This window comes from Fodinicurvata halophila (assembly GCF_042651425.1).
Taxonomy (GTDB): domain Bacteria; phylum Pseudomonadota; class Alphaproteobacteria; order Kiloniellales; family DSM-21159; genus Fodinicurvata; species Fodinicurvata halophila.
The window spans coordinates 561113-673354 of sequence record NZ_JBHSCW010000001.1 but is presented as its reverse complement, the minus strand read 5'-3'; the positions used below and the strand labels follow the sequence as shown (position 1 = coordinate 673354).

The window sequence follows — 112242 nt, the reverse complement described above, 5'->3', positions numbered from 1 at the left end:
CGCCACCGAGATGGGCCGGCCGCGCATGGAGCCCGAGTTGTCGATCAGCAGGGTGACTACCGTGTCGCGGAAATCGGTGTCCTTCTCGTGCTTGTAGGACAGGGAATGGGTCGGGTTGGCGATGATGCCCGCCAGGCGCGCCGTGTCCAGCAGGCCTTCCTCGAGGTTGAATTCCCAGGCCCGTGTCTGCTTGGCCATAAGACGCCGCTGCAGGCGATTGGCCAGGCGCGCGATCACGCCCTGCAGATGGGCCAGCTGCTGGTCCAGGAGCTGGCGCAGGCGCTGCAGCTCCTCCGGGTCACAGAGGCTGGCGGCATCGACCACCTCGTCGAATTCCGTCGTGAAGGCGCGATAGGCGTCCTCGGGCGTGGAGTTGCGGCGGTCGTCCCACTCCGGCGGGCGGTTCGGGGCGCCAGGTTCCTCGGCGCCTTCGCCCTCGTCGGTCTCGCCCTCGCTCTCGACGGCCTCCTCGCCGTCCTGGCCTTCGCCGCTGTCCTGATCCTCCATCTCGCCGGTCTCGGCGGCCTGGGACTCCTCGGAGTCCTTCTCACCGCCTTCGCCGCGGCTCTGATCGTCTTCGCCGGCGTTGTCCTCGCCTTCCTGCTCGCTCTCGCTCTGGTCCTCGTTCGGTTCAGGTTCGGTCCCGGCATCAAGGTTCAGGTGCTGCAGCATCTGGCGCACCTGGCGGGCATACTCCTCCTGGTCGTTGGCGGTTTCCTGGAGTGCTCCGATGTCGCGGAAGATCTGGGGGTCCAGGTGGCCGCGCCAGCTCTCCACCAGGCGCTGGGCCGACGGCGGCAAGGGCTTTCCGGCAATCGCCTCGCGGGCCATCAGGCGCAGGACCTCGGACAGCGGGACGTCATTGTGATCGCTGACCTGGTTGAGGCCTCGGCTGCGGTAATTCTCCTCCAGCGCGGCATCGAGGTTGAGCGTGCAGCCCGTCATGCGCCGCATGCCCAGAGCCTCGCAGCGGGCCTGTTCCACGGCGTCGAAGACGCTGCGGGCCTCGCCATCGGTCGGCTGCTGGGTAGCATGCACGCCGCTGTCGTGATAGCGCAGGCGCAGGGCGATGGAGTCGGCTTCACCGCGCACCAGCGCCACGTCCTCCGGCGGCAGGTCGCGCGACGGCATCGGCAGGCGCGCTTCCGTGCCCTGGAGGCCGCGGCCAGAGGGCGAGAAGCTCGCCGAGATATCGTCGTGCTCGGACATCGCCCGCATGGTGGCGGATGTCACGCGCTTGAAGCGGTCGATGGGGGACTCACCCGAACTCATGCCGAACTCCGTACGTCACGCCGCTTACACCAGGGTTGCCTGGATACCGGTTTCCGGCAGCTCCGTCCCGAAGCAGCGCTGATAGTACTCGGCCACCGTGCCGCGCTCGATCTCGTCACACTTGTTGAGGAAGGTGACGCGGAAGGCGAAGCCCACATCCTTGAAGATCTCCGCGTTCTCGGCCCAGGTGAGGACGGTGCGCGGGCTCATCACCGTGGAGATATCGCCGTTGATGAAGCCGCTGCGCGTCAGGTCCGCCACGGCCACCATGGCGCGCACGCGTTCGCGGCCTTCCTTGGTGTCATAGGACGACAGCTTGTTGAGGACGATCTCCTCTTCGGCATCGTGCTCCAGGTAGTTGAGCGTGGCCACGATGTTCCAGCGGTCCATCTGGCCCTGGTTGATCTGCTGCGTGCCGTGATAGAGGCCGGTGGTGTCGCCCAGGCCGATGGTGTTGGCCGTGGCGAACAGCCGGAAGGCCGGATGCGGATGGATGACCTTGTTCTGGTCCAGGAGGGTCAGTTTGCCGTCCACCTCCAGCACGCGCTGAATCACGAACATCACGTCGGCGCGCCCGGCGTCGTACTCGTCGAACACCAGGGCCGTGGGATTCTGCAGCGCCCAGGGCAGCAGCCCCTCGCGGAACTCGGTGACCTGCTTGCCGTCCTTAAGCACGATGGCGTCCTTGCCGATCAGGTCGATACGGCTGACGTGACTGTCCAGGTTGATGCGGATCGTCGGCCAGTTCAGGCGCGCGGCCACCTGCTCGATATGCGTGGACTTTCCGGTTCCGTGATAGCCCTGGATCATGACACGGCGGTTGTAGGCAAATCCGGCCAGGATGGCGAGCGTAGTGTCGCGGTCGAACCGGTAGGTCGAATCGCCGTCGGGCACGTAGTCGCATTCCTGGGAGTAGGCCGGCACCATCATGTCGCTGTCGATGCCGAAGGTCTGGCGCACGGAAACGTTGATGTCGGGTGCGCCCTTCGGCAGTTCGCTGGCGCCATTCTCTGTCATTTCGGACATGTTGCTAAGTTTTCCTTGGACTTTCCTGTTGTCACTAAGCTGGTGTGATGCCCTTCAGAGATAAAGGGTCTTGAGAATACTGTAAGCCTCGTTCACGGCCTTCATGCGGTTCTCGGCGACCTTGTCTCCGCCATTGGCATCGGGATGCAGGCTTTTGACAAGCGCCCGGTAACGCTGGCGTATGGTTGCCCAGGTCGTGGGCGACGACAGGCCCAGTGCCTGCAGGGCACGGTCCCGGTCGCTTTCGGGCTGGGCGGTCGACTGATGAGCGCTGCTGCCTGCCTGATGACGCTGTTTCTGCCGCCGGCGGCGACCGGCCAGCTCTTCCGCCTGGGCCCTGGCCGCGGCTTCCGCGTCGCGCAGGTCGGTCTGTCCGTTGCCCATCCGCCAGGTTGGACGATCCCAAGTGTAGGCTTTCATCCGGTCGGCTTCAACGTCCCGGGGGTCCATGTCGCGATGATAGTTCCAGGCGGCATTGTAGGCGCGCACATGCTCCAGGCAGAACCAGCGATACTCGTTCAGCCGTTCGCGCGAGACAGGTGCCCGGTACGCGCCGACCGCCCCGCAGTCGGGGTGGTCGCAGATGCGGGTTGCCTCGCCAGCCTGCCCGCCGTCCGCGTGCAGGTCGTCCATTCGGGGCATGCGTGCCATCATGGTCCAAGTATGAGGGGCGCTTCGATCACTGACAAGATGCCGGGCGAAGATGATCGGCCCGGCCGGGAACCTGATGCAGTCAGTCGCGCGGGCCATTCTGCTGCGCGCGCAGGTCGGCCAGGTTCACCAGCGCCAGGCCGGCGACGATGCCGACAAGGCCCAGCAGCAGGCTGGGGGTCAGCCGCTCGCCCAGCAGCAGGACCGAGCTGCCGACGCCCACCATGGGAACACCCAGCAGGCCCAGCGAGGTGGAAATGGCCGGCAGGCTGCGCGTGACCGTGATGGTGGCCCAGTAGCAGAAGCCAGTGGCGATGGGCCCGTTGTAGGCAATCACCACCCAGGCCGTGCCGGAAAGCTGGGGACGGTAGTCTCCCTCAAACACCAGGGCCAGCACGGTCAGCGGCACCAGCGCCACCATCATCTGCCAGGGAATGATCTCCAGCACCGACCCGCTCCAGCGGTGGCCGCGCACATGCAGGATGGCGATGGCCCAGCCGACGGCGGCCAGCATGAGGATCATGTTGCCGATCACCACGTCGCTGTCGCTCCAGTTCAGGGCCAGCGGATTGAACAGGGCAACGAGGCCGATCAGGCCCAGCAGGAGCCCCGCGACTTTGAGGCGCGAGGGCCGTTCGCCGAGGAGGAGGATCGCCGCGGGGGTGACCCAGAGCGGCGTGGTGTAGGCCAGAACCGAGGAGCGGCCGGCCTCGACGAACTGCAGGGCGAAGTTGATGGCACCCAGGAAGAGGGCGACCTGCAGCAGCCCGACGGTGAGGATGACCGGCAGGTCGCGGCGCTGCGGCAGCTTCAGCCGCCCGAGGGCGGCCAGGAGAAGCAGCAGCGTGACCATGCCGAGGAACAGGCGGCTGACCGCGAACCAGAAGGGCGGCAGGCCCTCGTTCAATCCGATCTTCATGATCGGCCAGTTGCTGCCCCAGAGCAGGATGACCGCCCCGAGCAGGAGGTAGGCGCCACGCAGGGACATGCTGTAAGACCACCCCTATGCTGTTTGCTTGACAGGCGACCGGCGGGTTCTCAGCCTTGCAGGACAGCCACCCGATGAAAGCGGGAATTGAGCGTTAACGCGGGAAAGCCGAGATGTCCATGCCCTCCGACTCCACCTCCGGCGCCGGGCGCGCCGCTTCGATGAAGCAGCTTATCGAGGAGAAGCTGCGCGAGGCCCTGGCCCCGCAGCGCCTCGAGGTCGCCGACGACTCTCACAAGCACGAGGGGCACGCCGGCTGGCGCCCCGGCGGCGAGACCCATTTCCGCGTGGAAGTGGTGTCCGAGGTGTTCGAGGGCATGTCCCGCGTTGCCCGCCAACGCCGGGTCTACGAGATCCTGTCCGAGGAACTGGCCGAAAGCGTCCACGCCCTGCAGCTGCGAACGCTGACGCCGGAGGAGGATGCCGGATAGGAAAAGAGCCTCGCCGGATCCTGAGTCGATCCGGACAAGGCTCTGAAATGTCCGGGCCGCAATGCGACGCCTGCGGCCCGGAGTTCTGTGGAATGCTTATGAGCCGGTTGTGGTCATGCGGCTCGGAAAGCCTTCCATCACCTTCGTCACCAGTTCCCGCATCTGCTCTTCCTTGCGCGGGGTCAGGGCCGCACCGGTCAGACCGCCGCCTGCAGCACCAGCCGTGCCGCCGATGAGGGCGCCGGTGGTATCGTGTTCAGTAACCGCAGCCCCGGTTGCGGCGCCGGCTGCAGCGCCGAGGACGGCACCCAAGGCCTGGTTCATGCCATCACCCGTGGTGCCGGAGCCCGAACCGGTCCAGACAATCTCGGCTGTCTGCACATCAACCGCACGGGCGCTGAGGCTCATGTCCTCCCTATAGCTCGGAATGCTGATGATCATGGCGAGATCGGTGTTCAGGATGCGGCCGATGCGGGCCGCGCCCGAGGCCGTTGTGCGATCGCTGAGCTGGAAGTCCTGTTCGTCGATGATTTCACGCACGCGCTGGCGTTCGATCGGCGAATAGCCTTTGCTCATCAGGTCCTGGGTGACCATGTTGCTGACTTGGGTCTGGGCTGCCTCGTTGGCGCCCAGCCCTTCGACGGCGACGACGGCAATGCGCGAGCTGTCACGGAAGTTGTAGGTCTGATTGAAGGAACTGCTCCCTTCGGTCTGGGCACAGCTCGTAAGTACAAGTGCCGAGAATAGAATCCCGATAGTCGCGAGAATCCCGTTCCTCATGTTTGCCCCCTGAAACAGAATTGATAATCGACGAGCAGTATGAATGGGCAAATTTTCGAGTCAAATCAAATTCCCGCCACGGCGGTAGTCCACAAACGCTTCGACCCAGACGATTCAATCGCGGCGGTTTTTGCCCTATTCCCCCGTATACTGATCCGGCCAGAATTCCTTGACCAGAGGTCCGTCGGCGGCGAAGGCGTGGCAGCTGTTGACCAGGCTCGAGCGGCGGGGCTTGCCGTCGCGGTTCGAGGAGTCGCTGTCCGAGACGTAGGTCTGGTAGGCGACTGTGCCCATGGCACCCAGCATCTCGGTGATGTGGGTGCAGCCGTCGGAGCCGCCGACGGCCTGGCGCAGGGCCTTGCGCCAGCCGGGGCCGATCTGCGCGCCGATCAGGTTCCTGTAATTGGGCGTGACGCCGGAACAGATACTGAAGGGCGAGGCCATGGTGTCGGCGACGATGTCGTGCACCACGAAGTCGTCGTCCAGGGTCAGGCGCACGGCCATCTCGTGCAGCGGCTGGCCGGGCTGGACGGTGCCGCGGTCCCGGTTCTCGAAGGCGTAGTGCTTGGTATCGATGATCCGGCCTTCTATGTCCCAGAGACTGTCCGTGCGGCGGAAGCCTTCGAAATGATAGCGGCGCGTGTGCAGTTGCTCACGTTCTGCGGGCGGGGGAAGCGCCATGCTGTCGGTCCCTCATGCCATGTCCATGCAAGGGGCAAGGCATAGCGCCGCTCCGAGGGCGACGCAAGCCAGCCGGCCTATCCGGTGCCGTAACCGGTGTCGAACAGCAGGGCATCGCGCTGGCGCACGTCCTGTTCCAGCTCCTCCTGCACCGCGGCAAAGAGGTCGCGGATCGAGACGATACCGATCAGCTTGTCGTTCTCGAGAACCGGCAGGTGTCGATACCCGCGGCTGCGCATGAGCAACAGGGCTTCCATGGCCGTGGCCTTGGGCGTCAGCGTATCGGGATCGGTCGTCATCACCTCGTCCAGGCGGGTGGTGTCGGGGTCGCGCGAGGCGGCCACGACCCGGCGCAAGAGGTCCCGCTCGGTGAAGATGCCGGCCAGCTGATCGTCATTCATGACCAGGATCGCGCCTATGGAGCGCTCGTTCATGAGGGCCACGGCGTCGCGCACCGTGGTGTCGGGAGAAAAGGTCGTCAGCTTCTGGCTGCTGACGATATCAGGGACTACACGACGTTGCATGGCGTCCTCCTGTACCAGGTCCGCCGGGACGATACCCGGGGAAACTCCTGAGAATAGTCTGAAAGCCTTCTGAAACGGGGTCAAGCGGCTTGCGAATCCCGCCGCGTGTCGCTTTCGAGTCGCCCGATGGCCGGACGGGATGCCTGAGACTACGGAGCCGTTCCGGTTGGACTTCCCGTGAACTTACTCCTCGTCCTCCTGCTTCTCGTCCTCCTCCTCCTGCGGTGTGACGCGCAGCAGGGTGATCTGGTTGCGCTGACGGCCCAGGATCTCGAAGCGGAATCCGTGGAAGGAAAAGGCCTGGCCCACATCGGGGATGCGGCGGGCCTCGTGCAGCACCAGCCCGGCGATGGTGGAGGCCTCGTCGTCGGGCAGCTGCCAGTCGCACTGGCGGTTGAGGTCGCGGATGGTAACGGTGCCGGCGACGATGGCCGAGCCGTCGCTCTGGACCTCGAGACCCTCGATGTGCAGGTCGTGCTCGTCACTGATCTCACCGACGATCTCTTCCAGGATGTCTTCCAGTGTGACAATGCCGCGCATCTCGCCGTATTCGTCGACGACGATGGCGAAGTGCTCCTTGCGGCTGCGGAAGGCCTGCAGCTGCGAGAGCAGGTCGGTGGATTCGGGAATGAACCAGGGCGTGCCGGCAATCGCCAGGAAGTTCAGGTCCTGGATCTCCGACTCTTCTGCCTGGAGGGCTCGAAACAATGCCTTCACGTGTAGCACGCCAACGATGTTCTCCGGAGAATCGCGCCACAGGGGCAGGCGCGTATAAGGGCTTTCACGCACCTGGTCCAGCAGCTTGCCCGGTGGGTCGTCGGCGTTGAGGGTCAGCACGTTGCGCCGGTGAACCATGATGTCGGCGACCTCGACGTCGGCGAGATCCAGGATGGAGCGCATCATCTCGCGCTCGTGGCGGCTTTCCTCTTCGTCGGTGCCGGTGTGCAGGTCGATGGCGCCGCGCAGTTCCTCCTCCCAGCGTTCGCCGGCATGTCCCGAGTCGGGGCCGGCGCCCAGCAGGTTGAGCGCGTGCGTGACCAGGAACTGGACCATCTGGGTGATGGGACTGAAGAGCATGACGATCACGCGCATGATGGGCGCGACGGTGACCGCCATCTTGTCGGCGTGATTGAGCGCGAAGGTCTTGGGGAGGACCTCCGAGAAGATCAGCACGATGGCGGTCATGCCGAAGGTGGCATAGACCACGCCCGCCTCGCCGAAGAAATAGATCAGGACCGAGGTGGCGAGCGCCGAGGCCAGGATGTTCACCAGGTTGTTGCCCAGCAGGATGGCGCCCAGCATGCGTTCCTTGCTGTCCCAGAGCTTCAGGACGGTGTTGGCGCCCTTGCCGCCCTGACGGGCCAGGGTGTGGATACGCGGGCGGGAGGCCCCGGTGAGCGCCGTCTCGGAGCCGGAGAAGAATCCCGAGAGCACCAGGCAGATCAGAATGCCTACCAGGCTGAGGATGATGGAGGTTTCCATGGTCTTGGGTCGATCCTTGGGGGGAACTGGACGCGTCTGGCGTTCGTTAAGTCAGCTTTCCAGGAGGGCGGTCTGGGTGATTTCCTCGGTCAGCAGGTGGAGGATATCCTCCTCGCGCACCTCCTGGGTCAGGAAGGCTTGGCCGATGCCGCGCGCGAGCACCAGGGTCAGGCGGCCATCCTGGACCTTCTTGTCCTTGCGCATGTGGCCCAAAAGGACCTCTGGATCCCAGCTGCGATGGGCCAGCCGCTCGAAGCTGGTCGGCAGGTCCACGGCGGCCAGGTGGCGGCGCACACGGTCGGCGTCCTCGGCCGGGCAGAGGCCCAGCTGGGCCGAGAGCTCGAAGGCGAGCACCATGCCGATGGCCACGGCCTCGCCGTGCAGCAGGTCGCCGTCATAGCGGCACTCGGCCTCCAGGGCATGGCCGAAGGTATGGCCGAGGTTGAGCAGGGCGCGCACGCCGCCCTCCCGCTCGTCGGCGGCCACGATACGTGCCTTGCTGGTGCAGGAGGTCAGGATAGCGTGGCTGCGCGCCGCCGGATCCCCGGCGATCAGGCGCCGCCCGTGCCCCTCCAGCCAGGTGAAGAAGGCCGGATCGTCGATCAGGCCATACTTCACGACCTCGGCATAGCCGGCCAGCAGTTCGCGTCGTGACAGGCTGGTGAGAACGTCGGTATCCGCCAGCACCAGCCGGGGTTGGTGGAAGCTGCCGACCAGGTTCTTGCCCTGGGCCGTATTGATACCTGTCTTGCCGCCCACGGAGGAGTCCACCTGGGCCAGCAGGGTGGTCGGGACCTGGATGTAGGGTGTGCCGCGCAGCAGGACGGCCGCGGCGAAGCCGGTGAGGTCGCCGATCACGCCGCCGCCCAGCGCGACCAGGGGGGTCTGGCGTTCCAGGCCCGCCTCGAGCAGGCGCTCGCAGAGTCTCTCCAGCTGCGCGAAGGACTTGGTGGCCTCGCCGGCGGGCACCACGAAGGCGTCATAGGAGATTCCCGCCTCGTCCAGGGCGCGCTCCAGTGTTGCAAGATGCAGCTCAGCCAGGGTCTCGTCGGTGACGATCATCACCTTGCGTGTGCCCGAGACTTGGGCGATATGCCTGCCGGCCGTTGCCAGTAGCCTTTCACCCACCAGAATATCGTAGCTGCGTTCGCCCAGCTCCACAGGCAGGCGTTCAGGCGCGTGCAAGAGGGTCCTCCTCGTTCCGGACCGCATGCTCCAGTGCGGCGATCACGTCGTCGACGGTTGTGTCGATGGGGCCTTCGCGGCTCTCCACCGTGATATCGGCCTCGGCATAGACCGGATAGCGGGTCTCGATCAGCTCGGCAAGCACCTGGCGCGGATTGCTGTTCTTCAGCAGCGGCCGGTTGTCCCGCTTGGCGGTGCGCCGGACCAGCACGTCGAGCTCGGCACGCAGCCAGACCGCCAAGGCGTGCCTGCGGATCTCGGCCCGGGTTTCGGGGTTCATGTAAGCGCCTCCGCCGGTCGCGATCACTGCCGGCTCCGGGTTCTTGAGCAGGCGCGTGATCACCCGGCGTTCGCCTGCGCGGAAGGCCTCCTCGCCGTCGCGTGCGAATATCTCGGGAATGCTGCAGCCGGCCGCGGTCTCGATCTCGCTGTCGGCATCGAGGAAGGCCAGGCCGGACCGTGTGGCCAGACGCCGGCCGACGCAGGACTTTCCGGCCCCCATGAGGCCGACCAGCACGATCTTGTCCCGCTTGCTCCGTTTCAGGAGATCAGGCAGCTGTGATGCCGGGCTGCCGGTCATGACGGAAACCCTCCTTCACTTCGCGCGACAGCGTTGCACCTGCGCAGCTTCGCCGATATCTTTCCAACGGATGTCCCGCAAGGGATATGCCGTAGTTTGGTCATAGTCAAAACCTAGCATCCGTGCCTGGAGAAATCAGGCTGGTCGTGAAGTTCAATCTCCCACCCTCCATCAATACATCGGGAAGTCCTTATGGGTCGAGTCGGCGTCGTACTTATTCTTCTCTTTCTTCTTCTCGTCGTCGGAGGTGGGGTCGCGCTCATGGCCGTTGACATACCGCCGCCCACCGAGCGGATCGAGAAGGAAGTTCCGGAGGATCGTTTTGCCCGCTGAGGCTAACCCCGACGCAGCCGGCCTGTCACGCCTGCTGCATGGTGCCCGCTGTCTCGTGGCTGCCGCCGGTGTGGCAATAGTGGCAGCGTGCTTTGCCCCTGCCGTCCTGGCCCAGGACGGTCCACGCGACCTCTTCCCCCAGGGCAATTCGGGGCAGTCGGAGCGCTCAACACCGCGCGAGGGCACCCGGCAGGACAGCTGGTCCCTGCCCGACAGCGACCAGGGGACCCGCAGTCCGGACAGCTGGCAGGCGCCGAGCGGGACGGAGAGGCGGGACAGAGTCATCCCCGACGACGGAGACGGAACGGCCGACGGCAGGACGCGCCTGCGCGGCGGCATCCTGGTCGACGAACTGGAGGACAGTTTCCCGGAGACATTGGGTCCGCTGGCTGCCGGGGACGGCGGGCTGGGACTGGATCTCTGGCGTGGCAGCCAGCGCGGGGAGATCATCAGACTGCTGAACAGTCAGCCGCGACCCAGCAGCCCGGTGGCTCGTGGGCTGCTGCGGCGCCTGCTGTTGTCCTCGGCCCAGCCGCCCGCCGCGGACGGCCGTCGCGATGGCCAGCCGGACCTGCTGATCGAGCGGGCCCGCCTGCTTCTGGCGCTGGGGGAATACGAGAACCTGGTGAACCTGCTGGTGCAGATTCCGGGACTCGAGCGCTCTTCCGAGCTGGCCCGCCTGCAGGTGGAAGCCGCCCTGTTGGCGCAGGAGCCGGATGCTGTTTGTCCCATGGTGCGGCGTGCGCTTTCCCTGCATCGCAGTCGGGAATTCTGGCCCAAGGCCCAGATCTATTGCCAGATCCGCAACGGCGAGGACTCGGCCGCAAGCATCGGCATCGGCCTGCAGCGCGAGGTCGGGAACAGCGATACGACCTTCCTGAACCTGGCCGACGCGGCACTGGGGGTTGGCGAGGTGCCGCGGATCTCCGGCCCTTCGGCCCTGGACCTGGCGCTGCTGCGACAAATGCAGGCCGGCTCGGCGCTGGTGAGCGACGGCCTGTCTGCCGACTTCATGGCGGCGGCCGTTACGCTGCCGGGCCTGGAAGCGGAACGACGCGTGGACCTGGCTGAAGAGGCGGCGCGTCGGGGTGTCCTGCCGCTGCGCCTTCTGGGCGAAGCCTATGGCGCGCTCTCGTTCACGGACAGCGATCTGCGCAACGCCACGGGCCGGGCCGCGGAACTGGATGGGGGTGAAGCACGGGCCCTGCTCTACCAGGCCATGCGCCGGGCCAATGCGCCCGAGGCGCGCGGCGAGGCCCTGCGCGCCCTGCTGGAGTCGGCGGCCGAGGCCGGACTGGAGCCCCAGGTCACGCAGATCGTGCAGCCCGTGCTGGAGCGTATCGGCCCCGAACCGGCGCTGTCCTGGCTGGCACCAACTGCTGTTCGCGCCGCCTTGCTGGCCGGACGCTTCGAGATGGCGAACGCCTGGGTGCAACTGCTGCAGCGCAACGGCAATACGGCGGAAGCCCGGGGCGAGCTGGCCAGCCTCTGGCCCCTGTTCCGTTTGGCCGGTATGGAGGAGCCGGAGGTGGGAATGACGGCAACCGACTGGGCCGAGCGGCGTGTGTCCCGCGGCGCCGGGCGAGAAGAGACACGGTCCCTGCAGCGCCTGTACGAAAGTCTGCAGGCCTCGGTGAGCGGTGCCGCTGGCCTGGACACCGCGAGCGCGCAGCTGCGCCGCGCCGTACGCGAGGATCGCCGCGGCGAGGGCATCCTGCTGAGCCTGCGGACGCTGGACCAGGGGCAGGGCTCCGCGCGGGGGCGTGGTGACGCACTGACTGCCCTGTCGCAACTGGGCTTTTCCCGCGAGGCGCGGCTGCTGGCCATGCATGCGCTGGTGGGGCGGGGGCTCTAGCAGGCCATGGCCCGGAGGCCCGGACGCAAGGCCGCAGCCGTGTCCCTGGCGCCCTCGCACGAGGCTTTCCTTGAGATGCTGGTGGCCGAACGCGGGGCCAGCCTGAACACCCTGGACGCCTATCGCCGGGATCTTTGCGATCTGGATGCCTTCCTGAACGGCCGCGGCGTCAGGCTGCCCGAGGCCGCGGCAGAGGACCTGCGTGCCTACCTCTCGCAGCTCGCGGAGGCCGGCATGGCACCCCGGACCACGGCGCGCCGCCTGTCCAGCCTGCGGCAGTACTACCATTTCCTCTTCACGGAAGGTCACCGCGGCGACGATCCCGCCTTGAAACTCGAATCGCCGCGCCAGGGACGAAGCTTGCCCAAGGTCCTGGAGGAGCAGGAGGTCGAGCGCCTGCTGGCCGCGGCCCAGGAGGGCAAGACGCCCGAGGGACTGCGTCTCAACCTGCTGCTGGAGCTGCTCTATGCCACGGGCCTGCGCATCAGTGAGTTGATCAGCCTGCCCTATGCCGCCGTGGCCCGCGATCCCCAGGTGCTGATCGTGCGCGGCAAGGGCGGGCGCGAGCGCATGGTGCCGCTCAACGAGTCGGCGGGCGAGGCGCTGTCGGCCTACAAGGCGGTGCGAGGCCATTTCCTGCGCCGCCCGGGACAGGATCGCTGGCTGTTCCCTTCACGCTCGGCCAACGGACACCTGACGCGCCATCGTGTGGGGCAGCTCTTGAAGGAGCTGGCGGTCAAGGCCGGCATCAGCCCGTCGAAGGTCTCGCCGCACGTGCTGCGCCATGCCTTCGCCAGCCACCTGCTGGCCCATGGTGCCGACCTCCGCTCGGTCCAGCAGATGCTGGGGCATGCCGACATTTCCACGACACAGATCTACACGCACGTACTTGACGAGCGGCTCAGGTCCCTGGTGCGCAGCCATCATCCGCTGGCGCGCGCGTTCAAGGGCGAAGGGCAGGATGGTTGAAATTGGTAATACCACTTGCTAAACGCGACAGTCATATCATGAACTGCCATAACCGTCCTGCTGTCCCGACAGTCACGGCACAACCGGATCAAAGAAGAGGAAGGACCCGAGATGAGCTTTACACCGATCGAGCAGGCGCCCGCCCGCCTGAACCGCAGCGAGCTGGCGGTTCCGGGCAGCAACTACCGTTTCCTCGAGAAGGCGACCGAGGCCCCGGCCGACGTGATCTTCCTGGACCTCGAGGATGCCGTGGCCCCCGACGACAAGGAGCAGGCGCGCAAGAACATCATCTCGGCCCTGAACGACCTGGACTGGGGCAACAAGACCATTTCGGTGCGCATCAACGGGCTGGATACGCACTACATGTACCGTGACGTGGTGGACATCATCGAGCAGGCCGGCGAGCGTCTGGACCTGATGATGATCCCCAAGGTCGGCACGGCAGCGGACATCTATGCCGTGGACATGCTGGTGACCCAATGCGAGCAGGCGGTCGGTCGCAAGAAGCGCATCGGCTTCGAAATGATCATCGAGACCGCCCTGGGCATGGCCAACGTCGACGAGATCGCCGGCGCCAGCACGCGCAACGAATCGCTGCACTTCGGCGTGGCCGACTACGCCGCCTCGACGCGCGCCATGACCACCAACATCGGCGGGCCGAACCCGAACTACGGTGTCCTGACCGATGACGAAGGAAGCGGCAACCGCGAGTTCCACTGGGGCGACATGTGGCACTATGCCATCGCGCGCATGGTCGTGGCCGCCCGCGCCCATGGACTGCGCCCCGTGGACGGGCCCTTCGGCGACATCGAGGACACGGAGGGCTACAAGGCCCAGGCGCTGCGTGCGGCCGTGCTGGGCTGTGAGGGCAAGTGGGCGATCCACCCCTCGCAGCTGAAGTTGGCCAACGAACTCTTTGCACCCAGCGAAAAGGACGTGGAGCGCGCCAACAAGATCCTGGCTGCCATGGAGCAGGCCCAGAAGGAAGGCCGCGGCGCGGTCACCCTCGACGGCCGCCTGATCGACATCGCCTCCATCAAGCAGGCCGAGAACCTGGTCAACAAGGCCAAGCAGATCTCCGACGCCGGCTGACGTCCGGACGTCGAAGCAAGACGGTCATAGACCCCGCGGCAGTTCATCATGCCGCGGGGTCTTTGCTTTCCGGGCCTGCCTTCCACCAGGATCACGGGCATGATCGCGGGGACCTGACAGGCGAGACCCAACAGGCGGGAAGGACGACATGAGTGAGCCACTGAGACTTCGCGATTTCGGCTCGTTCCATGTCGGAGGTCGCAGGCTCGAACTGTCCGGCCAGGATGTCCGCATGGTGGATACCGGCAATCCCGAAGCGCCGATGCCGTGGGATCGCAATGGCCGCTATCTGGCGGATCAGATGTACGTGCAGTATCTGCTGCCGGAAACGCGCCGCTCGGAGGTTCCGGTTGTCTTCCTGCATGGCGGCGGCCTTTCGGGAACCACCTTCGAAACCACTCCTGACGGCCGCCCCGGCTGGGTCAACCTTTTCGCGCATGCAGGCCACGACGTCTACAATACGGATGCTCCCGAACGCGGTCGGGCCGGATTCCTGCCGTATGAGGGGTTTCGCGACGGGGAGCCGGAATGCTTCAGCTTCGACACGCCGCTCGGGACCATGAGGATTGCGGCAGACGCGGAGGCGCGCGCGGACGATCCCGAACTGAGGCTTCTGCCGAACTGCCAGTTTCCCATTGAACAGTGGCCGGCCTTCGCCAGCCGCTTCAGCCCTTTCTGGCTGCCCATGGGGCAAGGGGTGATGGAGGCATTGGAGGCGCTGCAGGCGCGCATCGGCTCATTCGTCCTGCTCGCCCATTCTGCGGGCTGCAAGTACAGCCACGCCTATGCGGAACGCCACCCGCATCATGTGGAGATGCTGATTTCCGTCGAGCCCCTGGCGATGGGGCAGGCGGCGGAGCGGACCCGCCGGATCCCCCAGCTGGTGGTCTGGGGCGACAATATCGCGCTGGACCCGCTTGGCCGCTGGCCGAAGATCCGGGCTGAGGCCGAGCACTACACCGAGGCCGTGAGTGCGAACGGCGGGCAGGTCGAGGTGCTCGACCTGCCCCAGCTCGGCCATACCGGGAACACGCACCTTCCCATGCTGGACAGGAACTCGGGTCAGGTTGCCCGGCTGATCCTGGACTGGATGGAGCGGCAGGAAGGCCGGGCCTCCTGACCGGGTTTGCGGCCAGTGAACGCTGCGGGCGGTCTCTACCGCCTCGCCTCCGGATCATAGGCATGATCGAAGAAGCGTTCCTCCAGCTGCATCATGTGGCGGAAGGTGCGGCACATCTGCTGCTGGACCTCCGGTGTGGCGGCGGCGCCGACGCGCGAAGTCTCGTCGCGCAGCCAGGTGACGAACTCCTCGAACTCCGGTAGGGCGTGCAGGTCGATCCATTCCGCCATCCAGAACGCCTGCGGCCGGCGATCGCCGCAGGCTAGGCCCCAGGTCAGGTAGCTCCATTCCGCCGCCAGCAGGGTCGCCAGGACCTGGGGATAGGAGCCGCTGCGCCCCGAGTCCTGCAGAACCGAGAGCAGTTCCGCCGTCACGGGAGCCAGCTCGGGGTCCCGCCATTGCGTTTCGGGCACGCCAAGAGCCTGGAAGGAACGCAGGAAATAGTCGTTCTCCTCGCTGGTCACGGCGGCCAGGAAACCGGCGAAGGGCCGCTTCTGCGGCATGGCCGGGGCATAGGCCACGGCGTACCCCAGCAGGCTGACGAAGCTGTCGACGAAGGCATAGTCCTGGACCAGGTAGCGGGCGCAGACCTGCGGGTCCAGGGTGCCCTCGGCCAGTTCCTCGGTGAAGCGATGGGCCGTGGCCTTCGTCCAGAAGGGTTCGGCCGACTCGCGCAGCCAGTCGTGGAAGGCTGCATCCGGGTTTTCGTTGAGGAAGGCCTGGAAGCTTTCGGGAACAGTCATGGCCGCTCTCCTTGTTCGCGGGACAGGTCGGTAACGTAGTCGCTCAGCGGCGGGGGATCGGCGATGATGCCGGCCTCTTCCAGGAAGGCGGCGAAGCGGCGGTAGCGATCCCAGTCCACGGCTGCCGGGCGCAGGGCGAAGCGGGGCAGGGTATCGCTCCAGGCGCGTCGGTTCAGTTCGTCGTCCAGGTCGTCCTTGTAATCGGCGAAGAGCTCCCAGCTTTCCTGGGGATGATTGACCAGGTACTGGACGCCGCGCTCAAGGGCCTCGACAAAGGCCGGAAGGCGCGGATCCTCGAGCTTGTCGCTGTTGGCCAGGACGATCAGTTCGTCATAGGCGGGCACGCCTTCCTCCTCGACATAGAAGGCCCGGCCCTCGGCGCCTTCCAGCTGCAACTGGTTCAGCTCGAAGTTCCGGTAGGCGCCGATCACGGCGGCCACCTGGCCGCTCAGCAGCGCCGGGCTGAGGGAGAAGTTCACGTTGACCAGTTCCACATCCTCGAGACCGAGGCCGTGGCGGGCCAGCATGGCGCCGAGTACCGCCTCCTCGACTCCGCCGACCGAGTAACCGACCTTGCGGCCCTTCAGGTCGGCGATCTCCTTCACGGGGCCATCCTCCAGGGCCAGCAGGGTGTTCAGTGGCGTGGCGACCAGGGTGGCGATTCGGGTAAGCGGCAGCCCCGCGGCGGCCTGGATGTGCAGCGTCGGCTGGTACGATACGGCCAGGTCGGCCCGGCCTGCCGCCACCAGCTTGGGGGGATCGTTGGGATCCGCCGGTTCGGTGAAGCGGACCTCGATTCCGGCGTCGTCGAAGAACCCCTTTTCCTGCGCCACGATCAGCGGGGCATGATCGGGATTGATGAACCAGTCGAGCAGGACCTCGAGTGGTTCGTCCTCCTGCGCGTGGGCAAGGGGCGCGTTGAGAAAAAGGAAGAGGCCGGCGAAAAAAGCGAACAGTCGGGACACGTCATCTACTCCCTCAATGGTCCGGCGTCGACGGGTGCGGTCGAGGGAGAGAGGCAGGCCCGGAGCTGCTCTTGCATGGCCTGTGCGGACTGTCCCTTCCGTTCCCTAACGCCGGCATGATCCGGATCAGGTTCTAAGGGTTTCCGCGTCTCTTCGGCGGACTCTCAGCCCTCATGAAACATGAGGACACCCCCAGGAAGTCCGGTCAGTCTGTTCGCGGAGCGCCACGGCGTCAAGCCGCCAGGCCGGCTGCAGGGCCTTCTCCGAGCGATCCCGGACGGGGGAACTGAAAAGCCGCCGTGGCGACTTGCACTGCCCGGGCCCCTGTGATACCAACCGCTCGCACGAACGGGGGCTAGCCCGTTTCAGGCAATTCACTTTTGGTCTCACCGCAGCCGCGCTGTCCGGGTCGGAGAGTGCACTGCGACGGGGTTATTGCGAAAGCAGGCAGAACGGCATGCTCCAGGCATGCCGGCGACTGTTCTCTTTCCGGGGAGCGACTGGGGTTTGGCAGGAAATACGACCTCCAAAGACGGTCTGGCAGAGCGCTACGCTCTGGCTTTGTTCGATCTGGCAGACGAGGCGAAGTCCCTCGACGCCGTGGCCGAGAATCTGCGCGGGCTCAAGCAGTTGATTGAGGAAAGCAGTGACCTGCAGGCCCTCATCCGCAGTCCGCTCTACGGGCGCGACCAGCAGTCGAAGGCAATGCAGGCGGTCCTCGAGAAGGCCGAGGCCGATGACCTGACACGTCGCTTCGTGCTGGTGATCACGCAGAACCGCCGCCTGTTCTCGCTTCCCGATATCATTGATGCCTATCTTGCCGAGCTGGCGCATCGCCGCGGCGAGATCAGTGCAGATGTCACCGCTGCCGTGTCCCTGACGAAAACGCAGGAAAAAGCGTTGCTCGACACCATCGCCAAGTCGGTGGGGGGCAAGGTGCAGCTCAATGTCAAAGTCGATCCGGACCTGCTTGGTGGTCTGATCGTCAAGGTTGGCAGCCGCATGGTCGACACGTCGATCAAGAGCAAGCTGCAGAGACTTCAGTTCGCGATGAAAGGGGTTGGGTGATGGACATCCGCGCCGCGGAAATATCGGCGATCCTCAAGGAGCAGATCGAGAACTTCGGCGCCGACGCCGATGTGGCCGAGGTCGGCCAGGTTCTCTCGGTCGGGGACGGCGTGGCCCGTGTCTACGGGCTGGACAACGTACAGGCCGGTGAAATGGTCGAGTTCCCCAATGGGATCCAGGGCATGGCCCTGAACCTGGAGAACGACAATGTCGGCATCGTGCTGTTCGGCGAGGACCGGAACATCAAGGAAGGCGACACCGTCAAGCGTACGGGCCGCATCGTCGACGTTCCGGTGGGCAAGGAACTGCTGGGCCGCGTGGTCGACGCGCTCGGCAACCCGCTCGACGGTAAGGGGCCGATCAAGACGGAGCAGCGCTCCCAGGCCGAGGTCAAGGCACCGGGCATCATTCCCCGCAAGTCGGTGGAGGAGCCGGTCCAGACCGGTCTCAAGTCCATCGACACCTTGATCCCGATCGGGCGCGGCCAGCGCGAGTTGATCATCGGGGATCGCCAGACCGGCAAGACCGCGATCGTCACCGATACCTTCATCAACCAGAAGCAGGTCAACCAGACCGACGACGAATCGCAGAAGCTCTACTGCATCTACGTGGCGATCGGTCAGAAGCGTTCGACGGTCGCCAAGCTCGTGAAGATTCTCGAGGATCACGGCGCCATGGAGTACTCCATCGTCGTGGCCGCCACAGCCTCGGATCCGGCGCCGCTGCAGTTCCTGGCGCCCTATACCGGCTGTGCCATGGGCGAGTACTTCCGCGACAACGGCATGCATGCCGTCATCAGCTACGACGACCTGTCCAAGCAGGCCGTCGCCTATCGTCAGATGTCGCTGCTGCTGCGCCGCCCGCCGGGCCGCGAGGCCTTCCCGGGTGACGTCTTCTATCTGCACTCCCGCCTGCTGGAACGTGCGGCAAAGATGAACGACGAGCACGGCGCCGGGTCCCTGACCGCGCTGCCGATCATCGAGACCCAGGCCGGCGACGTTGCCGCCTACATTCCGACGAACGTCATCTCCATTACCGACGGTCAGATCTTCCTGGAGACCAGTCTGTTCTACAAGGGCGTGCGCCCGGCGGTGAACGTCGGTCTCTCGGTGAGCCGTGTGGGTTCGGCCGCCCAGACCAAGGCGATGAAGAAGGTGGCCGGCACCATCAAGCTGGAGCTGGCTCAGTTCCGCGAGATGGAGGCCTTCGCCCAGTTTGCTTCGGACCTCGATGCCTCCACCCAGCGCCTGCTGGCGCGCGGGACACGGCTGACCGAACTGCTGAAGCAGCCACAGTACAAGCCGTTGGCCTTCGAGGAACAGACCTGTGTGATCTACGCCGGTGTGCGTGGTTTCCTGGACAAGATTTCGGTGGACAAGATCGGGGACTTCGAGGCCAAGTTCCTCGACGAGCTGCACGACAAGGGCAAGGAGATCCTGGATACGATCCGCAAAGAAAAGGATCTTTCCAGCGAGACGGACGAGAAGCTGAAGTCCTTCCTGGAGGACTTCGTCAAGACCTACGTCTGAGTCATCTCCGCAGTACGGAAAGTCGGTTGAAGCGATATGGCTAGCCTCAAGGAGCTCCGCTCCCGGATCAGCAGCGTCAAGTCGACGCAGAAAATCACCTCGGCCATGAAGATGGTCGCGGCCGCAAAGCTGCGTCGCGCCCAGGAGCAGGTCGAGGCCTCGCGTCCCTATGCGGAGCGGATGGCCCGCATGCTCGGCTCGCTCGCGGAGTCGGTGAAGGGCGGGAACGGCCCCAAGCTGCTGACCGGTACGGGCAAGGACGATGTCCATCTTCTGATCGTCGCCACAGCCGACCGCGGTCTCTGCGGCGCCTTCAACAGCTCGATCGTACGGGACGCCCGCAAGCACATCGAGCAGCTGAAGTCCGAGGGCAAGACAGTCAAGATCATCTGCATCGGCCGCAAGGGCAAGGACCTGCTGCGTCGTCAGTATGCCGACGATATCCTGGAGACCGTCGAGAACGTCACCAAGCCGCGGCCCAGCTTCGACAAGGCCCATGCCATCGCCCAGGACGTGCTGCAGCGCTTCGATGACGGCGAGTTCGACGTCTGCACGCTGTTCTTCGCACGCTTCAAGTCGGCGATCAGCCAGATCGTGACACGCCAGCAGCTAGTGCCGTTCGACGAGGGCCACAGCGCCGCGTTGGAACAGGCCGAGGAAGAGGCCGAGGCCGAGAAGCAGAGCGGTTTCGTCTATGACTACGAGCCGGAGGAAGAGGAGATCCTGAAGGACCTGCTGCCGCGCAACCTGGCGGTGCAGATCTACAAGGCCATCCTCGAGAACAATGCCAGCGAGAACGGGGCGCGGATGACCGCCATGGACAACGCCACCCGCAACGCCGAAGAGATGATCGACGACCTGACGATGCTCTACAACCGCACCCGTCAGGCCGAGATCACCAAGGAACTGATTGAAATCATCTCCGCCAAGGAGGCGATGTAGTGCGGCCTGGGTCGCACTGGATCGCAGTATAGGCACGATAAGGAGCAGACACGATGGCCAAGAACCTCGTCGGAAAGATCACCCAGGTCCTGGGACCGGTGGTCGACGTGCAGTTCGAAGGTGACCTGCCGAACATTCAGAACGCCCTGGAAACCGACAACCACGGCAACCGCCTGGTCCTGGAGGTCGCCCAGCACCTGGGCGAGCATTCCGTGCGCACCATCGCCATGGACGCCACGGAAGGGCTGGTGCGCAGTCAGGAGGTGACCGATACGGGCAGTCCCATCGAGGTGCCGGTCGGACCGGAAACCCTGGGACGTATCATGAACGTCATCGGCGAACCGATCGACGAGCGCGGCGAGATCAAGACCAAGAGCAAGTCACCGATTCACAAGACGGCCCCCACCTACGCCGAACAGAACACGGAATCGGAAATCCTGGTGACCGGCATCAAGGTCATCGACTTGCTGGCGCCCTATGCCAAGGGCGGCAAGATCGGCCTGTTCGGAGGCGCCGGCGTCGGCAAGACCGTGCTGATCATGGAACTGATCAACAACGTGGCGAAGACTCACGGCGGCTACTCTGTTTTCGCCGGTGTCGGCGAGCGCACGCGCGAGGGCAACGATCTCTATCACGAGATGCTGGACTCCGGCGTCATCAAGACCGACGGGGGCGATTCCAAGGCGGCCCTGATCTACGGACAGATGAACGAGCCGCCGGGTGCACGTGCCCGCGTGGGGCTGACGGGCCTGACCGTGGCCGAGTATTTCCGTGACGAGGAAGGCCAGGACGTGCTGTTCTTCGTCGACAACATCTTCCGCTTCACCCAGGCGGGCGCCGAGGTCTCGGCGCTGCTGGGCCGCATTCCCTCCGCGGTGGGCTACCAGCCGACCCTGGCCACCGACATGGGCGGTCTGCAGGAGCGAATCACTACCACCAACAAGGGCTCGATCACCTCGGTCCAGGCCATCTACGTGCCGGCCGACGACCTGACCGACCCCGCGCCGGCGACCTCGTTCTCGCACCTGGACGCCACCACGGTGCTGAGCCGCCAGATTGCCGAGCTGGGCATCTATCCGGCGGTCGACCCACTGGACTCCACCAGTCGCATCCTGGAGCCGGATGTGGTCGGCAAGGAACACTATGACGTGGCCCGCAAGGTCCAGGAGACGCTGCAGAAGTACAAGCAGTTGCAGGACATCATCGCTATCCTGGGCATGGACGAGCTGTCCGAGGAGGACAAGCTGACGGTGGCCCGGGCACGCAAGATCCAGCGCTTCCTGTCCCAGCCCTTCGACGTGGCCGAGGTCTTCACCGGCTCGCCGGGTGTCCAGGTGCCGATCGAGGAGACCGTCAAGGGCTTCAAGGGCCTGGTGGAAGGCGAGTACGACCACCTGCCGGAAGCCGCATTCTACATGGTCGGCACCATCGACAAGGCTGTCGAGAAGGCCAGGAAGCTGGCCGAGGAAGCCGCGTAGGCACGCCTCTGACGCCGGCACAGGCCAGACAGACAGGACAGAGACGGCAAGATCATGGAAAAAACACAGTTCGAACTGGTTTCACCGGAACAGCTTCTCCACTCGGGGGAAGTGGCGATGGTGGTGGTGCCCGGCGTCGAAGGTGACTTCGGCGTCCTGCCCCGCCATGCCCCGATGATCTCCACGGTTCGTCCGGGTGTCATCTCTGTCTATGAGGAAAACCGCAGCACGGTCAGCCGTCGCATCTTCGTTGGCGGTGGTTTCGCGGAGGTGACCCAGGAGCGTTGCACGGTCCTGGCCGACAGTGTCGAGGCCTATGACGAGATCGACCGCGGGGAAACCGAACGTGCGCTCAAGGATGCGCGCGAGGATCTCGAGGATGCCAAGAACGAGATCGAAAGGACGGCGGCTGCGAAGCAGGTGAAGGTCCTGGAAGAAAAGCTGCGGGCCCTGGAGACATTCTGATTGGGCACTCTTGCGACCAACGGACAAGCCGCCGCGTGACTGGGATGCCAGCGGCGGCTTTTTCGTTTCCGGCTGCGGGGCGAGAGGGCCTGTCTGGGACGCGTGGAACAAGCACGGAGCACCAAGTGCCCTCTTGCGGGTGATCCTGCTTTTTCTTACATATGCTGAGATGTGCAGAAGGGGTGCACGCACTTCAAGAAGGGGCGGATAGCATGTCGAATGGGCAATGGACTCTCGAGGACATAGACTGGGACAGTTTCGACCGGTCCAAGGTCGATCCCGAGATGGTCAAGCTGATCAAGGCGGCCAGCCTGGTCGAGTACAATGGCGACGACTACGCTGAGTACCTCTGCAACGTCTTTGAGGACGATTCCGAGTTCCAGGACGCGGCACGGCAATGGGCGGCCGAGGAGGTCCAGCATGGGGCGGCCCTGGGCCGCTGGGCCCAGATGGTGGATCCCGACTTCGATTTCGACACGGCCGTCAAGCGGTTCCGGGACGGTTTCCGCGTGGATGTGGATGCCACGGACTCGGTCCGCGGCTCGCGCTGCGGCGAGCTGGTGGCGCGCTGCATCGTCGAGGTGGGAACCTCGTCCTATTATGGGTCGCTGGCCGACAGCACCGATGAGCCTGTCCTGAAGGATATCTGCCAGCGCATCGCGGCGGACGAACTGCGGCACTACAAGCTGTTCTATACCCACCTGCGGCGTTACCTGGATCGTGAGCGCATCGGCAAGTTGCGCCGGCTCATGATTGCCCTGGGACGTGTCCGGGAAACCGAGGACGACGAGTTGGCCTATGCCTACTACGCGGCCAACACGCCGGCGAACGAGGATTACGACCGCAAGCGCTGGAGCAAGGCCTACATGAACCGGGCCTTCGCCATCTACAAGCCGGTCCGGGTCGAGCGAGCCGCGGCCATGACCTGCAAGGCGGCCGGCCTGAATCCGCGCGGGCGCACGGCGCGGGTCCTGTCCAGGGCGGCCTATCACCTGATGAAATCCAAGCAGCAGAGAGCCGAGGCCGCGACGGCGGCTGCGGCCTGATCCCGGGAAACCAGCCGGTCAGGCGACGCCCTTGCGGACCAGGTCTTCGAGGTGGCCGAATTCGGCCACCACTTGGTCGTAGAGCGCCCTCTTGAAGGGCACGATCAGTTGTGGGACCTCGGAGAGGGGCCGCCAGGTCCAGTTCGAGAATTCGGCATGGGGCCCGCCGATATCGATCTCGCGCTCCTCGCCCAGGAACCGCAGGGCATACCATTTCTGGGTCTGGCCGCGATAGCGTCCGCGCCACATCTTCGGCACGAGGTCATGGGGCAGATCGTAGCTGAGCCAATGCCTGCTTTCCGCCAGAATCTCGGCATTCACCACCCCTGTCTCTTCCTCCAGCTCGCGAAACATCGCTGCCTTGGGGTCCTCATCCGGATCAATCCCGCCCTGTGGCATCTGCCAGGCATCGCTGACCATGTCGCTGCGCTGGGCGGTGAAGACCTGGCCGTCCCCATTGAAGAGTACAACCCCGACACCCGGGCGGTACGGCAGCTGCTCGATCTCCTCAGGGCTCAGGGTGAAGCCGGGTTCGGGAGTGTAGGGGGAATTGGATGTCATCGGAAGGCGGTGGGTCCTAGCTGGTGTCGGATCATCGTGTGGGATGCGGTTATCGGCGAAGCAGTGCGCTGAGGGGCGCGAGCTGCAGTCCGCGCTCCTGCAGCTGTTCGCTCCAGGCCTGGAGGCGTTCCAGGCTGACGGGATAGGGGCGCGCCACAGCGATGGCTTCGCCTTCGGCCAGGGCAGTGCGTTCGACGACCGAAAGGCCGGCATCGATGACCGACCGGCTGGCCGCTTGGCGGTCCAGGACATGATCGCTGAGCACGAACGGCGTATCGGCGAGGTTGGCTGCTTGCTGCATGCCGGTTCCGCCCTCGGCCGAATTCCCGAGAAAAATCAGACCTTTCTCTCCCAGCTGCTCGAAGAGCGGCTCGAGGGCGCTGCGGGAGGCCGTGTTGAACCCGCCCCCCTCGGTGGCTGCAACGCCCACGTAGGCGCTTCCGCGGCCCAGGACCCACTGCAGGCGGGCGGCGTTTTCCTGCGGACCCAGCTCCGTCAGGATGGCCTGGGGACCAGGGTCGTCGGCCGGATAGTTTTCGGGCTCCATTGGCAGATCCAGCAACACTTCGTGTCCCTGGGAGCGTGCCAGGGCGATCCATTCGTCCAGGCGGCGTGCGTAGGGACTGAAGGACAAGGTGACTTCCGCGGGCAATTGCCGGATGGCAGCTTCGGTTGCGCCCTCGGACAGGCCCAGGCCGGAGACGACAACGGCGACCAGGGGGCGGTCCTCCTGAGCCGTGAAGGGCTGAGCATAGCGCTGCCATGCGGGCAGGGCGCTATCCGCTGCCGTCGACTCGGCGCCCTCCTCGTCTGGCAGAGTGCCCGGATCGGGCAGGGCGGCTTGCTGGACGGTCTCGTCCGGCGCTCCGCCCGCGGCCCTGTCGTCCTCGGCCTGCTCAGCTGAGGGAGCGCTTTCCTCTTCCGCTTGAGGCGGCGTTGCCTCCGCGTCATCCGCCCGCTCGGTGGCGGCACGGCCGGGGATCGGCGGGGGCGGCAGGCCGGGAGAGGATTGCGGCGGTGCGAACGCCGGTTGCTCCCTGTCTCTTTCGTCTCTTGTCTCCGCCTCGTCTGTCTCGCCGACCGTCGTGTCCTCTGCCTGCAAGCTGCTCTCCGGATCCACACCCACCTCGGGTATGGCCGGGGCCGTTCGATCCTCTCCATCTCCCGGTTCGGGCGCAGGTTCAGGTTCGGCGGTTTCCTCCAGGGAAGGGTCCTGGGCGTCCCGTTCGGGCTCCGAGCGGGCAATCAGCGGGGCGTTCTCGACCCTGAAGCCATCAGGCTGCTCTTCCTCGCGCAGCTCAGGGGGGCGCGTAAGCTGTAGTTCCCCCACCTGTTCGGTTTCCTCCGGTTCGGGCTCCGTCGATTCGGGCTCTGACGGTTCGGCCACCTCTGGTTCAGCTTCGCTTACGGCTTCCAGAGAGTCCGCATCCTCGGCCGTTTCCCTCGCGGTCTCTGGCGGGCTTTCCTCGGGCAGGACGACCTCATAGGCCTGACTGTCCGTGGTGTAGGAGACGGGCAGCTGCGGACGGGACAGAACCCAGCCGGCCGCAGCAGCGAGTCCGAGCAAGAGTGCCGCCCAGCAGAGCAGCAGGACAAGCGTGCCTCTCTTCACGTTATTCCGTTCAGCGGCCACGTTCTTCCCCGATACGCCTGGTTCTGCCGAAGACTTGCGTGGGGATCAGTTGACTTCCAGCTGGCTGAACAAGGCCAGGCCGCGCAGGAGATCCAGTGCACGCGCCAGCTGGTAGTCCTGCTCGGGATCGCCCTGATCTTCGGGGGAGACCAGTTCCTCTTCTGTCGGTTCCTCCGTATCACCGCTCTCGGACCCGGCTTCGGGCTCCTCAGCCTCGCCGTCCTGACCATCTCGGCGGTCGAAGTCGTTCTCCAGATGACGCGGCAGATCTTCCTCACGGCGGATGAGACCATTGTCCATGCTCTCCAGGCGAGCCTGTTCCACCACGATGTCCGGCTCGATTCCCTTGGCCTGGATGGAGCGGCCGCTGGGCGTGTAGTAGCGCGCCGTGGTCAGCCGCATGGCCCCGTTTCCGGAAAGCGGGATCACCGTCTGCACCGAGCCCTTTCCGAAGGAGGGCGTGCCCATGACGATGGCGCGGCGGTGGTCCTGCAGCGCACCGGCGACAATTTCCGAGGCCGAGGCGGAGCCGCCGTTGATCAGGACCACGATGGGCAACCCTTCGGCCATGTCGCCGGAGTCCGCGTTCCAGCGCTGGGCGTCGTCCTCGTCGCGGCCACGCGTCGAGACGATCTCGCCGCGATCCAGGAAGGCATCGCTGACGCTGATGGCCTGTTCCAGCAGGCCGCCCGGGTTGTTGCGCATGTCCAGGACGATGCCCTTGAGCTCGTCCTCGCCGACCTCCTCGCGGATGTCCGCGAAGGCCTCCTGCAGTCCGCCAGTGGTCTGTTCCGTGAAGGACGTCAGGCGGATATAGCCGATATCCTCCTCGACGCGGCTGCGCACGGACTGGACCTGGATGATGTCCCGTGTGATCTCCACATCGAAGGGTTCCTGGTTGCCACGGCGGATGGTCACCTCGATCGTCGTGTCGACGGGCCCGCGCATCATCTTGACGGCCTCGTTGAGGTTCATGCCCATGACCTGTTCGCCATCGATGTGCGTGATCATGTCCCCGGACTGGATGCCGGCGCGAAACGCCGGCGTGTCGTCGATGGGCGAGACCACCTTGACCAGGCCGTCCTCCATCGTGACCTCGATGCCGAGGCCACCGAACTCGCCGCGCGTCTGTTCGCGCATGTCCTTGAAGCTTTCGCTGTCGAGATAGCCCGAATGAGGGTCGAGCTCGGAGAGCATTCCCTCGATCGCGGCCTCGACCAGTTCGCGGTCACTGACCTCCTCGACGAAATCTGCGCGAACACGTTCGAAGACCTCGCCGAAGAGCTTGAGTTGTTCGTAGGTGTCGCCTTCCTCGTTGTCCTGGGAAAAGGCCGGCGCGCTGATCATCAGAACAGCGGCCATCGTCACGGATAGGAGAAATCGCATCAGCCTTGCGCCTCATTGCTGCTTGTTTCGAGCCATGGCAGGGGGTCGATGGGCTGGCCGGCCCGCCTCAACTCTATGTAAAGTTCCGGGTCCTCGTCACCCGTTTCCTTCATGGAACCGACAGGTTCTCCTGCCATGACCCACTGGCCGGCTTCCACTGTCAGGCGATCGAAGCCAGCCAGAAGGGAATGATATCGTTCGTCGTGCTCAATGATCAAGATAAGCCCGTAACGCCGGAACGGACCAGCATAAGCTATCTTGCCGTCGAAAGGCGCCACAACCTGGGCCGCCTTGCGGGTCCGCAGGATCAGGCCCTCGGATACTTCCTCCTGCAGATCCGGATGCTGGTCGCCAAATCCGGCGGTTATGTGGCCGCGTGCCGGCATCACGAGCCCGCCGGGGTCTTCCGGGAAGCTGCGCAGATCGGGCGGCGGCTGACTGGGCAGGGCAGCCTGCTGGCGTTCGCGTGCCTCGGCGGCGGCTTGCTCCGCGGCCTCGGCTTCCTGTCGAGCGCGTTCCTGGTCGGCACGGCGTTGTTCCTCGGCGCGCCGGGCTTCCTCGCGTAGCCGTTCGGCCCGGGCTGCGGCTTCTGCGGCGGCCCTGGCCTCGGCTTCGCGGCGCTGGCGCTGGCGCTCGGCCTCGGCCTCCAGTCGTGCAATCAGGTCACGCAGATCCTCGGCTTCATCCGCAAGCTGGTCCAGGCGTTCCTCGGTACGCGCGCGTTCCGCGCGGGTCTCCTCTTCCAGTTCGCGCTTGCGTTCGGCCAGCTCATCGAGTTGCTGCTGTTCCTCCTCCAGGCGCTGGCGGCGCTGGGCCAGTTCGTCGCGCTGGTGGCGAATTTCTTCCTCGAGCGCCTGCTGTTCCTCCAGCTCCGTGCGCAGGCCGGCTGCCTGTTTCTCGATGCGTGGAATGGTGCTGCTCAGCAGCATGGCACTGCGCAGGCTGTCGAGGGGCCGTCCCGGCGCTCCCAGCACGGCATCCGGGGGGAAGACGGAGATGCGCTGCAGCGCCGCCAGGGTATCGCCCAGCTGCCCCTTGCGCCGGTCCAGGGACGCATCGGTGCGTAGGGCCTGGACATGGCGGACTGCCAGCAGCAGCTCGAGTTGGGTGATTTCGTTCTCCAGGTCCTGTACCGAAGCGGCCACCTCGACGCTCTCGCTGCGCACCTCCTCGATCTCGGCACGCAGGGCTTCGGCTTCTTCCTCCAGTTCCTGCGCGCGTTCGCGATCGCGTTCCAGCGCGCGCTCCACTTCCTCCAGCTGCTCACCCGCTTTCTCGGGGTCGGCTTGCCCGCTTTCCTGGGCCGCGGCGACTCCGGCCAACAGCAGCCACAGCCCGGCCGCAATAGGCAGCAGAGCAATCAGGCGGACAGGGCGAGCGAAGCGGGCAGGCATGCCCCGGATACTAGAGCAGGAACAGGTCCGGTGAAACGGGTAAGATGCGTCGCTTGTCCGCCATGTCCGACGGCTGTTTCACTCGCCCGTCAGGAAGCGGTAGCTCTTGGGCGTGCCATTCTCGGAGTCGAAGATCATGGGCACGCCGGTGGGGATCTCGACGCTCGAGATCTCCTCGGGGCTGTGGATGTCCAGGGCCACCAGCAGGGCCCGCACGGTGTTGCCGTGGGCACCCACCAGGACGTTCTTGCCGGCCTGGAGTTCGGGCAGGATCTCGCGCTCGAAATAGGGGCCGACCCGGTCGACCACATCCTTCAGGCTCTCGCCGCCCGGCGGTGCCACGTCATAGCTGCGCCGCCAGATGTGCACCTGCTCGTCGCCGAACTTCTCCGCCGTCTCGGCCTTGTTGAGGCCGGCGAGGTCGCCGTAGTCGCGTTCGCGCAGGTCGTCGTGCCTGGTGATGGTCCAGCCGCCGTTCTCGCGCAGGTGCTCGTTGTTGCCGCTAGCCGCCAGCGCGATCTCGGCGGTGTCATAGGCGCGCTTCAGGGTGGAGGCGAAGACACGGTCGAAGCGGATGTCCTGCATCAGCCGGCCCCCCTTCTCGGCCTCAGCGCGTCCCTTGTCGCTCAGCTCGACGTCGACGAACCCGGTGAAGCGGTTCTGTGCGTTCCAGTCGCTCTGGCCGTGGCGCAGCAGTACCAGACATCCCATGACTTGCTTTCTCCCGTATTTCTGTTTCCTGAGCTCTCTACAGCGCTCTCCCCCCTGGGGATGCGCCCCTTCTTATCTGTCCCGCCCGGCAAAGTGAAGTCCTGGGGCCTTACGCGGATAGCGCATCAGCTTCCGCGATGGTACGGGTGACCGGCGAGTATGGCATTGGCGCGGAAGACCTGTTCCGCCAGAAGCACGCGCACCAGCATGTGCGGCCAGGTCAGGCGCCCCAGGCTGATGGTCCGGTCGGCCCGCTGGCGCAGGCTGTCGCTCAGTCCGTCGGCACCGCCGATCAGGAAAGCCGTCTCGCGCACGCCCTGCTCGCGCCAGCCGCCAAGCAGGTCCGCCATCTGAAGGCTGTCCAGGCTGTCCCCCTGCTCGTCCAGGGCGATCGAGCGTGCGCCGTCGCGCAATGCCCGTCCGAGCAGTTCGCCTTCGCGCTGCTTGAGCTGCTCCGGGGCCAGGTTGCGCTTTTCCTCCACTTCCTGGAGTCTGAGCGGGCCCAGCAAGGCGCCCTTCTTCAGGCGTGCGGCATAATCTTCGTAAAGGGTTTTCTGGGCGGCAGAGCGGAATCGCCCGACGGCCAGGATACTGATCTGCATGGCAGTAAGTCCAAAGAGGAAGCGTGTCCGCTCGCAACAGGATGCGCGGAAGCCAACGGCACAAACTCCGCTCTTTCTGCCCCTGTTATCCGGGCGTAAGCTCGTGCGTCCTGCGCTGGTTCAGGCCTCCGGGTCGTGCGATCCTTCCGGCGTGGTTCCGCCCCACATCTTCTCGAGATTGTAGAACTCGCGAATTTCGGGACGGAAGAGGTGGATCACGACGTCTCCGGCGTCGATCAGGACCCAGTCGCAGTGGTTCGTGCCTTCCAGGGCAAGATCACTGACGCCCGCAGCTTTCAGTCGCTGGTGCAGGTGATCGGCAATGGCGCCCACCTGCCGGGCCGAACGACCGCTGGCGATGACCATGTAATCGGCAAAGGAACTTTTTCCGGAAAGGTCGATGATTACGGGTTCCACTGCCTGATCGTCTTCCAGGGAGGCCTGGATCAACTGGATCAGGCTGCTAGAATCGGTGCCGGGCGTGGCCTGCAGGCCGCCGGGCATCTCGGTGACGCTGTTCTGCGTCATGGCTTTGTCGAGTATGACAGTCTCACTCCTTGTCAGGGGCGAAAGCCTTCTTGGCGGGGCCTTCGCCAAAGCCGGTTGTCCCTGCGCCGCAACGCGCTTCGCTGCGGCGCTCTCTCAGTGCCGTTGCCGATAGGGGATTGAGCCGTATATGCAAGAACGTCCATGCCGGCGCAGATCGCCCTGCAAGCGTGGCGGCCCGGCGTTCCGGTATTCGGGCTTCGGCGAACCGCTGCGCTGCCTTGGCATACAACACACTTAGAGAATAAGACGGACGATCGAGAACCGCAACGGGGAGCGTACGAAAGATTTGCGACCAGCGCTGCCAGCGGTGGATCTGTGCCAGGTTGTCCGCCCCCATGAGCCAGACGAAATTCACCTGCGGGAAGCATTTTTGCAGGGCCTTGAGCGTATCCGTCGTGGCGCTGGTTCCCAGGGTGGTCTCCAGGGCCGTGGCGCGTAGGCGCGGATCCCGCGAGACCTGGCGGGCGCTGTCCAGGCGCGCCTCCAGCGGGGCCATGCCGGCCTGTTCCTTCAAGGGATTCTGGGGGCTGACCAGCCACCAGACCTCGTCCAGGTGCAGGCGCCTCAGGGCCTCCAGGGAGATATGGCGATGGCCATCATGCGCCGGATTGAAGGAGCCGCCCAGCAGGCCGATGCGCTGTCCCCTGGCGGGAAGGTGCCCGCCCAGGGCCTTCCCGAGCGCGGCGGGCGTGAGGCAGCGTGGCGGTTTCGAACCCGGGATCGGCATGAATCAGGTGTGCCGTTCTCAGGGGCGCGTGGCGCCGGCGCTGCGCACCAGGTACTTGTAGCTGGTCAGCTGGTCGGCGCCCACGGGGCCACGCGCATGCAGCTTGCCGGTGGCGATACCGATCTCGGCGCCCATGCCGAACTCGCCGCCGTCGGCGAACTGGGTGGAGGTGTTCTGCATGACGATGGCAGCGTCCACCCGGGCCAGGAAGGTGTCGGCCGCCTCGGCCTCCTCGGTGACGATGCATTCGGTGTGCCCGGAGCCATAACGCGCAATGTGGGCCAGGGCTTCCTCCAGGCCGTCCACGAGACGCACGGACAGGATGGCGTCGAGGTACTCGGTGGCCCAGTCGGCCTCGTCCGCAGGGATCACCGCGGAGTCCAGGGCCTGCACCTCCTCGTCGCCACGCAGCTCGCAGCCGGCGGCCCGCAGTTCAGACAAGAGGGGCGGCAGGAGCGTTTGCGCGACCTGCCTGTCGACCAGCAGGGTTTCGGCGGCCCCGCAGATGCCGGTGCGGCGCATCTTGGCGTTGACCACCAGCGGCGTGGACTTCGCGGGATCCGCGGCTGTGTGGAGATAGCAGTGATTGACCCCCTCCAGGTGGGCCAGGACGGGAATCCGGCTTTCCTCGCTTACGCGCTCGATCAGCCCGCGACCGCCGCGCGGCACGATCAGGTCGATGTATGTGTTGAGTCGCAACAGGTGACCCACGGCCTCGCGATCCGGTGTGGCCGGGCGCTGAAGGGCGGAGTCCGGCAGCTCCGCCGCCTTGAGGCCGGCCTGCAGGCAGTCGAGAATGGCCCCGGAGGAGTGGTGCGATTCCGAGCCGCCGCGCAGGATGGCGGCATTGCCGGACTTGAGGCAGAGGCCCCCCGCATCGGCGGTGACGTTGGGCCGGCTCTCGTAGATGATGCCGATCACGCCGAGTGGAACCGAACGGCGCTCGATCCGCAGGCCGCTGGGCTGTTCCCAGGCGGCCAGCGTGCGTCCCAGCGGGTCGGGCAGGGCGGCGATGTTCTCCAGCCCCGAGGCCATGGTCTCGATGCGCGCTTCGCTCAGCTCGAGGCGGTCCAGGAAGGCCTTGGCCGTGCCGCGGGCCCGGGCCTGGTCCATGTCCTGCCGGTTGGCGGCCAGGATGTCCTCGCTGTTGCGGCGCAGGGCGCTGGCGGCCTCGCGCAGGGCCTGGTTGCGCTGCGCCTCGCTGCTGATGGTCAGGGCCTGTGCCGCACTGCGGGCCTGCCGGCCCAGTGTCTGCATGTCCTCTGCCAGGCTGTCCCCGGTCATGGACCGGACTGTTTCCGCCGTCATTTTCCCTCTCCCTTGGCGAGGGGGGTGAGCACCAGGTCGTCGCGGTGAATCATTTCCTCGCGTCCACGGTAGCCAAGGATATCCTCGATGTCCCGACTCTTGTGACCGAGAATGCGCCGGGCGTCGAGCGCGCCGTAGGCCGAGAGACCGCGCGCGATGTCCTGGCCCGCGGGATCGCGGACGAGGACGGCGTCGCCGCGTTCGAAGTCTCCCTCCACGGCGGTCACACCCGCCGGCAGCAGGGAGCGGCCGGCGGCGAGGGCTGTCTGGGCTCCGGCATCGATGTGGATGACGCCGCTGGGCTTCAGGGCGCCGGCGATCCACTGCTTGCGGGCGGCCAGCGGTTCGGTCTCGGAGAGGAACCAGCTGCAGCGCGCGCCTTCGGCCAGGCGGCGCAGCGGCGAGTTGGCCCGGCCGTCGGCAATGGCCATGTGACAGCCGGCGCCCACGGCGACGCGCGCGGCGGCCAGCTTGGTGACCATGCCGCCCGAGGAGTGGCCCAGCGGTGCAGCCCCGGCCATGGCCTCTATCTCGGCGGTCAGGCGGGGAATGCGCGGAATGTGCTCGGCCGCGGAGTCGCGGCGCGGATCGCTGCTGTAGAGGCCGTCGATGTCCGAGAGCAGGACCAGGGCCTCCGCATTGATCATGGCGGCCACGCGTGCGGCCAGGCGATCGTTGTCGCCGAAGCGGATCTCGCTGGTGGCGATGGTGTCGTTCTCGTTGATGACCGGCAGGCTGCGGTGGCGCAGCAGGGTGTTCAGCGTGTTGCGCGCGTTCAGGTGGCGGCGGCGTTCCTCGGTATCGCCCAGCGTCAGCAGGATCTGCGAGACCGTGATGTCGTGGGCGGCCAGGACTTCCTGATAGGCGTGGGCGAGCCGCAGCTGTCCCGTGGCGGCGGCGGCCTGCTTCTCCTCCAGCTTCAGGCGCCCGTTGCCCAGGCCCAGATAGTGCCGGCCCACGGCGATGGCGCCCGAGGAGACCACGATGACCTCGCGCCCCTGGCCATGCAGCTCGGCCAGGTCGTGCGCCAGGCTGCGGAGCCAGTCGTAGCGGATGCTGCCGTCGCTCTCCTCCACCAGCAATGCCGAGCCGATCTTGACGACAAGACGCCGGGCGGACTCGAGGGGAGAGGACGTGTCAGTCATCGTGCCAGGACGCGGCCAGGTCATCCACGGCCTGCCGGCGGGCGGCCTCCGCCTCGGCCTCAGCGGCGCGATAGGACCGTATATGCTGCTGCAGCAGACGCAGGACGTCCTTCACGCCGCGACCGGAGATGCCGGAGATGGCATGGACCTCGCGACCGGAAGCCTCCGCCAAGGCCTGCTTCCGCGTGCGGATGGTCTCCTCGTCCAGCGCATCGGTCTTGTTCAGCGCCAGAACCTCGGCCTTGTCCGCCAGGACATCGCCATAAGCCTCCAGCTCGTGGCGCACGGTGCGCCAGGCGGCCGCCGGATCCTCCTGGGTTCCGTCCACCAGGTGCAGCAGGACTCCGCAGCGTTCCACGTGACCCAGGAAGCGGTCGCCCAGGCCGGCCCCCTGGTGGGCGCCCTCGATCAACCCGGGAATGTCGGCCAGCACGAAATCGGCATCGTCGTTGCGGATGACGCCCAGATGGGGATAGAGCGTGGTGAAGGGATAGTCGGCGACCTTGGGCCGGGCCCGGCTGACCGCCGAGAGAAAGGTGGACTTGCCGGCATTGGGCAGCCCCACCAGACCGGCATCGGCGATCAGCTTCAGGCGCAGCCAGACCCAGCGTTCCTCGCCCGGCCAACCGGGATCGGCCCGGCGCGGGGCGCGGTTGGTCGAGGACTTGTAATGGGCATTGCCGAAGCCGCCATCGCCGCCGCGCAAGATGGTGAGCGTCTGGCCAACCTCGGTCAGGTCGGCCAGCAGGGTTTCCTTGTCCTCGTCCAGGACCTGCGTGCCCACGGGCACCTTGATGGTGACGGTCTCGCCAGCGGCGCCGGAACGATCGCGCCCCATGCCGTGGTGGCCGCGCTCGGCCTTGAAGTGCTGTTGGTAGCGGAAGTCGATCAGGGTGTTGAGACTGTCCACGGCCTCGAAGACAATGTCACCGCCACGCCCGCCGTTGCCGCCATCGGGCCCGCCGTACTCGACATACTTCTCGCGCCGGAAGGAGAGGGATCCGGGTCCGCCGTCACCGCTCTTCAGGAAGATCTTGGCTTCGTCGAGAAACTTCATGGAAGGCGCTCACCTCAGGGTCGGACGGCAGCCGGGATGTGGAACGAAAAAGGGGGAATGGCACGCCATTCCCCCGGATTCTCGAACGCGGCAGGGTCCGCGATCTACTCGGCCGGCTCCTGGGTCGGCGTGACCGATACGTAGGTCCGGTTCTCGGCGCCCTTGCGATAGGCCACCTTGCCCTCGATGAGGGAGAAGATGGTGTAGTCCTTGCCGACACCGACGTTCTCGCCCGGGCGCCATTTGGTGCCGCGCTGGCGGATGATGATGTTGCCGGCCCGGACGTGCTCGCCGCCGAACTTCTTGACGCCCAGGCGGCGACCGATTGAGTCGCGCCCGTTCTTGGAGCTGCCGCCTGCCTTTTTCTGTGCCATTGCTGCTTACTCCTCGGTCTTTTCCGCAGCCGCCTTCTTCGGCGCTGCCTTCTTGGCCTTGCCGGCGCCGACGATATCGGTCACGCGGATCCGGCTCAATTCCTGACGATGACCGTTCTTGCGGCGATAATGCTTGCGGCGGCTCTTCTTGAAGACCGTGATCTTGTCGCCGCGCGTCTGCTCGAGAACCTCGGCCTTGACGCTGGCGCCGGACACGGTCGGGGTGCCCACCTTCGGGGCGCCGTCGCCACCCACCATGAGAACTTCGTCCAGGGAGACGCTGTCCCCGGCATTGGCGGACAACTTCTCGACCGTGAGAACGTCGTCTTTGGCGACTTTGTATTGCTTGCCGCCTGTCTTGATGACTGCGTACATGATGAAATGCCTGCGTTCGGACGTAGAAAACGACACGGAAGTCCATGCCTTCCATGCGAGAGGGGCGAATATAACCCTGGCAGACGTGCTGTCAACGCCTTTCCCCGTTGTTTTCCGCAGGGAAGAGGTGACCCGTTCAAGGCGTTGGATTAGGACGGGGCGGTAGAGATTTCAACCGAAAGGCTGCGATGCTCTTCCTGAAGAAGCTGCTGGGGGCCGTGCTCTCGCCGACGGGACTTGTACTGACGCTGCTGCTGGCCGTTGGCCTGCTGTTGCAGGTGGGCGACGTGCCGCGGCTGGCGCGCGGACTGGGCGTGGTCTCGGCGGTGCTGTTGCTGGCCTTTTCCCTGCCCTGGCTGCCCAACGCACTGCTGCGGCCTCTGGAGAGCCGCGTGACCCCCTTTAGCGGTCTGGAGGAGGGGCAACCGCGGCCGGCGGCCATCGTTGCGCTGGGGGCCGGGCATCATGTGCGCGCCGGGACGCCGCCCGCGGCCTGGCTGGGACGGGCGGCGGCGGCGCGACTGCTGGAGGCATTGCGCTTGCGGAGCCTGCCGGGTCTCGCGGAGGTTCCCGTCATCTTTACCGGCGATGCTGGGCGCGAGCCCGTGGCGGTAGCCGAAGCCATGAGACGGGCCGCGGTATCGCTGGGGGTGCCGGAGGCTCTGCTTCATGGGGAGACCGCCCCCCAGGATACGGCAGAGGAGATGGCGGTGCTGGCGCGCCGCCTGGGGGATGTGCCCTTCATCCTGGTGACCTCGGCGGCGCATATGCCGCGGGCGCTGGAACTGGCGGGTCGGGCCGGCCTGAAGCCCATCCCGGCGCCAACGGACTATCGCCTGGTGGACGCCTCTCCGGGCAGGGCTGAGACCTGGCTGCCGTCAGTCAGCCACATGCAGCGTGCCGATCATGCCCTGCACGAGTTTTTGGGGCTGCTGTGGCTGCGGATCACGGCTTGATACGGATCGGCGTGCCAACCTCGACCGCCCGCCAGATCTCCAGCATGTGGTGATCGCGCAGCGCGATGCAGCCATTGGTCCAGTTGGGCTCGTTGAAGACCTCCTTGCGGTATTCCGTGTCGTTGGGCATGCCGTGCAGCATGATCTGCCCGCCCGCGCTGACGCCATAGCGTTCGGCATAGGCCTTGTCCTCTTCGTTGGGATAGGTGATGCCCAGCGAGAGGAAGAAGCTGCTTTCGGGATTGCGCCAGCCGATGCGATAGGTGCCTTCGGGCGTGCGCTTGTCGCCCTCGAAGCGCTTGGGTCCCTCGGGACGCTTGCCCAGCTGGATCGGATAGCTGGCGAGGACTTCGCCGTCGCGGTAAAGCTCGAGAACGCGCTCGCCCTTGCGCACCTCGATGTAGTCGACGCCGGCTTCCAGCGCGGCCATCTGCCGGGTCTTCGGATCGTTTTGCCCCGCCGTTTCCCCCTGGCCGGCCGCAAGGCCGGGCAACAGCCACAGGACGATGCCGGCCAGCATCAGACATCTGCGCACCACTCTGCACATCATATTCCCCCCGGAACGACTTTCTGGGTGGAATGTTTAACACAATCCCTCTAGTTTTCAGCAGCAGATTTTGTGATTTCCAGACAATTCCCGAAGCAGGAATCCTAGCGGCAACGGGGGTGCGGCGGGATGGTTCGGATAAGTATAGAGGTCGTGCAAGACACCCCATGATGCGCACACTCCTTCAGCTCGCCTTCATCCTGCTTCTGGCGGGCGCGGGCTACTATGCCTGGCAGACTTATCTTCCCGCCGATACCGGCAGTGATGGCAATCCCTCACCGGGCGGTGATCAGAGCAGTCCTGTGGTGATAAGCGAGGTCCGGGTCGGCCGCGTGGCCGAGCGCGTGGAGGCGGTCGGCACGACAGAGGCCCGCGAATCCATCGAGGTGGTGCCCGAGGTGGCCGGACGCATCGAGGCGATCCATTTCAAACAGGGCGAAGAGGTGGCCGCCGGCGACCTGCTGCTCGAGCTCGACGCGACGCGCCAGCAGGCCGAGCTGCGCGAGGCCGAGGCCAATCGCCGCGACATGGCCCGCCAGCTGGAGCGGGCGCGCCAGTTGCTGACAAGCCAGAACGTGCCGCAAGCCCGGGTCGACGAACTGCGGGCTTCGCTGGAGGCAGCGAATGCTCGGGCGGCCGCCATCGAGACCGATATCGCCGACCGCAGCATCTCCGCCCCGTTCGGCGGCATGGTTGGCCTGCGCCGCGTTTCACCGGGGGCCTATATCGACAGCCAGACCGTGGTGACGACGCTGGACGACATCTCGGAGATAAAGATGGAGTTCTCGGTGCCCGAGCGTTTCATGGGCGTCCTGTCGCGTGGCCTGCCGGTGGAGGCAACCTCGACCGCCTGGCCCGGCGAAATCTTTGAAGGAACCGTCAGCGACATCGATACCCGGGTCGATCCGACGACCCGTTCGTTGCGCGTCGAGGCAACCCTGCCAAACGCGGATCGCCGCCTGCGCCCGGGCATGTTCATGGCGATGCGCCTGCTGGTCAGCCAGCGCGAGAACGCCGTACTGGTGCCGGAAATGGCTGTGGTGGCCGAGGGCGACCGGCCGCATGTCTATGTGCTCGAGGAGGGCGAGGGCGACAACGCCAGCGTGCGCCGCGTGGACATCGAGCTGGGCACGCGCCTGCCGGGCGAGGTCGAGATCCGCTCGGGGCTTTCGCAGGGCGATCGCGTGGTAACCTATGGCCTGCAGCGGCTGCAGGACGGCACGCAGGTACGCGTGGTCGGGTCCGGCGACGGCCCGGACCCCGGCGTCTAGACGGCGGGCGGGGGATCTTAGGACGTGTTCCTGTCGGATACATCCATAAAGCGGCCTGTCCTGGCGACGGTGATCAGCCTGCTGATCGTCGTGCTGGGCATCGCCTTCATGCTGCAAATGGCGGTGCGCGAGAATCCCGACATCGATCCGCCGGTCGTGTCCATCGACACGGTCTACACGGGCGCGGCCCCTCAGGTGATGGACAGCGAGATCACCGAAGTGATCGAGAGTGCCATCAGCGGTGTCGAGGGGATCCGCAACATCCAGTCGGAAAGCCGCGATGGACGGGCCGAGACCACCATCGAGTTCAACACCTCCCAGAACGTGGACCTTGCGGCCAACGATGTGCGCGATGCGGTTGGACGGGTGCTGTCGCAGCTGCCCGAAGAGGCCGAGGACCCCGTGGTCCGCAAGGCCGATGCCAACGCACGACCGATGATGTGGATCACCTTGACCAGCGACCGCCTGGATCCCTCGGAGCTGAGCGACTACGCCGAGCGGACGCTGACGGATCGCATGTCCATCCTGGACGGTGTCGCGCGCATTCGTATCGGGGGAGATCGTCGCTATGCCATGCGCATCTGGCTGGACCGGCAGGCCATGGCCGCCCGGGATCTGACGGTATCCGATGTGGAACAGGCCCTGCGGGGCGGCAACCTGGAGCTTCCGGCCGGGCGCCTGGAGTCCGAGGCGCGCGAATTGACCGTGCGCACGGAAAGCCGTCTGCGCGATCCCGAGGAGTTCGCAAGCCTGGTGGTGAAGCAGGAGGACGGCTATCAGATCCGGCTGGGCGAGGTGGCGCGCATCGAACGGGGCGTGGAGAGCGAACGTTCCATCCTGCGCTCCAACGGCGAGGGGGCCATCGGACTGGGCATCGTCCGGCAGTCGAAGGCCAATACCATCGAGGTGTCGGACCGTGTGCGGGCGGAGATCGATGCCATCCAGGGCGATCTACCCGAAGGCGTCGAACTGACCGCCAGCTACGACGAATCACTGTTCATCCGCGAGGCGATCAAGGAAGTGGTCAAGACGCTGCTGCTGGCCATCGGCCTGGTGGTGGTCATCATCTTCCTGTTCCTGCGCACGATCCGGGCCACTTTCATTCCCGCCGTGACCATCCCGGTCTCGCTGATCGGCGCCTTCATCATCATGGCGCCGCTGGGGTTCTCCATCAACGTGTTGACCCTGCTGGCCATGATCCTGGCCGTGGGCCTGGTCGTGGACGACGCCATTGTCGTGCTGGAGAACGTGCAGCGGCGCATCGAGGAGGGCGAGCCGCCGCTGGTGGCCGCCTTCCATGGCACACGCCAGGTTGGCTTCGCCGTGATCGCCACCAGCCTGACCCTGATCGCGGTCTTCATCCCCATCGCCTTCCTGCAGGGCAGCGTCGGGCGCCTGTTCGAGGAATTCGGCCTGACCATGGCGGCGGCCGTGGCCTTTTCCAGCCTGATCGCGCTGACGCTGGCGCCCATGCTCTGTTCCAAGTGGCTGAAGGCGCCTGACCGCACGCGCCGGCCCAACTGGTTCATGCGCAGCACGGAGGCCGGCCTGGACGGGCTGACCCGTGGGTATCGCTGGCTGCTGGAACGCGTGATCGTCTTGCCCCTCGCAGTGCTTGGTGTGGCCCTGCTGGTGGCTCTGCTCTCGGTGCCGCTGTTCTCCTTGCTGCCCAACGAGTTGACACCGACCGAGGATCGCGGGGTCATCATCATTCCCAGCACGGCGCCGGAAGGCGCGACACCGCAGGAGACCTTTCGCAGTGTCCTGCAGGTGGAGGAAGCCATCCGGCCGGTCTATGAGCGCGGGGATGCGAACCGGATCTTCTCCATTGTCGGGTGGGGCAACGTTCCCAACAGCGGATTCACGATCCTGGGGTTGGCCCCCTGGGACGAGCGCGACATGAAGCAGCAGGAGATCACGCAGGAGATCTTCCCCAAGATCCTCGCCATCCCCGGTCTGCGCGCCTTCGCCGTCAATCCGCCGGGACTGGGGCAGAGCTCCTTCGAGCAGCCGATCCAGATCGTTGTCGGGGGCTCCGATTACGAGACCGTGGGAAACTGGGCCGACCAGCTGGTGGGACGGGCATCCGAGAACCAGCGCATATTGAACCTGGATACCGACTACAAGGAAACCCGGCCGCAATTGAGCGTTTCCATCGATCGCAAGCGGGCCGCGGACCTGGGCATTCGCGTGCAGGATATCTCAACCACGCTCGAGAGCATGATCGCGTCGCGGACCGTGGGCAGTTATCTGGACCGGGGACGGGAATACGACGTGATCGTGCAGCTTGAGGACAGCGCCCGAATGACGCCGAGCGACCTGGAAAGCATCTTCGTTCGGGCAGACAGCGGCGAACTAGTGCCGCTCAGCAGTCTTGTGACCCTGACCGAGCGCGGTGCGCCACCGTCCCTGACCCGTGTGGATCGCCTGCCGTCCGTGACGATCACGGCCTCACTGGCTTCTGGCTATGACCTGGGTGAGGCCCTCGCCTATTTCGAGGGGCTTGCCGACGAGGAACTGCCCGAGTCGGCTCGTCTGAGTTACCTGGGGCAGTCCCAGGAGTTCCAGGAGAGCTCGAACGAGATCTACTTCACCTTCCTGCTGGCGCTGGTGATCGTCTTCCTGGTTCTGGCTGCCCAGTTCGAGAGCTTCATCCATCCGGCCATCATCATGCTGGTGGTGCCCCTGGCGGTGACTGGCGCGCTTCTGGCGCTCTGGCTGACCGGCATGTCGATCAACATCTACAGCCAGATCGGCGCCATCCTGCTGATCGGCCTGATGGCCAAGAACGGTATCCTGATCGTGGAGTTCGCCAACCAGCTGCGCGAGGAGGGGCGCTCGGTGCGGGAAGCCATCGTTGAAGGAACGGTGCTGCGCTTCCGGCCCATCCTGATGACGGCCATCTCGACGGTGGTGGGGGCGGTCCCCCTTGTCCTGTCCTCGGGGGCCGGGGCCGAGAGCCGTGGGGCCATCGGCGTGGTCGTGATCGGCGGGCTGGTGCTGGCCACCCTGCTGACTCTCTTCGTGGTTCCGGTGCTCTATGACCTGCTGGCGCGCTTCACGGCTTCGCGCAATGCCGTGGCGAAGCAGCTGGAAAGAGAAAGCCAGAGTGTTGTGAGCACAGCCCGGGAAGAAGGGCACCCGGCCGAATAGGCCGGGTGCAACCGTTCCGGAAAGGCCTGTTCAGGCGGCCGTGCCGCCCACGGTGATGGAATCGACCAGCAGGCTGGGCTGGCCCACGCCCACGGGCACGCCCTGTCCCTCCTTGCCGCAGGTGCCGATGCCGGGATCGAGCTGCATGTCGTTGCCCACCATCTTCACCTTTGTGAGCACGTCCGGGCCGTTGCCGATCAGGGTGGCGCCCTTGACCGCCGGGCCGATCTTGCCGTCCTCGATCAGGTAGGCCTCGGTGCAGGAGAAGGTGAACTTGCCGCTGGTGATGTCCACCTGTCCGCCGCCGAAGTGGACGGCATAGAGGCCCTTCTTCACCGCGGCGAACATCTCGCCCGGATCCTTGTCGCCGTTCAGCATGACGGTGTTGGTCATACGCGGCATGGGGATGTGGGCATAGGATTCGCGCCGTCCGTTGCCGGTGGGCGTCATGCCCATCAGGCGGGCGTTCTGCCGGTCCTGCATGTAACCGGTCAGGATGCCGTCCTCGATCAGGGTGGTCCGGGTTGTCGGCGTGCCCTCATCGTCGATGGTCAGCGAGCCACGCCGGTCGGGCATGGTGCCATCGTCCACCACCGTGACGCCGGGTGAAGCCACGCGCTCTCCCATCAGGCCGGCGAAGGCGGAGGTCTTCTTGCGGTTGAAGTCGCCCTCGAGACCGTGACCGATGGCCTCGTGCAGCAGGATGCCCGGCCAGCCGGGTCCCAGGATCACGGGCATTTCGCCGGCGGGCGTGTCGATGGAGCCCAGGTTGACCTCGGCCTGGCGCAACGCTTCGTCGGCCAGGGCCTTCCAGGAGTCCTCCTCCATCAGGCCGGTGTAGGCCAGGCGACCGCCCCCGCCCGCGCTGCCGGTTTCCATGCGACCGTCCTCCTCGAGGGCGACCGAGACGTTGAGGCGCACCAGAGGGCGTATGTCGGCCTGGCGCTCGCCGCCGGCGCGAATGATCTGAACGGCCTGCCAGTTGCCGGCGAGCGAGGCGGACACCTGCTTGACCCGCGGATCCTTGGCCCGCAGGTAGCTGTCGATTTCGCCCAGCAAGGCCACCTTGCTCTCGAAGGCCACGTCATTGAGCGGGTTGTCGCTGTTGTAGAGGCGCCGGTTGGTGCCCTGGGGCGGTTCGGCCATGACGCCACCACGGCCGCGGTGTACGGCACGCACCGTTTCACTGGCGCGATCCAGCGCGTCCTCGGAAAGTTCGCCGGCATGGGCGTAGCCGGCGGCCTCGCCGCTGACCGAGCGCAGCCCGAAGCCCTGGGAGGTATCGAAGGAGGCGCTTTTCAGGCGGCCGTCGTCCCAGCCGAGGGCTTCCGATTGCCGGTACTCCAGGAAGAGCTCGCCGTCGTCGGCGCCCTGCAGGGCCTCGTCGACCTGGGACTGGGTGCGTTCGCGATCCATGCCGGCGCGTTCGAAGAACAGCGCATCGGTTTCGGCGATCAGAGACATGAAGGAATCCTTATATTCGGTGGCACGGTCCGTCCATCCTGATATAGCGTTGCAGGGCGCAAATAACAGCACCGGAATCCTAGGATTCCGCATTCGGGGGGCCTTGAAAAGCATGAGTTACGCACTGCCATTGTCGGATCACCCGCTGCGCCAGGAACTTTCGGCGGAGGTGCATGCCCGACCCTACATGCACCTGAGCAAGAACGAGCGGGCCTCGCACCTGGCGCTCCTGACCGGGGAACACGGCGCTGATGAGGAACGTGCCCTGGTGGCCGAGCTCTGCCGCAAGCACGGCCAGCCGGCGCCGGCGGAGGGCAGCAACTTCCATGCGGTGGAACTGGGAGATTACCGCCTGCGCTGGGAGCGGCATACCGAGTTCACCAGCTACAGCTTCTTCGCCCGGGGCGAGGTTTTCTCCTACGGCCAGGCAGACGACCGGGAACGCTTTGCGCACACGGCCATGGACTTCGTGCCCTCCGACTGGCTTTCGCGGCTGCCCGGACAGGTCCTGGTCGGCATTCACATGGAAATGGAGGACGATCCGGGCGAAGGCGAAGAGGTGGATGCGGACGAGCTCGAGCGGATCCTCGAAATCCAGAACTTCGCCGGCAGCGCCGTCTCCGGCGGTGCCGCACGGGCCTGGATGAACTTCACGATCAATTCCGACGGCTTCGGACGGATCCTGGTACGCGATCGTCATCTGCGCCCGCGCCAGGCAGGGCGCCTTGTCCAGCGGTTGTTCGAGATCGAGACCTATCGCATGCTCTCGCTGCTGGGCCTGCCGCTGGCGCGCCGGCACGGCGCGGAGTTGACGGAACTGGGCAACAGCCTGATGGACATCACGGCCGAGTTCGCCCGCTGCGATGCCCTGGAGAGCGAGCAGGCGCTGCTGGCGCAGCTGACCGATCTCTCCTCGGAGATCGAGCGGATCGCGGCGGCCACCAACTTCCGCTTTGGCGCCACGCGCGCCTATTACGAACTGGTGCGCCGGCGCATCACCGAACTGCGCGAGGAGCGGATCGAGGGCATCCAGACCATCGGCGAGTTCATGGACCGGCGCCTGGCGCCGGCCGCCAACACCTGCGTGGCGGTGTCCGACCGCCTGGACACGCTGTCCAAGCGGGTGGCACGGGCCAGCCAGCTGCTGCGCACACGGGTGGACATCAAGCTGGAGGGCCAGAACCGCAATTTGCTGGAAACCATGAGCCGCCGGGCCAAGCTGCAACTGCTGCTGCAGGAAACGGTGGAAAGCCTGTCCGTGGCCGCCATCACTTACTACGGCGTGGGCCTGGTCTCCTATGCGGCCGAGAGCCTGAAGGCCAGCGGCCTGGACGTGCCCGGCAGCTTCCTGGACATGACCCCGGGGCTCGCGATACCGGTGGTGGCCGGGCTGGTGTGGTTCGGCATGCGGCGGGTGCGGCACCTTATCGGGCGCGAGGTCAAGGACGAGATGGCGCAGGAGGACTGAGACCTAGTCTCGTGCGCAGTTTTGCGGCAAAACGCCGCATAACCTCGGGAGCCCCGGGGACTTTCGCTATACTCGGCATCCAGCTAATGAGGTCTGCAAAGAGGCGTGAAAGACCGGGAAGCCGCTTGAGAGGCGGCAGGGAGTAAGCTAGGTTGCGCACCTCGAAAGTGGGGCGGACGGCTTGTGTGCCGATCACCCGGAAGCGGAACTGCCCAGAAACGCGGTTTCCGCGGCCGGGTCCGCACGTTCAGGCGAAGACGGGAAAAGATAAGATGGCGCTTGTTTCTCGATGGGCCACCACTGTTGTGGCGGCGTTCTATGCACTGATGGCACTGGCGGTGCCGGCCAATGCCCAGGGACAGGGAGAGCCGGTGCCCTGGGGTCTGGGCCTGCAGGAGGCCGCATCCGTCATCAAGACGCAGATGCAAGATTTCCACAACATGCTGCTGGTGATCATCACGGCCATCACGCTGTTCGTGCTGGCCCTGCTGATCTACGTGATGGTTCGCTTCAGAGCCAGCAAGAACCCGACACCGTCCAAGACCACCCACAACACGCTGATCGAGATCGTCTGGACCGTGGTGCCGGTGCTGATTCTGGTGATCATCGCCGTGCCGTCGTTCAAGCTGCTCTATGCCGAGGACCAGATTCCCGACTCCGAGATGACCATCAAGGCCACCGGCAAGCAGTGGTTCTGGACCTATGAATACGAGCATCCGGAGGAGGGTCTGTTCCAGTTCGACTCCTTCATGCTGACCGATGAGGAGGCGGCCGAGGAGGGTCTGCCGCGTCTTCTGGCCACTGACACGGCCGTGGTGCTGCCGGTTGATACCAATATCCGCATCCTGGTGACGGCCGGCGACGTGCTGCACTCCTTCGCCATGCCCGCCTTCGGGATCAAGACGGACGCGGTGCCCGGGCGCATCAACGAGACCTGGGTGAATATCAAGGAAGAAGGCACCTATTACGGCCAGTGCTCGGAGATATGCGGGCAGGGCCACGCCTACATGCCGATCATGATCAAGGCGGTCTCCCAGGAGGAATACGAGGACTGGCTGGATCAGGCAGCCGAGGAATATGCGGCCGCGCCCGGCCAGAACAGGCCCATACAGCTTGCCGACGCCGCGCGCGCCGAATGATCCGATAGCAGGGAATGAATGAGATGGCTGAAGCCGAAACACACGATTCGCACGATCATCACGATCACAAGCCGGGGTTCATAACCCGCTGGTTCTTCTCAACGAACCACAAGGACATCGGGACGCTCTATCTGCTGTTCGCGATCATCGCGGGGCTGATTGGCGGGCTGTTCTCGCTCTTCATGCGCATGGAGCTGCAGGATCCCGGCGTGCAGTTCCTGACCAGCGGGGGCGAGCCCGACGGTCAGATGTGGAACGTGCTCATCACGGCGCACGGCCTGATCATGGTGTTCTTCGTGGTCATGCCGGCACTGATCGGCGGCTTCGGCAACTGGTTCGTGCCGCTGATGATCGGGGCGCCGGACATGGCCTTCCCGCGCATGAACAACATCTCCTTCTGGCTGCTGGTACCGGCCTTCCTGCTGTTGCTGGGGTCCGCCTTCGTGGGCAGCGGTGCCGGGACCGGCTGGACCCTCTATCCGCCACTGTCATCGGCGCTGGGCCATCCCGGCATGTCGGTGGACATGGGGATTTTCGCACTCCACCTGGCCGGTGCGTCCTCGATCCTGGGCGCGATCAACTTCATCACCACGATCTTCAACATGCGAGCGCCGGGCATGACGCTGCACAAGATGCCGCTGTTCGTCTGGGCCATGCTGGTGACGGCCTTCCTGCTGCTGCTGGCCGTGCCGGTGCTCGGCGGCGCCATCACCATGCTACTGACCGACCGCAACTTCGGCACCAGCTTCTTCGACCCGGCCGGCGGCGGTGACCCGATCCTGTTCCAGCACCTCTTCTGGTTCTTCGGGCACCCCGAGGTCTACATCATGATCCTGCCGGCCTTCGGCATCGTCAGCCACGTGGTCTCGACCTTCTCCAAGAAGCCGGTCTTCGGCTATCTCGGCATGGCCTATGCCATGGTCGCCATCGGCGTGGTCGGCTTCGTGGTCTGGGCGCACCACATGTTCACGGTGGGCCTGGACGTGGATACCAAGGCCTACTTCACCATGGCCACGCTGATCATCGCGGTGCCGACGGGCGTGAAGATCTTCAGCTGGATCGCCACCATGTGGGGCGGGTCCATCGAGTTCAAGACGCCCATGCTCTGGGCCCTGGGCTTCATCTTCCTGTTCACCATCGGTGGCGTGACCGGCGTGGTGCTGGCCAATGCCGGCATCGACACGGTGCTGCACGACACCTACTACGTGGTGGCCCACTTCCACTATGTGCTGAGCCTGGGAGCTGTCTTCGGCATCTTTGCCGGCATGTACTACTGGCTGGGCAAGATGAGCGGCCGCACCTATCCGGAGTGGGCCGGGAAGCTGCACTTCTGGACGACCTTCATCGGCGTCAACCTGGTGTTCTTCCCGCAGCACTTCCTGGGCCTGCAGGGCATGCCGCGCCGCTACATAGACTATCCCGACGCCTATGCAGGCTGGAACTTCGTCTCCTCCATCGGGGCCTACATCTCCTTCGCATCGACGCTGTTCTTCGTCGGCATGCTGATCTGGGTGCTGGCCGCCGGCCGCAGGGTCGGAGAGAACTACTGGGGCGAGGGCGCCACGACCCTGGAGTGGAGCGTGAGTTCGCCGCCGCCGTTCCATACCTTCGAGGAACTGCCTCGGATCAAGTAGGGTAAACAGGGCCGCCCCCTGGCGGGGCGGCCCGATAGCGAAAGGACAGCGTTTCTTGATGGATGCATCCGTCGGTCTGGCCCGGGAGACAGCCGCGAAAGGTGATGTGCGGGACTATATTGCCCTGCTCAAGCCGCGCGTCATGTCCCTGGTGGTCTTCTCCGGCCTGGCCGGACTGCTGGTGGCGCCTGGCACGCTGCACCCGTTGCTGATCGGTGTGGCGGTGCTCTGCATTGCCGTCGGCGCGGGCGCGGCCGGGGCCATCAACATGTGGTACGACCGTGACATCGATGCCGTGATGGAGCGCACTCGCGGGCGTCCGATTGTCCAGGGGCGGGTTGCTCCGGCAGATGCCCTGGCCTTCGGCGTGGTGCTCTCGCTGTTCTCGGTGATGCTGATGGGCCTGGCCGTGAACTGGACCGCGGCCGCACTGCTGGCTTTGGCCAATGCCTTCTATGTCTTCGTCTATACCGTCTGGCTCAAGCGCCGCACGCCGCAGAACATCGTGATCGGCGGCGCTGCCGGCGCCTTCCCGCCGATGATCGGCTGGGCCGCCGTTACCGGTGGCGTGTCGTTGGAATCGCTGGTGCTCTTCCTGCTGATCTTCCTCTGGACCCCGCCGCATTTCTGGGCACTGGCCCTCTATCGTTCCGACGACTATGCGCGAGCGGGGGTCCCGATGATGCCGGTGGTTGCCGGCGCCGACTCCACCCGCCGGCAGATACTGCTCTACACCCTGGTTCTGTTGCCGGTGGCTCTCCTGCCCACGATCCTGGGCACAGCGGGATGGGTCTACGGCGCAGCGGCGCTGGCCCTGGGTGGCCTGTTCGTGCTCTGCGCCGTCAGGGTCCTGCATGATGAAACGCATCGTGCGGCCAAGCAGATGTTCGCGTTTTCCATCCTCTATCTCTTCCTGCTGTTCGCGCTGCTGATCCTGGACCGGGCACCGGGCCTGCTGGGCGCGGCACCGCTGGCGTGAAGGGGGCGGCATGACGGCAGGCAAGCGGAACAAGCGCCCCGGCGATTCGGAGATGCACAAGGCCAAACGCGGCAAGAACCTGGCTGTTCTTGCCGCCCTGCTGGCCTTCATCGTGGTGGTCTACTTCGTCGCTCTCGTGCGGATGGGGGGCTGAGATGGCTGCCACGTCCAACAGGAACGGCTCCTCCAAGAACGGCAAGGTCGCCCTGCTGCTCTCGGGGATCGTCTTCGGCATGGTCGGCCTGTCCTTTGCGGCCGTTCCGCTCTATGAGCTGTTCTGTCAGGTCACCGGCTTTGGCGGCACCACCCAGCGCGCCGAGGGAACAGCTTCCGAGGTTTCGGAGCGGTTGGTGAAGGTGCGCTTCAATGCCGACGTGAACGGCGACCTGCCCTGGAGCTTCGCCGCGGAAGAGCGCGAGATGACTGTGCGGGTCGGGGAGAATCGCCTAGCCTTCTACAAAGCGACCAACGAGTCGAACCTGCCGGCTACCGGGGTGGCGACCTTCAACGTGACGCCGGCCAAGGCGGGACAGTACTTCAACAAGGTCCAGTGCTTCTGCTTCAACGAGCAGACGCTGCAGCCGGGCCAGGACATGGAGATGGGGGTCAGCTTTTTCGTCGATCCGGCGATCGAGGAGGATCCCAACCTGGACACCGTGAAGACCATCACGCTGTCCTATACCTTTTTCCGCAGCCTTGACGAGATCGAGGATCCGGAGGAGGAAATGGACATCAGTCGCGATGACGGGTCCGCCAACCTGGGCCGGATGGCCAGAGTGAACTGAATGAGCAACAGCGCGCTGCTTCCTGCGCAGGGCGGTGCCGACTGGGGGAACGAAGGAATATGAGCGAAGCACACGGCAAACCCAATCATCCTTATCATCTCGTCGATCCGAGTCCCTGGCCGCTGATCGGCGCGACGGCCGCCGGTGTGCTGGCCCTGGGGACGGTGTTCTTCATGCATGGCAATGGCGCCTGGCTGATGGTGCTGGGCCTGCTGATGGTGCTGGCCACCATGATCGGCTGGTGGGCCCAGGTGATCCGCGAGGCCGTTGTCGAAGGCCATCACACGCCCATCGTCCAGATCGGGCTGCGCTACGGCATGCTGCTGTTCATCGCCTCCGAGGTGATGTTCTTCGCGGCCTTCTTCTGGGCCTATTTCGACGCCAGCCTGTTCGCCGGCGAAGCGGCCCAGCAGGCGCGCGTGCAGCATACGGGAGGCGTCTGGCCGCCGGAAGGCGTGATCACCTTCAATCCCTGGGACCTGCCATTCCTGAACACCCTTATCCTGCTGCTGTCGGGCTGTACCGTCACCTGGGCGCACCACGCGCTGCGCGAAGGCGACCGCAAGGGCCTGCTGCAGGGCCTGGGACTGACGGTGATCCTGGGTCTGCTCTTCACCTCGCTGCAGGCCTATGAGTACAGCCATGCCGCCTTCGGTTTCAGTGACGGCATCTATTCCTCGACCTTCTTCATGGCGACCGGCTTTCACGGTTTCCACGTCATCATCGGCACGCTGTTCCTGGCGGTCTGCTGGCTGCGTGCCTATCGCGGTCACTTCAAGCCGGATCATCACTTCGGCTTCGAGGCCGCGGCCTGGTACTGGCACTTCGTGGACGTGGTCTGGCTGTTCCTGTTCGTCAGCATCTACTGGTGGGGCGCCGGCCCGACCCACTGAGGGAGATGAAATCGCTCGCCTGCCGGCGGCCGTGCCCGGCAGGCGGGTCTGGAGTTGGAAGATGTATCACAAGGCTGTCTCTCCGCTCGGCGCCGGCCTCTCGTGCCGCTGTCCGCGCTGTGGCCGGGGGCGCCTGTTCCATGGCTTCCTGGCGGTTGCCGAACGCTGTTCCTCCTGCAAGCTGGACCTGAGCAAAGCCGACAGCGGCGACGGCCCGGCCGTATTCCTGATCCTGATTCTGGGGGCCCTGCTGGTCCCTGCCGCGCTCTTGCTCGAGGTCTCGACGACACCGCCCCTGTGGGTTCACGCCCTCGTCTGGCCCGTGGTGATCACCCTGGTGGCCGTCTTGCTGCTGCGGCCCTTCAAGGCGACCATGATCGCCCTGCAGTATGCTCACAAGGCAAGCGATTCCGGCACCGAGAGGTACGACTGACACCTGTGGCTTCCCTGTTCTCGCGCTTCTCTTTCCGTCCGCGGCTCTGGCCCACCCTGCTGACGCTTCCGCTGCTGGTTGCCCTGTTGTCCCTCGGGGTCTGGCAGCTGGACCGTCTGGAGTGGAAAGAGGGCCTGATCGCCGACCTCGAAGCCCGCCGCGAAGCCGCGCCCATGGCGCTGGACGCGGCGCTGGAGTCACCAGGGGAGAACGAATACCGCTCGGTCACGCTGGAGGGTGACTATCGCCATGAGGGCGAGATCTACTGGCTGGCACGGACATACGAGTCGCGCAGCGGCTATCACATCCTGACCCCGATGCGTCTGGAGGACGGCCGTGAGATCCTGGTGGATCGCGGCTGGATGCCGGGGACCGAGCCGGAGGCCAATGCCGCGGACGCCCGTCGGCCCGAGGGGGACCGGGAGATCACCGCGGTCCTGCGCCTTGGGGGGTGGGACGGTCCCGACTGGCTGGGGGAGCTCCTGCGCCCCCAGAACCGGCCCGAGGCCAACGAATGGCTCTGGCCTGACCTGCCGGCAATGGCCGAAGCGGCAGGCATGGAACAGCCCGTGACAGAGGCCTATGTCACCCTGCTGCCGGCAGGAGGGGCGTCCGGCGAAGCCTCAGGCCTGCCCGTCGCCCAGGCACCCAGGGTCGACCTGAAGAACGATCACCTGAGCTATGCCATCACCTGGTTCACTCTGGCGGGCGCACTGGCGATCATCTATCTGCTGTTTCATCTTCGTCCGCGTCCTCCCGGTTCCGGGCCTCGGCCTTCCGGGCGGCCTGCTGGATGAACTCGATCACCTGCCGCGGCGTGCCCTGCAGGAAGGTCATGTCCACGTCGGCCCTGCTGCCGTCGCTGAGCACGATCTTGACGCCGCGCATGAGAAGCTGGCGCTTGGGACTGGCCTCCTCGACCTCGGGCCAGGACACCCAGTCCCGGTCCTGCCGGCGATCGAAGAAGCCCTCCTGGGTCAGCCTGAGAATCGGTCTCTCCAGGCGCTGCTCCAGCAGCAGCCGGACGACCAGGTAGCCCGGCATGGAAATCAGGATGACCGAGACCAGCCAGCTGATCTCGCCCTCCTCGCTGCCGCCGGAGGGGCCGACGATGGCGGCGATGCCGAAGAAGACCAGGGCCGCCAGGATCACCAGGTGAGAGACGACCTTGAGCCGGTCGAAGTTGAAATCGAGGCTGTCCGGCTGAGCGGCGCCCCGGGCGGAGGGCTTGGTGTTAAACAGCTGAAACTCCATTTACTTGTGTGAAAGCAAGGACGCAAAGGAAAGGATACAGAGTGTCCGCATATCAGCAACTGCAACAGCGTTTCAAGCGCCACGGCTGTCTGGAGGACGCACTGGCCGTCCTGCACTGGGACACGGCCACGAACATGCCCTCGGGTGGTGCCGAGGTGCGCTCGGAACAGTCCGCGGAACTGGAAGTCATGCAGCACGAGCTGCTGACCGCGCCGGAGACCGGCGATCTGTTGGCGCAGGCGGCCGAGGACGGCGAGCAGCTGGATGCCTGGCAGGTCTCGAACCTGCGCGAGATGCAGCGGCTCTGGCGCCATGCGACGGCGGTGCCGGCGGACCTGGTCGATGCGCTTTCGCGCGCGTCCCAGCGCTGCGAGATGATCTGGCGCGAGGCCCGGCCGGCCTCGAACTACGCGCAGGTTCAGCCGGCCCTGCAGGAGGTCCTGGACCTGACCCGGGACAAGGCGCGCGCCAAGGCCGACGCCCTGGGGTGCAGCCTGTACGATTCCCTGCTGGACCAGTACGAGCCGGGCGGCAGCTCGGCGCAGATCGACGGGATCTTCGATGACCTGGCGGGCTTCCTGCCCGACGTGCTGCCCCAGGTGCTGGAGCGGCAGGCGCGTGAGCCCGCGCCGCACCAGCCGCAAGGGCCGTTTCCCGTGGATCGGCAGGAGGCCCTGGGACGCCGCCTGATGAAGACGCTGGGCTTCGACTTCAATCACGGGCGGCTGGACCAATCGCTGCATCCCTTCTGCGGCGGCGTTCCCGACGACCTGCGCCTGACCACACGCTATGACGAGACCGATTTCGTCTCGTCCCTCATGGGCATCCTGCACGAGACTGGCCATGCGCTCTACGAGCGCGGGCTTCCGGTCGACTGGCGCCACCAGCCCGTGGGCCAGGCGCGCGGCATGGCGCTGCACGAGAGCCAGAGCCTGATGGTGGAGATGCAGGCCTGTCGCGGCGATGCCTTCCTCAGCTACCTGGCGCCCTTGCTGGCCGAGACATTCGGCGGACCGGCCGAGGTCTGGCAGTCCGAGAACCTGGCCCGGATCTATCGCCATGTGGAACCGGGCTTCATCCGTGTGGACGCCGACGAGGTGACCTATCCGGCCCATGTGATCCTGCGCTATCGCCTGGAGAAGGCCCTGATCGAGGGCGACATGGAGTTGGGCGAGCTGCCGGCGGCCTGGAACGCCGGGATGAAGGACCTGCTCGGTATCGAGCCGCCCGAGGATCGCCTGGGCTGCCTGCAGGACATCCACTGGTATGCAGGCGAATGGGGTTATTTCCCGACCTATACGCTGGGGGCCATGATTGCCGCCCAGCTGTTCGATGCCGCGCGTCGGGAGAATCCGCAGGTGGAAACGCACCTGGCCCAGGGGGACTTCTCCCCGCTGATGGGCTGGCTGAGGCAGAACGTGCATGCCTGGGGGTCCTTCATGGACACCAGCGATCTGGTGCAGAGGGTGACAGGGCGGCCGCTCGATGCGGAGGTCTTCAAGACCCACTTGCGTCAGCGCTACGTGGAAACCTGACTCTACCGGCCCCATGCACGTGACAGGCTTGCGGCCACCGGCCTGCGGCGACTAGAGTAGCCGACGCTTCAGACAGGCAGAGGACATCTTGCGCTATTTCTCAACCCGTGGCCGCGCGCCGGTCCTGAGTTTCGATGACGTGCTGCTGACGGGGCTGGCCCGCGACGGCGGACTCTACCTGCCGGAAAGCTGGCCGCAGCTGTCCCCGGACGACCTGCACCAGCTATCCGGGGCGCCCTATGCCGAGGTGGCCCGCCGGGTGATGGCTCCCTTCGTGGCCGGCTCGGTCATCGAGAAGGACTTCGGCCAGCTGGTCGAGGAGGCCTATGCCGGTTTCGAGCATGCCAGCGTGACGCCCTTGCGCCAGCTGGATCCGGATCTCTGGCTGATGGACCTGTTCCACGGGCCGACCCTGGCCTTCAAGGACGTGGCCCTGCAGCTGCTCGGGCGCCTGTTCGACGCCGTGCTCGAGGCACGCGGCGAGCGCCTGACCATCGTCGGCGCCACATCGGGCGATACCGGGTCGGCCGCCATCGAGGCCTGCCGCGACCGTGAGCGCGTGGATATCTTCATCCTGCACCCGCATGGCCGCACATCCGAGGTGCAGCGCCGCCAGATGACCACGGTGGAGGCCCCCAACGTGCACAACATCGCCGTCGAGGGCACCTTCGACGACTGCCAGGACCTGGTGAAGGCCATGTTCAACGACGGGGGGTTCCGGGATCGGCTGCAGCTGTCCGCGGTCAACTCCATCAACTGGGCACGCATCATGGCTCAGATCGTCTACTACGTGCAGGCGGCCGTCAGCCTGGGAGCGCCGGATCGGCGGGTCTCCTTCGCCGTGCCCACGGGCAACTTCGGCAACGTCTTCGCCGGCTATGCCGCACGGCGCATGGGGGTGCCGATCGAGCGGCTGGTGGTCGGCTCCAACCGCAACGACATCCTGACCCGCTTCTTCGAAAACGGGGTCATGGCGGTGGAGGACGTCTATCCGACCCTGTCGCCCTCCATGGACATCCAGGTATCCAGCAACTTCGAGCGCCTGCTTTGCGACCTCTATGAGCGCGATGGTGCGCGCGTGAACGCGACCCTGGAGGACTTCCGCAGGGAGGGGCGCTTCCGGATCGATCCCGCGCTGTTTGACGAGATGCCCTTCGAGGGCCATCGCCTGGACGACGAGGAAACCCTGGCGGAGATCCGGCGGGCATATCAGGCCTATGGCGCGCTGATCGATCCGCACACCGCCATTGGTGTGGCCGCGGCCCGCCGGGCACAGGCGCGCCGCGCGGAGGTGCCGAGTGTGGCCCTGGCCACCGCACACCCGGCGAAGTTCCCCGACGCCGTCCACAAAGCCACCGGCGTGCGGCCCGAATTGCCGGAGCGCCTGGCGGATCTCTACGAGCGCAGGGAGCACTATGTGACGCTGCCCAATGAACTCGGCCGACTGCAGACCTATATTCAGGGTCATGCGCGAATTACGAAGGATGCTGCATGACGGTACAGGTTTCCCAACTGGACAACGGACTCACAGTCGCCACGGATCACATGGAAGAGGCCGAGACGGTCTCTCTCGGTGTCTGGATCGGGGTCGGCACGCGCCATGAGGTGCCCGAGCAGAACGGTGTGGCACACCTGCTGGAACACATGATGTTCAAGGGCACCGAGCGGCGCAGTGCGCGCGCCATCGCCGAGGAGATCGAGGCGGTGGGCGGCCTGCTCAACGCCTACACGGGGCGCGAATCGACGGCCTATCACGCCAAGGTCCTGACCGAGGACATGCCGCTGGCGCTCGACCTGATCGCCGACATCCTGCAGAGCTCGCGTCACGACGGCACGGAACTGGAACGCGAGCGCTCCGTGGTGCTGCAGGAAATCGGCCAGGCCGAGGACACGCCCGACGACATCATCTTCGACCTGTTCCAGGAGACGGCCTATCCCGAGCAGGGCATCGGCCGGCCGGTGCTGGGGCGCCCCGATATTGTCCAGACACTGCAGCGTGATGACTTGATCGACTTCCAGAGCCAGCGCTATGGCGCCGAGCGCATGGTGCTCTCGGCCGCCGGCAAGGTGGATCACGAGGATTTCCTGGACCGTGCTGCGGCGGCCTTCGGCAGCCTTCCGCGCCACAGCAGCCGACCGCAGGAACCGGCCGTCTATCGCGGCGGCGACCTGCGCCTGCAGCGCGACCTGGAACAGGTCCATGTGCTGCTGGGCTTCGACGGTGTGGGCTACGACGATCCCGACTATTATGCCGCGGCGGTCTTCTCCTCGCTGCTGGGCGGCGGCATGTCCTCGCGCCTGTTCCAGGAGGTGCGCGAGACCCGCGGGCTGGTCTACAGCATCTTCGCCTTCCACGGCGGACAGAGCGACAGCGGCCTGTTCGGCGTCTATGCCGGGACCGGCGAGGCCGAGGCCGGCGAACTGCTGCCGGTGGTCTGCGACGAGATCCTGCGCGCCGGCCAGGAGCGCATTCCCGAGGAGGAGCTGCATCGGGCCAAGGCCCAGTTGAAGGCCAGTATCCTGATGGGGCGCGAACGCAGCGACAATCGTGCGGAACATCTGGCCAGCCAGCTGCTGGTCCACGGTCGGCCGCTGAGCGCGGCGGAGCTTGTCGCCAAGGTCGAAGCGGTCACGGAGCAGGATATCCAGCGCTTTGTCGCGCGGATGCTCACCGCAACGCCGACCCTGACCACCCTTGGCCCGATCTCGCGGGTGGCAAGCCATGACAGCGTGAGCGCGCGCCTCAAACCCGCCAGCGGGTCGGACGTGCGTCAGGCGGCAGGGGCCTGAGGTCGCGTCATGCTACGGCCTCTGTTCGGTGCCGAACCGGTCGGGCCCGTTCTTTCCACCCGGCGCCTGCTCCTGCGTATAGCGGAGAACGGCGACTACGAGCAGTGGGCCGATTTGCGCGAGCGCAGCCGCTCTTTCCTGAAACCCTGGGAGCCGACCTGGCCGCCGGACTGCCTGAGCCGCCGGGCCTTTCGTGCCCGTGTCCGCCAGGCCGTGATGGATGCGCGCGAGGACACGGCCTATTCCTTCCTGATCTTCCGGCGCCGGGACGAGGCCCTGCTGGGCGGTGTGACGATCGGCCATTTGCGGCGCGGAGCGGCCCAGAGTGCCAGCATCGGCTACTGGATCGGCGTGGATCATGCGCGGCGGGGCTATATGGCAGAAGCGCTGGGTGTCGTGCTGCGGTTTTCCTTCGATTCCCTGAAGCTCAACCGGGTGGAGGCGGCCTGCCTGCCGCACAACACGGCCAGCCGGAGATTGCTGGAGAAGGTCGGTTTCGTCGAGGAGGGGCTGGCGCGGGACTACTTCCGCATCGACGGTGCCTGGCAGGATCACGTTCTCTACGCCTTCCTGGAACGCGACCGGCGGAGCCAGGGGCGGGCCGCGGCGATCGCCGAGGCGGCCCAGAAGGAGGCCTAGTGGTCTGACCCCGACGCGTCGAACCCGTACCTGTGGTCCGTGCCGATCATGGTGCGTGGGACCGCAATTGGACGAAGCTATTTCACCGCGTTCGCACCAACGGTCACTTTCTGCGCTTTGCGTCCTCTACGAACCGTAGCCTCGGCCGGTATCAGTCGTTGCCGCAGATGCCCGTCGGTCAAGTGAACGATGCCGGCCGCTTGTGGCTTCTGTCGACTGACAGCGAGAATATGTCGGGACGGGAATAGTGGCCGCTGGCGTCGAATTTCCGGCGCGAGGCGCGGGCGTCGGAGACGTCGATCTCGACCGAAAGCAGCCCCTTTTCGCGGTGCATCGGACCGGCGGCGATCCCGCCGAAGGGCTTGTAGACCACAGCATCGCCGGGGTTCACCCATTCATCCTTGTTCGGAAACAGAATGTCGTAGTGCGGGATGTCCGTGGGAATGTCCGACACCTCCAGAGCCGTCGCGCATCCGACCACCCAACAGCCGCCTTCGCGGGCGATATGCTGCATCGTGGCCAACCATGTCTCGCCGCTGTCCCAGGTCGGTGCGATATAGATATCGATGTTCTGGGCATAGAGCGCGAAACGCGCCAGTGGCATGTAGCTTTCCCAGCAGATGAGAGCACCGATCCGCCCCACCGCTGTTTCGACTACAGTGAGGCCCGACCCGTCGCCAAAACCCCAGATCATGCGCTCCGGGTTGGTGGGCATCAGTTTGCGGTGGTTGTTCGCGATGGAGCCATCGGCATCAATGGTTATGCAGGAATTGAACAGGGTCGACCCCGACACCTCGCCGTCGACTTCTTGATAACCGGCCACAATCACCATCTCATGCTCGGCGGCGGCTTCCTGCAAGGGGACCATGCCATTGCGGCTCAGATCGACGGAATTGGCTTGCAACAGGGCGAACAATTCGTCTGTCTTGCCCATATCGGCACCTGGTGACAGGCGCCAAGCAAAGGTCGGATAGCCGGGAAACCAAGCCTCGGGGAAGACCAGCAGCCGGGCGCCTTCGCTGGCGGCTCGTGCGACCAACCCGACGGCCCGCTCTATGCTGCCAGCAAGGTTCAGATAGACAGGCGGTTCCTGCACGATTGCGATTTTGGTCATCGGTTTTTCCTTTTTGTGATTCATTAGGGTGTACTCACCTGTTCCGGCAGAGAGTCCTGAGCCTGGGCAGTGGGCGGGGCATCATGCTGACCCGCGGCATGGATCAGGCGACTTTCCTTCCGGTGGCAACAAGCATCTCGCATGGCGCTTCGAACCGGCCATCCTTTTCGAAAGCGCGTAGCGCTTCCTCGATTTCGTCCCAGGCGTCGTCTGTTCGGGCGCAGCGAACCCTGCGAGCATCTGATGCAAGGCTCCAAAACGTTCCTTTACGAATTGCAGGCATTCCTGAGCCGAGCCCAGTTGGACCGGCGCCGCGACACGCTCTACTTCGACGCCGGTAAAGCCCGCCTCTCGCAACCTGCTGGCCAGCATGTCGGGGTCGCCTAGCGAGAAAGGCCCAGGCTGGCCCGGGAGCGGCGCGGGCAGCGCAGCGCGGCGGCGGATGATGCCGACCGGTACTGAGAGGAAGCCGTTGAGATCGGCCTCGGCATAGGTGATCGCACCGATCCGGCCGCCGACGCGCAACTGCGCGTGCATGCCCGTCAGCGCCTTGTGCTGGTCTGGAAAATAGATCAGGCCGACACGCGATATAACGGCATCGAAAAGCTCGGCCTCGATCCAGTCGACATCCTCGCCGTCAAGCACTTGGGTCTCGATATGAGAGATGCCAGCAAAGTCGGCATTGGCTTTGGCATGTTTGAGGATACTTGCCGGCAAATCGGTTGCCAGCACATGACCCGAGGGACCGACACGCTTTGCCGCGTTGAGTGTCTGGCTTCCAGCGCTGGCCGCGATATTCCGAATGCGGCTTCCTTGTGTCAGGCCCATTTTGTCGAGCATCAGTTCGGTCGATGGGCCAACCACCTGTCCAGAAGCGGTGTCCATCGGTTCCAGGCATCGGGGGCTTCATCCCACTGGCGGCGAGTGGCTTGCTTGAATGAGGCGGGATCGAAGACTTTCGTTGCGGTTGTCATTTTACTCTCCTTTGTGGGCCTAGCCCGATGGACAGGCACTATTCCGCTACTTGCTCGCCGGACCCGCCGATTTCGGCTGGAAAGTCCTTGAATTTGGGCAGGCCGTCCCGCATCGGCAGCACGGTCTCGGCGTAGTTCACATGTACGCTAGGTTCGAAGGCCAAACTGGGTATCGCCGCTGCAAAGACATCGGTGACACCCCATTCCGGGTGATCCGTCATGATGTGTCCGCCGCAGTTTTCGCAGAACTGACGCTTCGAGTTCGGCACACCGGCATATTCGCCGACGAGATCCTGACCTTTGGTGATCCGCACGCTTCCCGATTTCCAAAGGCTGAATGCATTCACCGGCCCCGCCGACCAGACGCGGCAGGACGTGCAGTGGCAATAGCCCATCCCTACCGGCGTGCCGGAAACTTCGATTTCAACACTGCCGCAAAAGCAGGTTCCTTTGTGTGTCGTGGTCATGGTCTGTCTCCCTGGTGTTCAAAGGGCACCACCAGAATCGCCGCAATGGCCGTGCCGCGATAGTCCAGAAACTGTACTAGATTGGGCCGAACATTCCGCATAGGCTCGAACAATCATCTTTCCAAACAAGAAAGAGGCCTTTCATGCGTGGCAGTTACGGTCAGTTTTGCCCGGTTTCGATGGCTTCGGAGGTCTTGTGCGCGCGCTGGACGCCGCTTTTGATCAGGGAGTTCCTGTGCGGCAGCACGCGGTTCAACGATCTTCGGCGCGGCCTACCGCGGATGTCACCAACGCTGTTGTCAAAGCGGTTGGGAGAATTGGAGGCGGTAGGTATTATTCAGTCTGCCAAGGGCGGCCAGGGCGTTAAGGAGTATCGCCTGACAAAGGCCGGAGAAGAGCTTCGTCCGCTTATCATGGGGATCGGTGCATGGGGGCAAAGATGGGTGGAAAGCGAAATTTCCCTCAACAATCTCGATCCCGAACTGCTGATATGGGATATGCATCGTTTCCTGAATATCGATCCCCTGCCGGAGCGCCGGGTTTGCCTCCAGTTCGTGTTCAGCAATCTTCCAAAAGCCCGGCAGAACTATTGGTTGTTGGTCGATCCGCAATCCGGTGTTGAGGCCTGCTATTCCGATCCAGGCTATGACATTGATCTCTACTCCGAATGCAGCCTGCGGACCATGACCGCGATCTGGATGGGCCTGGACACGATTGAAAAAGCGGTGAGCGATGGAAAGCTGGAACTGACCGGCCCACGTGAGATCGCCGCCCGAATGCAGGAATGGCTTGGCCTCAGCCCCTTTGCTCATGAAGAACGGATGGCTAACTAATGCTCGCAGCTGACATCAAAGGCGGACATCGTTGCACACTGCATGAATGACCGGTGTAGGTTTACTGCGCCAACCGCAATTTCGGCTTCCGGGGGCACCCATATAGGCGATGTGCAGGATGTTGCTGTATGGACTGGGAGCTGCCCTCAACCACGCTTCTTGTCGGAGCAGGCGGTGTCAGGCGTGGCCGGCCGCGCCTGACAGCTTGCTGACATCGAAGCCCAGCTTGCCGATGGCCTTGTTCCACTTCTCGTCCAGGTCGGGCTCGAAGATCAGGCCGGGATCCGGTGTCACGGTCAACCAGCCGTTGGCCTGCATCTCCTGATCCAGCTGGCCGGCGTCCCAGCCGGCATAGCCCAGCGCCAGCAGGCTGTGCTGCGGGCCCTGGCCGTTAGCCATGTCGCGCAGGATATCCACGGTGGCGGTCAGGGCCACGTCGTCGCGAATCTGCAGGCTGCTGTCCTGGAGGTATTCGGAACTGTGCAGGACGAACCCGCGGCCGGTTTCCACCGGCCCGCCGAAATGCACGCGGATGGTTTCATCCACGTTGCTGTTGTCGATGTCCAACTGTTGCAGCAGATCGGGAAAGGTCAGAGATTCGACCAGACGATTGATAACGATGCCCATTGCGCCTTCTGCGTTATGGGCGCACAGGTAGATGACGCTGCGCTCGAACCGCGGGTCGCTCATGCCCGGCATGGCCACGAGAAGCTGGCCTTCTAGGGAATGGGCTTGTTCTGTCTCTGAGGAAGTCATACTGAAAACCGGTCTCCTGCACTGTTTCTCAGCCGCCTCACGCGACGCTTCGCCACGTGTCTGCTGTCTTGCTGGATAACGGCTGTGGCACCATGATTATACAGATAGTGCTTCCAAGCGTTAACGCCAGGGACAGCCGTGGCAAGGAATAAATTTCTCGTGCAGGCCTCTTGCAAGCCGTGGACCCTCCTGGCGTGGCTGCTCTGCGCCCTGTTGCTGCCTCTCTCGGGAGCTCTGGCGGCCGCCGGTGATTGGGTGGAGAACGAACACAGCCGAATTCGCCTGATCTCGGCCCAAAATGCCGTTGGCGACTCCGAAACACTCTCCCTGGGCGTTCAGATCGAGCTCGATCCAGGCTGGAAGACCTACTGGCGCTCGCCGGGAGACGCCGGCTATCCCCTCAGCCTGGACTGGGGCGGTTCGGAGAACCTGAAGGAGGCACGGCTGGACTGGCCGGTGCCGCATCGTTTCGAGCTGTTCGACCTGCAGACCTTCGGCTACGAGGACGAGGTGGTCTTCCCCCTGAGCGTGGTGCCGGAGGATCTGGGCGAACCCGTGCGCCTGAATGCCACGGCGGATTATCTGGTCTGCGAGGAGGTCTGCGTTCCCTTCGCGGAAGAGCTGGAGCTGTCCCTGCCTGGCGGAGAGGCGGGACCGGCCCGTGAGGCCTTCCTGATCGAACTCTTCCGGTCGCGCGTGCCCAAGGGCCCCGACGAGAGCCCCCTGCACATAGAACAGGCGACATTTGCCGCCCAGGAGGGCGGCGGACGCCTGGTGGTGGAGGCCGCCGCCGAGCGGGCAATGACGGCCCCGGACCTGCTGGTCGAGGGGGCGGAGGGGTATCGCTTCGGCAAGCCGGAGGTGACGCTGGAGAACGAGGGACGTGCGGCACGGCTGATCCTGCCGGTCACCGCGAGTCCTTCCTCGGAGCAAGAAGAGCTGAGCGGGCGAGAGTTGACCCTGACCCTGACGGACCAGGATCACGGGCTGGAACAGCGCGTGGCGCTCTCTGCAGCAACGGATCCGATGGCTGCTGCGGCCACGGCTGATACGCTGCTGCTTTACGCCGGCATCGCCCTGTTAGGGGGACTGATCCTGAACGTCATGCCCTGCGTCCTGCCGGTGCTCTCGATCAAGCTCCTGTCCCTGGTGCGCCACGGCGGCGGCGAGCGCCGGCGGATCCGCCTGTCCTTCCTGGCCAGCACGGCGGGCATCCTGTCCTTCTTCCTGCTGCTGGCCCTGGGGGCCATTGCCTTGAAGGCGGCCGGTGCCTCCGTCGGCTGGGGCATCCAGTTCCAGCAGCCGCTGTTCCTTGCGGCCATCGCGCTGGTGCTGGTGCTGTTCGCCGCCAATCTCTTCGACCTGTTCGAGATCCGGCTTCCGGGGCGTCTCACCAGCGTGGCGGCAGGCGCAGGACAGGGCCGCGAGGGCTTCCTGGGCGCCTATCTGACGGGGGCCTTTGCGGCGATTCTGGCCACGCCCTGTTCGGCCCCCTTCGTCGGCACCGCCGTCGGCTTCGCGCTGACCCGCGGGCCGCTGGAGATCCTGGCGATCTTCCTGGCGCTGGGGGTGGGACTTGCGCTGCCCTACCTGCTGGTGGCGGCCTGGCCCGCCCTGGCCGCCGCCCTGCCGAAGCCGGGACGCTGGATGATCGTGTTGCGCCGGATCCTGGCGCTGGCCCTGCTGGCCAGCGCTCTCTGGGTGCTGTCTGTGCTGGCCGTGCAGCTTTCGTCCCTGGCGGCCTGGCTGGTCGGTATCCAGTTCGGATTGCTGCTCCTGGTGCTCTGGTTGCGTCACAGGTCCCGCCTGCCGTACGCACCGGCTGTCGGCATGGCGAGCATTATTGCTCTGGGGGCTTTGGGGATTGCCCTGCCGGGCATGCCCTTCGGGCAGGGATCAGGCGCGCCGGCGGCGGAGTCGCAGGACACGGCTGCCGGCGAGATCGCCTGGCGCGAGCTGGTGCCCGAGGAGATTGCCGGACAGGTCGACGCCGGTCATGTGGTCTTTGTCGACGTGACGGCGGAATGGTGCATCACCTGCCAGGTCAACAAGTCGCTGGTGCTCGACCGAGAGCGGGTTGTCGACCTGCTGGGGCAGGATCAGGTGGTGGCCATGCGCGGGGACTGGACGAAGCCGGACGACGAGATATCTGATTACCTGGCACGCCACGGGCGCTACGGCATTCCCTTCAACATTGTCTATGGCCCGGCGGCGCCCGAGGGGATCGTGCTGCCCGAGGTCCTGAGCGAGACGGCTGTGCTGGAAGCCCTGCGGAAAGCCGGGGGCGATACCCTGGCCGAGCTGCAGTGACCGCTTGGGGGCAGAAGGCTTGGCAGCACCGGATCTCTCGCCTAGGTTCGCCTGCGCAAAACTCGATCCGCCATGTCCGCATGGCACAGACAAAAGGGGAAAATGGAAGATGACCATCTCTGTGGGGGAACAGCTGCCCAGCGGAAAGCTCTGGATGAAGACCGAGGACGGCATACAGGAGATCGACACCGACGAATTCTTCGCCGACAAGAAGGTCGTGGTCTTCGCCCTGCCGGGGGCCTTTACGCCGACCTGCTCGGCCAAGCACCTGCCGGGCTACATCGAGCATGCGCAGGCGTTCTTCGACAAGGGTGTGGATGCCATCATCTGCCTGTCGGTCAACGATGCCTTCGTCATGGACGCCTGGGGCAAGGATCAGAAGGTGGACGACAAGATCCTGATGATGGCTGACGGCAACGCCGACTTCTCCAAGGCCCTGGGCCTGTCCATGGATGTCAGCGCCCGCGGCATGGGCATTCGCTCCCAGCGTTATTCCATGCTGGTGGAGAATGGCGTGGTGAAGCTGCTGAACGTGGAAGAGCCGGGCGCCTTCGAGGTCTCCGGTGCCGAGGCCATGCTGCGCGCTTTGTAGGACACAGTAACAGGATATACGTCATTGACGCATATCCTGTTACTGGATTATCCTTTTCATGGTTCGTCGGCAAACGGTGGTGGAAACACCGGCATTCCTTTCTGCGGCCAAAGGAGTCTTGTCCGAGCAGGAAAGGAAAGCGCTTGTCGATTTGTTGGCCAGCCATCCGCAATCGGGAGCCTCCCTTGGAGGAGGTATTCGGAAACTGCGGATTCCTCGTGCCGGCCGCGGAAAGAGCGGTGGAGCCCGAGTGGTTTTCCTGTTTGCAGATGAATCCCTACCGATTTTCCTGCTGACAGTGTTTGCCAAGAACGAAAAGGCAAACCTGACACAGTCCGAACAAGCTCGATTGATATCCATGGCAAAGCAGATGATTACATCCTATCGGAGCCGCAAATGACCAAAGCTTTTGAAAAGATCAAGTCGGGGTTAGAGGATGCAGAGGCTTACCTTGTGGGGAATGTCGATGGAGCAAAGGTTCATCAGATAGATGTCCCGGACCCCGATGTTGCGGCAATTCGCGCAAAGACAGGGCTTTCACAGACGGTATTTGCAAGGAGCATCGGGGTTGCACCGGGGACATTGCGTGGCTGGGAACAGGGGCGTCGTCATCCTGAAGGTCCGGCCCGTGTGTTGCTGGCCCTGATCGACAAGCGTCCGGGGATCGTCCAGGAAGAACTCGAAGACGCTTGATTTGGCCTTCAATCTATTCTCCTGATGAACGAGGCTCGGTCACACTGTCCGGCTTGTAGGCCTTGAGGGCCTCGCGGGCAAGGGCGTCGCAGCGTTCGTTCTCGGCATGGCCGCTGTGGCCCTTGATCCAGTGCCAGTCGATCTCGTGGCGCGCGGTGGCCTCCCACAGGCGTTCCCAGAGGTCGCGGTTCTTGACCGCCTTCTTGCCGGCCGTCTTCCAGCCGTTGCGCCGCCAGCCGTGGATCCACTTGGTGATGCCGTCGCGCAGGTAGACGCTGTCTGTGGTCAGCGCCACCCGGGCGGGGCGCTTGAGCGCCTCGAGCGCCGCCACTGCGGCCATCAGTTCCATGCGGTTGTTGGTGGTTTCCGGCTCGCCGCCGGCCAGTTCCTTTTCGTGGCCGCGCCAGCGCAGCACGGCGCCCCAGCCACCGGGGCCGGGGTTGCCGCTGCAGGCGCCATCGGTAAAGATCTCGATCCGCTCGCTGTCGGCATCGCTCATGGCTCCAGCCCATAGGCGCCGGGGCCGGGGATGTCGCGGTGGAAGCGCAGCTTGCGCCAGTATTCCAGCGGATCCTTGGGATCGACGAAGGCGCCGGGTGGGTGGTTCAGCCAGTCATAGAGGCGGGTCAGCAGGAAGCGCAGGGCAGAGCCGCGGGCCATAAGCGGCAGGGCGTCGAGCTCCGGCTGCGAGAAGGGCCGGACCTTGCGGTAGGCGCCCAGCAGCAGGCGGGCCTTGGTGGCGTTGAAAGCGCCGTCCGGCTCGAAGCACCAGGCGTTCATGCAGATGGCCACGTCATAGGCGTAGAAGTCGTTGCAGGCGAAGTAGAAGTCGATCAGACCGGAAAGCTTCTCGTCGCGGAAGAAGACGTTGTCCGGGAACAGATCGGCGTGAACGATGCCGCTGGGCAGGTCGTCGGGCCAGCGGGCTTCCAGTTCCTGCAACTCCTCCTCCAGTTCCGCGCCCAGGCCGGAGAAGACCTCGTCGGCGCGCGCCCGGCAGGCGTCCAGCAGGTTGCGCCAGCCGTCGATGGACAGGCGATTGCGGCGGTGGCCCGCGAAATCGGAACCGGCCAGGTGCAGATGCGCCAGGTGGTGGCCAAGTTCCCGGCAGTGGAAAGGGTGGATACGCCGTGGCCAGAGTCCGTCCAGGAAGGTGATGATGGCGGCCGGCCGGTCGTTCAACTCCTGCAGGGTTTCGCCGTCGCGGCTGTGCACCGGTGTGGGGCAGGGAATGCCGCGGCTGGCCAGATGCTCCATCAGGTTGACGAAGAACGGCAGCTCGTTGCGCTCAACCCGTTTCTCGTAGAGTGTCAGGATATACTGCCCGCGGTCGGTCTGCAGCAGGTAGTTGGAATTCTCCACCCCCTCGGCGATGCCCTTGAAGGAGAGGATGTCTCCCAGGTCGTAGCGGGCCAGAAAAGCGCGCAGGTCGGCATCGGTGACTTCTGTGTAAACGGCCATGGGCGCTTGTGCAGGATCTCAGGCGGCGTCGGTTTCGGCGAGAAGCCGGGGGAGCTTGAAGTGGACGTTCTCGCGCGTCTGGTCGTTCAGTTCAACCTGAACCCGCTCGAAGCGGGCGCGAAACGCGTCGATCACTTCTTCCACCAGGGCTTCCGGGGCCGATGCCCCGGCCGTGATGCCGACGGTGGAGATGTCCTGCAGCCTGTCCCAGGGAATGTCGGTGGCCCGCTCGATCAGGCAGGCATAGGGACAGCCCGAGCGCTGCGCCACCTCGACCAGACGCTGGGAGTTCGAGGAGTTGGGGGCGCCGACCACCAGCAGGGCATCGCACTGGCCGGCGATCTCCTTCACCGCCTGCTGCCGGTTCGTGGTGGCATAGCAGATGTCCTCGCGCGCCGGTCCCTCGATGCCGGGAAAACGCTCCTGCAGGGCCTCGACGATGCCGGCCGTGTCGTCCACGGAGAGCGTGGTCTGGGTGGCGTAGGCCAGCTTGTCGGGATCCTCGACCGTAATGGTACGAGCATCCTCGATGGTCTCCACCAGCAGGATTGCGCCTTCGGGCAGCTGCCCCATGGTGCCGATCACCTCCGGATGGCCGCGATGGCCGATGAGCACGACCTGGCGGCCGTTGCGGTGATGGCGTTCCGCCTCGCGGTGGACCTTGCTGACCAGCGGACAGGTGGCGTCGATATAGAGCAGTTCGCGCTTGGCGGCTTCCTCGGGCACGTCCTTGGGCACGCCGTGGGCGGAGAAGATGACGGGCACGTCGTCGGGCACCTCGGAGACTTCGTCGACGAAGATGGCGCCCTTGGACTCCAGCGAATCCACGACGAAGCGGTTGTGCACGATCTCGTGCCGGACGTAGACGGGCGGGCCGTACTTGGCCAGCGCCCGCTCGACGATCTCGATCGCGCGTTCCACCCCGGCGCAGAATCCGCGCGGATTGGCCAGCAGCAGGGTGAGGGAGGAGGTGCTCATGCGCGTCTTGCCTGTGGCTCGATATTGCGACGCCCCGACCCTAAAGCAGGCCAAGGCCTTAGAAAAGAGATCATGATGCCTCCGGCCTTTCACAAGGGTCGATGGGAAGGCAGACTTGCGCTGCGTCGCGGGACGTGCGAGACCAGACCGCTGGCACGGGCGCCGTCATGCTGTGCAAGTGCCGCTGACGATCGGTTTTTATGGAAGGCAGAGATGCGAAAACTTCTGAGTGCACTTGCGGTGATTCCCCTGCTGTCGGCCTGTTCCATGCTGGGCAAGGAGGAAAACCAGGTCAGCGACCAGCCCTGTCCCCGGGTGATCGCCCCGCAGGAGACGCGCGAACAGGTCAGTTTCGTCGGTGAAAGCCGCGACTTGACCCGGGTGGACTACAGCGCCGAGCTCAGGGATGTTCGCTATGGCTGCGAATATCGCGACGATGGCAGCGCGGTCGCCATGGAGATGGACGTCATCCTGGCGGCCAGCCGCGGCCCGGCCAACCAGGGCCGGGAAGCCGAGCTTGCCTATTACCTGGCGGTTGGCCACCCCGGCGATCCGCCCGAGATCCTGGTGCGCGAGGCCTACCGGGCGCCCGTCACGTTCGAGGATGGCGAAAACACCGTTACGCTGACGGATCCGGTCAGCCTGACCGTGCCGCTGGCTTCGGGCGAGACGATCAACGACTACCGCGTCTACGTTGGCCTGATGCTGAGCCGCGACGAACTGCAGTACAACCGCAACAACCGCTGAGCGACGAGCGGATAGAGAGCCCCCAGACTTCAAGAGCCGAAGGGAACAGTTTCATGAAAGTACTCTCCTGGTCATTGAGCGTATTGCTCCTGGCAACGCCGGCCGCCGCCATGGCCGAAACCATGCCCCTGCCGGAAACCGACTTCGAGGGCGAGTGGGCCGATCCGGGTGCCGAGTCCAGCGGCATGAAGGTCCGCTATTCCAGCGAGCTTGAAACCATGCGCGTGGAGGGACAGTCCGAGGGCGCCTCCGGCGGCATGCTGCGCAATATGCGAAGCGGCGAGATGACGATCTGGAGCGACCAGATGGGCGATCAGGCCCTGCAGGGACAGATCGACGACATGGGCCTGATGGAAGGCGAAAACACCGGCGAGACCAAGACGGTCAACGGCGAAACCTGTACCATCTGGGAGATCCAGGGCTCGCAGACCTGCCTGACCGAGGACTCCATTCCCATGGAGGTCGAGCACCAGCAGGGCCATGCCGTGCTGCGCAACCTGGAGCGTACCGCCCAGGACGAGAGTTATTTCTCGCCGCCCGAGGGCCTTGAGATCGTGCCCATGCCCGACGCCATGAAGCAGATGATGGAACAGGCCGGCGAAGAGGCGCCGTTCTGATCAGAGCGGCCCGATGGATCGGTAATGTTTTCGATAGGCCGTTAAGGGTGGCGGGGCGGATTACAAATCTCACCAGTAACATGCACTCTACCACGGCGTTCTAATCCAAGTTTCTCTAGCGTCTGGTTCATCCATGCTTCGAGGCGTCATGTGTGGAGGCCTTTGACGCTCGCCGCAGATTTGCAGCGAGCGATGCGGGTATGTTAAACTTAACAACCTTTAGGCGATCGGGAAGCAAAGATAGTGCAGACGCTTTCCTTGTTGTCCTTTGTCACCGGTCTCTCGCTTCTGGCGACGAGTGTCGCCGCTCAAGAGGCCGACCCAATCTACGCATATATCGACAAGGTCGAGGCGGCTCAACAGGAACTCAGCGAGCGTTACGGCTACGATAACGCGCCGGAAACCCTGGATGCGGCCTTCCGGGCTGCTGGGGTGGACTGGGCACGACGATATACGGACCCCTGGGGCAACAACGGGTTGTTTCTCGACTTGGACGCGGCGAGCTCCTTCTACCATCGTGCCGAGGAAGACTTGGAGAAATGGGCTGACGCCGTGGAGGACGGCGACGTATCGGTGGACGACGCCATTTCCGAACTCGTCCCGGCCATGGAGCATTTCGACCGTGTCCACCAGATCATCGAACTGGGCTTCCAGGACGAAGTGCTGACCATGGCGGAGAAGGCCTGGTGGCTCGATCGCCACGAGGAAGAAGCCAATTGCCTTCTCCCGATATACGACTGTGAAGGTGACAGGGCTGCTTATGAAGCGACCAAAGCGGCGGCCGAGAGGGCGCGCGCGGCGAGCCGTGCGCCGGACTGGCACTGGATTGGGGGGCTCGATGTCATCCCCGACCCTGGTGTTGATCCGGTCGAGGCGCGGCGACAGGCTACTGAGGACGTGACACAGATATCAGACACTTTACCTGACGACCCGGACTTTGAGATGCGGCGGCAGGCGGCCGTCAAACTTCAGGGGGCAATCGTCGCAGCCGGTGCGACCTCGGACGATCCCGTGCTTGGCGCCATTGACCTTGCGCGCGAGCGTCAGCGGCTTGCGCAGCGCGACGTGGAAAGCCTCCTCGACCGCGCCGCATCCGCCGAGCACCCGGTATACAGGGACCGTTACTTGGCCCGAGCCGGCGATGCGTTGATGGATCAGGCCGGACATTTCGCTCCCCAGGCCGTGGCCGAGGCCCTTGAGGACGGAGCAGAGAGCGGAGCGCTGGCCGACTTCCTGGATTCGCTTCAGCGGCTCTCCACGCAACTCGACGACGTGTTCGGATCGGAAAGCGGCTTCGGCCCGACCGGAGATTTCCTCGGCGGTCTGAATGCTGCGGCGGAGGTGGCCGAAATGCGAGGGGAGGAGGCGACGGCCTCCGAAATCGCCGGGATCATCAATGACATCGGCGGAGCTGCCGGAGAGGGAATCTACCTCAAACCCTTTGCCACGCAGTTCGGAGCCATCACGGGGCAGGTCGGCCAGGCGCGCGATGGGTGGGATGCAACCTCTTCCGCGATTCAAGGTGTGGCGGATGCAGTCGGCGGTGATCTTACCGGTCTGGAACGCGCTGAAGCCGCCGCGGATCAGGTGGCAGAGGCGTTAAACCCCGAAAACATGGTCTCGGCGATGGTCGAGGGTGCCGCCGGCGCGTTCGACACGCTGATCCCGGGCACGCGTGGCGCGGCGACAAACGTTCTCGCGTCGATCTTCGGCTGAGAAGCGAGTGTATGGGGCACGGCGTCCTTCGAGGTTCGAAATAATTGTCGCAGTTCTCAGCCAGCCCTGTTGGCACACCTGAGCCCGTACACCGGACGCTCCTCAGGATCTTTTTTGGTTCATCGCGTTTTAGAGGGGAATGCGGCTTTGATTTTGAAGGAGAAGTAATCTGTGTCGCGGTATCCATAGGCCATGCGTTTGATGGACCTGGCGCGCCGGCTTGTTGTGGCGTAGCTGATTGGCTTGGTCGAAGCGGACGCGATCGATGACCTCACGGACGAACTGCGCGACGACATGAGAGAGTTTCTAGATAATGTGGGCCTTTGGACAGTGCACCCGGGTTTTCTTATCCAGGGCCGTGCTCATGTCCATCTCCACGGTCTCGAAGCTGGCGCAGGATTCAGGCTCCAGCCATTCGAAGAAGGACCGCACCGCCTCCCTCACTGACCCAGAGCGCGGACCTCGCGCTGTAAGCACCTGTGATCGATGGTCTTGACGGTATGCCAGTGCAGCGCGAGCAACTGGGCTACATGCTGAAAGCGGTAGCAGGCGCACCAGGTTCTCCACCCAGCAGACCATGCGCAAGGTCAGGCGTTGGCGCCCGGCCAGCCAGGAGCGCCCCCTCCGTATGAGAGTTATTTTTTGCAGCCCGAGGGCCTCGAGATCGTGCCCATGCCCGACGCCATGAAGCAGATGGTAGAACAGGCCGCGTTCTGAGGAAACAGTCCTGACAGGAACCGCTTCGTAGAGGAGGCGGTTCCTAAAGTTTCCTTCGCGAAGCAACGATCTCTTGAGAGACTCGGGTGATGTCTCTGCGATCCAGCCCGATCTTCTCCAGGTCCGCGTCATCGAAATTCCGGAGAACGCGCGCCGTGGCTGCGGTTTGCCCGCGACACAGCGCAGCTTTTGCGATCTCGATGAAGTTATGACCCTGGCGGGATGTGCTTTGTGCCAGGCTGTCAACAGGGTTGATGAAGGGTTCGTCAGTCATAGGTCTTCCCTTTCCTGCCGTTCAGATGGAGGTAAGCAGGCCGATAACTTGCCAGGCAGGCCATCATCTGGCGTGCGGCAGCTCATCAGCGCTCCGACTGGCAATCGTCAGGGGCCTGGGCAGATCGGGATCAAATCCGACTAACCAACCCCACACCGGATAACGCCTTGAGGCACAGGAATGGGCGCACAGGAAAAAGTCCCATTGTCTCGCACCGCAGCCAGATGATGAACTCAAGCAGGGCTGGTAACGTCGCCCCCGCCATCTCTATCGTTTCTAAAAAAGCACCTTTATGGCTTTTGAAGTAAAAGCATGGCATTCAACTGGGGCCTTAAGCTGTGAGTTTTCTCACACCGATTCATGAAAAAAGCTGGTTATCATCCTGAGGAAGGCGAATCAGGGTGCCCCCTTTTTCGGGAGGCCACCTCCTGAATCAGTCGTGAATTACTGGTGGTGTTCAGACCTTAGCAGCCTGTACTTGGGCACAAGCGCTTTCACCATACGACTTCGAGGATGCGTGTGGTGCTTGAGCAGAGGCAGTTCTGGGAAAACCCTAGCACGCAGTACATAGGACCTGATGGGGCAAGACCATGATTGTCGTTGTTTCCTGGGAAAAGTCGGTTAGACGCGTCTCGAGCGGTTATAAAGGTCCATCTGTTCCTGGTAGCGGAGTTTGGGTCTGTCGATCTGGGCTTCACACAGACCGATGTCCTCGAGCAAATGCCGGTCTAGTTTCTGGAGGCCGGTCCGAGTGCCGTAGTGACACGGCGCGCTCAAATTTGCTGCTTTTCCGGTCTTAGGGTGACTATCCGCAACCGCCATCTCGATGCCTCCTCTTCTCAAGAAACCGTCCTCAATGACTCTTGAGCAGCAAGCATCGCATCTTGCCCTCCCAGCATGCTGTGAGTTTCCTCACAGTTGTCGGAATATTCCTGTCAGCCGCTTTCCGAGATGCGAATGGGGGGACCCATGGTGTCGTGGAGCAGTCGGGACAAGGCGTCCACGTCGTGTATGGCCAAGGTCTTGCCGCTGCGGCGTTCCAGGATGCCGCGTTGCCTCAACACGGAAAGCTCGCGTGAGACGGCTTCACGATGAGTGGACACCCGGGTGGCAATCTGCTCGTGGGTCGGGGCATTGGTGATCAGGGATCGATTGTCCGTGACGCCTGCCGCCTGGGAAAGACGCAGCAGCTCGGCGCGGATGCGGTTGCTCGCCGCCATGGTCGAGAACTCGAAGATACGTTCGGAAAGTTGACGCGCCAGAGCGATCAACTGCTGCAACAGGCGTTCCATGATGATGGGGTGTTCATGAGCGAACGTCCGGAAATCCTCGCTGGAAAGCTGCGCCAGGCAGCAATCGGTCCGGGCCACCACCGAGGCGGATCTGGGCGCACCATCAAGGGCGGCGAATTCTCCAAACTGTTGGCCCTGCTGCAGCTCGCGGAAGGTGACCTGTTGCCCCTCCGCGCTGAAAACCAGAACCGAGACAACTCCACGGACAATCAGGAAGACGTTTCTGGAGCTTTCAAGCTGTCCGATGATCTCTTCCCCAGCCTTGAAAGTCTGCCAGAGACACTTCTCCTCGAGTGCATCAAGGGCCTCGCCCGGCAGGTCGCTGAACAGCAGAATCCGTGAAAGCGATCGGGTGGAAGCGCGCATGAATGGGGCCCTCCTCTCCGTCTGTTCGTCCCCCCTTTTCCGAACTCGGAAAAGGGGATCGGCGCGTCTCCGTCATCTCATCTGCATGAGTTGCTGTGCTGCACGTCCCATGATTTCCGTCTCCTTGCCCTCGTCGAAGGAGGTATAGAGCGGTTCGAGCAGCTGCCGGGCGCGGCGTGACTGCCCTTGCTGGAGCCAGAGCTCGGATAGTCGCAGTCTTGCTGGAAGTTCGAGCGCACGGGCGCCTTGCCTGTGGGCAATGGCCAGCGCCTTTTCCAGGTAGCTCTCCGCAAGGCCGGGATCCGGCTCATCTCCGCGCAAGTACAGTTCGCCCCTAAGGTGGGACAGTTGCGCATCCAGGTAGCTGACGCCCGTGCCGCCCATTTCCCTTTCGAGCCGGTCGGCCAGTTCGGCGCCTTCGGCGAGCTGTCCGTCCGCAATCAGGGCCTGGAGCAGCAGGATCCAGCAGTGAAACATCAACAGTTTCTGATTGTCGCCATCGAGCCTTGCGACCCCTTCGCGCAGCCGGGCGATCCCGTTCTCCCGGTTTCCAAGGAAGAAGCACGCACTGCCGCCCATGGCGACGGCCAATCCCGTCCACAGCGGCAGGCCATGGCGTTTGGCAGTCTCCAGACTCGTGTCGGCATGCTTCAGGGCTGTGTCGTAATCGCCTCGGTAGAGGGCAATTTCCGTGCTCCAGGTCATGGCCTCGACGTAGCTCATGGTATGGGAGGCGGCCTCCGCGTAGGTTACCGCCCGTTTCATCCAGTCCACTGCGCTGTCGGCATAGCCAAGCCGGAAGAGGGCGCGCCCTGCATATGCGGCACAGGTCATGCGGGCATCATTCTCGTAGCGGGGACTATCTTCGTGAAGCTGTCCCTCATAGCTGTCCAGCCCGCTTGACGTTAACTCATAGGCCTGCTGAAAGTCGCCGGCAAAGAAGCTGACCACGCCCTTAGCCCTATGGGCCTCGAGATGAGTACTGGGATCCGTTGTTTCGCTGGCGGCGAGCATCAGTTCGGCGGCCATGGCCGTTGCTGTTTTCAGGTCGGCACGTTCCTGGAAGTGCAGGCGCAAGCCCTGGAGAATCGGTGTTGCCTTGGCCGGTTGCTCGAGGCGCTTGTACAGGGCGGCGGCACGTTCGTGAATGGAAGCCACTTCGGCGGCACCGGCGCCCTTTATGCTGACCAGGCTGGAGCCGAGCAGTGTCAGCAACTCCAGTTCCATCTCTTCCCTGGCATCATTGGGCGGAAGCTGGTGGAGCTGTTCCAGCGCCTTGCGAAAATGGACGGCGGCCTCGCTGGCCGAGGAGAGTCGGGATGCCAGAAGGCCCGCCCTGCGCCAGTACTCGGTCGCCTCTTCGGGCCGGTCCCCTTCGACGAGGTGCTGCGCGATCACTTCGGGTTGTTCCTTGGCCAAGTCCCGGTGCTGCGTGATCAGGATGTCGGCAAGTTTGGCATGAAGCTCGCGGCGACGGCTTTTCAGCAGGCTTTCATGGGCAGCTTCCTGGATAAAGGCGTGCCGAAAGCGGAACGTCGCTTCCGGAGGGGTGCCATGAGAGATCACCAGCTCAGAGCCGATTAGGTGAAAGGCGGCTTCCTGCAGCTGGGTTCCGCTGTAGGGTGCCAGGCGGGACAGGAAATCATAGGAGAATTCGCGGCCGATGACGGCGCCGACCTGCGCCAGTTCCTTCGCATCCGGAAGGCTTTCGAGGCGTGCCATGAGAAGATCCTGCAGGGTCGTGGGGATCAAATGCAGGCGATCCGCCGTACTTTCGCTGAAACCGTTCCTGGTTGGCTTGAGGACATCGGTTTTCAGAAGCATCTTCGTCAGTTCCTCAATGAACAAAGGGATGCCATCCGTCTTGGCCTGGATGTGATCGACGATCTCCGGTGGTAATTCCTGGCTTCCGCTGACTTCACGGATCATGGCGGCAACTTGACGCCGGGTGAGACTGTTGAGGCTGAGGGACGTCAGGTGCGCATGCGCACCGATCTGCCCCGGTTCATGATTGCGCGAGGTCACCAGCAGCAGGACCGGGAGGGTCTGAATGCAATCGGCGATCTGGCTGAAGAGTTCCCTTGAGGAGGGGTCCAGCCAGTGTGCATCCTCCAGCACCGTAAGCACGGGCTGTTTCGCTGCCATGTTGGTGATCTGTTCGATCAGCAGGTCGAATGTATAGGCTTTCTGCGCGTCCGCCGAAAGACTGAGGGGTGCATACTTGGGCTCGCAGGGAACCGAGAGCAGGGACGCCAGTAACGGGACTGCCTGGGAAATGTCCTCATGCGTCCTGCGAGCCAGCTGTTCGAGCCGCTCAACCTTGAGCTCATTGGGCTCATCGCTCTTGAGCGTGGACGCCCGTTTGAGGGCGTCCACGACGGGGTGGAGTGCGCTGTTGGTGTGGTAAGGCGAGCAATGGTATTGGAGATGTTGGTAACTTTCCTCGCTCAGGGCATCGAGGAGCGCATGGATCAGGCGGGACTTGCCAAGGCCGGGCAGCCCTGTCAGCAGGACAACTTGGCCTTCGCCGCCTTTGCTTTGTTGCCAGCGGTCAAGCAGTAAATCCATTTCCACCGAACGCCCAATCATGGGGGTGGGACAAACGCCCCTCAGCGCCTGGAAGCGGCTTTCTACGCTGCTCTCGCCAGCCACTTCCCATACGCGTATGTCGCGCGAGAAACCCTTGATTTCATGGTTCCCAAGGTCGGTCAGCTCGAACAGACCGCCCAAGAGCCGTTGCGTATGCGGGCTGATCACCACTGCACCCGGGTGCGCGACAGCCTGCAGTCGTGCGGCGAGGTTGGGGGTTTCGCCAATGGCGGCCTCATCCAGCCTGCCGTTGCGTGTGACCTCTCCTACCACGACAAGGCCTGTCGCAATGCCGATGCGGCATTCCAGGGGGTCGGCTTCATCGGTGGCCAATTCCCTCAGTGCGGCGGTCATTTCCAGGGCGGCATGGACGGCACGCGCTCCATCGTCCTCGTGGACCCTTGGCCAACCGAAGTAGGCCATGATGCCGTCGCCCATGTAGCTGGCGATGTATCCACCCCAGCGTACGATCAGGTCTGCACAGACCTCATGGTAATATTGGATCAATTGCCGCATGTCCTCGGGATCAAGGCGACTGGCCAGCGTGCTGGAGCCGACCAGATCACAGAACAGCACCGTGATCTGTCGGCGCTCCGCACTCCTTTCCTCTTCTGCCGCCGGGCGACCGCTCTCACGCTGAGAGACGGTTGCGGAAGTTTGTTTGGCAAGAGCTTTCAGCAGTTTCTTGCGCGGTCCAAGAGGAAGGCCCAGCGACTTCAAGTCGTTTTCGTCAAGTTCCAGAAGGGTTGAAAGATCGACCTCCTGATCCTGGAACCTGTTTTCGTAATGCTCCAGTCCCAGTCGCTGCAGCCACTCACGCAGATCCACGAAAAGTCCCCTGTGTTTGGCGCGGGCTTTCCAGACGCGTGTATTGCGGCCCAAGAATGCTGCCCTGCCGCTTCATGCGATTTCTCGAAAGGAGAATGAAGATACACGGAATCCGAAATATAAGAAATAAACTTTTATTAATAATGCCTTATGATACTAAAGATTACCCCTTTCGTGTAACAGTCAGATCCTGACGGAAGACCAGCCCATACATCACGATCCCAAGAACGCAATAGGCGGAACACCCGGCCAGCAGGGTGTCGACGCCGATGCCGAGATCGATCAGCAGGCCCAGCAGGCCGGGGGCGAGTGCCGTGGAGATGACCATCAGGGCGGCGGCCACGGCGCGGATGGAGCCCAGCTGGGCGGTGCCGTAGGTCTCGGCCCACATGGCGGTGGTGACCGAGGTGTTGGAGCCGGCGGTCAGGCCGGCCAGCAGCATGTAGACCAGGGCGATCCAGGGGGCATCCCCCAGGGAGATGACCAGGCAGGCCAGGGCCAGCGGCACCAGGTAGAAGGGCATCAGGCGGCGCGCCGTCAGCCGGTCGATCAGGGCGCCCGAGACAAGCGTGGCGCAGACCGAGGCGATGGCGAAGGCGACGAAACAGGTGGCGAACCAAGCCAGCTCCCAGTCCTTCACCTCGGTGATGTGGATCTGGTGGAAGAAGACGCCGGTGTTGATGAAGCCCGAGGCCATGAGGCCGGGCAGCATCATGAGGAAAGCCCGCTGGCGCACGAAGGGGCCCAGGCGAAAGCTGGCCCCGCCCCGGGGCTGGAAACTGCCGGCCCGCCCGCCATGCAGCAGGAACAGCACGAAGGGCAGCAGCACGCAGATGAGGAACAGCGCGGCCAGCAGCCAGGTGGTGCGCCAGCCGACCGCCGCCGTGACCAGTACGACGGTGAGCGGGAAGACGGCCTCGCCGGCCGGGTTGCCCATGGTGGCGAAGGCGATGGCCTTGCCGCGGCTGCGCTCGAAATGGCGGGCCATGCTGGTGATGGCGGCATGGACCATCAGCCCCTGGCCGCAGAGCCGCAGCAGGAACAGCGCGATGCCCAGCATGATGACGCTCTGCACCGAGAAGGTTAAAAGGCAGGCGAGCGCGAGGCCCAGCAGCGTGCCCACGACAAAACGACGCAGGGGCATGCGGTCGAGCTGGCCGCCCAGCTTGATCATGCAGAGCCCGCTGGCCAGCGTGGCGATGGAATAGACCGTGCCGATGCCGCCGTGGGTGAGATCGAAGGCGGCGCGGAAGTCGGCGTTGAACAGCGAGATGAAGAAGGTCTGGCCGAAGCTGGAGAAGAAGGCCAGCAGGAAGCCGAAGGCCAGCAGCTTGAGACGCTCGGCCAGTGTGAAGGCCGAGACTGCGGCGTGGGAGTCATCAGATGGGGAAGGATCGCGTGCGGACAGCATGGGACCTTGGTGTAGCGAGCCTACCGCTTTGAGCCAAGGGCAATGGTTACACGACCGGATTGAAGGACCTGCCTGCACGAAAGCCATGCAAGTTCCAGAAGGGTATGGATGCGGCAATCATGAGTTCTGTGACTGGTTCAATTTGTGACTTGGACTATCGCAGAATAAAGAGATGGGCTATGGCGATGTAGAGTCAGGCCGCCGCACTTCAGAGGTGTCACACGAAGTCCTTGGTGTTTGCTTTGCTCCAGGGTGTCGTTTAGAAGCCCGGTTGAATCGAGCAACGCAAACGGTACACTCGGGGCGAAACTCAGACCACCTGTTCCGGTGATAGGCCATGCAGGAGGAGCGACGACAGATCCAAATGCTGAGGGGAGGGCGAGCATGACCCCCACCTCAAAGGACGACATGCCTCACGATGCCGAGGTGGGGCAGATACTCTCGCCAACCGGCCTAGAGGTCAGCTACCACAGATATGGAAGCGGTCCGCCCCTGGTGCTTGTCCATGGCAGTTTCACGGATCACATCACGAACTGGCAGTTCGTGGCGCCAGTGTTGGCGCGTGAATTTACTGTATATTCGGTGGCCAGGCGGGGCCGCGGTGGAACGACCGCGACCCAGGGGCATAGTGTCCAGGAGGAAGCCGAGGATGTCGCGGCCCTTTTGAAGGCGATCGGCAAATCGGCATTTCTGCTCGGCCATTCCTATGGCGCGCATATTGCGCTCATGGCAGCAGCGGAGGCTGAGCAAGGGGCTCGCAGGTTGGTGCTCTATGAGCCGCCCTGGCCCCATATCATCAAGAAGGATGTGCTGGCACGACTTGAGGAGCTGGCCCGGGACGGTGACTGGGATGGCTTCGCGGTGACATTCCATCGCGATATTCTGTTCTTACCCGCTGAGGAACTGGATGCGCTTCGCGCCACGGATTTGTGGCCATTGATCGTGGCCAATGCTTCGCCATCGCTGCACGATCTGCGTGCGGGACACAGCTATATGTTCGACGCCGCGCACTTTCGTGAGCTTCAAACGCCAGTGATACTTCAGGTTGGCACCGAAAGCCCGCGCGACTTCTTCGTCACAGATGCGCTTGCTGCTGTCCTGCCCCGTGTGCGCGTCGAGGAATTGCCCGGTCAAGGGCATGAAGCGATGATGAGTGCCCCCGAACAGTATGCGAGAGCGGTTTCCCGCTCATTGCTGAGCGACACCTAAACGTCGCTGCCTATCTTGAGCCCAAATTGCTGGCCTTTCGGCCGGAAAGGGGCGTTGCTGCGCTCGGCATGCTTGCGAAGGTGTTGGAGCCGACAAGACCGGAAAGAGCTGCGTACAGGCAGTACTGCGCTTCAGTGTAGCGAGCCTGCTGCCTGAGCCAAGGGCAATGCTCTCCCCTGACGCTTCGGCGACCTATGAAGAGGCCTGGCAGCACGGAAAGCGTAACTGGTTGAATGTGCGGATCAAAGGATTCTCAAGGACTTAGGATTAAATATTCATCTGTCCTTTTTATTGATTGTCCAGGAAGAGGACTATTCTGTATTTGCTATATACAGATTTTTAGGGTGTTTTTTTGAATAAAAAAACCATGCAGATTCTGAATACGAGATATTCATGCAGACTTTTTAACCAATTCAAAAGGAATAATGTGCATGAAGTAGCCATCTTTAACCCTCTCTTTCCCAACAGGCAAATGATGACAACGACGACAGGACGTCCCACCGTGTCCTTCAAGAATTTGAAGGTCAGTTCGAAGATATTCAGTGGCTTTGCAGTAATTCTGGCCTTTCTGCTTATCCTGGGGGGAGCTGCCTATTACAGTTCCATCCAGTCTTCCGAGAATCTCTCACTCTACAGCAACGAAAGCAGGATCTCGGAGTTGAGCGGTCAGGCGGATGCAGAGCTGCTGCGCGCGCGCCTTTCCGCCAGCACCTTCCTGTCTTCAGGCGGGGAAGAGTATATTGAGGCTTTCCAGGAAGCGGATCGCGCGCTGAGCCAGAATTTCACCAGCGCCCGCGAGTTGATGGCGAAGGAGGAAAGCCGGAATGCGGTCGACCGGATCCTGGATCTCCAGCAGAACTACACCGGGAACTTCGAGCGTCTGGTGGAACTGCGAGGCCTGCGGGAGCAGCTGACCAGCGACATCATCAACGACATCGGGGCCGAAACGCGCGCCCTGATCACGAGCATCCAGGAAGCGGAACTGAATGGCGAAAACCTGCGCAACATCGCGATTGCAGCCGACATCAACAACGATTTTCAGATGCTGCGCGCTGTCGCGGCGCGTTATCTCCAGGACCAGAATGCAGCCGCACGCGAAGAGGTGACGGCCGGCCTGCCCGATCTGCAGTCTCGCCTGAGTAGCCTTAGCGAACAGACACTCGTTCCCAACCAGGAGGACCGAATCGGCAAGGCCCTTGTCCTGATGGACGAATACCAGGAAGGCTTTTCCGAACTCAGTTCGACAATCGCACAGATGAACGACACGGTTGCCACCATGCTGGACCAGGGGGCGCAGGTTATCTCTCTTTCCGGAAACATCCGTGAGGTGGCGGCCAGGGAGCAGGACAGGGCGTCTGCCCAGGCCGAAAGCGCCGCTGCCATGGCCGAACGGCTTTCCCTTGGCCTGTCCGGTGGCGCCCTCGTCCTGGGCCTGCTGGTGGCCTGGCTGATCGCGCGTGCCATTACCCGACCGGTGGTGTCCATGACCGGTGCCATGAACCGCCTTGCGAGCGGCGACGAGACCGTGGAGGTCCCTGCGGTTGGCCAGCGTGACGAGATCGGCCAGATGGCTGGTGCGGTCCAGGTCTTCAAGGACAACATGATCCGCAACAAGGAGATGGAAGCCGAGGTCGAAGCTCAGAAGCGTCAGGCCGAAGAGGAGCAGAAGCGTGCCATGAACGCCATGGCGGACCGTTTCGAGGAGACGGTGGGCCAGATGGTGCAGGCCATCGGCTCCATGGCCAACGAGCTGGAGGCCGCGGCGCAGACCATGACCTCCTCGGCCGAGGAGACCAACTCCCAGGCGGCGAGCGTCTCGGCCTCGTCGGTCCAGGCCTCGTCCAACGTGCAGACCGTCGCCACGGCGGCCGAGGAGATGGCAGCCTCTATCCGTGAGATCAGTCAGCAGGTCGCGACTTCTTCGAAGACGGCCACCGAGGCTGTCGAGGGCGCGGATCGCACCTCTGAAACCGTGAACGTGCTGGCAAGCTCTGCCGAGAAGATCGGTGACGTGGTGAAGCTGATCCAGGACATTGCCGAGCAGACGAACCTGCTGGCACTGAACGCCACCATCGAGGCGGCGCGCGCCGGCGAGGCCGGCAAGGGCTTCGCTGTGGTGGCTTCGGAAGTGAAGAACCTGGCCAACCAGACCGCCAAGGCCACCGAGGAGATCTCGCAGCAAATCTCCGGCATGCAGGGTGTGACCAGCGAGACGGTGGAAGCCATCGGCAAGATCAGTTCCACGATCCGGGAGAGCCAGGAGATCGCCAGTTCCATCGCTGCGGCGATGGAGGAGCAGGACGCGGCGACGGGCGAGATCACCCGCAACGTCCAGCAGGCGGCCGAGGGCACCAACGAGGTCTCCAGCGCCATCGAGCAGGTCAGCCAGGCGGCGGCCGAGGGTGGCTCGGCGGCCGAGCAGGTGCTCTCCAGCGCACGTCAGCTGGGCGAGACTGCCGGGCAGCTGCAGAAGGGGGTCGACGACTTCCTGAAGAACGTCCGCGCCGCATAAGGGCGGATAGCCACAGCCGCTGCGTGCTTTGCAGCCAAGAGAGGGCCCTGCCGTTCGGCGGGGCCCTTTTCCGTTCATCGCCGATGTGCGGGCGAATCCGTTTCCCGAAAGAGGACGGACGCAGGCCCGGCGCCACACGCGTTAGGGGAACTTCCCGCACTTAACCATTTCAAAAGGTTTCATTTGCCATTCTCAAGCTGAGTTATCCCTTTCTGAAATAGGCCAAAAGAACATGAGTGAGAAGACAGCCTCCCGTTCCGGATTTTTTGCCAACCTCAAGATCGGCACGAAGATCTTTACCGGCTTTACCATCGTCCTGGTCCTGATGGCGGCGCTGGGCGCCATCTCCTTCCTGAGCTCGAAGCGGGGTTCGGACAGCCTGGAAGCCTATTCGCAACAGGGAGAGATTGCCGAACTGACGGCGGAAGCACAGTCGGATCTCGTCCGCGCGCGCCTGGCCGTGACAAGCTTCATGAACTCTGGTGAGACCACAGATGTCGAGGCCTTTCGAGCCGCGGATCAGAAAGTGCAGGAGGATTTCGAGGCGGCCCAGGGATCGATGCAGACCGAGGCCAACCAGGAAAAGGTTCAGCAGATCCTGAGCAACCAGCGGAGCTACAGCGATCTCTTCGAATATTTCGTCAGCCTGCGCAAGCAGCGGGATTCCATCATCGCGGCTACCCTGAACACCCTGGGGGCGCAGGCACGTGCCAGCATCACGGAGTTGCAGGAAGAGGAGGTTGCCGGCGAGAACCTGCGCAACATCGGGATCATTGCCGGTGTCAACAACGACTTCCAGATGCTGCGCACCGTGGCTGCACGCTATCTGCAGGGCGAGGATACCGCCGATCGGGATGAGGTGCTGGAGCTGCTGCCCGATCTGCGCGACCGCCTGGGCACACTGGCCGAATCCACTCTTGTCCAGGGCCAGCCGGAGCGGATCGAATCCACCATCTCCATGCTGCAGGGCTATGAGAACGGTTTTTCGCGCTTGGCGGAAACGCTCGACAGGATCAACGAACAGTTTGCCGAGATGACGGCACTTGGAGAGGAGAACATGGCCCTGGCCACGGACATAAGTGACATGGCCAAGGCGGAACAAGTCCAGGTGGCCGAGGCGGCGGAGGCCCAGTCCACGCTTGCAGAGCAACTCTCGCTGGCGCTGACAGTGGGTGCGGTCATCCTGGGACTGATCGTTGCCTGGCTGATCGCACGGGTCATCACCCGTCCGGTCAAGGCGATGACGGGCACCATGGACACACTGGCCGAGGGCGACCTGTCGGTGGAGATCCCTGCGATCGGCCAGCGTGACGAGATCGGCCAGATGGCCGGGTCGGTCCAGGTCTTCAAGGATAACCTGATCCGCAACAAGGAAATGGAGGCCGAGGCCGAAGCCCAGCAGCAGCGTGCCGAGGAGGAGAAGCAGCAGGCCATGAACGCCATGGCGGACCGCTTCGAGGAGACGGTGGGCCAGATGGTGCAGGCCATCGGCTCCATGGCCAACGAGCTGGAGGCCGCGGCGCAGACCATGACCTCCTCGGCCGAGGAGACCAACTCCCAGGCGGCCAGTGTCTCGGCCTCGTCGGTCCAGGCCTCGTCCAACGTGCAGACGGTCGCCACGGCGGCCGAGGAGATGGCGGCCTCCATCCGCGAGATCAGCCAGCAGGTCTCCACATCCGCAAAGACTGCCGATTCCGCCGTGGAAGATGCCGATCGCACCTCGGAGACCGTGAATGTCCTGGCCGGTTCGGCCGAGAAGATCGGTGACGTGGTGAAGCTGATCCAGGACATTGCCGAGCAGACGAACCTGCTGGCACTGAACGCCACCATCGAGGCGGCGCGGGCTGGCGAGGCCGGCAAGGGCTTTGCCGTGGTGGCCTCGGAAGTCAAGAACCTGGCCAACCAGACCGCCAAGGCCACCGAGGAGATTTCACAGCAGATCTCGGAGATGCAGGGGGTTACCAGCGAAACCGTCGAGGCTATCGGCAAGATCAGCGCTCGAATCCGCGAGAGCCAGGAGATCGCCAGCACGATTGCGGCCTCGATGGAGGAGCAGGACGCGGCGACCGGCGAGATCACCCGCAACGTCCAGCAGGCGGCCGAGGGCACCAACGAGGTCTCCAGCGCCATCGAGCAGGTCAGCCAGGCGGCGGCCGAGGGTGGCTCGGCGGCCGAGCAGGTGCTCTCCAGCGCCCGCCAGCTGGGCGAGACCGCCGGGCAGCTGCAGAAGGGGGTCGACGACTTCCTGAAGAACGTCCGAGCCGCCTGAGGACCGCCTGAGCAGGGAGGTCATACGGGCCAGTCATCAAGAAACCCGGACAGGGAGGTTCCGTCATTCGACGGGATCTCCCCGTCGGATTGGCGACTGGCCGGGCCGTCTGCGGGGCCGGGAAAATGTCTCCATGACAGGCGGTGTCCGCTGTGTTAGGCGAAAGGGATCGCAGCCGACGTATCCGATAAGATCCTGATCCATAAAAAGGCTGTTCGGAACAGACGGGGATTTGAACTCATGATGGTGCTGCCGTTCCTATTGCTTTTTGCCGGGCTGATCGCCCTGTCCGGCAACCAGCGGGAACTGGGGATCGGGCTCTGGGCGCTGAGCCTGCTGATCACCCTTGGTCTTTTTGCCATGCATGCAACCGATACGCTTTCGCTGCAGTGGTGAGGACAGCTCCATGATCTCCCCGGAAATGGCTCGCCAGCTGAATGCGCTTATCCTGCTTGGAATCGCCGGCATCCTGACCTTCGCGTTCGTGGATCAGTTCACCCAGGGCGACCTGCCCTGTCCGCTTTGCCTGTTGCAGCGGGTCGGATTCGTCCTGGCGGGTTTCGGTTTCGCGCTCAACATCCTGTTCGGGCCACAGCCCAGCCATTACGGGGTCGCAATCCTGGGGGCGTGCGTCGGCGCTGGTGTGGCGACACGCCAGATCCTGCTGCACATCGTGCCCGGCAGCGGCACCTACGGGGACGCGCTTTTCGGACTGCACTTCTATACTTGGGCCCTGATCGCCTTCTGCCTGATCATCCTGGCCTGTGCCCTGCTGCTATTGTTCGAGGACCAGTTCCGGCCCACGCCCGGCATGGCCAAGCGCGTGGGGTGGCGCGGCGCGACCGGGCTGGGCATCGTGGCGCTGTTCTGCTTCTCGCTGCTGACCCTGATCAATGCGGGCTCCACCTTCGCGGAGTGTAAATTCGGCCTCTGTCCCGACAATCCCGAGAGCTACGAGCTGCTGGACGAGAGTTAGACGTTCAGGTTCGAAGGCAGCGAGTCGAGACACCCGCTTGGGAGCTGCGAGCCAAGGTTTCTTCGGGAAGGACGTATACCGTAAGCTGAATGAAGAAGGAAACGGCGGCCCTAACTAGGGCCGCCGTTTCCTGCGTTTATTCCATGCCCAATTGCATACGCAGCGTTTGGGCCAGTTCCTTGACCCTGGCCTCGGGATCTGCACCTTCGGTGATATCGACCATGGCGGCGGCGATCATGTCGGTCACAGCTACGCCCTCGGGGCCAGGGAAACTGTACCAGGGACCGGCATACTGCGCGACTTGCGTGTGCGCAATGCGAGCGTTCTCATTCTTGTCATAGTAGGAGCCCAGATACGTCCGATCCTCGAGCACTTGGGCGTTTGCCGGTGCATAACCGGTGTTCTCGACAATGATCCGCTGCCCCTCGGGGCCTGTGACAAACGAGATATAGTCCCAGGCGGCCTGTTGTTTTTCGGGGTCCTCGGTCAACATCACGATCGCCGACCCCCCGGTTGGGAACCAGACGTTCGAGGGATCTTCGGCAGCGATCGGCAAGGGGCGAACCGTAACCTCGAAATTGTCGCCAGCCCCTTGCTCGAACCGGGTTTGAAGGGAAGAGCTTTCGAACATGATGCCGAGCGTACCCGCAGGAAAGGCCTGTCGCGCATCGGAATCGGTATAGGAGGGCATGCCTGCCTCTTCAGCGAAGCGCTGATAGAGCGTGGCCGCAGCGATGCCAGCCTCATCGTCGAAGGTTATATCCGTCTCGTCCGCATTCATCGGCAGGCCGCCGTAGGAACCGAGAAGCGACTGAAAACGCCAGTCATGCCGATCGATCCAGACGCCGTCGATCCCGTCTCCCAGTGCGTCTATGTCTGCGGCCAGTTCAATCACTCCATCGAAGGTGGTCGGGAAATCCTCCATCGAGCCACCGGCTTGCTCCACCAGGTCGGGGTTCACGTACATCACCAAGGTGGAGGCAGACGTGGCCAGAGCGTATTGTGTGTCCTGATAATGACCCAGCGACAGCAGCGCCGGCGTGTAACCCTGTGCCTCCGGATTTTCGCCAAGGAAATCATCGAGAGGTTGGATCAGGTCTCGATCCTCGAGAATTCGCCAGCGGTTCAAGCCGACATAGGCTACATCCGGGGCCGTCCCCGCCACGCTTTCGCGCACTAGTCTTTGTACGCCTTCAGGATATCCTTCGGCGGGTCCGTCGAGAACGATACGCACCTCCGGATGTTCCTTCATGAATGCCTCAGCCAGGGCATCCTGGGTCTCAGCCCAAATGGTGGGAATTGCATAGTGGACGCGGAGTTCGGTCTGGGCAGCGGCACTTGTGGCCGTCAGCGCCAATACGGTTGCGGCAAGAAGGGTTCTCATGTGCAGGACTCCATTGTGTCTGGTTTCTGGTCGGAGGTTTGGCGGGTTCTGTCCCGCACTTTTGGTTGTGTATTGCTCATCCCTTGAGCCCACCTGCTGCCAGTCCTTGCATGAACTTCCGCTGTGCGAAGAGGAAGGCAAGGACCAGTGGAGCGGTGATGATCACAGCGCCGGCCATCAGCGGACCTACATCGTCGCCCGATTCTTGATCGCGGAAATAAAGGATGCCGCGGGGTGGGGTGGCGATCTCCGGGCTCGTCGTTGCGATCAATGGCCAGAAGAGATCATTCCAATGCGCCGTCACCGAGAAAATCGCGAACGCCGTGGCGGCGGGCAGCGCCAGGGGAAAGGCGATTCGCCAGACCACCGCTGTTTCGGATAGGCCGTCAACCCGTGCGGCATCGAACAGCTCCGTCGACATCTGGGCGAAGAACTGGCGGAACAGGAAGATGCCGAAGGCCGTGGGAATGAAGGGCAGGATCAGCGCCGCGTAGCTGTCGAGCAGGTTCACAGCTGCCAGACCGAGGAAGATCGGTATGGCGGTTACGTGGAACGGCACCAGAAGTGCTGCCAGGACCAGTCCGAACACGACGGTCCGCAGTCGGAAATTCCGCTGAGCCAAGGCAAAGGCGCAGGGGATCGAGAACAGGAGCTGAAAAAACAGAATCCCTGCGACCACAACGAAGCCATTCCAGAGGAAGAGCGGAATATTCGTCTCTGTGAAGGCCTTGACGTAATTTCCCCATTCCAGCCGCGAGGGGAGCAGGGTGATGGTGCTGGCAAAGATTTCGTCCTGCGGTTTCAGCGAGAGCGAGAGCATCCAGATGAAAGGCAGCAGAATCAGCGTGGCTCCTGCCAGCAAGAGCAGTGTAGACACGCTACGAGACATCATCCTTCTGCTCATCGATAATGCACTCTGCGTTCGACGAGGCGCATCTGCGCCAGCGTCAGAGTCAGGAGGATTGCGAAAAAAATCACAGTGATTGCACTGGCGTAGCCCGCCTTGAAGTAGACAAACCCCTCGCGGTAAAGCGCATATACCAGTGTTTCTGAGGCGAAGGCCGGACCCCCGCGGGTCAGCGTTGCGACAGTTTCAAATACACGGAAGGCATTGGTGGCGGTGACGACGAGTACGAAGAGTGTCGTCGGCCCCAGCATCGGCCAGGTTACGGTCCAGAATCGCGCCCAAGTACCGCCCGCCCCGTCAACTTCCGCCGCTTCGTAAAGGTCGTTCGGGATGGCGGAGAGGCCCGCGAGGAACAGGACCATGTTGTAACCCACGCTCTGCCAGACACCGATCGCTGCCAAGGTATAGAGCACGAGCCCCCGGTCACTGAGCCAGTTCTGGGGAGCGCCGCCGAGCGAGCTTAATACCTTGTTTACCAGGCCGAGATTCGGATGCAGCAACATCTGCCAGGCAACGGCCATGGCCACCAAAGTCGCCGCAACTGGCAGGAAGTACACTGTGCGCAGGATCCGTGACAGAGCTGGCGCCCAGTCCAGCATCCGGTGCAAACCGATGGCAACGAGCAGTGCGAAGACCACCGAAAAAGGTATGACGATGGCGACATAGATCAGTGTATTGACGATCGCCCGCTGTCCGATGGCCGAGGTGAAGAGGGTGATGTAATTCTCCCAGCCGACCCAACTCAGGTCTCCTGCACCGAATTGATAATCCGAGAAGGAGAGAATGGTGACGATCGTGATGGGCAGGAAGATGAAGATCAGCAGCGCAAGGGTTGCCGGACCGGTCAACCAGACATCAGTCAATGTTTCGCGCTGGCTGCGAGTCAGGACCGGCATTCCGACGCTCCGCCGATCCGTGCTCCCGTTTCGGGATGGAATAGGTGCGTGCAGGTTGGATCGAAGCTCAGCCGAACGTTATCGCCCGGCAGAGGTGGCTCGAAAGTTCCGGGCGCGATCGATTTCAGTTCGACACCCTGATCGGTACGCAGGCTCAGTACGATCTCAGAGCCAAGATATTCTACGCTTCTGAGTTTTGCGGTGAAGCTGCCGTGTGGGGCAGGAACCACATGCTCCGGTCGCACTCCCAGGATTGCACGCGCGGCTGAAGAGTGCATCTCTCCTGCGCCTTGTTGCGGTGTGATCAGGTTAATCGCATGAGCCCCCACGAATTCGGCCACGGCGAGTGAGGCCGGGCGTTCGTAAAGTTCGCGTGGTGTGCCAGCCTGGGCGATACGGCCCTCGATCATCACGATCACCTGATCGGACATGGCCATTGCCTCGGCCTGATCGTGCGTTACGTAGACGAAGGGCTTCCCGGTGCGACGATGGAGCGCTACGAGCTCTGCCCGCATCTGTACGCGCAGACGTGCATCGAGATTGGAGAGCGGCTCATCCAACAGGAACAGGACCGGATCGCGAACCAGTGCCCGTCCCAGTGCGACGCGCTGTTTCTGTCCGCCCGAAAGGGTACCCGGCTTGCGATCGAGCAGATGGCTTAATCCCAGCATTTCGGCGGCCGCCGAGACTTTTGCCTGGATCTCCTTGCGTGCTGCTGCCGTTCCGGGGATCAGGGTGCCGAGCAGCGGCAAGCGCCCGAGGGCGGACAGACTTTTCATTGTAAGCGGTAAGGCTATGTTCTGCGCCACTGTGAGATGCGGATAGAGAGCGTAGGACTGGAAGACCATCGCGATATTGCGTTCGTGCGCGGTCAGTGCACTCACTTCCCGGCCTTCCAGGCGCACTGCGCCAGCGGTCGGTCGATCAAGGCCGGCCATGATTCGCAAGGTTGTGGACTTTCCACAGCCCGAGGCGCCCAGCAAAGACGTAAAGCTGCCGGGCGGAATGGCAAGCGAGATGCTGTCCAAGACAGTCTGTTCGCCGAAGCGCCGCGTCACGTCGCCAAGCTCGAGTGTGGGGATGGCGTTCACGTTGCCTCCAGGAATGGAACTATTCTTCCATTATACATTTAATTGTGTAGGTAATATTACACTGCGTGGATATTTATCCCGCAGCCGATGCGAGCAGGTGAGCCGACAGGCGGCTGATGGCGGCATCGGTGTCGGCAACGAGCTCCACGCCCTCTATAGCATGGGCTCCAGCCAAGCCGATCACTGGCTTGGAGAAATGCAGGCCGTAAGCGATTTCCGACAATGTTCCGTACGAACCACCGATCGCTATCAATGCGGCACTGGATTTTGCGATGATCATGTTACGTGCCTCGCTCATCCCAGTAGCTATGGGCAGAGCGATGTAATCGTTCGCAGCTCGCCAGTCGTGGTCAGGCAACAGGCCGACACTAAGCCCTCCTGCGGTATGACAGCCGCGGGAGACGGCCTCCATCACCCCGGTCTTTCCTCCACAGATGACCGTCAGGCCCAGGTGGCCCAATGCAGATCCGATCTCTTCGGCCAAGGCAAGCTGTTCGTCCGTGGCCTCGCGTGGGCCGATGACCCCTATGGGAATGCGACGCATCTCTCCGGTGTGGGCCAAATGCTCCAAAGCTCGGCGTGGAGACACCGTCATGGCCTTGACGGGACTCTCCTCCGGAAGCCAGCGCCAGGACCAGGGATCAAGCCGTCCTTGAGGGCCGTATATCCTGTCTTGTGCGATCAGATAGTCGTCGGATTGCATTGTCGTCTCCTTATGGTATTGTAAGTTTTCTTACATCGGACTTAATTCTTTCGCAACTGGCCTAGATGCAGCGAGGCAGGACATCCGAAAACGACATGAGATTTCGTCCCCCATGGGTGAGATGAGTCCACGGCAGAAGCACATTCTGCGTCTTGCTGAGCGACAGGGCTTCGTCACAATTGACAATCTGTCCGAGGATTTCGGCGTTTCCACGCAGACCGTTAGACGGGACATCATCGCCCTATCCGAAGCGGGACTGCTTCAGCGCTTCCATGGGGGAGCCGGACCCATCGGTGAGTCGGAGGCGATTCGCCTTGATCACGAGCACAAAACCGGTGTCGCTGTGGAGGAGAAACGCCGCATAGCCGAGGCAGCGGCCGCGCTGATCGATGATGGAGCCAGTTTGTTTATCGATGTCGGGACAACAATGGAGATGACGGCCGAGGCTCTGAATGTCCGGCGTGGCCTAACGGTCTTCACAACCAGTATCCGTGCGGCGCTGGCCTTGGACTCCTCCAAGCATGAGGTTCGCGTGCTAGGCGGGCGTGTTGCTGGCCGCGATGGATCTTTGGTTGGGGAAGAGGTTGTGCTCGCCCTCTCCGGCATGCAACTCGATCTGGCGCTGATCGCTTGCTCCGGTATTGATGTTGAGGGCAGGGTGATGGACTTCAGCCTGTCCAAGATAACGGTGAAGCAGGCGGCGATGCGTGCAGCTAGCCGAGTGTTCCTGTTGGCGACCCCATCAAAGTTTGGCCGCTCGGCCCTTGCAACAGTGGCACGAGTTGGCGATTTCACGGAAGTGATCGATGGTGTGGCAACTCCTGCAGCTTCCCGAGGCCGCTAAGGGCAACCTCCGGGCGTTTCCTGTTTGGCCCACCGTTGTCTTTCCAGCCTGTCCGGTCAGAGGAAGCTGTAGGAAGCTTGGACCTCCTCTCGCGATACCAGGTAAGACCGAGTTTCGATGCGCGGACTGATCCGGCTGCGCTGGCCGCCGCCGCCGGCCGGGCCACAGCAGTAGAGGGCCAGCACCTCCTGCAGTGCCGCGGCCACCCGCTCGCGGTTGCCGTCGCTGACGGCCAGGCGCACGCGCAAGTCCTCGGGCCAGAGGTCAGGGTCGTTCTCTCCGGCGGCGCGCCAGAGCGTGCCAGCGTCGTTGTCGAAGGCGCTGCTGACCCCGATCAGGTCCAGGCGATGGCGCAGGTCCAGGCCGCGCCGCTCCAGGCGCTTTTCTATGGTCTCGGCCGCCAGCCGGGCGCGTGCGAAGGCGTTGGGCCCGGCATAGGAGATTTCCGCCTCGCCCAGCCAGTCGCCGATGAAGCCAACGGTGGTCTTCAGGCTGTCCGGGCGCGGGCGTCCCCGGGCGCCCCGGACGGCCACGCGGTCCCGACCAACCTCCTCGATCTCCACCGCCCCGATGTCCAGGACAACGTCAGGCGTGAGATAGGCCGTGGGATCGTGGATCTCGTAGAGCAGCTGTTCCTTGACGGTCCGGCTGTCCACCAGCCCGCCGGTGCCCGCCGGCTTGGTGATGACGAAGGTGCCGTCGGCCTCGACTTCGGCAAAGGGAAAGCCGATGTTCTCCTGCTCCGGCACGTCCTTGAAGCCCGGGTCGGCAAAATAGCCGCCCGTCACCTGCGCGCCGCATTCCAGCAGGTGCCCGGCCAGTGTGCCGGCGGCCAGGCGGTCGTGGTCTCGCCAGGACCAACCATAGTGGGCGACCAGGGGGCCCAGAACCAGCGCTGGGTCAGCGACGCGCCCGGTTACCACGATCTGGGCGCCGGCGCGGATGCTCTCGGCAATGGCCTCGGCGCCGATATAGGCATTGGCCGAGACCATCTCCCCTTCCGGCGGCGGCAGGTCACGGTCGGCGTCCCAGATCTCGTGCTCGTCGAGGCGGATGGTCCCGCGGATATCATCGCCCTCGATCACGGCAATGTGCAGGCCCTCCAGGCCCTGCTCCTGCCCGATGCTCCGGATGGCTTCGGCGGCGGCCTTCGGGTTGGCGCAGCCGAAGTTCCCGACGATGGTGATGCCGGCGTCGATGCAGTCCTTCAGGATCGGGCGGATAATCTCGGGCAGCAGGGGTTCATAGCCGCTGGCCGGATCCTGCTGGCGCGCAAGCTGGCCGAGGGCCAGGGTGCGTTCCCCGATGGTCTCGAAGATAATGGCGCCGCCGTCGGGGTTCCCCCTGGCGATTTCGGCCACGACCGGGCCCGCCGCATCGACGCGGTCGCCGGAAAACCCGGCCCCGGATCCAATCCAGAAGGACATGATACCTCCCGTGCGTTAGGGTTCTTCTGGTACCAGACTATCTGCTGTGATGATAATCAATATCTTCATGCCGGATGGCATGGCGGACAGTTTGCGTGGTGCAATGGGAGAACAGGTGACGATGGCTGCAGAGAAAGGCAATGATGACGTCCTGGTTCGCGTGCCTCTCCACCGGGTTGCGCATGGACGCTCGGGAGACAAGGGCAATCGCCAGAACATCAGCGTGATCGCCTATGATCCTGCGGTCTGGCCCTACCTGCTGGACCAGGTCACGGAAGAGCGCGTGCTGGAGGCGTTCCAACATCGTGGCGTAAGCGGGGTGCGGCGCCATGAACTGCCCAATCTCCAGGCCCTGAACTTCGTGATCGAGGATGCTCTGGAGGGGGGCGTGAACGCAGCACTGGCGCTGGATACCCACGGAAAGACCAGCACCTTCCGCCTGCTGTCCATGGAAGTCGAGGTTCCCCAGAACATTGCCACACTGTTTTCCGATCCGTAGGCGCCCATTGAAGCAGCCCAGAGCCCGGAGTCGCGGACCTTGCAAGCCTGCGCGGGCATGAGGGAGGAGACGGATCGCCGGTTGGAAAAATCCGACCGGCACCCCATTTCCCCTCTAGGTCGTCATTCAGTCCTGTATTCTTTCGACCAAGAAATTCACAGCCAAATCAATGGGGTAAGAGTTATGGATCGAGTCGAGGTAAAGGGTGCCGTCATTCCCAAGATCGGTTTCGGGACCTTCCAGCTAGATGCCGACGTGGCGCGCGCCCGGGTGCGCGAGGCCCTGGAGGTCGGCTATCGCCACATCGATACCGCCCAGATGTACAAGAACGAGGAGGCCGTCGGTGCCGGCCTGCGCGACGGCGGCGTGCCGCGCGACGAGATCTTCCTGACCACCAAGGTCTGGCCGGACCGCTTCGCGGATGGCGATCTGCAGCGTTCGGCGGAGGAAAGCCTGGAGCGCCTGAAGCTGGATTACGTGGACCTGCTGCTGCTGCACTGGCCCAATCCCGAGATTTCGCTCTCGGAAACCATCGGTGCCCTGAACGACGTCCGCAAGCGCGGGCTGGCAAAGCACATCGGCATCAGCAACTTCAATGTCGCCCTGATCCGCGAGGCCGTGGCCGCTTCGGAAGCCCCGCTGGTGACCAACCAGGTCGAGTATCATCCCTGGCTGTCGCAGGATCCGGTGCGCCAGGAGCTGGCCCGGCACGGCATGTCGCTGACGGCCTATTGCCCGCTGGGGCAGGGCAAGCTGCTGGAAGAACCGGTAATCCAGCGTCTCGCTCAGGCGTACGGCAAGGAGCCGGGACAGGTGGTCCTGCGCTGGCACTACCAGCAGCCGGACGTCATCGCCATCCCGCGCACCTCCAAGGCCGAGCGGGTGCGCAGCAACCTGGATATCTTCGATTTCGAGCTGAGTGAGGCCGAAATGTCGGAGATCTCGGGCCTGGCTCGTTCGGATGGACGCATCATCAATCCGGCGAACCTGGCTCCGGCCTGGGACAACGCCGCCTGATCGCCTGTCTTTCAGGTGTTTCCAGAGACAGGGACAAAGGCCTCCTCCGGACATCGGAGGGGGCCTTTTTACCGAATCACCCATCCTAGCTCAGTACCAGAGCCCGGGCCAGCGCCAGCGCGGGGCACGGGAAATCCGCGGCAGATGCTGCGGCAGCACGGTCTGCGGGGGCGCTGGTCGTCCACCTGGCTGCCCGCTGTGCGCCTCGCGGAGGTCCATGAGACGACGGATACGCTCCTGGGTTGGCGGGTGGCTGCGCAGGAGCGAGGGCACGGGAATGCCGCGACCGGGTTGGAGAAAGCTGCTCCAGAGGCTGCCCTGGCTACGTTCCAGCTTTACCAGGGCCGAAGCCATCGCGTCCGGATCGCCGGTCAGCCACGCTGCATCCAGGTCCGCGTCGTATTCGCGGGTCCGCGAGAGAGCCAGCTGCATGAGGGTGAGCAGGGTCGGCGCCAGAACCAGGAGGCCAATCAGCAGCCAGGGGACAGTTGCCGCCTCGCTCAGGGCCAGTGGCAGGTTCAGGGCCAGAAGGAAGAGACCCAGGTAGGACAGGAGGGCGGTCAGCCGGCTGATGCTGTCGGCGAGGTTCATGATCCAGAGATCATTGTTGGCAATGTGGCTGATCTCGTGCGCCAGTACGGCCAGAATCTCCCGCGGGGTCAGCGACCGCAGCATGCCGTCCGTCAGGGCAAGCGCCGAATCGCCTGGCTGGCCCACCGAGAAGGCGTTGCTCATGGAGCTCGGCACGTAGTAGAGCCCCGGTACGGACGGCAGACCGGCCCGTTCGGCCAGACGGTGCAGGGCCTCGTGAAGCTCGGGGATTTGCTGGCGCGGCAGAGCGCGCGCCCGATAGAGTCTGAGCACAAGCTCCGGTGACAGGGAGGGGCTCACGACAAGGCCCAGCGTGAGGCCGACCAGGGCCCAGATCACGCCCTCCAGCCCCCAGAGTGTCCAGGCGCAAGCGGCGGCGATCAGCGCCATGCCGGTGATGAGGACCACTGAATGCAGCAGATTGTGCCGCTTGTGCCGCCTGAGAGTCTGCATGATCTTCGTCGGGACAGTGCTCCAGGTTGCTGTGAATGTCTGTCCCATTGAGAGTGGGCTCAGTCGGCGCCCGCTTCAATACTGACGGAGGATGCCGCCGTGCAGGCGCAGAGGGTGAAAATGAGGAGTCTCAACAAGAAGGGTTCAAGCTGTCGTTCCAGGAAGCGGACCCCCTTGATCTGAACGGGGCAGGATGCCGACGTTCCTGGCCAATCACTTCCCGCCTGGCTGCATCAAGGCGATGACCCAGACTGGGGGCGCCCAGAAGAAAGGCGCATGCAGCGTCATGGTCGTGGCCAGGCCGGCGCCGAGTATTTCCTCGAAGCCGCACCATGCGGCCTTTCTGGCCGTGTCGCTTTGGTCTTCATCAGCTTCGTGACTCATGACAGCTACCGTTTCTCCTTTCGCGGCAAGCAGATGATGGCGCCTGTGATTCGAACCCCGGTTTCGCGCGGCGGCGACAGATAGCCGATCCGGCCAAGCGGATCACTTGCGACCAAGTCGCTGCCTTGCAAGCATTTTTCAATTCGACACCCTGATATCTGGATGCGGCGGGCGGGGAAGTTCAAGTGTGACAGCTGAAACCTGCGCCCTTAGACCTCACTGTCCGAGGAGCGTCCTTGATGTAGTGTGGTGACGAGCGATTCAACCGCAAGAACAGCACTATACAGAGGAGAATTCGGTCGTGATGGAGAACGATTTTCAAGACAAGGTGGCCATTGTAACCGGTGCCGGCTCGGGGATCGGGGCGGCGATTGCCCGCGAACTGGGCCGGACAGGCGCCGAAGTTGTGGTCAGCGACCTGGAGGAGGACTCGTCACAGGCAGTGGCCGAGGACATTCGTTCCGCCGGGGGAAAGGCCCAGGTCTGCACTGCGGATGTAGCCGATGCGCAAGCGGTCGAGGCCCTGGTGAACTTCGCGCTGCGGGAATGCGGCGGCCTGCATCTGGCCGTGAACAACGCGGGCATCGGCGGGCCCAGCGAGAAGACCGGCGACTATCCCCTGGACGGCTGGCGCAAGGTGATCGACATCAACCTGAACGGCGTGTTCTATGGGTTGCGCTATCAGATTCCGGCGATGATGCAGAGCGGGGGCGGGGCCATCGTGAACATGGCCTCAATCCTGGGCTCCGTCGGCTTTGCCAAGGCCCCTGCCTACGTGGCGGCCAAGCACGCCCTGGTCGGCCTGACCAAGACGGCGGCCATGGAGTACGCGACCGAGGGCGTGCGCATCAATGCCGTGGGCCCGGCCTTCATCGACACGCCGCTGCTGTCCAAGAACCTGGACGCGGACACCCTGGGCCAACTGGCCGGCCTGCATCCCGTTCAGCGCCTGGGCACGGCGGACGAGGTGTCGGCCCTGACCTGTTTCCTGTTGTCCGAACGGGCGAGCTTCATCACGGGAAGCTACCACCTGGTCGACGGCGGTTATACGGCACAGTAGAGGCGGCCCTACTCGTCGTCCAAGCCGGGACAGACGGCCTGGAAGCGCCCCTCGCCGAGGGACATCACCTCACGGGTGCGATCGAAGAATTCGCCACTGCCCGTAAGCCTTCCCTCATGCAGGCGCAGAAGCGGGCCGTCCACCGGCTCTCCAAAGGGGTCCTTCCAGTCGTCTCCCTCTGCACTGTGCATGGCCATGTAGACCGCGCTCTCCTGTCCATCCGCAGCGATGCGGCGTGCTTCCACAAGCTGGTGGGCACCCTGGGGCAGTTCCGCAATGCTGGCCTTCACCGACAGGTGTTCGCGCTCGACAGGCCCCGAGGTTGCGCTCAGCTCAATGACCGAAGCCTCCGGCCCGAAGCTCTTGCGTTCACAGCGTGCGATCTGCAGTGCGTGAGTTTCGCCATCGAGCACAAGCTTGCCTTCGGGCCCGGACTGGCCGGAGTCCGTTACAGCTTGCGACGAGTCATCTGGCGTTTCTTCGGAGGAGCTTTCCTCCTGGCCCTCGACAGGCTGCTCGGCCAGTGGGGCCGGTCCTCGATCCGGTTCGGGCTCGGGTGGAAGGGATCCCATCCCGTCTACGGGGTCTTCCCGAACCGGGGTTGTGCGGGTGGCTGATGTGGCTTTCAGCAGACGCTCCGTCCGGTTCATGCCGTCACTGACCACCAGGCGGAACTGGGGGCTGGTGCCATCCGGCAAGGCTGCCTTGGGGACCGTCACCCGGCTCGCTCGTGTTTGAGGCACCACGACACGCCAGGCCTCCTTATCCGCCGCGCGGAAGAGCAGGGAGCTGGAAAGCGGGTCGCCATCGGCATCGGACAACAGCCAGTCCAGAACAACCTCGTCCTCGCCGACCTCGCGAATGTCGAAGGCTGCGATCTCCGGTGGGACTGAACTGCGCTGGCGTTTTGCCAGCAGGCTGTCTTCCAGCCGCAGCTCCACGCTGTTGGGTGGTTCGGGACTGCGGACGAGTGCCAGGAAGGGACCGTTGCGGCTGTCGCGCAAGGCGGAGCCGATCGACCGGCTGGACAGCAGCCCGCCTTCAGCATTGCGCAGCAGCAGCGTGAAGTCTCCCTCGGGTCCATGCTTCAGGGAAGTCCCCTGAACGGGAGAGACGTGGTTGATCTGCGCCTGCTGTCCGCTGTCATCCAGCCAGCCGGAGATCACGTAGGTCTGGTCCTGTACACTGTCCTGAGATGCGGAGGCGACGCTTACCGGCTGGAGCATTTGGGTAAACGCGCTTGTTCCCTGGTGGGCTGGGGTGCTCGGTGCCTCCGTGCTGCTGCCGGGCGAAGGCAGGCCGGGGGACATGTAGGTCCGTTCCAGTGCTTCCAGAAGGTGCTGGTAATGATCGCGCAGGATGAAGTGCTTGGCCGTCTCCTGAACGCAGGGGTACATGAGCGGCAGGAGGGTATGCGGACTTTCCCCGTTGCCCTCCTCGAAGGACTTGTTGAAGCCGCTGTTCCCATCCAGCGACAGGCGAAAGCCTTCAATTCCCGGCATTTCACTGCGGCCGGATTTGCATTCGATGGCACGTTCCGTTCGCCCCTTCACGTCAGGCACATGTGGAAGGCCGAAGCCATGACCGAACTCATGCGCGACGGCAGGGACCTCGGCTGCCCGGCGCGAGGTTTCCATCAGGCTGAAGGGCATCAGGAAATGGATGGGCGGGGGCCATACTTCCTCTTGTGCAGTCGGTGCTTGCTTGTCGGTGCCGAACGAGGAGCCGCCGCCCATGACGTCCGTGGGAAAGAACGCGACGACCAGGTCGGGAACATTCCCCTGCTCCCAAAGTCTGTCATGAAGCTCTTTCACCAAAAGGAATCGCGCCTTGTAGTGATGGAATATCTCCCCCTTGTCGTGGTCGAGCAGAGGGTTTGCCCAAGCCTTGTCGTACTTCTCGAATTTGGAAGCGAGATCGTTCCGCCATTCCTCGCTTGGTGCATAGTCTCCGGCGGCGCGCCCTGTCACACCGGTCACCGGAAAGGTCTGCTGCGTGAAGTCTGCACTGTTCTCGGCGATGCGGGCTGCCATATCCCGCGCCGCTGGCGGCACACCGTCGGCCCAGCTGCCCACCTGCATCATGTAGTAGTCGAAGGTGAGATGCTTCTGGAGGTCGGTCCAGGCAACCGACTGTTCGCCTTCCTCCTTTTCCAGACGTCGGTCACAGGGATCGATAGGCTGGACGAATCCGCGGACCTGCCGCATCTGACGCAGGTCCGGCTGCCAGCCGAAGAAGTTCACCGTGTTGGTTGCCCGTCGCTTTTCAGCCTTGCTCGTCAACTCCTCGATGGGGACTTCCGCCTCCTCCTTCCTTTCGTAAAGCATGCCCTCGCGCTCGTCGGTGACCCAGGAATCGGCCGGAATCGTCCGGACATGCCAGGCTTCATCGACAGTGTGCTCCGGTCGGTCCCAGTCCACGTAGAGCCGGGTCAGGGTCTGCTTGCCGGCGACAAGCGGGGCGTCTTTCGATACCTGGAAGACGTGGGGCTCGATCTCGAATTCCTCGGGCAGGGTGGCGAAGGTAAACTCATAGGACTGCGGCAGTTGGGCGCCGTCCGTCCCCTGAGGGCCCAGGGCGCCTCCCTCGATTACGACACGGTGCCAGGCGGCAGGTCTCAGATGGTCCTTCGGCTCTATCAGCAGACGATCACCCTGGACCTGCAGGTCCGTTGCAATCTGCACCATCTCGCCAAAGACGTTGGGATATTCGATAGAGGCGCTGTCGGCGGCCACGCTGTCCGGGTCGAGACGGCGATCGAAGCGAATCTCCAGGTCGGGAGTCTTACGGTCCACATTCCGGGCGCGACCCGGCGGGTAATGCGCGGTTACGGTAAGCTCCGGTTGGCGCTCTCCGCCGCGTGCATCCACCGTGACAGCTGCATAGCCCATGCGAACCATGCTCCCCCGATTGGGAGCCTCGAAGTTTCCGGTCAGTTTGATGGGGCCAGAGCGTGTGCGGGTTTCCGTTCGTTCCGAGCCGTCGAGTTTGCCTTCCCTGTCATAAGTGAATTCGTGAACCTGGACTTCGGCCAGGCCTGAACCCGAAAGTTCTAGCTGGCCGTAAACGGCCCCCTCGGTAATCTCGTGGATATGGACTTCGCCATCCATGCGTCCGCCCACCAGGGTGACCTCGCCCTGGAAGGCCAGGCCCTCGCCTGTCCGGGCCATTCGGGCAAGGTTCAGGCCGCGCATGCCGTCGGGCAGGGAGAAATCCCGTTGGATGTCGTCCAGGATGTCGGCACCCTCGGGGTTGGCGCGCTCCCGCTCGAGGAAGGGCTGGAACCGGCCTTCCCAGGAGGAATAGAAGGCCATGAGGCTGGGCATGGCATCGGGTTCCGCGCCGTCGACGGGTGCGAGGGCGACGGCGCCATAGCTTTCGCCAGGCTGCAGCTCATCCTGCGTGGTGCCGGGTAACTGGATGACGAAATGGCTGGCGGCGTGTGGGTCCCAGCCAGTCGCGCCGCTGTGTTTCACCCAGATGGGGTTGCCGAGCTGTCCGCTTTCCAGCGTGAAGGCATTGGGGCTGGAGATTTCCAGGATTACGTCGCGTTGCTGTTCGTCCTCGGGGATCAAAACATTCAGCGGATCGAAGTCATTGCCGCCTCCGGGTCGCGCCTCGCCCGCGGAACGCCCCATCAGCTCCATCAGGGCCGCGATCCGGTCATCGGCGTTGTCGGCGCCTTCGATATCCTTGGCGCGTTTCTTGAGCTTCTCGGCGCGTGCCTTGACGGAGCTTTTGGCCTCTGCGCCGGACAGGGCGCCGCTCATCAGCAAGCCGTCGCTGGTGAGCGCCGCTACGGGCTGGGCACAAGCCGTGCCCGTCTCCTTGACCAGGCCGGAGAAGGTAAGCTCGGCCTGCCCTGGAGGGGTGCGGCCTTCGGCATAGAGTTCTTGGGGCGTGCGGGGGCCCGTAATGAGGAGATCCTCGTTGAGGGCCCCAAGCATGGTTGCGGATGAACATTCGGCCAGTTTCGGCACCGCGGCCGGCTCGCAGATGTCCTCGGCTGCCAGAAGGGGGTTGAGAGGGAGACTGACCAACAAGAGGCCAAACAGACCCCTTGCACAGTATTGGCGATCGCGCATCAGATACCCTCCCCTTCGACCCCTGAACATGTGAAAAGCCTTACGAACCCAGTTGCCTAGCGCTCCCCTCCCGTCTCGGGGCCCAGGTCCGGGTTGCGTTCGTCGAAGGTTTCCCGGGTCAGGCGCAGCCGGACCGCCCAGACCAGCGTGGCCAGTGCCAGGACGGTGCCCACCAGGATGTCCCAGCCGAAGGGAATCAGGTCGCGGCCGCCGCCGAACCCGCCCAGCCAGGACAGCAGCGTCAGGCCGATCATGTAGGGCAAAAGCCACAGGGCATTGCGGGCATCCACGTCCCAGTTGCCGCTGCGGGCCTGGCCGGCGGCGAAGAGCAGGCCGCCGATGACGAGCGCAAGCACGAGCCGCCAGGTGTTGTCCCAGCCGGACCAGTAGATCACCAGAGTGGCGACGACGAAGGCCAGGGCCGCAATCGGCCAGGCGAAGGGCAGGCGGAAGCCGCGCTCGATGTCGGGCATCTGGTAGCGCAAGGCCAGCAGGGCGATGGGCCCGATGGTGAGCGACAGGGTGATGGCCGAGCTGTTGAGGGCCACCAGTTCCTGGAAGGGCAGAGCCAAGAAGGCCGCGATACCGAGTGCCAGGTTGAGCAGCAAGGCATTGAGCGGCACCTGGCGTTCGGACAGGCGGGTCATGAGGCTCGGAAAGAAGCCGTTGCGCGCCAGGGCCAGTGTGATGCGGGCATTGGAGCCGGTGGCCACGAGCGCCCCGCCGAATGGAGCGATCACGGCCCCGGCCAGGATGACACTGGACAGCCAGACCATGCCGAGTGCGACGGCAAGGGCGCCCAATGGGCCGAGCTGGTGGCCGCTTTCCAGTTGGGCCCAGCCCTTGGACAGTTCGTCCGCGGACAGCGCGCCGATGAAGGAAACCTGCAGCAGGAGATAGAGCAGCAGGCAGATCAGGACCGAAAGACACAGCGCGATCGGCATGGTGACCTGCGGTCGGCGGACTTCGCCGGCCATGTCGATGGCATGGCGGAAGCCAAGGAAGGCGAAGAGCACGCCGCCCGTCGGAATGGCTGCCAGAACGCCTTTCCACCCCATCGGCGTGAAGGAGGGACTGGTCGTGAAATTCGCCCCCTGGAAACGGTCGGCGATGATCAGTATGGCGACCACGATGGGCACGATCACCTTGAAGATCGTCAGTCCGGCATTGAGACGGGCGAAGAGGGCTGCCCCGAAGGCATTGATCACGGTCATGATCGCCAGGAAGACGATGGCAAAGGCGATTCCCAGGGAACTGAGCCCGTGACTGGCCGAACTCCCCGAAAGCCAGGGCAGGGGGCCCTGGAGGTATTGCAGCATCACAGTGACCTCGATGGGCGCGGCAAGCACATAGCCCAGCCAGGCGGTCCAGCCCATGGCCGCGGCCAGGGTCTGTCCGTGACTGTAGAAGGGGATGCGGCCCAATCCACCGGCCACCGGCAGGCAGGTGCAGACCTCTGCGAAGGTCAGGGCCAGCAGCATGACCGCCACGCCGCAGATCACCCAGGACAGCAGGGCCGCCGGTCCGGCATGTTGTGCCGCGTTGATAGGTGCGAAGAGCCAGCCCGAACCGATAACACCGCCCACGCCGATGCAGGTCAGCCCGATGACCCCGATGGATCGCTTGAGTTCCATGTGCCCCCCTTATGATTGCAGGCACTATAGCGGCTCGGGCTTTGCGGGTCACCCCGAGGCTGCGTGAAAAGGCAGCTGGTTCCATGGCTTAAGCGCGGCTGGACTTCCGTGAAGCCGGGCAAACTGGTATCACGAAACTAAGCTTGGTCACGAACGGAGGGCCTACGGGCCGGAATGTCGCAATACGAACTCACTCTCAGCAGCCTGCGCACGGCACTGGATGACGGCACCTATGCCCCTGGCATGCGCCTGCCGCCGGAGCGTGACCTGGCCGGCGCCCTGGGCGTCGGCCGGCGGACGCTGCGCCGCGCCCTTGACCTGCTGGAGGCCGAGGGGCGTGTCTGGCGGCACGTGGGCCAGGGCACCTTCGCCGGACCGCGCCCGCAGCGCCGAGCGGCGGATATCGCCAGCCTGACGGAGAGCACGAACCCCTCGGAGATCATGGAGGTCCGCCTGGAGGTGGAACCGCGGCTGGCGGCCTTCGCCGCCCTGCGCGCCACGCAACGCGAGCTGGCGGAGATTCGCTACTATGCGGAAAAGAGCGGATCCTCGACCAACATCGAGGCCTACGAGATCTGGGACAGCGCGCTACATCGCGCCATCGCGCTGGCCGCCCACAACAGCCTGTTCCTGGGACTGTTCGATACCCTGAATGCCGTGCGGGCGCAGGCTGCCTGGGGGCGCCTGCGCGAATCGGTTCTCGATGACCGGCGTCGCCGTCGCTATGCCGCGGATCACTGCCGCCTGGCGGAGGCCATCGCCGGGCGCTTGCCTGACGAGGCTGCTGCCCAGATGCAGGCGCATCTCAGGATGGTGCAGCGCGACTTGGTGGGAGGGCCGGATTCGCTGGCTGGCCGCAGGGCGGACAAGACGTCGCTGGTGGACTCACGCGGCCTGGAGAGCCGTGAAGAGGTCGTAGAACAGGCGCAGCGAGGTGATTAGCAGGAAGATCGCGAAGGCGATCTTCAGCAGTCGTGGCTTGATGGTGTGGGCCAGGCGCGCGCCATAGGGCGCCAGCAGGGTGGTGGTCGGCACGATGAGGCAGAAGGCGACCAGGTTGATGTAACCGAAGGTGAGCGGGGGGCGACCCTCTGCTCCCAGGCCGCTGACCAGAAAGCCGATGGCGCCGGGAATGGCGATCACGATGCCCACCGCGGAGGCTGTCCCGACGGCCCGGCGGATCTGGTAGTTGCAGGCGCTGAGCAGCGGCACGGTCAGGGTGCCGCCGCCGATGCCCATCATTGTGGAGATCATGCCGATCAGGCCGGCCAGCAGGCTGCGCAGAGGCTCACCGGGCAGTCTTTCGGTCAGCTTGACGCTGTCCTCGCCGCGCAGCATCCGGATGGCGACCAGCAGGGCCACCACGGCGAAGACCGCCGCCAGCAGGTTGCCATTCAGGTAGGCGGCGATCACGCTGCCGATCACCACGCCCGCCAGAAGGGGCGCCACCCACTTCTTGAGCAGTGGGACATCCACGGCCTCTCGTCGATAGTGGGACCGGGCAGATATCAAGCTTGTCGGAATGATGATGGCCAGCGAACTGCCTACGGCAATGTGCATGCGGATGGCTTCGTTGACATCCATCAGGGCCAGCACGTGATAGAGCGCCGGGACGACGACAATGCCGCCGCCGACCCCGAGCAGGCCCGCGATCAGTCCGGCGAAGGCGCCCACGGCCAGCATGGCGAGCGCCCAGAACAGAAGTAGGAGAGGGTCGTTGACGATTTCCAAGGCGACATCCCCGACTGCAACCATTTTCCCTCGTCACGGCGAGGCGTACTGGCTTCATTGGTGAGCCAATGGATGATAGCAATAACGGATTGGTTCTCAAGACTGGAGGCGAAAAGCAAGGGAAAAACTTGAAATACACCGGCCTTCTATCTAATGATGATGGGAAGAAGAAGATGAATAAGGAACCAATATAATAATGGTTCCATCTCATGTCATCATGCAGCCGACCGCGTTACAGTGGCCGGCACGGAACAAGGAGCACAATCGGGAGGTGCCATAATCATGACTATTCGCAAGACATCCCTGACGCTGGCCTGCACACTTGCGGCCGGCGTGGCACTGGGCGGTGCGGCCGCGGCCCAGGACTTCCCCTCGGAGCCGGTCGAGATGATCGTTCCCTGGGGCCCTGGAGGCGGCAGTGACACGCTGATGCGCATCGTCTCCAATCACGGCGAGGAGTATCTCGGCCAGCCGATCCCGGTGGTCAACCTGCCGGGCGTGAGCGGAACCCAGGGTCTGGAAGAGGCGCGCGAACGTGAGCCCGACGGCTACACCATGGCCCAGATCCACGAGGGACTTCTGGTCTCGCACTACACGGGCGTCACCGATGTCCATCCGGACGATTTCGAACCGGTCGCCTCGTTCACACTCTCGCCGCAGTATGTCGTGGTGAACGCGGATACGCCCTGGCAGACCTTCGACGAATTCGTCGAATACGCCGAGGAGAATCCCGGTGAGGTCACCTTCGGCGTGACCATGGCCGGTGTCCCGCACCTGCATGCCGCCATGATCGAGGATGCCACCGGCGCCGAATTCTCCTATGTCGGCTATGAAGGCACCGGCGAGCGCATCCAGGCCCTGGTCGGCGGCCACATCGACGCCGCCATCGGCGACATCGCCTCGGCGCTGGAGTTCGTGAAGGAAGGTGACCTGCGTTACCTGGCCACCGGTGCCACGGAGCGTATCGACGCCACCCCTGACGTTCCCACCTTGCAGGAGCTTGGTTACGACATGGAGCTGACCATCAATCGCGGGCTTTTCGTGCCCAAGGGCACGCCCCAAGAGCGCATCGATGTGCTCGAGGAAAGTCTGACCAAGCTGGAGAACGACGAGGAGTTCGTCGAGCAGGTGAACAACGCCGGTGCGGAAGTGGTGATCCGCGGTCAGGAAGAGTACGCCGAGTACATGAATGAGCTCGACCAGACCGTTTCCGACCTGGCCGAGCGTATCCAGCAGTAATGGCTGCACCGTCCGACCACCAGCCTTCCTCCCCCTCTGCAAAGGAGGCGAAGGAAGGGCCTGGACAGACGGAGGACAAGGGAGGGAGCGCCAGTAACTCGGCGCTCCTTCACCTGTTGCTGAACCTGGCCATGCTGGTGATCTTCGCCTTCCTGTTCGTCGTGGCGAGGGGCCTGCCCGATTCCGCCTGGGAACCGTTGGGGGCCTGGGCCTTTCCGAGTTTCGTTCTGGGTGCCCTGATGCTGCTGAACCTCGCCATGATCGCGCAGACCCTGCCGCGCGCCATCAAGGAGGTGCGCGCCCGGCGTGGCGAGATGCCTGGCATCGTGCGTTCGGCGCTGGCGGAAAAGAAGCTGGTTCTGCTGATGCTGGGGCTGTTCGGGGGCTATGTTGCCGCGTTCAGCCTCGTGGGCTATGCGATCTCGACCTTCCTGTTCATCGTGATCGCCCAGATTTCCGTCGGTCCCAAGACCGTCCGGAATGCAGTGGCAGCCGTGATCATTGCACTCGTTGCCTCCGTCGGCGTGGAATATTTCTTCGCAAAAGTCCTCAGTGTGTTCCTGCCGGGCGGTCTCCTGTAGCCGGACGGGAACGAGAGATGCGGGACAGCTACAGTCGGTTCGAAACCATGGTGAAGCGAGAGAGTCATGTTTGAAGGCTTTGGAGGTGCGCTCGGCCAGATCTTCCAGTTGGCCACGATCCTCACGATGCTGGTCGGCGTCGTTGCGGGACTCATTGCCTCGGCGATCCCGGGTTTCACCATCACCATGGCGATCGTGCTGACCCTGCCACTGACCTTCCACATGCCGGCTATCCAGGGCGTGGCCACCATGCTGGCGGTCTATGTCGGCGGCCTCTGCGGCGGCATGATCTCGGCCGCCCTGCTGAGTATTCCGGGCACGCCCTCGGCGGTGGCGACCACCTTCGACGCCTTTCCCATGGCGCGCAATGGCGATCCCGGCCGGGCACTCGGCCTGGGTATCTGGGCCTCGTTCTTCGGAACCATAATCTCGGTCATCGTGCTGGTGCTGGCGGCACCGCCGCTGGCGCTCATCGCCATCGAGCTGGGGCCCTGGGAGTATTTCGCCCTCATTGTCTTCGCGATGACCGTCATCGCCAGCCTGGTCGGCGAATCCATCCTGCGTGGCATGATCGCCGGCATCCTGGGCATGTTCCTGGCCACCATCGGCGACGATCCCATCATGGGCGCCCAGCGCTTCAGCTTCGACCTGCAGATGCTGCAGGCGGGCCTGCCCTTCCTGGCCGTGCTGATCGGCATCTTCGCGGTCAGCCAGCTGTTGAGCGAGCTGGAGGATATCGGCCGGGTCCAGCGCGGCAAGGCGCTGGTGGACAGCCCCATCGTCTTCCGGCCCTTCCAGTTCATGCGCGAGACGCTGTCGCGCCCGGTGAACCTGATCCGTTCGTCACTGATCGGCGTCTTCATTGGCGCTGTACCCGGGGCCGGTGGCTCCATTGCCAACCTGCTGGCCTATGACCAGGCGCGCCAGGCCTCGAAGACACCGGAGAAGTTCGGAACCGGAATTTCCGAAGGCGTCGTGGCCTCGGAATCGGGCAACTCCTCGACCGCCGGCGGCGGCCTGATCCCCATGATCGCGCTCGGTATTCCCGGCAGTGCCGTGGACGCCGTGCTGATCGCCGCCCTGATGGTGCACGGCATCTCTGTCGGGCCGCGCCTGATGGTGGACAATCCGGAGCTGGTCCAGAGCATCTTCGTCGCCATGGTCGTGGCCGCGGTGATGATGCTGGTGATCGCGCTCATGACCATGCGCTATTTCCTGATGGTCACGAAGGTGCCCAAGCACGTCATTGTGCCGCTGGTCCTGGTGTTCTGCGCCGTCGGCGTCTTCGCGCTCAACAACCGCGTCACCGATGTCCATCTGCTGTTCTTCGTCGGTGCGCTCGGCTACCTGCTGAAGAAGATGGAGTATCCGCTGGCGCCGCTGGTGCTCGGCGTGATCCTGGGGCCGATCGCCGAGACCAACCTGCGCCGCGCGTTGATGGCCGACGAGGACTGGACGCTGTTCTTCACGCGCCCCGTCTCGGCCGGCTTCTTCGTGCTGGCGGTCATATCGATCCTGCTCTTCGTCCGCTATCGCTATCGCCAGCGGAAGAAGGCGCAAGAAGCCGACACCGGGTGATGCAGGAGCCCGGTACCATCCCTAGAGTTCACACAGCACAGGAAGAGACTGTTTCGCCATGCCCATGACGTTCGAGTTTCCTTACCCCTCCCAGCGCATGCCGGTCATGGCGCGCAACATGGTGGCCACCTCGCAGCCGCTGGCCGCCCAGGCCGGATTGCGCATGCTGCAGCAGGGCGGGAATGCCGTGGATGCGGCGCTGGCCGCCGCCATCGCGCTGACGGTGGTGGAACCAACGGGAAACGGTCTGGGCAGCGATGCCTTCGCCATCCTGCATGACGGGCAGGGGCTGCATGGGCTGAACGCCTCGGGCCGGGCGCCGGCCGCCTGGACCCCGGAGCGCTTCGCCGGTCGCGACAGAATGCCGGAGCGCGGCTGGGACGCAGTGACCGTGCCAGGGGCGGTTTCAGCTTGGGTGTCGCTGTCGGAACGTTTCGGACGGCTGCCCTTCGAGGCATTGTTCGAGCCGGCCATCGCCTATGCCGACAAGGGCTATGCGGTCACGCCGATCATCGCGCAGCTTTGGGCCAACGGGCAGAAGGTGCTGAAGGATCAGCCGGGATTTGCCGAGGCCTTCCTGCCCGAAGGACGTGCCCCCGCGGCCGGTGAGCTGTACAGGAATGCCGCGATGGCCCGCAGCCTGCGCCTGATCGCCGAGACCCGCGGCCAGGCCTTCTATCGCGGCGAGCTGGCCGAGAAGATGGCGGCCTTCTCTGGACGACACGGCGGCGCGCTCAGCCTGGAAGACCTGGCCTCGCACGAACCCTTCTGGTGCGAGACCGTCAGCAAGAGCTATCAGGATGTCGAGGCGCACGAGATACCGCCCAACGGGCAGGGGATCGCCGCGCTGATCGCGCTGGGCATTCTCGATCACACGCAGGTACGCGAGTACGGGGTGGATTCCGTGGAAGGCCTGCACCTGCAGATGGAGGCCATGAAGCTGGCCCTGGCCGAGGTCCATGCCCATGTGGGCGATCCCGAGACCATGGAGATCGCGCCGACGCAGATGCTCGAGCCCGCCTACCTCGAGGCCCGTGCGGCCGAGATCGACCCGAAGACGGCCAGTGACCCCGGGCATGCGATCCCGCGTCCCGGCGGCACGGTCTATATCACGGCCGCCGATGCCAACGGAGCCATGGTCTCCTTCATCCAGTCGAACTACCAGGGCTTCGGCTCCGGAGTGGTGGTCCCGGAGACAGGTATCAGCCTGCAGAACCGCGGCGCTGGCTTCCGGCTGGAGCCGGGTCATCCCAACTGCGTCGGACCCCGCAAGCTGCCGTTCCATACCATCATCCCGGGGTTCCTGACGCGCGGCGGAGAGCCGCTGACCAGTTACGGCGTGATGGGCGGGCCGATGCAGGCCCAGGGCCATGTGCAGATGGTGCTGCGCATGCTGGATTACGGCCAGACTCCCCAGACGGCCAGCGATGCGCCGCGCTGGCGGGTGACCAAGGGGCGCCGGGTGGCCATGGAAGCAAGCTTCCCGGCGGAAACGCTCGAGGGCTTGCGCGCCCTGGGGCACGAAATCAGCGTGGAGCCGCCGGAAGCCGCCTTCGGTTTTGGCGGGGCGCAGCTGATCCATCGCATGGACAACGGCATCTACATCGCCGGATCCGATCACCGCAAGGACGGGCAGGCGGTCGGTTTCTAGCGCTTCCTTCCGAAGCGCCTCTTGCGGAGCGTCTTTGGAAGGACGAGGCTTTGGCAGGAGATGATGCACGGCAGAGCAGCGTGTGGAAGGAGGCGACATGACCCAGGCTGCCGACTGGTTGCAGACGTCCATCATGGAGACGCGCGGCCTTACCCGCGGGCGTTCGGGGACGACTCATGAACTGACGCCCGAAAGGCAGGGCACCTACCACTATACCATCGGCCCTTATTCAGAGCCGGTGCTGACGGTCCAGCCCGGTGACCGGGTGACCTTCTGGACGCAGGACTGCTTCGAGGGCCGTATCCGCGACGAGGCCGATCTGCCGTCCCAGGTGCTCGAGATGCCCTTCATCAATCCGCAGTGCGGGCCCGTCCTGGTGGAAGGCGTCGAGAAGGGCGACGTCCTGGCGGTCCATATCGAATCGATGAGCCCCTGGGGCGAGAATCCTCGGGGAACCTGCTGCCTGGTGCCGGAGTTCGGCGGCCTGACCGGGACGACCCACACCGCCACCCTGAACGAGCCGCTGCCGGAGGTCGTGCGCAAGATTCATTTGGATCAGGAGCATGTCTACTGGAGCGATCGGGTCACCCTGCCGTACAGGCCGCATGTGGGCACGATCAGCTGCTCGCCGGAGATCGATTCCATCAACGCCCTGACACCCGACCAGCACGGGGGCAACATGGACATGCCGGACATTTGTCCCGGCAATATCGTCTATCTGCCCGCCAAGGTGCCGGGGGGCCGCTTCTTCATCGGCGACTGCCATGCCTGTCAGGGCGAGGGGGAAGTCTGCGGCGTGGCCGTGGAGTACCCTTCGATCACCACGCTGCGCTTCGATGTCATCAAGGGATGGACCATCGCCTGGCCGCGTCTCGAGGCCGAGGATTTCCTCATGACCATCGGCAGCGCGCGTCCGCTGGAGGATGCCATGCGCATCGCGTACCGGGAGCTCGTCTTCTGGCTCGTGAACGACTACGGCTTCGACACGTGGGATGCCTACATGCTGCTGAGCCAATGCGGCCAGGCGAAGCTGGGCAATTTCGTCGATCCAAAGTATACTATCGGTGCGGCCGTGACGAAGGGCTATCTTGCCGCATGACGTCCGCACTTGGGCGTTACAAGGGGCCTGTCGGCGGCATCCTGACGCAGCATAAAGTCAGGCCCGGCCCCGGGACATGTATCCGGGTATGAGGGGCGCTCTCGCTGGCCTTGGGACGTGCGTTGCAGCCCCTTCGCGGCCCCCTTCTGGTGGTGGTGAATGCCATTATCAGGAGAGACAAGGAAATAAACAACTATTGGTGATATGGACAAAGCGCTGCAAATTCCGTAGCTTGCAATGCGGACAGAAGATTACCGATAAGAAGAAGGAGGCATTATGTCTGTAGCAAGAAACATGACGCTGGGTGTGGCGGTTGCCGCCATGGGGGCCATCGGCCTTTCCGGAAGCCTGGCCGCTCAGGAGAGGGACCTGACCGTCGTGTCCTGGGGCGGATCCTACCAGGATGCCCAGCGGGCCGCTTACTTCGAGCCCTTCCAGGAAGACACCGGGATTTCCCTGCTGGAGGAAAGCTTCAACGGCGGACTCTCGAACATCACTTCCCAGGTGGAGACGGACTCAGTGATCTGGGACGTGGTCCAGCTGGAGGACCCGGAGCTGCAGCGCGCCTGCCAACAGGGCTATCTGGAGCGCCTGCCGTGGGACGAGATCGGCGGTCGTGATGAGTTCATGGAGGGCGGTGCCAGCGAATGCGGGGCCGGCACGATCGTCTGGTCCGTGATCATGGCCTACAATACCGATCGGGTCGAAGGCTCGCCCAGCGGTTGGGAGGACTTCTTCGATGTCGAGGAGTTCCCGGGCACGCGCGGCCTGCGCCGCGGGGCGAAGTTCAACCTGGAAATCGCACTCATGGCCGACGGGGTCGCACCCGAGGACGTCTATGACGTGCTCCGCACCGAGGAAGGCGTGGACCGGGCCTTCGCCAAACTGGACGAGCTCAAGGAGCATATCCAGTGGTGGGAAGCCGGTGCCCAGCCGCCGGAATGGCTCGCCGCCGGGGACGTTGCCATGTCGACCTCCTATAATGGGCGCATCGACAGTGCCATGCAGGAAGGCGCGCCCATCGACATGGCCTGGGAAGGCCAGGTCTATGCGATCGATTCCTGGGCCATCGTCAGGGGATCACCCAAGATGGATCAGGCCCTTGAATTCATCGATTATGTCAGCAAGCCGGAAAACATGGCGGAACTCCAGAAAGAGATGACCTATGGTCCGACGAAGGAGGCCGCCTTCGAGTACGTTGACGAGTCGATGACCAGCAAGCTGCCGACGGCTCCGGACAACCTGGAGGTCGCCCTGCTCAACAACACGGAGTTCTGGGTGGAGAACCAGGAACGCCTGGACCGTCGTTTCAATTCCTGGGCATCCGAATAACAACAAGCGTTCGCGTTCTGGCGGTCGGGTCATAGGCCCGACCGCCTTTCTATTTGGAGTCCTCGTCCATGGCGGCCTTCAGTACCGCGGATCTCAAGCAGAGACTTCGCCGGGCGGAGCGGCGCAAGCGGCTCGGATCCCTTGGCCTTTTCGCGCCGTCCATCCTGTTCCTGACGATCTTCTTCGCCCTTCCCATCGCCCTGATGCTGTATCGGGCCGTCCAGAATCCGGAGGTCATAGAGGCCTTTCCGGAGACCATGGCCGAGATTCAGCAGTGGGACGGCGAGGGCATGCCCCCCGAGGAGGTGATCGCCACCTTCGCCGAGGAATTGAAGGTGGCCCGGGATGAGCGTCAGCTCGGCGGACCGGGCCGGCGCCTGAACTACGAGATAGCCGGGTATCGCGGGCTGCTCAGGACAACGGCCTTTGGCCTGCCCGAGGAGGAGCCCGAAGCGAGCTGGCGGGACACCCTGATCGAAATCGACGAGCGCTGGGGAGAGAGCCAGTACTGGCAGGCCCTGCAGGAGAATTCCAGCTGGATCACGTTTGATTACCTTCTGGCGGCGGTCGACCTGGAGCAGGCAGACGACGGCAGTATCCAACAGGTTGCCGAGAATCAGGCCATTCACGTCGACCTGTACCTGCGCACGCTCTGGATGGCCTTCGTCATTACGGGGATCGCCCTGTTGCTGGGTTATCCCATCGCCTACCTCATGACCAACAGTTCCGGCCCCACCCAGGGAATCCTGCTGGTAATGGTGCTCTTTCCCTTCTGGACGTCGCTGCTCGTGCGCACGGCGTCCTGGATGGTGCTGCTTTCGCGCAACGGACCACTGAACAACCTGTTGGTCAGCCTGGGATTGACCGATGCGCCGCTGGAAATGCTCTACAACAGGTTCGGTGTGTATGTGGGCATGGTGCATATCCTGCTGCCCTTCATGATCATGCCCATCTACGCCGTCATGCGCGGCATTCCGCACTCTCACATGCGGGCCGCGGCATCGCTGGGGGCGCCGCCGCTGAAGGCCTTCCGCCGGATCTACCTGCCGCAGACGATGCCGGGAATCACCGCCGGCTGCCTGCTGGTCTTCATCCTGGCGGTGGGCTTCTACATCACGCCGGCGCTTCTGGGCGGTCAGAGCGACCAGATGGTCAGCTACTTCATCGCCTATTACACCAACGAGACCCTGAACTGGGGACTGGCCTCCGCGCTGGCCGCCATCCTGCTGCTGATGATCTTTGTGCTCTATGCGATCTTCACGCGCTTGACGGGGTCGGGCCGCATCCAGGTCGGTTGAAGGAGAAGGACGCGAGATGGCACCGCCGCTCCATGCGACACGCTCACAAGTGGCCGGATACTATGGCCTGCGGGTCTTCGTGGCCCTGGTCTGTCTTTTCCTGGTGGCCCCGATCCTGACGATCATACCGCTGTCGTTCAGTTCCGGGACTTTCCTGTCCTACCCGATGCCGGGATTTTCGCTGCGCTGGTACGAGGAAGTGCTGGCGCCGCGGCCGTGGATGTTCGCGCTGCGCAACAGCCTGGTCGTCGCGCTCGGCGCCACGGTCCTCGCGACCACGCTGGGTACGTTGGCGGCTCTGGGCATGGCCCGCAAGAACCTGCGCGGACTGGCCGTCATCAACGGCTTCCTGCTGTCGCCAATGATCGTGCCGTTGATCATCACCGCGGTGGGGCTCTATTTCTACTTCGCCCAACTGGGTCTGACCAACAGCTTCCTGGGGCTGATCCTGGCCCATACCGCCCTCTGCCTGCCCTTCGTTCTGGTGACGGTGGCGGCCACCCTGGAGGGGTTCGACGGCACCCTGGTTCGTGCCGCCCAGTCTCTCGGCGCACCGCCGCTGACGGTATTCCGCCGTGTCATCCTGCCGATTATCTCGCCGGGCGTGGCCTCAGGCGCGCTTTTCGCCTTCGCGATTTCCTTCGACGAGGTGGTGGTGGCAGTGTTTCTGGCCGGCCCGTCACAGAGGACCCTGCCTAAGCAGATGTTCTCGGGGCTGCGGGAGAACATCGACCCCTCGATCCTGGCAATGGCGACCCTGCTGGTGGTCCTGGCCACCTGCCTGATGATCGTGGCCGGCCTGCTCAAGCGGCGCAGCGAGCGGCTGCGCGGGGCGCGGAATTGATGCCCGTTCAGACGATTCTCTAGACGACGCTGTCGTCCAGGCGCAGGGCCGCCGCGCGGCGGTGACCCTCCATGCCTTCACGTTCCGACTGGCGCACGGCGTAGGGGGCGATCTCCTCGACACCGGCTGGTTCCATCCACTGATGGGTACAGGTCTTGAGGAAGGTTCCGACCCACAAGCCGCCCGTGTAGCGGGCGTTCGTTCCCGTCGGCAGGATGTGGTTGGTGCCGCAGATCTTGTCCGAAT

General features: G+C 64.0%; 105 protein-coding genes and 1 riboswitch (2 of these 106 only partly in view). Of the genes, 54 read left to right on the top strand and 51 right to left on the bottom strand.

Annotation, left to right across the window (positions count from 1 at the left end; genetic code table 11):
* From cobT to ACFOW6_RS03125, 4 genes are all read right to left on the bottom strand, one after another.
* Positions 1 to 1272 carry the 5' portion of a cobaltochelatase subunit CobT gene (gene cobT / locus ACFOW6_RS03140; protein WP_382420871.1) on the bottom strand. The gene continues 612 nt to the left of window position 1, outside the view, so the window shows 1272 of its 1884 coding nt (coding positions 1–1272); it begins with the start codon at positions 1270 to 1272; its stop codon lies beyond the left edge, outside the window.
* 24 nt (positions 1273 to 1296) lie between these two features.
* Complete coding sequence (gene cobS, locus ACFOW6_RS03135) at positions 1297 to 2298, bottom strand: cobaltochelatase subunit CobS (RefSeq protein ID WP_382420870.1); 1002 nt, start codon at positions 2296 to 2298, stop codon at positions 1297 to 1299.
* A gap of 54 nt (positions 2299 to 2352) precedes the next feature.
* On the bottom strand, positions 2353 to 2940 hold the full coding sequence (locus tag ACFOW6_RS03130; protein WP_382420869.1) for a J domain-containing protein: 588 nt from the start codon (positions 2938 to 2940) through the stop codon (positions 2353 to 2355).
* Positions 2941 to 3031: 91 nt separating this feature from the next.
* Positions 3032 to 3937: a DMT family transporter gene (locus ACFOW6_RS03125; RefSeq protein ID WP_382420868.1), complete on the bottom strand. Its 906-nt coding sequence runs from the start codon at positions 3935 to 3937 to the stop codon at positions 3032 to 3034.
* A gap of 113 nt (positions 3938 to 4050) precedes the next feature.
* Between ACFOW6_RS03125 and ACFOW6_RS03120 the strand changes: the two genes are divergently transcribed.
* The gene (locus ACFOW6_RS03120; protein ID WP_382420867.1) at positions 4051 to 4368 is read left to right on the top strand and encodes a BolA family protein; all 318 of its coding nucleotides are present in this window, start codon (positions 4051 to 4053) and stop codon (positions 4366 to 4368) included.
* Between the two features lie 96 nt (positions 4369 to 4464).
* On the opposite strand, the gene ACFOW6_RS03115 is transcribed toward ACFOW6_RS03120, so the two are convergent.
* The 6 genes from ACFOW6_RS03115 to ACFOW6_RS03090 all read right to left on the bottom strand — a co-directional run bounded on the left by ACFOW6_RS03115 (position 4465) and on the right by ACFOW6_RS03090 (position 9600).
* Positions 4465 to 5148, bottom strand: a complete 684-nt coding sequence (locus ACFOW6_RS03115) for a CsgG/HfaB family protein (protein ID WP_382420866.1) — start codon at positions 5146 to 5148, stop codon at positions 4465 to 4467.
* 135 nt (positions 5149 to 5283) lie between these two features.
* The gene (locus ACFOW6_RS03110; protein ID WP_382420865.1) at positions 5284 to 5829 is read right to left on the bottom strand and encodes a DUF2889 domain-containing protein; all 546 of its coding nucleotides are present in this window, start codon (positions 5827 to 5829) and stop codon (positions 5284 to 5286) included.
* A 77-nt stretch (positions 5830 to 5906) separates the two neighbouring features.
* Positions 5907 to 6353 (bottom strand): CBS domain-containing protein, encoded by a 447-nt coding sequence (locus ACFOW6_RS03105; protein ID WP_382420864.1) that lies wholly within the window; start codon positions 6351 to 6353, stop codon positions 5907 to 5909.
* A gap of 183 nt (positions 6354 to 6536) precedes the next feature.
* A complete protein-coding gene (locus ACFOW6_RS03100) occupies positions 6537 to 7835 on the bottom strand; it encodes an HlyC/CorC family transporter (protein ID WP_382420863.1) in 1299 nt (432 codons plus the stop codon).
* A gap of 51 nt (positions 7836 to 7886) precedes the next feature.
* Positions 7887 to 9020: a 3-dehydroquinate synthase gene (gene aroB / locus ACFOW6_RS03095; RefSeq protein ID WP_382420862.1), complete on the bottom strand. Its 1134-nt coding sequence runs from the start codon at positions 9018 to 9020 to the stop codon at positions 7887 to 7889.
* Positions 9007 to 9600, bottom strand: a complete 594-nt coding sequence (locus ACFOW6_RS03090) for a shikimate kinase (RefSeq protein ID WP_382420861.1) — start codon at positions 9598 to 9600, stop codon at positions 9007 to 9009. Before ACFOW6_RS03090 ends, aroB begins: the two co-directional genes overlap by 14 nt.
* Positions 9601 to 9792: 192 nt before the next feature.
* Here ACFOW6_RS03090 and ACFOW6_RS03085 point away from each other — a divergent pair, with 192 nt between their 5' ends.
* The 5 genes from ACFOW6_RS03085 to ACFOW6_RS03065 all read left to right on the top strand — a co-directional run bounded on the left by ACFOW6_RS03085 (position 9793) and on the right by ACFOW6_RS03065 (position 14969).
* Positions 9793 to 9933 (top strand): hypothetical protein, encoded by a 141-nt coding sequence (locus tag ACFOW6_RS03085; protein WP_382420860.1) that lies wholly within the window; start codon positions 9793 to 9795, stop codon positions 9931 to 9933.
* Positions 9923 to 11788 carry a hypothetical protein gene (locus ACFOW6_RS03080; protein ID WP_382420859.1) on the top strand — a complete coding sequence of 622 codons (1866 nt, stop codon included), beginning with the start codon at positions 9923 to 9925 and terminating at the stop codon, positions 11786 to 11788. Before ACFOW6_RS03085 ends, ACFOW6_RS03080 begins: the two co-directional genes overlap by 11 nt.
* 6 nt (positions 11789 to 11794) lie before the next feature.
* A complete protein-coding gene (gene xerD, locus ACFOW6_RS03075) occupies positions 11795 to 12757 on the top strand; it encodes a site-specific tyrosine recombinase XerD (RefSeq protein WP_382420858.1) in 963 nt (320 codons plus the stop codon).
* A 111-nt stretch (positions 12758 to 12868) separates the two neighbouring features.
* Positions 12869 to 13849, top strand: coding sequence for an HpcH/HpaI aldolase/citrate lyase family protein (locus tag ACFOW6_RS03070; RefSeq protein WP_382420857.1), 981 nt, complete (start codon positions 12869 to 12871; stop codon positions 13847 to 13849).
* A 148-nt stretch (positions 13850 to 13997) separates the two neighbouring features.
* On the top strand, positions 13998 to 14969 hold the full coding sequence (locus tag ACFOW6_RS03065) for an esterase (protein WP_382420856.1): 972 nt from the start codon (positions 13998 to 14000) through the stop codon (positions 14967 to 14969).
* 35 nt (positions 14970 to 15004) lie between these two features.
* Here the strand turns inward: ACFOW6_RS03065 and ACFOW6_RS03060 are convergent, their stop codons facing one another.
* Both ACFOW6_RS03060 and ACFOW6_RS03055 read right to left on the bottom strand, forming a co-directional pair.
* Entirely contained in the window at positions 15005 to 15712 is a 708-nt protein-coding gene (locus ACFOW6_RS03060) for a TenA family protein (protein WP_382420855.1), read from the bottom strand.
* Positions 15709 to 16677 carry an ABC transporter substrate-binding protein gene (locus ACFOW6_RS03055; protein ID WP_382420854.1) on the bottom strand — a complete coding sequence of 323 codons (969 nt, stop codon included), beginning with the start codon at positions 16675 to 16677 and terminating at the stop codon, positions 15709 to 15711. Before ACFOW6_RS03055 ends, ACFOW6_RS03060 begins: the two co-directional genes overlap by 4 nt.
* An 85-nt stretch (positions 16678 to 16762) precedes the next feature.
* Positions 16763 to 16881, bottom strand: a riboswitch (TPP riboswitch).
* 264 nt (positions 16882 to 17145) lie between these two features.
* On the opposite strand from ACFOW6_RS03055, the gene ACFOW6_RS03050 reads away from it, so the two are divergent.
* The 6 genes from ACFOW6_RS03050 to ACFOW6_RS03025 all read left to right on the top strand — a co-directional run bounded on the left by ACFOW6_RS03050 (position 17146) and on the right by ACFOW6_RS03025 (position 23205).
* Positions 17146 to 17745 (top strand): F0F1 ATP synthase subunit delta, encoded by a 600-nt coding sequence (locus ACFOW6_RS03050; RefSeq protein WP_382420853.1) that lies wholly within the window; start codon positions 17146 to 17148, stop codon positions 17743 to 17745.
* Positions 17745 to 19274 (top strand): F0F1 ATP synthase subunit alpha, encoded by a 1530-nt coding sequence (gene atpA / locus ACFOW6_RS03045; RefSeq protein WP_382420852.1) that lies wholly within the window; start codon positions 17745 to 17747, stop codon positions 19272 to 19274. Before ACFOW6_RS03050 ends, atpA begins: the two co-directional genes overlap by 1 nt.
* Positions 19275 to 19310: 36 nt before the next feature.
* Complete coding sequence (locus tag ACFOW6_RS03040; protein ID WP_382420851.1) at positions 19311 to 20216, top strand: F0F1 ATP synthase subunit gamma; 906 nt, start codon at positions 19311 to 19313, stop codon at positions 20214 to 20216.
* 53 nt (positions 20217 to 20269) lie between these two features.
* Entirely contained in the window at positions 20270 to 21694 is a 1425-nt protein-coding gene (gene atpD, locus ACFOW6_RS03035; RefSeq protein WP_382420850.1) for a F0F1 ATP synthase subunit beta, read from the top strand.
* Positions 21695 to 21748: 54 nt separating this feature from the next.
* Complete coding sequence (locus ACFOW6_RS03030; protein ID WP_382420849.1) at positions 21749 to 22159, top strand: F0F1 ATP synthase subunit epsilon; 411 nt, start codon at positions 21749 to 21751, stop codon at positions 22157 to 22159.
* A gap of 212 nt (positions 22160 to 22371) precedes the next feature.
* The gene (locus tag ACFOW6_RS03025; protein WP_382420848.1) at positions 22372 to 23205 is read left to right on the top strand and encodes an acyl-ACP desaturase; all 834 of its coding nucleotides are present in this window, start codon (positions 22372 to 22374) and stop codon (positions 23203 to 23205) included.
* A gap of 18 nt (positions 23206 to 23223) precedes the next feature.
* Here ACFOW6_RS03025 and ACFOW6_RS03020 read toward each other — a convergent pair whose 3' ends face one another.
* The 13 genes from ACFOW6_RS03020 to rplU form a co-directional block, all read right to left on the bottom strand.
* Positions 23224 to 23766, bottom strand: a complete 543-nt coding sequence (locus tag ACFOW6_RS03020) for an RNA pyrophosphohydrolase (RefSeq protein ID WP_382420847.1) — start codon at positions 23764 to 23766, stop codon at positions 23224 to 23226.
* A 49-nt stretch (positions 23767 to 23815) separates the two neighbouring features.
* Entirely contained in the window at positions 23816 to 25378 is a 1563-nt protein-coding gene (locus tag ACFOW6_RS03015; protein WP_382420846.1) for a divergent polysaccharide deacetylase family protein, read from the bottom strand.
* A gap of 66 nt (positions 25379 to 25444) precedes the next feature.
* Positions 25445 to 26785, bottom strand: a complete 1341-nt coding sequence (locus tag ACFOW6_RS03010) for a S41 family peptidase (RefSeq protein WP_382420845.1) — start codon at positions 26783 to 26785, stop codon at positions 25445 to 25447.
* The gene (locus ACFOW6_RS03005; protein ID WP_382420844.1) at positions 26785 to 28179 is read right to left on the bottom strand and encodes a murein hydrolase activator EnvC family protein; all 1395 of its coding nucleotides are present in this window, start codon (positions 28177 to 28179) and stop codon (positions 26785 to 26787) included. The genes ACFOW6_RS03010 and ACFOW6_RS03005 overlap by 1 nt, the downstream gene beginning before the upstream one ends.
* A gap of 78 nt (positions 28180 to 28257) precedes the next feature.
* Entirely contained in the window at positions 28258 to 28890 is a 633-nt protein-coding gene (locus ACFOW6_RS03000; protein ID WP_382420843.1) for a 2,3-bisphosphoglycerate-dependent phosphoglycerate mutase, read from the bottom strand.
* A 125-nt stretch (positions 28891 to 29015) separates the two neighbouring features.
* Positions 29016 to 29492 (bottom strand): 23S rRNA (pseudouridine(1915)-N(3))-methyltransferase RlmH, encoded by a 477-nt coding sequence (rlmH, locus tag ACFOW6_RS02995; protein WP_382420842.1) that lies wholly within the window; start codon positions 29490 to 29492, stop codon positions 29016 to 29018.
* Between the two features lie 120 nt (positions 29493 to 29612).
* A complete protein-coding gene (gene rsfS, locus ACFOW6_RS02990) occupies positions 29613 to 30020 on the bottom strand; it encodes a ribosome silencing factor (protein ID WP_382420841.1) in 408 nt (135 codons plus the stop codon).
* A 22-nt stretch (positions 30021 to 30042) separates the two neighbouring features.
* Positions 30043 to 30768, bottom strand: coding sequence for a nicotinate-nucleotide adenylyltransferase (locus ACFOW6_RS02985; protein WP_382420840.1), 726 nt, complete (start codon positions 30766 to 30768; stop codon positions 30043 to 30045).
* 18 nt (positions 30769 to 30786) lie between these two features.
* On the bottom strand, positions 30787 to 32076 hold the full coding sequence (locus ACFOW6_RS02980; RefSeq protein ID WP_382420839.1) for a glutamate-5-semialdehyde dehydrogenase: 1290 nt from the start codon (positions 32074 to 32076) through the stop codon (positions 30787 to 30789).
* Positions 32073 to 33221: a glutamate 5-kinase gene (gene proB, locus ACFOW6_RS02975; RefSeq protein WP_382420838.1), complete on the bottom strand. Its 1149-nt coding sequence runs from the start codon at positions 33219 to 33221 to the stop codon at positions 32073 to 32075. The genes ACFOW6_RS02980 and proB overlap by 4 nt, the downstream gene beginning before the upstream one ends.
* Positions 33214 to 34278, bottom strand: coding sequence for a GTPase ObgE (obgE, locus tag ACFOW6_RS02970; RefSeq protein ID WP_382420837.1), 1065 nt, complete (start codon positions 34276 to 34278; stop codon positions 33214 to 33216). The genes proB and obgE overlap by 8 nt, the downstream gene beginning before the upstream one ends.
* Positions 34279 to 34382: 104 nt before the next feature.
* Entirely contained in the window at positions 34383 to 34652 is a 270-nt protein-coding gene (gene rpmA, locus ACFOW6_RS02965; RefSeq protein ID WP_382420836.1) for a 50S ribosomal protein L27, read from the bottom strand.
* A 6-nt stretch (positions 34653 to 34658) separates the two neighbouring features.
* Complete coding sequence (gene rplU, locus ACFOW6_RS02960) at positions 34659 to 35027, bottom strand: 50S ribosomal protein L21 (protein ID WP_382420835.1); 369 nt, start codon at positions 35025 to 35027, stop codon at positions 34659 to 34661.
* A gap of 188 nt (positions 35028 to 35215) precedes the next feature.
* Between rplU and ACFOW6_RS02955 the strand changes: the two genes are divergently transcribed.
* Positions 35216 to 35983 carry an ElyC/SanA/YdcF family protein gene (locus tag ACFOW6_RS02955; protein WP_382420834.1) on the top strand — a complete coding sequence of 256 codons (768 nt, stop codon included), beginning with the start codon at positions 35216 to 35218 and terminating at the stop codon, positions 35981 to 35983.
* Here ACFOW6_RS02955 and ACFOW6_RS02950 read toward each other — a convergent pair.
* Positions 35973 to 36521 (bottom strand): L,D-transpeptidase family protein, encoded by a 549-nt coding sequence (locus ACFOW6_RS02950; RefSeq protein ID WP_382420833.1) that lies wholly within the window; start codon positions 36519 to 36521, stop codon positions 35973 to 35975. The genes ACFOW6_RS02955 and ACFOW6_RS02950 overlap by 11 nt on opposite strands.
* Before the next feature lie 176 nt (positions 36522 to 36697).
* Between ACFOW6_RS02950 and ACFOW6_RS02945 the strand changes: the two genes are divergently transcribed.
* A complete protein-coding gene (locus tag ACFOW6_RS02945) occupies positions 36698 to 37801 on the top strand; it encodes an efflux RND transporter periplasmic adaptor subunit (protein WP_382420832.1) in 1104 nt (367 codons plus the stop codon).
* A 24-nt stretch (positions 37802 to 37825) separates the two neighbouring features.
* On the top strand, positions 37826 to 40954 hold the full coding sequence (locus ACFOW6_RS02940; protein WP_382420831.1) for an efflux RND transporter permease subunit: 3129 nt from the start codon (positions 37826 to 37828) through the stop codon (positions 40952 to 40954).
* 30 nt (positions 40955 to 40984) lie between these two features.
* Here ACFOW6_RS02940 and tldD read toward each other — a convergent pair whose 3' ends face one another.
* A complete protein-coding gene (tldD, locus tag ACFOW6_RS02935; RefSeq protein WP_382420830.1) occupies positions 40985 to 42418 on the bottom strand; it encodes a metalloprotease TldD in 1434 nt (477 codons plus the stop codon).
* Positions 42419 to 42530: 112 nt separating this feature from the next.
* On the opposite strand from tldD, the gene ACFOW6_RS02930 reads away from it, so the two are divergent.
* The 9 genes from ACFOW6_RS02930 (at position 42531) to ACFOW6_RS02890 (ending at position 50546) form a co-directional block, all read left to right on the top strand.
* Positions 42531 to 43886 carry a DUF3422 family protein gene (locus ACFOW6_RS02930; RefSeq protein WP_382420829.1) on the top strand — a complete coding sequence of 452 codons (1356 nt, stop codon included), beginning with the start codon at positions 42531 to 42533 and terminating at the stop codon, positions 43884 to 43886.
* 272 nt (positions 43887 to 44158) lie between these two features.
* Complete coding sequence (coxB, locus tag ACFOW6_RS02925) at positions 44159 to 45025, top strand: cytochrome c oxidase subunit II (protein WP_382420828.1); 867 nt, start codon at positions 44159 to 44161, stop codon at positions 45023 to 45025.
* 23 nt (positions 45026 to 45048) lie between these two features.
* On the top strand, positions 45049 to 46659 hold the full coding sequence (gene ctaD / locus ACFOW6_RS02920) for a cytochrome c oxidase subunit I (RefSeq protein WP_382420827.1): 1611 nt from the start codon (positions 45049 to 45051) through the stop codon (positions 46657 to 46659).
* A gap of 58 nt (positions 46660 to 46717) precedes the next feature.
* Entirely contained in the window at positions 46718 to 47638 is a 921-nt protein-coding gene (locus ACFOW6_RS02915; RefSeq protein WP_382421006.1) for a heme o synthase, read from the top strand.
* 10 nt (positions 47639 to 47648) lie between these two features.
* The gene (locus tag ACFOW6_RS02910; protein WP_382420826.1) at positions 47649 to 47792 is read left to right on the top strand and encodes a hypothetical protein; all 144 of its coding nucleotides are present in this window, start codon (positions 47649 to 47651) and stop codon (positions 47790 to 47792) included.
* A gap of 1 nt (position 47793) precedes the next feature.
* Entirely contained in the window at positions 47794 to 48423 is a 630-nt protein-coding gene (locus tag ACFOW6_RS02905; protein WP_382420825.1) for a cytochrome c oxidase assembly protein, read from the top strand.
* A gap of 59 nt (positions 48424 to 48482) precedes the next feature.
* Positions 48483 to 49316, top strand: a complete 834-nt coding sequence (locus tag ACFOW6_RS02900; RefSeq protein ID WP_382420824.1) for a cytochrome c oxidase subunit 3 — start codon at positions 48483 to 48485, stop codon at positions 49314 to 49316.
* A gap of 61 nt (positions 49317 to 49377) precedes the next feature.
* The gene (locus ACFOW6_RS02895; RefSeq protein WP_382420823.1) at positions 49378 to 49749 is read left to right on the top strand and encodes a DUF983 domain-containing protein; all 372 of its coding nucleotides are present in this window, start codon (positions 49378 to 49380) and stop codon (positions 49747 to 49749) included.
* A 5-nt stretch (positions 49750 to 49754) separates the two neighbouring features.
* A complete protein-coding gene (locus tag ACFOW6_RS02890; RefSeq protein ID WP_382420822.1) occupies positions 49755 to 50546 on the top strand; it encodes an SURF1 family protein in 792 nt (263 codons plus the stop codon).
* Here ACFOW6_RS02890 and ACFOW6_RS02885 read toward each other — a convergent pair.
* Positions 50470 to 51003 carry a hypothetical protein gene (locus tag ACFOW6_RS02885; protein WP_382420821.1) on the bottom strand — a complete coding sequence of 178 codons (534 nt, stop codon included), beginning with the start codon at positions 51001 to 51003 and terminating at the stop codon, positions 50470 to 50472. The genes ACFOW6_RS02890 and ACFOW6_RS02885 overlap by 77 nt on opposite strands.
* A 41-nt stretch (positions 51004 to 51044) precedes the next feature.
* Between ACFOW6_RS02885 and ACFOW6_RS02880 the strand changes: the two genes are divergently transcribed.
* The 4 genes from ACFOW6_RS02880 (at position 51045) to ACFOW6_RS02865 (ending at position 55967) form a co-directional block, all read left to right on the top strand.
* A complete protein-coding gene (locus tag ACFOW6_RS02880; RefSeq protein ID WP_382420820.1) occupies positions 51045 to 52538 on the top strand; it encodes a carboxypeptidase M32 in 1494 nt (497 codons plus the stop codon).
* An 88-nt stretch (positions 52539 to 52626) separates the two neighbouring features.
* Positions 52627 to 54033, top strand: a complete 1407-nt coding sequence (gene thrC, locus ACFOW6_RS02875; protein WP_382420819.1) for a threonine synthase — start codon at positions 52627 to 52629, stop codon at positions 54031 to 54033.
* Entirely contained in the window at positions 54030 to 55328 is a 1299-nt protein-coding gene (locus tag ACFOW6_RS02870) for a M16 family metallopeptidase (RefSeq protein ID WP_382420818.1), read from the top strand. Before thrC ends, ACFOW6_RS02870 begins: the two co-directional genes overlap by 4 nt.
* 9 nt (positions 55329 to 55337) lie before the next feature.
* Positions 55338 to 55967 (top strand): GNAT family N-acetyltransferase, encoded by a 630-nt coding sequence (locus ACFOW6_RS02865; protein ID WP_382420817.1) that lies wholly within the window; start codon positions 55338 to 55340, stop codon positions 55965 to 55967.
* Between the two features lie 178 nt (positions 55968 to 56145).
* Here the strand turns inward: ACFOW6_RS02865 and ACFOW6_RS02860 are convergent, their stop codons facing one another.
* The 3 genes from ACFOW6_RS02860 to ACFOW6_RS02850 form a co-directional block, all read right to left on the bottom strand.
* Positions 56146 to 57081 carry a carbon-nitrogen hydrolase family protein gene (locus ACFOW6_RS02860; protein WP_382420816.1) on the bottom strand — a complete coding sequence of 312 codons (936 nt, stop codon included), beginning with the start codon at positions 57079 to 57081 and terminating at the stop codon, positions 56146 to 56148.
* 81 nt (positions 57082 to 57162) lie between these two features.
* A complete protein-coding gene (locus tag ACFOW6_RS02855) occupies positions 57163 to 57966 on the bottom strand; it encodes a class I SAM-dependent methyltransferase (RefSeq protein ID WP_382420815.1) in 804 nt (267 codons plus the stop codon).
* A gap of 127 nt (positions 57967 to 58093) precedes the next feature.
* Entirely contained in the window at positions 58094 to 58522 is a 429-nt protein-coding gene (locus ACFOW6_RS02850; RefSeq protein ID WP_382420814.1) for a GFA family protein, read from the bottom strand.
* A gap of 143 nt (positions 58523 to 58665) precedes the next feature.
* Here ACFOW6_RS02850 and ACFOW6_RS02845 point away from each other — a divergent pair, with 143 nt between their 5' ends.
* Positions 58666 to 59355: a winged helix-turn-helix transcriptional regulator gene (locus ACFOW6_RS02845; RefSeq protein ID WP_382420813.1), complete on the top strand. Its 690-nt coding sequence runs from the start codon at positions 58666 to 58668 to the stop codon at positions 59353 to 59355.
* 177 nt (positions 59356 to 59532) lie between these two features.
* Here ACFOW6_RS02845 and ACFOW6_RS02840 read toward each other — a convergent pair whose 3' ends face one another.
* Positions 59533 to 60111 (bottom strand): YqgE/AlgH family protein, encoded by a 579-nt coding sequence (locus tag ACFOW6_RS02840; RefSeq protein ID WP_382420812.1) that lies wholly within the window; start codon positions 60109 to 60111, stop codon positions 59533 to 59535.
* 159 nt (positions 60112 to 60270) lie between these two features.
* On the opposite strand from ACFOW6_RS02840, the gene ACFOW6_RS02835 reads away from it, so the two are divergent.
* The 4 genes from ACFOW6_RS02835 to ACFOW6_RS02820 all read left to right on the top strand — a co-directional run bounded on the left by ACFOW6_RS02835 (position 60271) and on the right by ACFOW6_RS02820 (position 63706).
* Positions 60271 to 62421, top strand: a complete 2151-nt coding sequence (locus tag ACFOW6_RS02835; protein ID WP_382420811.1) for a protein-disulfide reductase DsbD family protein — start codon at positions 60271 to 60273, stop codon at positions 62419 to 62421.
* A gap of 109 nt (positions 62422 to 62530) precedes the next feature.
* A complete protein-coding gene (locus ACFOW6_RS02830; protein ID WP_382420810.1) occupies positions 62531 to 63013 on the top strand; it encodes a peroxiredoxin in 483 nt (160 codons plus the stop codon).
* A gap of 58 nt (positions 63014 to 63071) precedes the next feature.
* Positions 63072 to 63413, top strand: coding sequence for a type II toxin-antitoxin system RelE/ParE family toxin (locus tag ACFOW6_RS02825; RefSeq protein ID WP_382420809.1), 342 nt, complete (start codon positions 63072 to 63074; stop codon positions 63411 to 63413).
* Positions 63410 to 63706, top strand: coding sequence for a helix-turn-helix domain-containing protein (locus tag ACFOW6_RS02820; protein ID WP_382420808.1), 297 nt, complete (start codon positions 63410 to 63412; stop codon positions 63704 to 63706). The genes ACFOW6_RS02825 and ACFOW6_RS02820 overlap by 4 nt, the downstream gene beginning before the upstream one ends.
* A gap of 13 nt (positions 63707 to 63719) precedes the next feature.
* Here the strand turns inward: ACFOW6_RS02820 and rnhA are convergent, their stop codons facing one another.
* From rnhA to ispH, 3 genes are read right to left on the bottom strand one after another with little or no spacing between them, the layout of a single operon-like run.
* Entirely contained in the window at positions 63720 to 64205 is a 486-nt protein-coding gene (gene rnhA, locus ACFOW6_RS02815) for a ribonuclease HI (RefSeq protein ID WP_382420807.1), read from the bottom strand.
* Positions 64202 to 65167 carry a homoserine kinase gene (locus ACFOW6_RS02810; protein WP_382420806.1) on the bottom strand — a complete coding sequence of 322 codons (966 nt, stop codon included), beginning with the start codon at positions 65165 to 65167 and terminating at the stop codon, positions 64202 to 64204. The genes rnhA and ACFOW6_RS02810 overlap by 4 nt, the downstream gene beginning before the upstream one ends.
* 18 nt (positions 65168 to 65185) lie before the next feature.
* The gene (gene ispH / locus ACFOW6_RS02805) at positions 65186 to 66145 is read right to left on the bottom strand and encodes a 4-hydroxy-3-methylbut-2-enyl diphosphate reductase (RefSeq protein WP_382420805.1); all 960 of its coding nucleotides are present in this window, start codon (positions 66143 to 66145) and stop codon (positions 65186 to 65188) included.
* 213 nt (positions 66146 to 66358) lie between these two features.
* On the opposite strand from ispH, the gene ACFOW6_RS02800 reads away from it, so the two are divergent.
* From ACFOW6_RS02800 to ACFOW6_RS02790, 3 genes are all read left to right on the top strand, one after another.
* The gene (locus ACFOW6_RS02800) at positions 66359 to 66892 is read left to right on the top strand and encodes a hypothetical protein (protein WP_382420804.1); all 534 of its coding nucleotides are present in this window, start codon (positions 66359 to 66361) and stop codon (positions 66890 to 66892) included.
* A 53-nt stretch (positions 66893 to 66945) separates the two neighbouring features.
* Positions 66946 to 67509 carry a hypothetical protein gene (locus ACFOW6_RS02795; protein WP_382420803.1) on the top strand — a complete coding sequence of 188 codons (564 nt, stop codon included), beginning with the start codon at positions 66946 to 66948 and terminating at the stop codon, positions 67507 to 67509.
* A gap of 243 nt (positions 67510 to 67752) precedes the next feature.
* A complete protein-coding gene (locus ACFOW6_RS02790; RefSeq protein WP_382420802.1) occupies positions 67753 to 69225 on the top strand; it encodes a hypothetical protein in 1473 nt (490 codons plus the stop codon).
* A 760-nt stretch (positions 69226 to 69985) separates the two neighbouring features.
* On the opposite strand, the gene ACFOW6_RS02785 is transcribed toward ACFOW6_RS02790, so the two are convergent.
* From ACFOW6_RS02785 to ACFOW6_RS02770, 4 genes are all read right to left on the bottom strand, one after another.
* Positions 69986 to 70216, bottom strand: coding sequence for a hypothetical protein (locus ACFOW6_RS02785; protein ID WP_382420801.1), 231 nt, complete (start codon positions 70214 to 70216; stop codon positions 69986 to 69988).
* Between the two features lie 935 nt (positions 70217 to 71151).
* A complete protein-coding gene (locus ACFOW6_RS02780; protein WP_382420800.1) occupies positions 71152 to 71874 on the bottom strand; it encodes a Crp/Fnr family transcriptional regulator in 723 nt (240 codons plus the stop codon).
* A 72-nt stretch (positions 71875 to 71946) separates the two neighbouring features.
* Positions 71947 to 75291: an adenylate/guanylate cyclase domain-containing protein gene (locus ACFOW6_RS02775; protein WP_382420799.1), complete on the bottom strand. Its 3345-nt coding sequence runs from the start codon at positions 75289 to 75291 to the stop codon at positions 71947 to 71949.
* Between the two features lie 163 nt (positions 75292 to 75454).
* Entirely contained in the window at positions 75455 to 76702 is a 1248-nt protein-coding gene (locus ACFOW6_RS02770; RefSeq protein ID WP_382420798.1) for an MFS transporter, read from the bottom strand.
* 384 nt (positions 76703 to 77086) lie between these two features.
* On the opposite strand from ACFOW6_RS02770, the gene ACFOW6_RS02765 reads away from it, so the two are divergent.
* The 5 genes from ACFOW6_RS02765 to ACFOW6_RS02745 all read left to right on the top strand — a co-directional run bounded on the left by ACFOW6_RS02765 (position 77087) and on the right by ACFOW6_RS02745 (position 83668).
* Complete coding sequence (locus ACFOW6_RS02765) at positions 77087 to 77911, top strand: alpha/beta fold hydrolase (RefSeq protein WP_382420797.1); 825 nt, start codon at positions 77087 to 77089, stop codon at positions 77909 to 77911.
* Positions 77912 to 78413: 502 nt separating this feature from the next.
* Positions 78414 to 80423: a methyl-accepting chemotaxis protein gene (locus ACFOW6_RS02760; protein WP_382420796.1), complete on the top strand. Its 2010-nt coding sequence runs from the start codon at positions 78414 to 78416 to the stop codon at positions 80421 to 80423.
* Between the two features lie 232 nt (positions 80424 to 80655).
* Complete coding sequence (locus ACFOW6_RS02755; RefSeq protein ID WP_382420795.1) at positions 80656 to 82692, top strand: HAMP domain-containing methyl-accepting chemotaxis protein; 2037 nt, start codon at positions 80656 to 80658, stop codon at positions 82690 to 82692.
* Between the two features lie 240 nt (positions 82693 to 82932).
* Complete coding sequence (locus tag ACFOW6_RS02750; RefSeq protein WP_382420794.1) at positions 82933 to 83088, top strand: DUF5993 family protein; 156 nt, start codon at positions 82933 to 82935, stop codon at positions 83086 to 83088.
* A 10-nt stretch (positions 83089 to 83098) separates the two neighbouring features.
* Complete coding sequence (locus ACFOW6_RS02745) at positions 83099 to 83668, top strand: disulfide bond formation protein B (protein WP_382420793.1); 570 nt, start codon at positions 83099 to 83101, stop codon at positions 83666 to 83668.
* Between the two features lie 136 nt (positions 83669 to 83804).
* Here ACFOW6_RS02745 and ACFOW6_RS02740 read toward each other — a convergent pair whose 3' ends face one another.
* From ACFOW6_RS02740 to ACFOW6_RS02720, 5 genes are all read right to left on the bottom strand, one after another.
* Positions 83805 to 85052 carry an extracellular solute-binding protein gene (locus tag ACFOW6_RS02740; protein ID WP_382420792.1) on the bottom strand — a complete coding sequence of 416 codons (1248 nt, stop codon included), beginning with the start codon at positions 85050 to 85052 and terminating at the stop codon, positions 83805 to 83807.
* 76 nt (positions 85053 to 85128) lie between these two features.
* The gene (locus ACFOW6_RS02735; protein WP_382420791.1) at positions 85129 to 85929 is read right to left on the bottom strand and encodes a carbohydrate ABC transporter permease; all 801 of its coding nucleotides are present in this window, start codon (positions 85927 to 85929) and stop codon (positions 85129 to 85131) included.
* Between the two features lie 23 nt (positions 85930 to 85952).
* A complete protein-coding gene (locus tag ACFOW6_RS02730; RefSeq protein WP_382420790.1) occupies positions 85953 to 86855 on the bottom strand; it encodes a carbohydrate ABC transporter permease in 903 nt (300 codons plus the stop codon).
* Positions 86843 to 87946, bottom strand: coding sequence for an ABC transporter ATP-binding protein (locus ACFOW6_RS02725; RefSeq protein ID WP_382420789.1), 1104 nt, complete (start codon positions 87944 to 87946; stop codon positions 86843 to 86845). Before ACFOW6_RS02725 ends, ACFOW6_RS02730 begins: the two co-directional genes overlap by 13 nt.
* Positions 87947 to 88019: 73 nt before the next feature.
* Positions 88020 to 88649: a TIGR00725 family protein gene (locus tag ACFOW6_RS02720; RefSeq protein WP_382420788.1), complete on the bottom strand. Its 630-nt coding sequence runs from the start codon at positions 88647 to 88649 to the stop codon at positions 88020 to 88022.
* Positions 88650 to 88761: 112 nt separating this feature from the next.
* On the opposite strand from ACFOW6_RS02720, the gene ACFOW6_RS02715 reads away from it, so the two are divergent.
* The gene (locus tag ACFOW6_RS02715; protein WP_382420787.1) at positions 88762 to 89493 is read left to right on the top strand and encodes a DeoR/GlpR family DNA-binding transcription regulator; all 732 of its coding nucleotides are present in this window, start codon (positions 88762 to 88764) and stop codon (positions 89491 to 89493) included.
* Between the two features lie 56 nt (positions 89494 to 89549).
* Here ACFOW6_RS02715 and ACFOW6_RS02710 read toward each other — a convergent pair whose 3' ends face one another.
* Positions 89550 to 90920, bottom strand: coding sequence for an acyclic terpene utilization AtuA family protein (locus ACFOW6_RS02710; protein WP_382420786.1), 1371 nt, complete (start codon positions 90918 to 90920; stop codon positions 89550 to 89552).
* A gap of 121 nt (positions 90921 to 91041) precedes the next feature.
* Here ACFOW6_RS02710 and ACFOW6_RS02705 point away from each other — a divergent pair, with 121 nt between their 5' ends.
* Together ACFOW6_RS02705 and ACFOW6_RS02700 are read left to right on the top strand one after the other, a co-directional pair.
* The gene (locus tag ACFOW6_RS02705; protein ID WP_382420785.1) at positions 91042 to 91419 is read left to right on the top strand and encodes an AtuA-related protein; all 378 of its coding nucleotides are present in this window, start codon (positions 91042 to 91044) and stop codon (positions 91417 to 91419) included.
* Positions 91420 to 91602: 183 nt separating this feature from the next.
* On the top strand, positions 91603 to 92436 hold the full coding sequence (locus ACFOW6_RS02700; RefSeq protein ID WP_382420784.1) for an aldo/keto reductase: 834 nt from the start codon (positions 91603 to 91605) through the stop codon (positions 92434 to 92436).
* A gap of 90 nt (positions 92437 to 92526) precedes the next feature.
* Here ACFOW6_RS02700 and ACFOW6_RS02695 read toward each other — a convergent pair whose 3' ends face one another.
* Both ACFOW6_RS02695 and ACFOW6_RS02690 read right to left on the bottom strand, forming a co-directional pair.
* On the bottom strand, positions 92527 to 93480 hold the full coding sequence (locus ACFOW6_RS02695) for a zinc metalloprotease HtpX (protein WP_382420783.1): 954 nt from the start codon (positions 93478 to 93480) through the stop codon (positions 92527 to 92529).
* Positions 93481 to 93693: 213 nt separating this feature from the next.
* On the bottom strand, positions 93694 to 93864 hold the full coding sequence (locus ACFOW6_RS02690) for a hypothetical protein (RefSeq protein WP_382420782.1): 171 nt from the start codon (positions 93862 to 93864) through the stop codon (positions 93694 to 93696).
* Between the two features lie 304 nt (positions 93865 to 94168).
* On the opposite strand from ACFOW6_RS02690, the gene ACFOW6_RS02685 reads away from it, so the two are divergent.
* On the top strand, positions 94169 to 94924 hold the full coding sequence (locus ACFOW6_RS02685; protein ID WP_382420781.1) for an SDR family NAD(P)-dependent oxidoreductase: 756 nt from the start codon (positions 94169 to 94171) through the stop codon (positions 94922 to 94924).
* 8 nt (positions 94925 to 94932) lie between these two features.
* Here the strand turns inward: ACFOW6_RS02685 and ACFOW6_RS02680 are convergent, their stop codons facing one another.
* Positions 94933 to 99009 carry an Ig-like domain-containing protein gene (locus ACFOW6_RS02680; protein ID WP_382420780.1) on the bottom strand — a complete coding sequence of 1359 codons (4077 nt, stop codon included), beginning with the start codon at positions 99007 to 99009 and terminating at the stop codon, positions 94933 to 94935.
* A 56-nt stretch (positions 99010 to 99065) separates the two neighbouring features.
* Entirely contained in the window at positions 99066 to 100643 is a 1578-nt protein-coding gene (locus ACFOW6_RS02675; RefSeq protein WP_382420779.1) for an APC family permease, read from the bottom strand.
* Positions 100644 to 100817: 174 nt separating this feature from the next.
* On the opposite strand from ACFOW6_RS02675, the gene ACFOW6_RS02670 reads away from it, so the two are divergent.
* On the top strand, positions 100818 to 101585 hold the full coding sequence (locus tag ACFOW6_RS02670; protein WP_382420778.1) for a FadR/GntR family transcriptional regulator: 768 nt from the start codon (positions 100818 to 100820) through the stop codon (positions 101583 to 101585).
* Here the strand turns inward: ACFOW6_RS02670 and ACFOW6_RS02665 are convergent.
* Positions 101529 to 102398: a sulfite exporter TauE/SafE family protein gene (locus ACFOW6_RS02665; RefSeq protein WP_382420777.1), complete on the bottom strand. Its 870-nt coding sequence runs from the start codon at positions 102396 to 102398 to the stop codon at positions 101529 to 101531. The genes ACFOW6_RS02670 and ACFOW6_RS02665 overlap by 57 nt on opposite strands.
* 258 nt (positions 102399 to 102656) lie before the next feature.
* Between ACFOW6_RS02665 and ACFOW6_RS02660 the strand changes: the two genes are divergently transcribed.
* The 8 genes from ACFOW6_RS02660 (at position 102657) to ACFOW6_RS02625 (ending at position 111996) form a co-directional block, all read left to right on the top strand.
* Positions 102657 to 103613 (top strand): tripartite tricarboxylate transporter substrate binding protein, encoded by a 957-nt coding sequence (locus tag ACFOW6_RS02660; RefSeq protein WP_382420776.1) that lies wholly within the window; start codon positions 102657 to 102659, stop codon positions 103611 to 103613.
* Complete coding sequence (locus tag ACFOW6_RS02655) at positions 103613 to 104194, top strand: tripartite tricarboxylate transporter TctB family protein (protein ID WP_382420775.1); 582 nt, start codon at positions 103613 to 103615, stop codon at positions 104192 to 104194. Before ACFOW6_RS02660 ends, ACFOW6_RS02655 begins: the two co-directional genes overlap by 1 nt.
* Positions 104195 to 104260: 66 nt before the next feature.
* On the top strand, positions 104261 to 105772 hold the full coding sequence (locus ACFOW6_RS02650) for a tripartite tricarboxylate transporter permease (protein ID WP_382420774.1): 1512 nt from the start codon (positions 104261 to 104263) through the stop codon (positions 105770 to 105772).
* A gap of 58 nt (positions 105773 to 105830) precedes the next feature.
* Complete coding sequence (locus ACFOW6_RS02645; protein WP_382420773.1) at positions 105831 to 107423, top strand: gamma-glutamyltransferase family protein; 1593 nt, start codon at positions 105831 to 105833, stop codon at positions 107421 to 107423.
* Positions 107424 to 107520: 97 nt separating this feature from the next.
* Entirely contained in the window at positions 107521 to 108522 is a 1002-nt protein-coding gene (locus ACFOW6_RS02640; protein WP_382420772.1) for an acetamidase/formamidase family protein, read from the top strand.
* A gap of 276 nt (positions 108523 to 108798) precedes the next feature.
* Positions 108799 to 109854, top strand: a complete 1056-nt coding sequence (locus ACFOW6_RS02635) for an ABC transporter substrate-binding protein (RefSeq protein ID WP_382420771.1) — start codon at positions 108799 to 108801, stop codon at positions 109852 to 109854.
* Positions 109855 to 109922: 68 nt separating this feature from the next.
* Complete coding sequence (locus ACFOW6_RS02630; RefSeq protein WP_382420770.1) at positions 109923 to 111152, top strand: ABC transporter permease; 1230 nt, start codon at positions 109923 to 109925, stop codon at positions 111150 to 111152.
* 16 nt (positions 111153 to 111168) lie between these two features.
* Complete coding sequence (locus tag ACFOW6_RS02625; protein ID WP_382420769.1) at positions 111169 to 111996, top strand: ABC transporter permease; 828 nt, start codon at positions 111169 to 111171, stop codon at positions 111994 to 111996.
* A gap of 19 nt (positions 111997 to 112015) precedes the next feature.
* Here ACFOW6_RS02625 and hisD read toward each other — a convergent pair whose 3' ends face one another.
* On the bottom strand, positions 112016 to 112242 hold the final stretch of the coding sequence (hisD, locus tag ACFOW6_RS02620) for a histidinol dehydrogenase (protein WP_382420768.1). Its footprint extends 1030 nt past the window's final position; the window shows 227 of its 1257 coding nt (coding positions 1031–1257); the start codon falls outside the window, past its right edge; the stop codon is at positions 112016 to 112018.

Bases quoted from the DNA above. Each gene is read 5' to 3' on its own strand.
- cobS (WP_382420870.1), bottom strand. From the start codon at position 2,298: ATGTCCGAAATGACAGAGAATGGCGCCAGCGAACTGCCGAAGGGCGCA.
- ACFOW6_RS03130 (WP_382420869.1), bottom strand. From the start codon at position 2,940: ATGCCCCGAATGGACGACCTGCACGCGGACGGCGGGCAGGCTGGCGAG.
- ACFOW6_RS03125 (WP_382420868.1), bottom strand. From the start codon at position 3,937: ATGTCCCTGCGTGGCGCCTACCTCCTGCTCGGGGCGGTCATCCTGCTC.
- ACFOW6_RS03120 (WP_382420867.1), top strand. From the start codon at position 4,051: ATGTCCATGCCCTCCGACTCCACCTCCGGCGCCGGGCGCGCCGCTTCG.
- ACFOW6_RS03115 (WP_382420866.1), bottom strand. From the start codon at position 5,148: ATGAGGAACGGGATTCTCGCGACTATCGGGATTCTATTCTCGGCACTT.
- ACFOW6_RS03110 (WP_382420865.1), bottom strand. From the start codon at position 5,829: ATGGCGCTTCCCCCGCCCGCAGAACGTGAGCAACTGCACACGCGCCGC.
- ACFOW6_RS03105 (WP_382420864.1), bottom strand. From the start codon at position 6,353: ATGCAACGTCGTGTAGTCCCTGATATCGTCAGCAGCCAGAAGCTGACG.
- ACFOW6_RS03100 (WP_382420863.1), bottom strand. From the start codon at position 7,835: ATGGAAACCTCCATCATCCTCAGCCTGGTAGGCATTCTGATCTGCCTG.
- ACFOW6_RS03090 (WP_382420861.1), bottom strand. From the start codon at position 9,600: ATGACCGGCAGCCCGGCATCACAGCTGCCTGATCTCCTGAAACGGAGC.
- ACFOW6_RS03085 (WP_382420860.1), top strand. From the start codon at position 9,793: ATGGGTCGAGTCGGCGTCGTACTTATTCTTCTCTTTCTTCTTCTCGTC.
- xerD (WP_382420858.1), top strand. From the start codon at position 11,795: ATGGCCCGGAGGCCCGGACGCAAGGCCGCAGCCGTGTCCCTGGCGCCC.
- ACFOW6_RS03070 (WP_382420857.1), top strand. From the start codon at position 12,869: ATGAGCTTTACACCGATCGAGCAGGCGCCCGCCCGCCTGAACCGCAGC.
- ACFOW6_RS03065 (WP_382420856.1), top strand. From the start codon at position 13,998: ATGAGTGAGCCACTGAGACTTCGCGATTTCGGCTCGTTCCATGTCGGA.
- ACFOW6_RS03060 (WP_382420855.1), bottom strand. From the start codon at position 15,712: ATGACTGTTCCCGAAAGCTTCCAGGCCTTCCTCAACGAAAACCCGGAT.
- ACFOW6_RS03050 (WP_382420853.1), top strand. From the start codon at position 17,146: ATGCCGGCGACTGTTCTCTTTCCGGGGAGCGACTGGGGTTTGGCAGGA.
- atpA (WP_382420852.1), top strand. From the start codon at position 17,745: ATGGACATCCGCGCCGCGGAAATATCGGCGATCCTCAAGGAGCAGATC.
- ACFOW6_RS03040 (WP_382420851.1), top strand. From the start codon at position 19,311: ATGGCTAGCCTCAAGGAGCTCCGCTCCCGGATCAGCAGCGTCAAGTCG.
- atpD (WP_382420850.1), top strand. From the start codon at position 20,270: ATGGCCAAGAACCTCGTCGGAAAGATCACCCAGGTCCTGGGACCGGTG.
- ACFOW6_RS03030 (WP_382420849.1), top strand. From the start codon at position 21,749: ATGGAAAAAACACAGTTCGAACTGGTTTCACCGGAACAGCTTCTCCAC.
- ACFOW6_RS03025 (WP_382420848.1), top strand. From the start codon at position 22,372: ATGTCGAATGGGCAATGGACTCTCGAGGACATAGACTGGGACAGTTTC.
- ACFOW6_RS03020 (WP_382420847.1), bottom strand. From the start codon at position 23,766: ATGACATCCAATTCCCCCTACACTCCCGAACCCGGCTTCACCCTGAGC.
- ACFOW6_RS03010 (WP_382420845.1), bottom strand. From the start codon at position 26,785: ATGCGATTTCTCCTATCCGTGACGATGGCCGCTGTTCTGATGATCAGC.
- ACFOW6_RS03005 (WP_382420844.1), bottom strand. From the start codon at position 28,179: ATGCCTGCCCGCTTCGCTCGCCCTGTCCGCCTGATTGCTCTGCTGCCT.
- ACFOW6_RS03000 (WP_382420843.1), bottom strand. From the start codon at position 28,890: ATGGGATGTCTGGTACTGCTGCGCCACGGCCAGAGCGACTGGAACGCA.
- rlmH (WP_382420842.1), bottom strand. From the start codon at position 29,492: ATGCAGATCAGTATCCTGGCCGTCGGGCGATTCCGCTCTGCCGCCCAG.
- rsfS (WP_382420841.1), bottom strand. From the start codon at position 30,020: ATGACGCAGAACAGCGTCACCGAGATGCCCGGCGGCCTGCAGGCCACG.
- ACFOW6_RS02985 (WP_382420840.1), bottom strand. From the start codon at position 30,768: ATGCCGATCCCGGGTTCGAAACCGCCACGCTGCCTCACGCCCGCCGCG.
- ACFOW6_RS02980 (WP_382420839.1), bottom strand. From the start codon at position 32,076: ATGACGGCGGAAACAGTCCGGTCCATGACCGGGGACAGCCTGGCAGAG.
- proB (WP_382420838.1), bottom strand. From the start codon at position 33,221: ATGACTGACACGTCCTCTCCCCTCGAGTCCGCCCGGCGTCTTGTCGTC.
- obgE (WP_382420837.1), bottom strand. From the start codon at position 34,278: ATGAAGTTTCTCGACGAAGCCAAGATCTTCCTGAAGAGCGGTGACGGC.
- rpmA (WP_382420836.1), bottom strand. From the start codon at position 34,652: ATGGCACAGAAAAAGGCAGGCGGCAGCTCCAAGAACGGGCGCGACTCA.
- rplU (WP_382420835.1), bottom strand. From the start codon at position 35,027: ATGTACGCAGTCATCAAGACAGGCGGCAAGCAATACAAAGTCGCCAAA.
- ACFOW6_RS02955 (WP_382420834.1), top strand. From the start codon at position 35,216: ATGCTCTTCCTGAAGAAGCTGCTGGGGGCCGTGCTCTCGCCGACGGGA.
- ACFOW6_RS02945 (WP_382420832.1), top strand. From the start codon at position 36,698: ATGATGCGCACACTCCTTCAGCTCGCCTTCATCCTGCTTCTGGCGGGC.
- tldD (WP_382420830.1), bottom strand. From the start codon at position 42,418: ATGTCTCTGATCGCCGAAACCGATGCGCTGTTCTTCGAACGCGCCGGC.
- ACFOW6_RS02930 (WP_382420829.1), top strand. From the start codon at position 42,531: ATGAGTTACGCACTGCCATTGTCGGATCACCCGCTGCGCCAGGAACTT.
- coxB (WP_382420828.1), top strand. From the start codon at position 44,159: ATGGCGCTTGTTTCTCGATGGGCCACCACTGTTGTGGCGGCGTTCTAT.
- ctaD (WP_382420827.1), top strand. From the start codon at position 45,049: ATGGCTGAAGCCGAAACACACGATTCGCACGATCATCACGATCACAAG.
- ACFOW6_RS02915 (WP_382421006.1), top strand. From the start codon at position 46,718: ATGGATGCATCCGTCGGTCTGGCCCGGGAGACAGCCGCGAAAGGTGAT.
- ACFOW6_RS02910 (WP_382420826.1), top strand. From the start codon at position 47,649: ATGACGGCAGGCAAGCGGAACAAGCGCCCCGGCGATTCGGAGATGCAC.
- ACFOW6_RS02905 (WP_382420825.1), top strand. From the start codon at position 47,794: ATGGCTGCCACGTCCAACAGGAACGGCTCCTCCAAGAACGGCAAGGTC.
- ACFOW6_RS02900 (WP_382420824.1), top strand. From the start codon at position 48,483: ATGAGCGAAGCACACGGCAAACCCAATCATCCTTATCATCTCGTCGAT.
- ACFOW6_RS02895 (WP_382420823.1), top strand. From the start codon at position 49,378: ATGTATCACAAGGCTGTCTCTCCGCTCGGCGCCGGCCTCTCGTGCCGC.
- ACFOW6_RS02885 (WP_382420821.1), bottom strand. From the start codon at position 51,003: ATGGAGTTTCAGCTGTTTAACACCAAGCCCTCCGCCCGGGGCGCCGCT.
- ACFOW6_RS02870 (WP_382420818.1), top strand. From the start codon at position 54,030: ATGACGGTACAGGTTTCCCAACTGGACAACGGACTCACAGTCGCCACG.
- ACFOW6_RS02865 (WP_382420817.1), top strand. From the start codon at position 55,338: ATGCTACGGCCTCTGTTCGGTGCCGAACCGGTCGGGCCCGTTCTTTCC.
- ACFOW6_RS02860 (WP_382420816.1), bottom strand. From the start codon at position 57,081: ATGACCAAAATCGCAATCGTGCAGGAACCGCCTGTCTATCTGAACCTT.
- ACFOW6_RS02855 (WP_382420815.1), bottom strand. From the start codon at position 57,966: ATGGACACCGCTTCTGGACAGGTGGTTGGCCCATCGACCGAACTGATG.
- ACFOW6_RS02850 (WP_382420814.1), bottom strand. From the start codon at position 58,522: ATGACCACGACACACAAAGGAACCTGCTTTTGCGGCAGTGTTGAAATC.
- ACFOW6_RS02845 (WP_382420813.1), top strand. From the start codon at position 58,666: ATGCGTGGCAGTTACGGTCAGTTTTGCCCGGTTTCGATGGCTTCGGAG.
- ACFOW6_RS02840 (WP_382420812.1), bottom strand. From the start codon at position 60,111: ATGACTTCCTCAGAGACAGAACAAGCCCATTCCCTAGAAGGCCAGCTT.
- ACFOW6_RS02830 (WP_382420810.1), top strand. From the start codon at position 62,531: ATGACCATCTCTGTGGGGGAACAGCTGCCCAGCGGAAAGCTCTGGATG.
- ACFOW6_RS02825 (WP_382420809.1), top strand. From the start codon at position 63,072: ATGGTTCGTCGGCAAACGGTGGTGGAAACACCGGCATTCCTTTCTGCG.
- ACFOW6_RS02820 (WP_382420808.1), top strand. From the start codon at position 63,410: ATGACCAAAGCTTTTGAAAAGATCAAGTCGGGGTTAGAGGATGCAGAG.
- rnhA (WP_382420807.1), bottom strand. From the start codon at position 64,205: ATGAGCGATGCCGACAGCGAGCGGATCGAGATCTTTACCGATGGCGCC.
- ACFOW6_RS02810 (WP_382420806.1), bottom strand. From the start codon at position 65,167: ATGGCCGTTTACACAGAAGTCACCGATGCCGACCTGCGCGCTTTTCTG.
- ispH (WP_382420805.1), bottom strand. From the start codon at position 66,145: ATGAGCACCTCCTCCCTCACCCTGCTGCTGGCCAATCCGCGCGGATTC.
- ACFOW6_RS02800 (WP_382420804.1), top strand. From the start codon at position 66,359: ATGCGAAAACTTCTGAGTGCACTTGCGGTGATTCCCCTGCTGTCGGCC.
- ACFOW6_RS02795 (WP_382420803.1), top strand. From the start codon at position 66,946: ATGAAAGTACTCTCCTGGTCATTGAGCGTATTGCTCCTGGCAACGCCG.
- ACFOW6_RS02785 (WP_382420801.1), bottom strand. From the start codon at position 70,216: ATGACTGACGAACCCTTCATCAACCCTGTTGACAGCCTGGCACAAAGC.
- ACFOW6_RS02780 (WP_382420800.1), bottom strand. From the start codon at position 71,874: ATGCGCGCTTCCACCCGATCGCTTTCACGGATTCTGCTGTTCAGCGAC.
- ACFOW6_RS02770 (WP_382420798.1), bottom strand. From the start codon at position 76,702: ATGCTGTCCGCACGCGATCCTTCCCCATCTGATGACTCCCACGCCGCA.
- ACFOW6_RS02765 (WP_382420797.1), top strand. From the start codon at position 77,087: ATGACCCCCACCTCAAAGGACGACATGCCTCACGATGCCGAGGTGGGG.
- ACFOW6_RS02755 (WP_382420795.1), top strand. From the start codon at position 80,656: ATGAGTGAGAAGACAGCCTCCCGTTCCGGATTTTTTGCCAACCTCAAG.
- ACFOW6_RS02750 (WP_382420794.1), top strand. From the start codon at position 82,933: ATGATGGTGCTGCCGTTCCTATTGCTTTTTGCCGGGCTGATCGCCCTG.
- ACFOW6_RS02745 (WP_382420793.1), top strand. From the start codon at position 83,099: ATGATCTCCCCGGAAATGGCTCGCCAGCTGAATGCGCTTATCCTGCTT.
- ACFOW6_RS02740 (WP_382420792.1), bottom strand. From the start codon at position 85,052: ATGAGAACCCTTCTTGCCGCAACCGTATTGGCGCTGACGGCCACAAGT.
- ACFOW6_RS02730 (WP_382420790.1), bottom strand. From the start codon at position 86,855: ATGCCGGTCCTGACTCGCAGCCAGCGCGAAACATTGACTGATGTCTGG.
- ACFOW6_RS02720 (WP_382420788.1), bottom strand. From the start codon at position 88,649: ATGCAATCCGACGACTATCTGATCGCACAAGACAGGATATACGGCCCT.
- ACFOW6_RS02715 (WP_382420787.1), top strand. From the start codon at position 88,762: ATGGGTGAGATGAGTCCACGGCAGAAGCACATTCTGCGTCTTGCTGAG.
- ACFOW6_RS02710 (WP_382420786.1), bottom strand. From the start codon at position 90,920: ATGTCCTTCTGGATTGGATCCGGGGCCGGGTTTTCCGGCGACCGCGTC.
- ACFOW6_RS02705 (WP_382420785.1), top strand. From the start codon at position 91,042: ATGGCTGCAGAGAAAGGCAATGATGACGTCCTGGTTCGCGTGCCTCTC.
- ACFOW6_RS02700 (WP_382420784.1), top strand. From the start codon at position 91,603: ATGGATCGAGTCGAGGTAAAGGGTGCCGTCATTCCCAAGATCGGTTTC.
- ACFOW6_RS02695 (WP_382420783.1), bottom strand. From the start codon at position 93,480: ATGCAGACTCTCAGGCGGCACAAGCGGCACAATCTGCTGCATTCAGTG.
- ACFOW6_RS02690 (WP_382420782.1), bottom strand. From the start codon at position 93,864: ATGAGTCACGAAGCTGATGAAGACCAAAGCGACACGGCCAGAAAGGCC.
- ACFOW6_RS02685 (WP_382420781.1), top strand. From the start codon at position 94,169: ATGGAGAACGATTTTCAAGACAAGGTGGCCATTGTAACCGGTGCCGGC.
- ACFOW6_RS02680 (WP_382420780.1), bottom strand. From the start codon at position 99,009: ATGCGCGATCGCCAATACTGTGCAAGGGGTCTGTTTGGCCTCTTGTTG.
- ACFOW6_RS02675 (WP_382420779.1), bottom strand. From the start codon at position 100,643: ATGGAACTCAAGCGATCCATCGGGGTCATCGGGCTGACCTGCATCGGC.
- ACFOW6_RS02670 (WP_382420778.1), top strand. From the start codon at position 100,818: ATGTCGCAATACGAACTCACTCTCAGCAGCCTGCGCACGGCACTGGAT.
- ACFOW6_RS02665 (WP_382420777.1), bottom strand. From the start codon at position 102,398: ATGGTTGCAGTCGGGGATGTCGCCTTGGAAATCGTCAACGACCCTCTC.
- ACFOW6_RS02660 (WP_382420776.1), top strand. From the start codon at position 102,657: ATGACTATTCGCAAGACATCCCTGACGCTGGCCTGCACACTTGCGGCC.
- ACFOW6_RS02655 (WP_382420775.1), top strand. From the start codon at position 103,613: ATGGCTGCACCGTCCGACCACCAGCCTTCCTCCCCCTCTGCAAAGGAG.
- ACFOW6_RS02650 (WP_382420774.1), top strand. From the start codon at position 104,261: ATGTTTGAAGGCTTTGGAGGTGCGCTCGGCCAGATCTTCCAGTTGGCC.
- ACFOW6_RS02645 (WP_382420773.1), top strand. From the start codon at position 105,831: ATGCCCATGACGTTCGAGTTTCCTTACCCCTCCCAGCGCATGCCGGTC.
- ACFOW6_RS02640 (WP_382420772.1), top strand. From the start codon at position 107,521: ATGACCCAGGCTGCCGACTGGTTGCAGACGTCCATCATGGAGACGCGC.
- ACFOW6_RS02635 (WP_382420771.1), top strand. From the start codon at position 108,799: ATGTCTGTAGCAAGAAACATGACGCTGGGTGTGGCGGTTGCCGCCATG.
- ACFOW6_RS02630 (WP_382420770.1), top strand. From the start codon at position 109,923: ATGGCGGCCTTCAGTACCGCGGATCTCAAGCAGAGACTTCGCCGGGCG.
- ACFOW6_RS02625 (WP_382420769.1), top strand. From the start codon at position 111,169: ATGGCACCGCCGCTCCATGCGACACGCTCACAAGTGGCCGGATACTAT.